Origin of the sequence: Haloparvum sedimenti, from assembly GCF_001462205.1 — an archaeon.
In the GTDB taxonomy this organism is placed as follows: domain Archaea; phylum Halobacteriota; class Halobacteria; order Halobacteriales; family Haloferacaceae; genus Haloparvum; species Haloparvum sedimenti.
The window spans coordinates 177,714-272,527 of the sequence record NZ_LKIR01000135.1; the positions used below are offsets into that span (position 1 = coordinate 177,714).

Here is a 94,814-nt window from a genome sequence, read left to right on the forward strand (position 1 = left end):
GTGATGGTGGAGACGCCCGCGAGCGCGCTCACCATCGACGAGCTAGCCGGGACGGGGATCGACTTCGCCTCCTTCGGCACGAACGACCTCACGCAGTACACGCTGGCGGTCGACCGGAACAACGAGCACGTCGCCGACCGGTTCGACGAGCTCCACCCGGCGGTGCTGTCGCTGATCGAGACGACCATCGAGACGTGCCGCGAGCTGGGCGTCGACACCAGCATCTGCGGACAGGCCGGATCCAAGCCGGAAATGGTCGACTTCCTGGTCGAGCAGGGGATCTCTTCGATCTCCGCGAACATCGACGCGGTCCGCGACGTGCAACACGAGGTCAAGCGGAAGGAGCAGCGGATCCTGCTCGACTCCGTACGCTGACAGGGCGCGAACGCAACCGATAAATTGCCCTCCCGGCAACCCTTGCCCATGCAGCAGGCCGCCCCGCAGTCGTTCGACCGGGTGCTCTCGTCGATGTGCACGAAGCCGCATCCGGCTGCGCGCGAGGCGGCACAGCGGTTTTTGTCCGCGAACCCCGGCGACCCCGCGACCTACGGGACGGTCGCGGAGCTGGAGGAGCGGGCGGTGGAGTTGCTCGCGACTGTCACCGACCACCCCGACCCCGAGACGGCCCCCGGGTACGTCGCCTCCGGCGGCACGGAGGCCAACGTCCAGGCCGTGCGGGCGGCGCGGAACCTCGCGGCGACCGACGATCCGAACGTGGTCGCGCCGACGAGCGCGCACTTCTCGTTCACCAAGGCGGCCGAGGTGCTCGGCGTCGAGCTCCGGACCGTGCCGATCGACGACGACTACCGGGCCGACCCCGCGGCGGTCGCGGCGGCGGTCGACGACGACACGGCCCTCGTGGTCGGCGTCGCCGGTACCACCGAGTACGGGCGCGTCGACCCGATCCCGGAGCTCGCCGCCATCGCCGAGGAGGCCGGGACGCGCATGCACGTCGACGCGGCGTGGGGCGGGTTCGTCCTCCCGTTCACGGACCGCGACTGGAGCTTCGCGGACGCGGCGGTCGACACCCTGACGCTCGACCCCCACAAATTCGGGCAGGGTGTGGTGCCGGCCGGCGGGCTGGTCGCTCGGGAGCGAGAGACGCTGGACGCGCTGGCAGTCGAGACCCCGTACCTGGAGACCCCTTCACAGGCGACGCTCACCGGGACCAGAAGCGGTGCCGGCGTCGCGGGCGCCGTGGCGGCGATGGAGGCGCTCTGGCCGGCGGGGTATCGGGAGGCGACCGAGCGGGCGCAGGCGAACGCCGACTGGCTGGCGGCGGCGCTGACGGACCGCGGCTACGACGTCGTCGAACCGGACCTGCCGCTGGTCGCGGCCGCGATTCCGGACGACGACTTCGACGCGCTCCGGGAGGCGGGCTGGAAGGTCTCCCGGACCGCGGCCGACGAACTCCGGGTCGTCTGCATGCCGCACGTTACCCGGGAGGCGCTCCGGGAGTTCGTGCGGGATCTGGACCGACTCGCGGACGACTGACCGAATGGCGGATGTCGAACGGATGTGGCGAACAGGCGGCGCGTGACGACGGCTGCCCCCGGACGCGCGCCGCGCGACCGCCTCGACGCCGCGGGGGTTCGACTCAGGCGATGCGGCGAGTGGCCGCGTTATCCCCCTTGAACGTCCGCCCGGCGGGGCGACGCGATACCAAATGCGTTTTAACGGCCGGTGTCCAACCCTCCCTCAAGGTAATTATCCATGGAGATGCCACGACGCTTCAATACGTACTGTCCGCACTGCGACTCCCACCAGGAACACGAGGTGGAGAAGGTCCGCTCCGGCCGCGCGACCGGCATGAAGCGGGACGCGCGACAGCAGCGTCGCGCGCTCGCGGTCATCGGCAACGCGGGCGGGTACTCGAAGGTGCCCGGTGGGGACAAACCCACCAAGAAGACGCACCTCAAGTACCGCTGTGGCGACTGCGGCAAGGCCCACATGCGAGAGGGATGGCGCGCCGGTCGGCTCACGTTCCAGGAGTAAGCATGGCGGGCAACTTCTACCGCGTCGCGTGCGGCGACTGCGAGAACGAACAGATCGTCTTCGGCAAGGCCGCCTCGACCGTCTCCTGTGCGGTCTGCGGGACGACGCTCGCGACCCCCACCGGCGGCGAGGCCGACATCGAAGCCGAGGTCGTCGAAACCGTTGAGGCACGGTAATCGCCTCCCCCATCCATCATGAAGTATAGCGGTTGGCCCGAGACGGGAGAGCTGGTGGTCGGCGAGGTCGACGAGATCACCGACTTCGGCGTGTTCGTCGACCTCGACGAGTACGAGGACAAGCGCGGCCTCTGTCACATCAGCGAGGTCGCCTCCGGCTGGATCAAGAACGTCCGCGACCACGTCCGCGAGGGGCAGACGGTCGTCGCGAAGGTGCTCGACGTCGATGAGTCGTCACAGCAGGTCGACCTGTCGATCAAGGACGTCAACGAGCACCAGCGCAAGGAGAAGATCCAGGAGTGGAAGAACGCGCGGAAGGCCGACAACTGGATGCTGCTCGCGCTCGGCGAGGATGTCGACGACGACCGCTACGAGGCGGTCGCGAACGCCCTCCTCGTGGAGTACGAGTCGCTGTACGACGCCTTCGAGGCGGCGGCGATCCACGGCGACGAGGCGCTGGAGGACATCGACATCGACGAGGCGGACGCCGCGGCCATCGTCGAGACCGCCCGCGAGAACGTCTCCGTCCCCTACGTCAACGTCACCGGCTACGTCGACCTCACGTGTGCGGCCCCGGACGGCGTCGACGCGATCAAGGACGCACTGGAGGCCGCCGAGGGGAACGGCGAAGTCCCCGAGGAGATCGAACTCACCGTCGCGTACGTCGGCTCGCCGGAGTACCGCCTCAAGGTGCAGGCGCCCGACTACAAGACCGCCGAGGACCAGCTCGAAGCGGCCGGCCAGCGCGCCGTCGAGGCCATCGAGGCTGTCGGCGGTGAGGGCGAGTTCCACCGCGAGCGGCGCGAAGAGGACGAGTAACCCCTCTTCTCTTTCGTGAAGTCCGACATCCGGGTCTGTTCCGACTGGCGCACCGCCCACGAGCGGCCCGTCTACACGCTCGGCGAGACGTGTCCGGAGTGCGGCGCGGCGACCGAGAACAGCGCCCCGGCCCCCTTCTCGCCGGAGGACCCCCACGGCGAGTACCGGCGGCGGGTCCGGCGCCGGGCCGACGACCGCTGACGGGCGCGGTCGTCCGGGCGGTCGCCGACCCGTTCGCGAGGGATGACGATGGGCCGCCCGCGGAGCCGGAACCACCGAATAGCCATCCTCTTTAGTCGCCCGCCCCGGGATCGGGTATGGACGAGATCGACATCGAGACCGTCGCGGACCCGGACCTCGAGGACCCAGTACTGATCGAGGGGCTCCCCGGCGTGGGCCACGTCGGCAAGCTGGCGGCCGAGCACCTGCTGGAGGAGTTCGACTCCGAGCTGGTGCGACGCGTGTACGCCACGGAGTTCCCGCCGCAGGTGAACGTCGACGACGACGGCGTCGCCTCGCTCACCTGCGCGGAGTTCCACGCGGTCGAGACCGAGGGCGCGGACCTGCTGGTGTTGACCGGCGACCATCAGGCCGCCACCAACGGGGGCCACTACGAGCTCACGTCGGCGTTCCTCGACGTGGCGGAGTCGTTCGGCGCGGAGCGCGCGTACGCGCTCGGCGGCGTTCCCACGGGCGAACTGGTCGAGGAGTACACGGTCCTCGGCGCGATGAGCGACGAGTCGATGCGCGAGGCGCTCGACGACGCCGGCGTGGAGTTCCGTCCCGACGAGCCCGCGGGCGGCATCGTCGGCGTCTCGGGACTCGTGCTCGGCCTCGGCGCGCGCCGCGGCTTCGAGGCGGCGTGTCTGATGGGCGAGACGAGCGGCTACCTCGTCGACCCCAAGAGCGCCCGCGCGGTGCTCGAGGTCCTCCAGGAGCTGCTCGGCTTCGAGGTCGACTTCGAGTCGCTGGAGGAGCGCGCCGAGGAGATGGAGGAGGTCGTCGGCAAGATCCAGGAGATGCAGGAGGGTCCGGCGGGTCCCGCCGAGGACGAACTGCGGTACATCGGCTGAGGCAACGTCGTCGGTGTTCGACGAACGTCGTTATCGCTCGCCCGAGACGGCGCTCGGCTTTACTACTTTCGTAGCGAACGGACGTCCTTCCTCCCGGTTCCGGCAGGCATTTACCTGATCGACGATGAACGATTATTCATGGCTGATGCACGCGTCGCCGGGGTCGGGCTCACCCACTTCGGGAGCCACCCCGAGCGCACCGGTCGGGATCTGTTCGCGGAGGCGGCGCTCCGCGCGTTCGAGGACGCCGGCGTTCCCCGCGAGGATGTCGACCAGCTCAACTACGGCAACTACATGGGGTCGATCACCGAGAACCAGGGCCATCAGGCGCCCCTGATGGCCGAGGCGGCCGGACTCCGGTGCCCGGCGACGCGCTACGAGGAGGCGTGCGCCTCCGCGGGCGTGGCGGTCCGGGAGGCCGTGCGAACGGTCCGGGCCGGACAGGCGGACGTGGTGCTCGCCGGCGGCATGGAGCGGATGAGTCACCTCGACACCGACGACGTGACGGCGGGGCTCTCGACCGCCTCGGACGATCTCTTCGAGGTGCGTGCGGGGATGACGTTCCCCGGCGCGTACGCGCTGATGGCGCGGGCGTACTTCGAGGAGTACGGCGGGACGAAGACGGATCTCGCCAACGTCGCGGTGAAGAACCACGCCAACGCGGTCCCGAACGAGTACGCCCAGTACCGCACGGAGATCAGCGTCGAGCAGGCGCTGGACGCGCCGGACGTGGCGACGCCGCTCGGACTGTACGACGCCTGTCCGATCACCGACGGCGCGAGCGCGGTCGTGGTCGTCTCGGCGGAATACGCCGCCGAGCACGACGTCGACGCGCCGGTCCGCGTCCGCGGCACCGGACAGGGCACCGACAACATGGCCCTGCAGGACCGCGCGCACCTCGCCCGGACGCCGGCCGCCGACGACGCCGCGGAGATGGCCTACGCCGACGCCGGCATCGGGCCGGACGACGTGGACGTGGCGGAGGTCCACGACTGCTTCACCATCGCGGAGGTGCTCGCCACGGAGTCGCTCGGCTTCTTCGAGCCGGGCGAGGGGATCGACGCCGCCCGCGAGGGCGTCACGACCGCGGACGGCGACCTGCCGATCAACCTCTCGGGCGGGCTGAAGGCGAAGGGTCACCCGGTCGGCGCGACCGGCGGCTCGCAGATCGCGGAGCTGACGCGGCTGCTCCGGGGCGACCACCCCAACAGCGAGCACGTCGCGGACGCCGAGGTCGGCGTGGCCCACAACGCGGGCGGCACCGTCGCCAGCGCCGTCGTCCACGTGCTGGAGGTGGCCGAATGAGCGACCGCGTGACCAACACCGGCTACGACGAGTGGCTGGACGCGCTCGCGGCCGGCGAGGGGTTCTACCTCGAGTCACCGGAGGGGCACGGCTCGCTCCCGCCGCGGCGCGTCTGCCCGCACTCCGGCTCGACGGACCTCTCGGAGGAACCGCTCCCCGACGTGGGCGCCGTCGAGACGTTCACCGTGGTCCACGTCGCGCCGCCCTCCTTCGCGGGCGAGGCGCCGTACGTCACCGCGGTCGCGGACTTCGGTCCGGTCCGGATCACGGGCGTGCTCGTCGACGTGGAGCCCGCAGACGAGGAGATCCCCGTGGGACTGGAGGTCGAGGTCGACGTGGCGACCCACGGCGAGGACGACGAGCGCGCGGTCGTCCTCCGACCGGTCTAACCGGGCGACAGAAATCGCTTTTCTGGCTCGGCGACAGAAATCGCCTTTCTGGCTCGGCGACAGAAATCGTTCCGCCGAGCGCCGTTTTCGGTCCTCGGTCTCACCGAACTCGTCGGGCTTCTGCGAGTCGAACGGGAGCGGTGCGGTCGTGAGGATGCGGCCGACAAAAGGGCGGAGGGGGGTCCTACTCGGTGGCGACCGGGCCGGTGCCGACGACCGCCTCGACCGCGTCGACGAACGCCTGTCGGGAGTCGAACAGGGTCTCCTCGGACTCCGCGAGCACCGCCTCGAGGTCGCGGGGCCCATCGGGCGTGCGGATCGTCGCGTCGCCCTCCTGGTCGACGACCTCGCTCTTCGGCTTCGGCCACGTCAGCCGGGCGGCGACGCGCGCGATCGGCTGCCCCGTCACGTCCGGGCCCTCGCCGAGTTCGACCGCCGGCTCTTCCTGGGTCTCCTCGTCCTCGCTCATGCCCGCGGGTTCCGCCGCGGCGGGCCTAATACTTTCGAAGCCGCGCGGTCGCGAGGCGGTCGGAGGGACCGGCGCGACGACGCGCTCTCGGCGCCGCGTCACGCGAACGTCTGACGTAAGGTTTTCACGGAGGGCGCCGAAGTGCGCCCATGACCAGTCTCTCGGAGGCGTACGGCGAGCGGGGACGGTCGACGGCGAGCCTCCGGCGGCTGTACCTCGGCGTGGGGCTGTTTGTCGCGGGGGCGCTGATGGTCGTCGCGGGCATCCTCGCGGCCGGGACGGACATCGTCGCCGGCATGGAGGGCTACTCGCTGGGTGACGCGCGGCTGTACGGCGGCGTCCTCGGCGGCGTCGGCGTCCCGTTGGTCCTTCTGGGGCTGCTGACCGTGCTCCCGGCCGACCGTTCGACGCGCGCGGCCGCGGTCGTCGGCGCCGCGGTGTCGGTCCTCGGCGTCGCGCTGTTCGCACACGCGTACCCCTGCCAGTGGATCGGCAACACCTGCGCGGTCGACGCCGTCGACCTGACGCTCCCCACGGCGGGCGTCTACTTCCTCGGCATGGCGGCCTCGTTCTGGTGTCTGTTCGTCGGCGTGGCGAACTTCAAGACGCGCAACGACCCCGGCGGCACCGTGACGATGGAGGTGACCCACAAGGGCGAGACGAAGGTCGTGGAGGTCGAGCGCGACCAACTCGGCGGTCTCGGCGGCATGGGGTTCCTCGGCGGTACGCCGGACGGCGAGGTGGAGACGCAGACGAACGGGCCCGACGGCGGCGGCGCGGCCGCGAGCGACGACGGCGCGGAGGTCAGCCACACCTCAGACCGCGACCCCGCCGACCGGACCGGCCGCGGGACGCGCTCGCACGGCGGCGCCGGGCCGGGCACCCCTAGCGCGAGCGACGGCGGCGAGGACGAGCGCGGCCTCTCCTCGCCGATGGACCGCGGCGACGACGATGACGATGTCGAACTGATCGAGTGATCGCGACTTTCTAACGGCGTCGGCCGGCCGCTCGTCCGCTACAGATCCGCCAGCCGCGCCGCCACGTCGTCCCAGTGGCTCCCGCGCCAGAAACACCGACCGCAGTCGACGCACCGCCAGACACCGGGGGGATTCCCGTCGGGACGGCGCTCGCCGCTTCCCACGCTCGCGGTCTCGTCGGGCACGTAGTCGGGGAGGTCGGCGTCGACGGGGACGCGTTCCAGGCGGCCGTTGCACCGGCCGCACCGCGTCGGGGTCTCGGGCAGGTCGACCGGGACGCCCGCCGCCCGGAGCTCGCGCAGCTGGTCGAGCACGTCCCGTTCCGTCAGCAGGACCGCATCGAGCCCGCGGGCCTCGGCCCGCTCGACGAGCTGGCGGTCGCGGGTGAGGAGCGTCCGGTCCTCCGCGGCGGCGAGGTCGAGCAGGCGGTCGTCCGCCTCCGCGTCGCGGTCGAGGGCGTAGGCGGCGTCGTACCCGCACATCCGCAGGTACGTGGCGAGGGTCCCACACATCGCGTCGAGCAGGAACGGGCCGTCGCGGGACGCGTCCGCCCCCATCAGTCGTTCAGGAACGCCCTCACCTCGGCGGCGGAGCGCGCGTTGAGCACGTCGCTGCGCTCGGCCCATCCCCGGCGGGCGGTGTGGACCCCGTAGCGGACGTGGTCGAACTCCCGCGGGGCGTGGGCGTCGGTGTTCACGGCGATCGTCGCGCCGGCCTCGACGAGCGCGCGGACGGCGTCGCCGTTGGCGTCGAGCCTGGCAGGGTTGGCGTTCACTTCCACGGCGACGTCCTCGCGGGCGGCGGCCTCGCCGAGACGCTCGAAGTCCACCGTGAGCCCGGGCCGGCTGTTGATGAGCCGTCCCGTCGGATGACCGAGGATGTCGACCTCGGGGTGCTCGACCGCGCGGATCAGGCGGTCCGTGGCCCCCTCGTCGTCCTCGTCGAGCGCGGCGTGTGGGGAGGCGACGACGATGTCGAGGTCGGCCAGCACGTCGTCGCTCGTGGTGACCGCCCCGTCGGCGTCGATGTTCGCCTCGATCCCGTGGAACACGTCGATGTCGGCGTCCTCCCGGACCCGGGCCACCTCGTCGGCCTGCTCGCGGATGTCTTCGTCCGTGAGGCCGGTGTCGCCGAACACGCCCGGTCCCTCGGCGTGGTCCGTGACGGCGTGATAGTCGTGACCGCGGTCGGCGGCCGCGTCGACCATCTCCGCGACCGAGAACCCGCCGTCGGACCACTCCGTGTGCGTGTGGAGGTCGCCGCGCACGTCCCCCTCCTCGACGAGGTCCGGGAGGCGTCCCTCGGCGGCCGCGTCGACCTCTCCGGTGTCCTCCCGGAGTTCGGGCGGGATCCACGACAGGTCGAGCACGTCGTAGACGCCCTCCTCGGTCTCGCCGGCCACCCGCTCGCCGACGCGCTGGCCGCCTCCCGTGTCGTTCGCGTCGCCGTCGGCGTCCTCGTCCACGTCGGAGACGTCGAAGACGCCGTACTCGTTCACCTTCAGGTCGCGGTCGATGGCGCGGTTGCGGACCCTGATGTTGTGGTCCCGCGAACCGGTGAAGTACTGGAGTGCGGCGCCGAACTCCTCGACGACGACGGTCCTGAGGTCGACGCGCATGCCCGATGCGCGCACGCTGGCCTTGTTCGTGCCGGCCTCGATGACGGCGTCCGCCTCGTCCCAGTCGGCGAACGCCTCGACGACCGCCTCGCCCGCGTCCGTGCCGACGAGCACGTCCACGTCGCCGATGGTGTCCTTCCAGCGCCGGATCGAGCCGCACACCTCCACCTTCGCGACCGGCTCGACGTCCGCGAGGAACGACAGCGCCGCCTCCGCGACGGGGCGGGCGTCGCCGAGGCGCTCGCGCTCCTGCGCCTGTCGGGCGAAGTCGACGTTGCCGAGGATGTTCTCCTCGGTCTTCGCGCCGAATCCCTTTATCTCGCGGATCTCGCCCGCCTCCGCGGCCGCCTCCAGTTCGTCGAGGGTGGTGATACCCAGCTCCTCGTAGAGCGTCCCGACCGTCTTCGGGCCGACGCCCTCGACCGCGGTGAGCGCCGCCATGTCCGCCGGCAGCTCCGACCTGAGCTCCTCCAGCTCCTCGATCGAGCCGGTCTCGACGTACTCGACGATCTTCGCGGCGATGGCGTCGCCGACGCGGTCGATCTCCGCGACTGCGTCCTCGCCCTCGCCCGCCAGTTGCTCGATGGGCGCGGGGTAGTCGCGGACGTTCTCCGCGGCGCGGCGGTACGCCGTCGGCTTGTACTCGACGCCCGTCGCGTCGAGGAGGTCCGCGAACTCCTCCAGCAGGTCGGCGACCTCGTCGTTCCGGCTCATCCTGTCCGGCGGTTCGCGCGGCAGGTCCTTATAACCGGAGCCGGCGACGGGGCCCGTCACCACGGACCGACGCCGTTTTGCCACCCCCTCGGGTACTACCCGGGCGTGCCACTCGGAACGCCCCTCCTGCCGGAACTGCTGTTGCTCGCGGCGGGCGTCGTCCTCCTCTACGGCGGCGCCGAGCTACTGGTGAAAGGCGCCGCCGACCTCGCGCTCGGGTACGGCCTGCGCGCGTCGACGGTCGGCGTCACCGTCGTCGCGTTCGCGACGACCGCGCCGGAGCTGTTCGTCTCCATTCTCGGCGCGGTCACCGTCTCGACCGACATCGGCCTCGGGGCCATCGTCGGCTCGAACGTCGCCAACATCGGCCTCGTCCTCGGCGTCTCCGCGCTGATCCGTCCGCTCGACGTCTCCGAGACGGTGTTCGAGCGACAGGTCCCGTTCATGGTGCTGGCGGCGGTGCTGCTCGTCGCGCTCGGCTGGGACGGCCGGCTCGGCGCGGTCGACGGCGTCGTTCTGCTGGCTGCGCTCGCGGCGTTCACGTACGTCGTCATCCGCCGCGTTCAGCAGACGCAGTCGGAGATCTCGGAGGTCGAACGCGAGGGGATGCCCGACGCCGGCGCCGCCGAGGCCGCGTACGTCCTCGCGGGGCTCGTCACGCTGTTGGTCGGCTCCCGCTGGCTCATCACCGGCGGCGAGAGCCTGCTCGCGGCGTTCGGCTTCTCGGACCTGTTCATCGGGCTGACGGTGCTGGCGCTGGGCACCTCCCTGCCCGAACTCGCCGCCTCCGTCGTCGCCGCGGTCCGGGGCGAGGCCTCCTTCAGCGTCGGCAACGTCGTCGGCTCGAACATCTACAACGTCCTCGCGGTCATCGGCCTCCTCGCGCTCGTGACGCCGGTCGGGGTCGCGCCCGGCGTCCGCGCCTTCGAGTTCCCGATGCTGCTCGCGTTCACCGCGCTGGCGGTCGGAGTCATGTGGTGGCGCAAGCGCGTCACGCGCCTCGACGGCGCGGTGCTGGTCGCCGCCTACGTCGGCTTCGTCTACCTGCTGTTGCCCTGATCGGGCGCCGTTTTTTCTTGGTCCCGCCGTCGCGAACCGACGCCGCCACCGCTCCGAACCGACGCCTATTCGGCCGCCGAGCGCCCACCGCCTGTAGTGATCGCCATCGTCGTCAGCCGGGCCGATAAGGCCTCGACGCACATCGGAGAGCAGTTGCTGGAGGCCGCGGAGTGGGAGGAGCGGACGGACGACGACCGTCCGGACGAGGCGGGCGGCGGCACCTACTACCGCCGGCCGGGCTTCGAACTTCGGGAGTTCGCGGACCTCCACATCGAGCTCTCCGACCCGACGCCGGCCTTCGGCGGCCCCGACGAGGAACCGGACCTGCTGGCGTTCGTCTCCAGACACTCCGGCGAGACGGGCGCGCTGCTGACCGCCCACTTCACGGGCAACTTCGGCCCCGCCGAGTACGGCGGACGGGACGGAGAGCTCGCTCGCGCCGCGCCGGCGGCTCAGAAGCGGCTGGTCGACGCCTTCGAGCGCCACGCGCCCGAGGGGTACGAGGTGGGTATCGAGGGGACCCACCACGGTCCGAGCGAGACGGCCGTCCCCTCGCTGTTCGTGGAACTCGGCTCCGGCGACGCGCAGTGGGACGACCCGGACGGCGCCCGCGCGGTCGCCGAGGCGGTGCTGGACCTGGCGGGGACCGGGCCGGACCTGATCGGCGCCGACGGCCGCCCGAGACACGTCGTCGGCTTCGGCGGCGGCCACTACGCGCCGCGGTTCACGCGCATCGTCGCGGAGACCGCGTGGGCGGTCGGCCACGTCGGCGTCGACTGGCAGCTGGCGGAACTCGGCGCGCCCGCGGCGAACCCCGACGTGATCGAGCGCGCGTTCGAGCGGAGCCGAGCGGACCTGGCGGTCGTCGACGGCGACCGGCCGGACCTGGTCGCGACCGTCGAGGACCTGGGCCACCGCGTCGTGAGCGAGACGTGGGTCCGCGAGGTGAGCGACCGGCCGCTCGCGCTCGTCGCGGCGCTGGAGGACGCGGTCGGACCGGTCGACGGGGGCCTTCGGTTCGGCGAGCGGTCGGTTCCGGTCGAGCGGGACGAGGGCGCCGACGCGGTCCGCGAGCGGTTCGCGGTCCGGTCGCTGCCCGCGGACCTACTGGAGCGCGCGCAGGGCGTCGACGCGGACGCCGCTCGCGCCGCGGTCGAGGCGCATGCGCTCGCGTTCGACACCGAACAGGCCGGGACGCGGGCAGCCGGGACCGCGGCGTTCGCGGAGCCCGGGGACCGCGCGGCGCTGGTCGAAGCGCTCGCGGACGTGTTACGGGACGCCTACCCTTCGGTGACCGTGGAGCCGGACGCGGTCATCGCGCGCGAGGAGGCGTTCGATCCCTCGCTGGCGGCGCGACTTGGCGTGCCCGAGGGACCGAAGTTCGGCCGGCTCGCGGGCGGCGAGGCGGTGTCCGTCGACGGTCGGGAGATTCCGCCCGAGGAGGTCCGTCGACAGCGCGAGGTCAGGTTCGAGCGCTGACCGCGGCGCGTCGACCGGGCTCGCCCGCCGATCCGGCCGCAAACGGTGTCAGACTCCCGTCCGACGCAGGGGGAAAGATAATTAGTCTCCCTCCAGTAAACGACTCCATAATGGATTCTATCGTTGACGACGCCATCGACGAAGCCGAGGACTCCGGCGCGGAGGAGTTCGACGGCGCCGGCGGCGGGGACGGGAGTACGGGCGGTGATGCCGGGACGAGTGCCGGGAGCGCGCCCCAGACCGGGATGATGACCGACGAAGAGCTGGAGGACGTGTTACAGGACCTCCAGACGAACATCACCGTCGTCGGCTGCGGCGGCGCGGGCGGCAACACCGTCAACCGCATGATGGAGGAGGGGATCCACGGCGCGAAGCTCGTGGCCGCCAACACCGACGTCCAGCACCTCGTCAACATCGAGGCGGACACGAAGATCCTGATGGGCCAGCAGAAGACCCAGGGCCGCGGCGCCGGCTCGCTTCCACAGGTGGGCGAGGAGGCCGCCATCGAGTCCCAGGAGGAGATCTCCGACGCCATCACCGGCTCCGACATGGTGTTCGTCACGGCCGGCCTCGGGGGCGGCACCGGCACCGGCTCCGCCCCCGTCGTCGCGAAGGCCGCCCGCGACTCGGGCGCGCTCACCATCTCCATCGTCACCACGCCCTTCACGGCGGAGGGCGAGGTCCGGCGGACCAACGCCGAGGCCGGCCTGGAGCGGCTCCGTGACGTCTCCGACACGGTCATCGTCGTCCCCAACGACCGCCTGCTCGACGCGGTCGGGAAGCTCCCCGTCCGGCAGGCGTTCAAGGTCTCCGACGAGGTACTGATGCGCTCCGTGAAGGGGATCACCGAGCTGATCACCAAGCCGGGCCTCGTCAACCTCGACTTCGCCGACGTGCGCACCGTGATGGAGAAGGGCGGCGTCGCGATGATCGGCCTCGGCGAGTCCGACTCCGAGTCGAAGGCGCAGGACTCCGTGAAGTCCGCGCTCCGCTCGCCGCTCCTGGACGTGGACATCTCCGGCGCCAACTCCGCGCTCGTCAACGTCACCGGCGGACAGGACATGTCCATCGAGGAGGCGGAGGGCGTCGTCGAGGAGATCTACGACCGCATCGACCCCGACGCGCGCATCATCTGGGGGACCTCCGTCGACGAGGAGCTCGAGGGCGAGATGCGCACCATGATCGTCGTCACGGGCGTCGAGTCGCCACAGATATACGGCAACAACGACGCGCCCCAGCCCGCGGGCGCCGCGGGCGGCGCGTCCGGCTCCCCCGAGGGCAGCGTCGAGGACATCGACTACGTCGAGTAGTCGCGCAGGCGGCGGTACGCGGTCGCGAGCGGTTTTTTGACTGCAGAACGGGAAGCCGCCAGCCGCGGCTCCGCGGTCGGTTGCCGGTTCGGTCGAACGGCGCCGTGACCGGGACCGTCGAAACGGGGGAAACTTGGAGAGGCGGTCAGCAGGGACCGCTGGCGCGGCGATGCCCGGCCGCGCCGCCACGGGAGAATGTGGGCCGAGGTGCTCGGGGGAGGGGACGAGGGTCGGCGCCCTACTCGAACTGCGCGACGGCCTGCTCGTAGCGGGCCGCGGGCTCGTCCCAGTCGACGACCTCGAAGAAGTTCTCGACGAACTCGCCGCGGGCCGGGCCGTAGTCGTGGTAGTAGGAGTGCTCCCAGACGTCCAGCGCAAGGACCGGGTGGCTGCCCCACAGCGCGCCCTGGTCGTGCTTGTCGACGACGACGTTCCGGAGCCGGTTGCTGAAGGAGTCGTAGACGAGGAGCGCCCAGCCGCCCGCGGCGGAGGCGGCCGCCTCGAACTCGCCCTTCCACGCCTCGTAGGAGCCGAAGTCCTCGGCGATGCGGTCCGCGAGCTCGCCCTCGGGCTCGTCGCCGCCCTCGGGGGACATGCTCTGCCAGAACAGGTCGTGGAGGACGTGGCCGGAGCCGTTGTGCGTGACGTTCCGCAGCGCGCCCGCGGAGTCGGAGAAGTCGCCCGCCTCGCGGTTCTCGGCCAGCGTCTCCTCGGCCGCGTTCCAGCCGTTGACGTAGCCCTGATGGTGGGTGTCGTGGTGCCACGTGAGCACCTGCTCGGAGATGTGGGGTTCCAGCGCGTCGTACTCGTACGGCAGCGGATCGAGTTCGTAGTCGCTCATTGGATGCGTTTCGAGGAACGGGCGCCGCGAGTATGAACGTTCCCGGAAGCGGTTTTTTGTAGCGATCCTGATTATTCTGTAGGCGGGTATATCGCGCTTTTATAGGCTGTTTATCGCTCCTCTGAGAAATTCGTAACAGAAATCCGTCTGTTTCATGGTTCCGCGGGCGTGACGGTTATCCGCGGCCGCGTCCTCCTTTCGGACATGACCAGCGACGACGCGGCGAGCGGCGAGGCGACGGCGAGCGGCGGAGCGGGGTCCGAGAGCGGATCCGGTTCGGACGCGCCCGCGGAGCCGTTCTCGGGCGGGACGGTGCGGCACGGGACCGGCGTCACCTCCACGCGCGCGTTCCCGAGCGACGGCTACCCTGCGAACCTCGACCCGTTCGTGCTGTTCGAGCGCTTCTACATCGAACCGGACGAGGGGTTTCCCACTCACCCCCACAAGGGGTTCGAGATCGTCTCGTACATGATCGAGGGCGGAATGGAGCACGAGGACTCACTCGGCGTGGCGAACGTCGCCGAGGCGGGCGAGGCGATGCGGATCACGACCGGCCGCGGCATCGAGCACTCGGAGTTCCCCGCGGGCGAGAGAGGCTGTAACGGCCTCCAGCTGTGGGTGAACCTCCCTCGAGAGGCGAAGGAGGCTGAAGCGGACTACGCGGACGCGACCGCCGCGGAACTCCCGACCGCGGAGACCGACGGGGCGACCGTCACGACGGTCGTCGGGGAGGATTCGCCGCTGGAGCTCCGCACGCCGATGACGTACCTCGACGTGCGCGTCGACGACGCGTGGACGTGGGAACCGCCCGCGGACTGGGCGGGATTTCTGTTCGGCGTCGCGGGCGAGGGGAGCGTCGACGGGCACGCGTTCGGCGTCGGGGACGTTCGCGTGCGCCCGACGGGCGGCGGTCCGGTCACGGTCGAGAGCGGCGATCCGGACGAGAGCGGCGATCCGGACGAGAGCGCGGACGGGCTCCGACTCGTCGCGGTCGCGGGCCGGCCCCACGGCGAGCCGATCCGGCAGCGCGGCCCGTTCGTGCTCTGATCGGGCGGTCGATCGCGTAGCGAGCGCGCCCGTCGGTCGCTGTCCGAGCGGCTCCGGCGCCGAGCGCGGACCGTTTCGGGTCCACACCACAATATAGAAAAAGGGCGACCGCCAACCGAGAACCAACATGGACGTTCCGTACGACCTCAACAGCTACATTCGGGTGCTGAAGCTGGCCAGCACGCCGAGCTCCGACGAGTTCCTGCAGGTCTCGAAGATCGCCGGCGCCGGCATCCTCCTGGTCGGCTTCCTCGGGTTTCTGATCTACGCGATCATGAGTCTCCTGCCGGGGGTCGGCGTCTGAGATGCCGATCTACTCAGTGAAGACCACCGCCAGCCAGGAGCGCACCGTCGCCGACATGCTGGCGGAAAAGGAGATGCCGGAGATCCACGCCGTGCTGGCGCCCGACCAGCTCACCAGCTACGTGATGGTCGAGGCCTCTGACGGCAGCGTGTTCGCCCGCGTCCTCGACGAGATTCCCCACGCCCGCGGCGTCATTCAGGGCCCCGACGGCCCCGCGGAGAGCGGGTTCTCCGAGGTCGAGCACTTCCTCTCGCCGACGCCGGACGTGGAGGGGATCGCCGAGGGCGACATCGTCGAACTCATCGCCGGCCCGTTCAAGGGCGAGAAGGCGCGCGTCCAGCGCATCGACGAGGGGAAAGACCAGGTCACCGTCGAGCTGTACGAGGCGACCGTCCCCATCCCGGTCACGGTCCGCGGCGACCAGATCCGGGTACTCGACAGCGACGAGCGGTAGACGCCGTCACAGCGCGTCGTCGTTGAGGCGGTCGACGACCGCCTGTAGGTCCGCGGCCGCCTCGACCTCCTCCTTCACCTGCTCGCGCTCGCGGACCGCGGCGGCGTCCGCGTCGTACGCGCGAACGTACTCCGCGCGGGTGTGCTCGTCGAACGCGTGCCGGATCGCGAAGTAGCCGTCCGGCACGATGGTCCCGCACACCTTGCACTCGTGGCGCTGGTGTTCGGTCGTCTGGTGGACGATCGCCGACTCGACGTCCTCGAAGGCGGCGTCACAGTCGCCGATCCCACACGTCCAGCGGGGCATGATGAATCGGTCTCCCGACACGGGTATAACCGTTTTCCCACGGTCGCGCCGCGGCAGGCCCCCGCCGACCCGACGCGCACGCTACCGTCCGCCCGGAACCTGGTCCCGCCGGCCGCGACCGCGGCCGAGAGCGATACGCCTTTCCGGTGATCCGCCGAACACCCGCCCGTGTCACACACCGGGACCCGCGTCGACGCTCACGTGAAGGTGCTCGACGAGCACGTCGTCGCCCGGGCGAAGGCCCGCGGGATCGACGCGCTCGTGTACGCGCCCCACTTCGTCCGCCTCCCGGAGGTCCGTGCCCGCGCGGAGCGGTTCTCGGACGGCGAGCTGCTGGTGGTGCCGGGGCGCGAGGTGTTCACCGGCGACTGGCGGACCCGCCGCCACCTGCTCGCGATCGGGCTCGAGGAGCCGGTGCCGGACTTCATCACCTTCGAGGCGGCGCTCGCGGAGTTCGACCGGCAGGACGCCGCGACGCTCGTTCCCCACCCCGAGTTCGCGAACGTCTCGCTCACCCGGCCGGAGATCGCGGCCCACGCCGAGCGGATCGACGCCGTGGAGACGTACAACACCAAGCTGCTGCCCCACCAGAACGCCCGGTCACGGGACCTCGCGCGGGACGTGGGGCTCCCCGGCTTCGCCTCCTCGTACGCGCACCTCCGCGGGACCGTCGGGGAGGCGTGGACCGCCTTCGAGGACGACCTCGCGACGCCCGCGGACGTGGTCGCCGCGTTCCGCACCGATGCGCCCCGGCGGGCGGTCCACCGTGAGGGGACGGCCCATCGACTGCGCGGGCTCGCGGAGTTCGCCCACCTCGGGTACGAGAACACCTGGGAGAAGGTCGACCGCCTGTTCCTCTCGGGCGATGAGCCGACCCATCCGGACAGCGTCTTCTACGAAGGACGGTTCGACGACGTGAGCGTGTACTGATACGGCGCGTTTTCCGTATCTGGTGCTGATCCTGCTGATCTGACGGCACCACCTAGAAAGCCCCAGCCGGCTCTCCCTCATACGGTTTTTCTGTATCTGTTGTCGATCCTGCTGTGCTGGACAGCACCACCTAGAAAGCCCCAGCCGGCTCGACCGCACAGCACCGCAGGCCTCACACCTCCCCAGCCTCGGCCGCGGACCGGCCGCGGAACAGCACCGCACAGCAGGCGGCCGGCCCGCGACCTCCCTCGCGCGCGTTTCTCGCGCGCGCCGACTGCACCGCCCAGCACCGCAACCGCACGCCGGACGAACGTTTTTCGCGGATGAGGGGCGACTCCCGCCGTGAGTGCAGCTCGGTTCCTCCGTCCGTTGCGGATCGCGCCCCTGTTCCTCGATCGCTGGATGCGGGTCCGAGGGAGCGGTCGGATCCGGCACGTTTCTGTCGGGGCGGAAGGTTTGTACGCGCGGACGGACTGCCTGGGGGCATGGACATCGACGCCCTCGACACGCTCGGGCGGGTCCCGCACGGGGGGGTGGACGACCCCCACGTGCTGGACTTCAGCGCCAACACGAACCCCGAGTCGCCGCGAGGGACCGCGCCCGTCTACGACGCCGCCTTCTCCGCCGCCCGACGCTACCCGGCCGACGACTACTGGGAGTTCCGCGGGGCGGCGGCCGACTACGTCGGCTGTGAGGGGCCGCAGGTGATCCCCGCGGCCGGCGCGCTCGCCGGCATGCGGCTGCTGTTCTCCGTGACCCTTTCGGCCGGCGACAGCGTCCTCCTCCCGCGCCCCTCGTTCTCGGAGTACGCCCACGAGGTCCGGCTACAGGGCGCGGAACCGCGGTTCGTCGACCACGACGCGATCCTCGACGCCGACCCCAGCGACCACGCGGTCGCGGTCGTCTGCAACCCGAACAACCCGACCGGAGAGGCCCACTCCACGGGACGGCTCCAGGCGTTCGCGCAGCGGTGCCGCGAGGCGGACACGACGCTTTTGGTCGACGAGGCGTTCCTCGATTTCACCGACCGCGCGAGCCTCGCCGGCGAGCCGGGCGTCGTGGTCGCCCGCTCGCTGACGAAGATCTTCGGCCTCCCCGGGCTTCGAGCCGGGTTCCTCGTCGCCACCGGCGACTGTCGCGACCGACTGGAGACCGCCCGCATCTCGTGGGGGATCTCGGTGCCGGCCGCGGCGGTCGCGGTCCACTGTCTCGACGACGAGGCGTTCGTCCTCGAGACCCGCGAGCGCGTCGAACGGGAGCGCGAACGCATGCGCGAGCGGCTCGCGACGCGCTTTTCGGTCTTCCCCTCCGACGCGCCGTTCCTCCTGTTCGACGTGGGGGACGACGGCGTCGACGACGTCCTCGACGAGGCCCGCGAGGCGGGGATCGCGCTGCGGGACGCCCGGAGCTTCAGGACGCTCGACAACCACGTCAGGACCGCCGTCCGCCGTCCGGCCGAGAACGACCGCCTCCTCGATGCCCTCGAGGTGTGAGGTGGCGGACGCCGACTCCCCGACGGGCGCGGACGACGCGAGCGTCTTCGACGCGACCGTTCGCGACGGCGTCTGTCGCCTCGCCTGTCCCGGCTTCCGCGTCCTCTCGACGGGGTTCGACGGCGGCGTCCGTGACGCCAACGCGGTCTACAACGTCACCGTTCCCGAGGGCTGGGACGAGGAAGGACACCGAGACCTCGCCGCGTACGTCGACGAGCGCGTCGCCGCGGCGGGGTTTCCGGAACGACCCGCCGCGCCCGCGCTGTTGACCGGCGTCGACCAGGTTCACGCCCGCCGCGCCCGGCTCGGACCCGTCGAGGTCGTCGCGACCGCCGGGCTCTCGAACCCCGCCGCGCTTCCGGTCGACGGCGCTGTCGCGCCCGGACCGTCTCCGTCCGGCGCCGATGCTACCGGCGCCGTCGCCCACGACGCCGATGCTACCGGCGCCGTCGCCCACGACGCCGATACCGCCCCTTGTCATGACGGCACGGTGAACCTTGTCGTCGGGACGGCGCGCGACCTCGCACCGGGCGCGCTCGCGAACCTGGTTGCGGTCGCCGCCGCGGCCAAGGCCGCCACGCTGCTTTCCGTGACGGGCGTCCCGGACACGACCTCCGACGCCGTCGTCGTCGCCAGCGACCCGGCAGGTGAGCCGGCCGCCTTCTCCGGCGCGGCGACCGCCGTCGGGGGCGCCGCGCGCGCCTGCGTCCGTGACGCGGTGCTGGCGTCGCTCCGGTCGCGGTACGGCCCCGAAACGGACGACTCGATCCCCGACTCCGTCGACGACGCGACCTACGGCGTGACGACCGACGAGCGGGCGGCGGTATCGCCGCTCGGGACGGGCGACGAAACGGAGCACTGATCGAGAACGGGGGCGCGGCCGAGCCGACGGGAGGGGACTACGCCTCCGCGAACGCCTCGCGCGCCGCCTCGAGGAACTGGTTCGGGAACTCGACGTGCGGGAGGAGTTTCGCCCGGTCGAAGACGACGAGCCGGGCGTCCGATGCGTCCGCCAGGTCGCGGCCGTCAGAGAGCGGCGACACGTCCGCCTCGCGTCCCCAGACGATCGTCGTCGGAACGTCGGCGTCGACGAGGCCGGCGAGCTCTGCACCGAGGTCGACCTCGGAGTTGAGGTAGCCGGAGACGAACGACGCGGCCGCGTAGCGCGCGCCCGGGACGTGGCTCGTCCGCCACTCGAAGTCGGTCCACTCCGCGGTCGCGTTCGAGGGGTCCGCGTAGGCGTGGTCGGCGTTGAAGTACCGGATCGCGGGCTTGGAGGTGATCAGGTTGAACAGCGCCTCGCCGGCGACGGGCGACCGGATCAGTTCGCGGAGCCACGGCTTCGGCGGCGAGGGGCCGGCGGTCGTCGTGGGACAGACCAATAGGAGCCCGGAGACCGGGGCGCCCTCGTCCGCGCCGGGGGTCCCGTCGGCGGGCGTCGCGGCGCTCGCGACGTAGGCGGCCGACAGCGAGGAGGCGACCACGCGCGGCGCGTCGTACCGCGCGAGGAAATCGCAAACGAAGTCCTCGTACAGGGCCGCGGAGTAGCGCAGCGCCGGCCGGTCCGAGCGGCCGTATCCCGGTAGGTCGGGCGCGACCACGTGGTGGTCGGCGGTGAGGTCGCCGAACACCTCGCGCCACTCGCCAGCGCTGCCGGCGGCGTTGACGCCGTGAAACAGCACGAGCGTCGGGTCGTCGGGGTCGCCGGCCTCGGTGTAGGCCACGTCCATTCCGCGCCACCGGAACGTCTCCCGGTCGCCCGGCAACGGTGGTTCGGGCGGCTCGTCCACGCGGAGGCGGCCGTTCAGCCCGACGGTGGCACCCACGCCGACGGCGGCGGCGCTCGCGAGAGTCCTGAGCTTCATGGAAAACTGTTGGGTCGCGGACGACTTATACCCGCGGTCCGGCTTCTCGCCGCGAGCACGGACGAGGGTTCCCGACGTGGCGGCCCTCCGACCGCGATCAACCGTTCCGCCGCGATCAGTCGTCCCGCTGCTCGCGGACGCACTCGGCGATGGGAGCGACGAGTTCGTCGGCGACGGTGTATGGGTCGGTCTCGCGGGCCAGCACGCGGTCGGCCAGCGCGTCGATCCCGCCCCGGTCGTCGATGGCCGCCTCGACGAGTTCGCCCACGTCGTTGCGGACCAGTGCCCGGATCTCGGTGGCGTACCGCTGGCGGGCCTTCGCCTCGAGCCGGCCGGATTCCTCCAGATACGCCCTGTGGGCGTCCAGCGCGTCGATGAGGTCGTCGACGCCCTCGCCGTCGGTCGCTACCGTCTCGATCACGCTCGGCTCCCACGCCTTCTCGTCGGGGGACTCGCCGCTCTCGTCGCCGTCCTCCGCGTCCGGGTGTTCGGGAACGTCGAAGCCGTGGTGCCCAGTCTCCAGCCCCTTCGTCGGGCTCTCGCGCATGTGGAGCATCTCCTCCAGCTCCGCGACGGTGCGCGTCGCGCCGTCCATGTCGGCCTTGTTGACGACGAACACGTCGCCGATCTCGAGGATCCCCGCCTTCAGCATCTGCACGTCGTCGCCGGAGCCGGGTTGGACCAGCACCGCGACGGTGTCCGCCGTCTTCACCACGTCGACCTCGTTCTGACCGGCTCCGACCGTCTCGACGATGATCCGGTCCTTGCCGAACGCGTCGAGCGCCTTCACCGCGTCCGCGGTCGCCGTCGAGAGGCCGCCGAGCTGCCCGCGGGCGCTCATCGACCGGAAGAACACGTCCATGTCGCCGACGTTCGAGGCCATCCGGATGCGGTCGCCCAGCACCGCGCCGCCGGTGTACGGCGAGGAGGGGTCGACCGCGATGATCCCCACCGTCAGCCCGGCGTCGCGGTAGCGGCGCGCGAGCTTGTCCACGAGCGTCGACTTGCCGGCGCCGGGCGAGCCCGTCACGCCGATCACCTCCGCGTCGCCGGTGTGCGCGTGGAGGTCTGAGACGATCTCCCGGTAGCCGGGCGAGTGGTCCTCGATCTTCGAGATCACACGCGCGAGCGCGCGGTGGCGCCCGTCGAGCAGCTCCGCGACGAGGTCGCGCTCCTCCGCGGCGCTCACCGCGCCACCTCCGGGTCTCCCCCGTCCATGCTCAGTCCCGCTCCGGGGCGTTCGCCCGGACGAACTCGATGGTTTCCTCCATCGGCGTGCCGGGGCCGAACACCTCGGCGACGCCGAGCTCTTTCAGCTCCCGCTCGTCGTCGTCCGGGATGATCCCGCCGACGAGGATGAGGGTGTCCTCGAACGCGCCGTACTCCTTGAGTCCCTCGATGACCTTCGGGACGAGGGTGTTGTGCGCGCCCGAGAGGATGGAGATCCCGAGCACGTCCACGTCCTCTTGCACGGCCGCCTGCACGATCTCGTCCGGCGCTCGGTGGAGCCCCGAGTAGATGACTTCGAAGCCGGCGTCCCGGAACGCCCGCGCGATGACGTGCGCGCCGCGGTCGTGACCGTCGAGGCCGACCTTCGCGACGAGACACCGGATCGTCCGCCCTTCCTGTTCCGCGCTCATACCCCCGGATTCGCGCAGGGGCGGTTTGACTCTAACGGAAGTTCGGGCAGAATATCCCCGCACCGGAGACGCCCGCGCCGCTCGATGCCGTCAGGCCGGCGGGAAGTGACGGCGCTGTAGCGGTGCTTGGGGGTGTGATGCGGTGCTGTGCAGTCGGCGCGCGCGAGCAACGCGCGCGAGGGAGCCCGCAGTCGCGGTCGCGCAGCGGGGCAGTGCGGTTCGCGCGACCGCGACTGCGGCGAGGCTGGGGAGGTGTGAGGCTGCGGTTGCGGTGCGGAGGGTGGACTGAACGGGGCAGCCGGCTCGGTCCAGCCCCGGCGCCGCAAGCGACGCGAGAGCGAAGCACTCGCTAGTCTGAGTCTTCGTCACAGGCACCGGCGGGCGTTGTGGAGAGCGAGGAGCACAGCGCGTGCCGCGTTCGCGAGGAACGAGCGGGAGCCCGTGAGTCGCAGCTCGGCAGCCCGCTACTACAGGCAGCCCGGACCGTCTCACGACGGCCGGACCGAGCCGGCTGGGGCTTTCTGGGTGGTGCTGTCCAGATCAACAGGATCGATCACTCAGCAGGATCGACAGTCCGAGTCGCCGTGTCCTCAAAGCCGGTTTCGCAGCGCCTCGTTCATCGCCTCGACGGGTGCCTCCTCGCCGGTCCATATTTCGAACGCCTCGACCCCCTGGAACAGTAGCATCCACGCGCCGTCGACCGTCGTCGCGCCGGCGTCGGCCGCGTCCCGGAGCAGGCGCGTCTCGATCGGGGCGTACACCGCGTCCAGCACCGCGAGGTCGGGATGGAGCAGCTCCGCGGGGACCGGCGTCTCGTCGGCCTCCATCCCGACGCTCGTCGCGTTGACCAGCACGTCCGCGGCGGGGACTTCGGACGCGAGCGTGTCCAGCCCCCCGCCGGTGGCGGCCGGTACGTCGGCCGCGAGCTCCTCGGCCCGTTCGACGGTCCGGTTGGCGACGTGCACCGTCGCGCCGGCGTCCGCGAGCGCGAACGCGGCCGCCCGTCCCGCGCCGCCGGCGCCGACGACCACGGCGTCCGCGTCGGCGAGAGACACGTCGTGGTACGTGAGCGCGCGCGTGACGCCCGCGGCGTCGGTGTTGTACCCCCGCGGCGCGGGCGCGTCGGGGTCCGTCACGGAGTCGAAGCCGGACTCGTGGGTCGGCGCGAAGTCGACCGTGTTCACCGCGCCGATCCGGTCGGCGAGCGCGTCCGCCTCGACGAACCCGAGCGCGTCCTGTTTGAAGGGGATCGTGACGTTGAGCCCCGAGACCCCGAGCGCGGCCGCGCCCGTGAGCGCGGTCTCGAGGTCAGCGGGCGCCGGCTCGAAGGTGACGTATCGCGCGTCCAGTCCGCGTTCCTCGTAGCCCGCCTCGTGAAGCGGCGGCGACAGCGAGTGCCCCACCGGGTTGCCGATCAGGCCGTAGACATCCATACCGGGCGGGCGTGCGCCGCCGGCAAAAGTCCGCCGCTCGCGGCGATGCGCCGCCGTCGAACGCGCCGAACCAGCCTCAGAATCGTGTCCGCGACCCGCCGCCCGACCCGCCGTCGTCCCGCCCGAGCGCCTTCCTGAGGAACCGCATCCAGCGTTTGCGGTCGGCTGCCTCCTGGCGCTGCTCCTCGCTCTCGAGATCCGCGGGCCCGAGCGACTCCAGCGCGTCGAGCGCGCGGTCGATGCCGATGATCGAGTCGGCGAGTCGCTCGCCCTCCGCGAAGGAGACCTCGTTCTCCTCGATGCGCTCCAGTCGCTCGATGCGCTCCCGGCGGAGGTTCCGCTTGGCCCGCTCCACGCGGTCGCGCTCGCCCGACGGCACCGTCTCGCGCCGCTTGATCTCGAAGACGAACTCCTGAAGCGGGACCTCCTCGCCCTGGACCTCGATCCGGTCGGGGATCGACGCCCCAACCGTCGCCGCCTCCCGGTTGACCCGTTCGAGGAGCTGTTTCCGCTGGTACTCCTTCACGCCCGCGGGTAGGCGGCGGACCCACTTCGCTCCTTCGTCGACCGGCCGCGGACGGGACGCGGGTCGGCGTCCTTCGGCACGCCGACGATGGACGCGGTTAACCGCCCGGCGCCCGAAACTGGTCCATGGAGCGGCTGGAGGACGAACTCGACCGGGCGCGCGACCTCGACCCCGACACGCTGGCGGACGCCATCGAGGCCATCGGCTTCGAGTGCACGCGCTGTGGCGCCTGCTGTAAGGGGTACGCCCCGGCGGAGAGTGGGGGAGCGGGCGAGCGCGCGGACGCGAACGATGCCGACCGCGAGCCCCACACCGCGACGGTGTTCCCGGACGAGGTCCGCGGCCTCGTGGACGCCGCGAACGAGACGCTCGCGGAGGGGGACCGCGGGGACGCGGACCCGAGCGAAGCGGACGCCGAGGCCTACGACTGGCGCGACGTGGCCCGACCGATGCCGTACGGACTGACCGAGGGCGAGGACGGCGAGCCGACCGGCGAGACCTTCGAGTGGGCGATCCAGACCGACGCCTGCGGGGACTGCACCTTCTACCGCGAGGCGGGCGGCCCGGACGGGAGCGGGGCGTGTGCGGTTCACGAGGACCGCCCCCTCATCTGTCGGACGTATCCCTTCAGCGTCGCGCTCGGCGGGACGAGCCAGCCGATGGGCGAGGCGGTCGACGCGGAGGGAATGGTGCGCGCTCACGAGTGCGAGGGGCTCGGACGCGACATCTCCCGCGAGGAGGCCGAGGAGCTGGCCGCGGCGCTGAAGGAGCGCGCCGTCCGGGAGATCGAGGAGGCGATCGCGGTGCGGGACAACTACGATCCGACGGTCGCGGCCGGCGCCGAGACCGACGCCGACACCGGTTCCGACGCCGAGACCGACGCCGACACCGGTTCCGACGCAGCGGTCGTGGTTCACGATTCGGAGGGGCAGAAACGCCCCGACGGAACCCGGATCGGCCCGGACGCGTAGCCAAACGCGTCGGCGGTACAACTATTAGTGTCCATCGCAAGCCTCCGGGTGGAGTCTACATATGGAAATTTCGGACGAACTCCTCTGTCTGTTCAGCGCCGAAGTGCGGGAGAACGGGGACGACTACGTGCTCGACGTCCCCCGCCGCGAGGTCGAGACCGGGTCGGTCGAACCCGGCGAGACCTACCGCGTCGCGCTCATTTCCCGGACCGGCGAGGGAGGCGCCGGCGACTCCGGCGCCGACGAGGGTGCAGCGACCGGCGACGCCGGCGGCCCACAGCCCCCGGTCGAGCCCGGCGAGATGCGCTACGTCGAGATCGAGGACATCGGCAAGCAGGGCGACGGTATCGCTCGCGTCGAGCGAGGCTACGTGATCATCGTCCCCGGCGGCGAGGTCGGCGAGCGCGTCAAGGTCGAGGTGACGGAGGTGAAGTCGAACTTCGCCGTGGGCGAGATCGTCGAGGAAGGGGTCTGATCTACGCCGCGTCGGTGTCGGGGGTAGCGTCCGCATGTTCGTCGTCCGCGGTCGTCGCGCCGTCCGTGGTCGTCGTGTCGTCATCCGCGTCGGTCGCCGTATCGCCGTCCGCGTCGGTCGGCTTCCCGGGAACCCGCGCGTCCCAGTAGGAGACCGACGCGACGTAGTCGCCGGGGACCGTGCGACCGACCGTCTCGTCGGCCGCGCGGAACGCCCGCGCTACCCACCCGGGGAGGTTGCGGTAGAAGCCGTACGGAAGCACGAAGTCGTGCGCCTCGCCAGCGAGTTGCAGGTCCGCGGCCGACAGCATCGAGACCACGTCGTCCTCGGAGTAGAGCCGCGACCCCATCGGCAGCAGCCACGTGTACAGCACCCTCGCGCTACGCCGATTGAACGTATCGAAGAAGACCTGATCCTTCGAGACGCGCCGGAGTTCGCGGAGAAACGGCGCCGGCTCGTCCATCAGGTGGAAGAAGCGCATCGCGACGACCGAGTCGAAGTGGTCGTCCGGGAACGGGAGCCGCGAGGCGTCCCCACGCATGAACTCCACGCGGTCGGAGAGACCGGACTCTTGCACCTTGCGGCGTCCCTGTTCGAGCATCTCGCGCGAGATGTCGAGCCCGACGATGTCGGCGCCCTGGTCCGCCAGCATCGTCGTGAACCGTCCCGTCCCGCACGCTACTTCGAGCACGCGCTTGCCCTCGACGGGACCGACCGCGGAGAGCACCGCCTCCTTCTCGCGGCGGTCGATGACCCGCCCGCCGTCGCCGAACCGAACGTCGTCGTACTCCTTGGCGACGTCGTCGGCCTGGTACCATTCCTGTCCTTTCACGTTCACATCGTTCCACGCCCGAACGACAAAACCGTACTGGATGCCGACCGACCGCGGGCGCGGCCGTCCGCGCTGGCCCCGACCACGCCCGGCTGATCGAGGCCGGTCGACGGGTACACCGCTCCCGATCGTTCAGGATCGTAAAGTATGATATAATCACCTTATATTGTCCGTATCGGTATCCCCCATATGTAGCTAACCTTTACCACGCACGATCTGCTTTCTGCGAGCATGAGCACTAGTCCCGCAGAGGCTCACAGCCAGGAGACCCTTTCGGAGAGCGAGTTCCGCGAGCGCCTTCGCGAACTCCCCCCGAGCGCCAAACTCGTCGCGAAGGTACTCGAGAGCGACTCGCCGCTCTCACAAGGGCAACTCGCCGACGAATCGCTGCTGCCCGACCGGACGGTCCGCTACGCCCTGAACCGCCTCGAGGAGTCCGAACTCGTCGCCTCGCGCTACAGCTTCAAGGACGCCCGCAAGCAGGTCTACTACCTGACCAAGTAGCTGTCGTCCGGCGGCCGCTCCTCGCCCTGACCACACGCGGAGCGGACACCGTATTTCCCTCTTTGACTACGCGCGGAGCCGACGCTGTTCTGATTGCGCGTTCGACGGCCGTCTTCCGGCTATCACGGGGGTCTTTTAACCGTCCGGCGCAAGAGACCCGGGTATGAAGCTCTCGGTGGTCGTCCCGACTCTGAACGGTCGGGATCGCCTCGGCGACTGTCTCGACGCGCTCTCGAGGGTCGCCCCCGACGCGGAGGTGGTCGTCGTCAACGGCCCCTCCGCGGACGGAACCACCGGGATGGTCCGGGACCGAGAGGACGTGGACGTGCTCGTCGAACTCTCGGACCGGACGGTCAACGTCGCCCGCAACGCCGGCATCGAGGTGGCCGGGGGAGACGTGGTCGCGCTCGTCGACTTCGACCACCGAGTCGAGACGGGATGGCTGGACGCGCTCCGGGAGGGTCTCGACCGTGCTGCCGTGGTGACGGGACCGGTTCGCGAAGCCGGCGACGGCGAGGACACGTCCTCCGAGCCCACGGACGTGGGCCCCGAACGCCGCACCATCGCCGGTCGAGAGGTGACGTACGTCGAGGGCGGAAACGTCGCCTTCCGTCGCGGCGTCCTCGACGACCTCGACGGGTTCGACGAGTACCTCGAAACCGGCGGCTCGCGGGACGCCGCCCACCGCCTCGCGGGGATGGACCACAAGGTCGCGTTCAGCCCCGACCTGGCCGTCACCCACGAGTCCGCCGCCCCGACCGCGGTCGACGGCGGTCGTGACGGCCGCGACTGGGGCTGGAAGTACCGCGCGCTCGCCTACCGACTCGTGAAGAACTACGGCGTTCGCCCGACGGTGCTGCGCCGCACCCTCAGCCACGCCGCGAGCGACTCCCTCTCGGTCGCCCGGGACGTGTTCGGCGGCAGGGCGACCCCTTCCGGCTGGATCGGCAACGGTCGCGACGTGTTGGCCGGGATCGCGACCGGCGCCTCCGACGGCGCCGTGGCGCGACGCCGAGACCGGAGTCCGGCGCGGAACCCACACGGCATTTCCACACGGGCGGATCGGGCGGTCGCGAAGTACGAGTGGCGCTGAGGCGGAGCAGTCCCGCCACCGCGGCGTTCCTTTTTGTCCCCCCGGCCCGTTGGGACGCGTGTGGTTACCACCGAGGCGCTGCTGTTCGGCGACAGACCCTCCAAGAGCGTCTCGCTCGTCGTCACCTACGCGGCGATCACGATGACGGCGCTCGTGGGTGCGGCGTTCGCGGGGACCGTCTCGCCCGACGCCACGATCACGACGCTGTTGCGGCAGGACCTCCTGTCGGTGGTGCTGTTCGCCGCCCCCGGCCTGATCGCGCTCGGCGGCGGCTACGCCCGGTGCGGCGCCCCGGCCTGCCTCTCGGTCGGGGTCGTTCCGGGCGCCTCCGTCGCGGTTCTGACCGCCGCGGTGGGCGTGCTCGACGTTCTCGCAGGCGGTACTCCCGGCGTGACGCTCGGGTTCGCGTTCGCGGGATCGGTCGCGTACATCGGCCTTCTGCGCGCGTTCCTGGGCTACTGTGCCGGCGTCACCGTCGCGCTGCTCGTCGACGCGCGGCGGACCGCGATGGAGCCCGACCGGGAGTCGGACGCCTGACCGAGCCGCGACCCTTATTCGCCCCGCCGCACAAGCCGCGCCCGTGCGACGGTTCAGCGCCGACTACCTCGAACGCACCCGCGAGGGGATGTGGGCGGACGGGCGCGCGGCGCTCGCCGATCTCGACCTTGCGGACCGACGGCGCATCCTCGACGTCGGGTGCGGCACCGGGGAGCTGACGCGCGTCCTCGCCGCCGAGGTGCCCGTGGACGCGACCGTAATGGGCGTTGACGCAGACACGGACCTCCTCGATGCCGCCCGCGAGCTCGATGAGGGGGAACCCGACCCGATCCCCTACCTCGCGGGCGACGCGACCCGTCTTCCGTTCCCGGACGATGCCTTCGATCTGGTGGTCTGTCAAGCGCTGTTGATCAACCTCCCGGAGCCGTGCGCAGCGGTGCGGGAGTTCGCCCGCGTCTCCTCGGAGTTGGTCGCCGCGGTCGAGCCGAACAACGCCGAGGTGGGCGTCGCCTCGACGGTCGACGCCGAGGAGCGACTGGAGCAAGAGGCCCGCGAGGCGTACCTCGCCGGCGTGGACACCGACGTGGCGCTGGGCGACCGCGTCCGCCGACAGTTCGCGGCCGCGGGACTCGAGGACGTGTCGGTTCGGCGCTACCACCACGAGAAGCGCGTCGAACCGCCCTACTCCTCGGCGGCAATGGAGGCGGCCGCGCGGAAGGCCAGCGGCGCAGGGTTGGCCGACCACCGCCGCGAACTGGAGGCGTGGCTGTCGGCTGAGGAGTACGCCGATCTCCGCCGGCGCTGGCGGGCGATGGGTCGGGACGTAGTCGACGAGATGCAGACGGGGGAGTACGAGCGCGTCGAGGTGGTCCCGTTCGACGTGACGGTCGGGCGCGTCCCCGAGCGCTGAGTCGGGCGCGTCCCCGAGCGCGGACGACGACCGCCTACTGCGTCCGTACGACGACGGTGTTCCCCAGGATGTCGCCGAGCCGCTGGCCGTCGTCGGTGACGAAGATCAGGACGATGCCGATCAGGTACAGGAACGGCAGCGCGTCCACGATCCGAAGCAGGTTGCGGATCGCGGCCGCCTTCAGGTCGCAGTCCCCGCCGTCCTCGGTGACGACGACGATGCCAAGGACGCGCTTGCCGAGGGTCTGCCCGTAGGTCCCCTCGAGGTAGATGAAGTACGCGAGCGCGCCGATCCCGGCGAGTCCGCCGACGACGCCCGCGAGGCTCTCGCTCACGAGGCCGACGACGACGACCAGTACCGTGGCCGCGATCCCGACGACCAGGCTGTCCACCAGAAACGCGAGGATCCGCGGGACGAGCGTATCGTTCTGCGTGCCGAGTTGCGGTGTGGGTCTGTCCATACGGCGGATGTTGCCGGCATCCTACTTAAGGCTCCGTGTGACAGGGGCACGACGACGAGGCTGCGATACGGAAGGCGGGGGGTTCGGAGCGAGTTCGACGGTACCTCCTGCGGCGTTCGAGATTTTTCTTCTGCCGTTGATCCTGTTGCTTCGTCGACATCGTCCGGAAACCCCCCAGCCGGCTCCCGCTACGACGCGGTTTCTGTGTCTCTTGCAGAACCTGCTGATCGGGACAGCACCGCCCAGCCGGCTCGATCCGGCCGCGTACCGGCAGGCGGTCCGGGCATTCCGTTGCGTCTCTCAGCAACGCCCGACGGACGGGTCCGGGCTGCGACTGCCGTCGTCCCGCTCGGCAAGCTCGCGGGACCCTCGCTGCGCTCCTCGCTCTCCGCTTGGCGAGACAAACCGCGTCTCGCGAGCCTCCAGCGTGCAGTAGCGCGCCGAAAATCGGAGATTTTCGAGCCGCCGTTCGCTCCGCACCGCGCTCACGGCGACGCTGGAGACACCGCCCGCTGCGGTGCTTGTCTGGCAAGACGGTCCGGGCGTTCCGTTGCGTCTCTCGGCACAGCCCGACGGACGGTTCCGGGCTGCGACTTGCTGACTCTCGCTCGGGAGGCTCGCGAGAGCGTCGTCGGGGCCGGATCGAGCCGGCTGCCCCTTTCAGTCCCACCCCGCACTGCGACCGCACCGCAGGCCTCACACCTCCCCAGCCTCGGGCTGGACGCGGCCGCGGAACAGCACCGCAGCGCGGCCGCGTTCAGCCCTCCCTCGCGCGGGCGCGGCGACACAGGGTCGCCGCGGCACGCGCCGACTGCACAGCACCGCATCCGACCGCTCACACCGCATCCGACCGCTCAGCACCCCATCGCGAGAGCGCGTGTCGGGTCGAAAACCCCTCAGCGCCAGACGGTCCCCGAAGTCGGGCCGAGGCTGATCGTCCCGCTGTCGGCGTCGACTGCTCCGCTAGAGACGAGCACCTCCGGCTCCCCGGCGATCGGAACCGTCACGCTCTCGTCACCGCGGTTGACCGCGACCGTCAGCGCGTCGTCCCCGCTCCCGGGTGGAGAGCGGTCGGCCGCGGGGATATCGGCTGCCTCCGCGACGACCGAGCCGGCGTCCGCCGCCGGGTCCGGCGCGGCCGGGTCGTCGAGAACGCGCCGGAAGACGACCAGGTCCCCGCCGGAACGCTCGCGGTCCACGCGCAGATCGCCGCGTCGAAGCGCACGTTCCCCGGTCCGAAGGCTCGTTAGCTCCCGCACGTACGACAGCAGGTCGCGGTTTTGCGCGTCGGGGTCCCACGTCATCGGTCGGCGACAGTCGGGGTCCTCGCCGCCGGTCATCCCCACCTCGTCGCCGTAGTAGACGCAGGGCGTGCCGGGGTAGGAGAAAAGCAACAGCAGCGAGAGGCGTGCGAGCGACTCGTCGCCGTCACAGCGGTGGAGCAGCCGCGGCGTGTCATGGCTGCCCAGCAGGTTGAACTGCACGTCGGTCACCTGCCGCGGGTAGCGCGCGAGCAGGCCGTCAAGGGCGTCCGCGAACGCCGTCGCGTCGGTCTCGCCCTCGGCGACGAAGTCGTGGACGGCGTCGGTAAACAGGTAGTTCATCACCGCGTCGAACTGGTCGCCGCGGAGCCACGCGCGGGAGTCGTGCCACACCTCGCCGAGGATGTAGGCGTCCGGCTTGGCGCTCGTGACCGCCTCGCGGAAGTCGCGCCAGAAGGCGTGGTCGACCTCGTTGGCCACGTCGAGCCGCCAGCCGTCCACGTCCACCTCCTCGATCCAGTAGGTCGCCACGTCAAGCAGGTACTCCCGGACCTCGGGGTGCTCGGTGTTCAGCTTCGGCATGTACGGCTCGAACGCGAACGCGTCGTAGGTGGGTCGCGGCTCGAACTCGACCGGGAACTCGTGGACGTGGAACCAGTCGGCGTACTCCGAGTCCGCGCCGTGTTCGACCACGTCCTGAAACGGCTCGAAGCCGCGGCCGCAGTGGTTGAAGACGGCGTCGAGCATGACGCGCATCCCGCGGTCGTGCGCTTCGTCGACCAGTTCGCGGAGGTCCTCCTCGTCGCCGAACTGGGGGTCGATGGTCTCGTAGTCGGTGGTGTTGTACTTGTGGTTCGACGGGGAGGCGAAAAGCGGGGTGAAGTAGAGCGCGGTGACCCCCAACTCGTCGAGGTAGTCGAGGTTGTCGATGACCCCCCGCAGGTCGCCGCCGTAGAAGCTGTCGCGGTCGGGTTTGCCGCCCCACTCCTCGACGCCCTCTGGGTCGAGTTCGGGGTCGCCGTTGGCGAACCGCTCGGGGAAGATCTGGTAGAAGACGGCGTCGGAGACCCATTCCGGCGGGTCGTGCACGTCCGCGGGGTTGACGAACGGGTACTCGAAGCAGTCGGCCGCGCCCGCGGGGTCGTCGACCGGAAGGTCCGCGACCGCGGCCGCCTCGAAGCCGCGCTCGTGGTACAGCAGTTCCTCGCCCCCCGCGCCGCTCCCGTCGGCCCCGACGAGGTGGAACGCGTACGCGAGCCGCCGGTGCGGCGGTTCGACCGCGGCCTCCCAGTAGTCGAAGCGCTCGTCGTGCCCGACGCGGCGCATCGGCGTCAGCGAGGACGTGCCCGGCCAGTCGTACTTGTCGCCCCACAGCACTGTCGCCGAGTCCACGTCGCCCCGCTCCGTGCGGATCCTGAGGTGGACCGTCTCCGCGTCGTACGCGTACGCCTGCTCGCTCTTTGGCCGGTGATGGACCGCGGCTCGGTGGATCACGATGGTGTCCGTGAGACCGCCCCGTGGCTAAAGCGTTACGCGTCGCTCGAGATTTGTGATGCAGTATTTCGTAGTACGTTTTCAGATCGGGGTTTCTCGGGATAGGACCCGATAAGCTCTGCGAGAACCGGTTCGCTACTGGCGTGAGAGTGAGAACCAATCCCTAATCTTTACAACAGTGAACTCATTATTCATCACAGATTCACCCATGGCTTGGAAACGGCGGAAACTACTCGGTGCACTGGCTGGAACGGGCGCGGTCGGCATGGCCGGCTGTGTCAGCGTGGACGACAGCGGCGACGGCGGGTCGGGCGGTTCCGGAGGATCCGGTGGAGGGGCAACCGACGAAAGCGGCTCCGGAAGTTCGGACGGTGAGAGCGGTCCCGCGGGCGAGGCCGAGTTCTGGTACGAGCTACAGGAGGGCGAACTTCAGCTGATGGAGGACGCCATCGCGGACTACAACGGCTCGGCGGACTACGCCGTCGAGGGCGTCAACATCGCAGAGATGCAGGACCGGCTCACCAGCTCCATCCCCACCGGCGAAGGGCCGGAGCTGTTCATGTGGGCACACGACTGGGCGGGCGACTTCGCGGACAGCGGGTTCCTCTCGGCACAGACCGGCGAACTGGACGTCGACCTCGGAACGTACACCGAGGCCGCGCAGGGCGCCGCCCAGTTCCAGGGAGAGACATACGGGCTCCCCGTCAGCGCCGAGACGGTCGCCCTCCTGTACAACAAGGAGATGGTCGACGAACCGCCCGAGACCATCGAAGAGATGAAGTCGATCATGGAGGAGCACCACGACCCGGCCAACAACCAGTACGGGCTGTCGTACAACATCGACGCCTACTTTATCAGCGGCTACGTCCACGCCTTCGACGGGTTCTACTACCGAACAGACGGCCACGAGCTCGGACTCACCAACGAGGAGACCCTCCGCGGGCTCCGCGTGATCACCGAGGACCTGTGGCCCTACGCGCCCAACGACACGGAGTACGAACCGCAGGTCGCGGTGTTCCACGAGGGGAACGCTCCCTTCGCGGTCAACGGTCCGTGGGAGCTGGGCAACGTCGACTTCGATGTCGGCGTCGCGGAGCTCCCCGCCCCCGAGGGAGGGACGCCGGCACCCTACTCCGGCATCCAAATGGTCTACTTCGCGGACGGAATCGAAGAGGATCCGGATCGCGCCGCTGCCGGCCGCGACTTCGCGCAGTGGTACACCACCAACACCGACGTGCTCCAAGAACTCGCGGAAGAGCAGGGGTTCATCCCCGTACTCGACGAACTCGCCGGGAGCGAAGACCTCCCCGAGGCGGTGCAGGGCTTTTCCGCCTCCGCCGCGGCTGGGACGCCGATGCCGGCGCATCCTCGGATGAACGACGTGTGGAGCCCCACGGAGGACGCCATCCTCAATGTGCTCACCGGCGAGGTGGACCCCGAGGAGGCGATGGCGGAGGCCGAGAGCCGGATCCGCGAGAACTGGGAATAATCGATGGCGACGACCGACGTCGCACAGCACGTCCGCGAGTACGAGCTTCCCCGGTGGCTCAGTGACAACCTCGCGCTGTTTCTGGTGCTTCCCGGCCTGTTCTTTTTCCTGTCGTTCGTTGCGATCCCGCTCGTCTACCTGATCGGGCTCTCGTTTACTGACGCTGCGCTCTCGACGATGTTCCAAGACGCGCCGGGCCTGTGGGGAACCGTGTTCGGGGAAGCCGATTTCGTCGGCTTCGCGAACTACGCGGAACTGCTGTCCGACAGCCAATTCTACCGCTCGTTCGGCATCACCTGGCTCTTCGTCGCGACGAGCGTGGTCGGGAAAGTGTTGCTGGGTGTCGGGATCGCGATGGTCCTGACACACCACTGGGTCCGCGGAAAGCGGCTCATGCGTGCACTCGTCATTCTCCCGATGGGACTACCGAACATCTTCACGATCACCATCTGGCGCGGCGCCTTCTCCTCGGCGCAGTTTGGTCTCGCGAACCAGCTTCTGGCCTTCTTCGGGATCGGCCCGATAGCGTGGTTCAGCGACAGGTGGCTCGCCTTCTTCACGTACAACGTGACGGAGATGTGGCTCGCGTACCCGTTCCTCGTGATCATCACCGTGAGTGCTCTCCAGAACGTACCGACCGAGCTTCACGAAGCGGCGAAGGTCGACGGGGCCGGATTCCTGAGTCGGTTCCAGCACGTGACCATGCCCGCGATCAAGCGACCGGTAATGTTCGCCTCGATCCTCACCGCAGCCGCATCGTTCCAGCAGTTCCTGATCCCGTTCATCTTCAACCGGGGCGGACCGGCGCGGGCGAACGAACTCGTGTTGCTGTACGGCTACCGCGAAGCGTTCGAGTTCCGTGAATTCGGTGAAGGCTCGGCGATCATGCTTACCGCCGTGGCCATCATCGGCCTGTTCATGATCGTGGCCGCAACAAAAGGCGATCTCGCGGAGGGGGCCCACTGATGTCACTCCTGTCCGCAATTGCCGCCCAGATCCGTGACGACCTCAAAGCGATCCCCGAGGCGGTCGCCGACTGGTACCACAAGAGCCGGTACAAGCTCGACCTCTACCGGCGTGGGAAGATCGGCTTCCCGCAACTGGTCGCTCCGGTCGTGTCCTCGCTCGGTGCGCTGGTGCTCGTGGCGGGGCTGATGTTCCCCGTCTACTGGATCGCGCTCGCAGCGCTGTCGGGGGAGGGCGCGTCGCTGTACTCCTCTAGCGGCTTCCGGGTCGTCCCGGACGGCTTCAATCCGCTACTGCTGGTGACCGAGGGCGACCTCTGGATGGGGATGGACCTGTCCGCGTTCGTCTGGGTCATCGGCGACGTGGTGATACCCAGCCTCCGCGTCTCGATCCCGTTCACCGACCTCAGCGTCGTGACAAGCGAGACGACGCTGTTCCGGGCGGCCGACTACGGCGTCGAGAACCCCTCGGACTTCACGACGTACGCGTGGAACTCCCTGACGGTCGCGATCCCGACGGTTATCATGGCGATGATCGTCATCGTGCCCGCCTCCTACGCGCTCTCGCGCCGGGAGTTCCTCATGCGAAAGAAGGTGCTGTACGGCTACATCCTCTTCACGCAGGTCGGCGGCGGACTCGGACTGGCGATGCTCATCGCCGTCTTCGCCATCTTCGCCGGGCTCGATCTGACCAACAGCAAGTTCGCGCTGGCGGTCTACTACGCCGCGATGGCGGTCCCGTTCAACACGTGGCTCCTGAAGACGTTCATGGACTCGATCCCGCCCTCCTACGAGGAGGCGGCGGTGATGGACGGCGCGCCGCCGTGGCGGGTCGTCTGGGAGATCATCCTCCCGCTGTCGAAGGCCGGCCTCGCGGCCGTGTTCATCTTCGTCTTCCTCGCCGGGTGGATGGAGTTCATCGTCGCACAGACCGTGCTCCGACCGGAGAACTACACGCTCCCGGTCGGCCTGTTCGCGCTGATCGACGAGTACTCGGTGCCGTGGGCGCGCTTCTCGGCGTTCGCGCTGACGTTCGCGGCGCCGGTGATGTTCGTCTACCTGTTCGCGCAGCGGTACATCGAGTCCGGGCTCTCGTTCGGCGGCATGGAGGGCTGACCGCCGACCGCGCCCCGTTGCGGTCCGCTTTTTCTCCGCTCAGTCCGCGTCGATCCGACAGCCCGCCGAGTAGTCGATTCCGTCGAGGGTGGTGATGCCCTCGTCGCCGCAGGTCGGACAGTCGGGATTCCGCTGGTACGGCACCGTCTCGAAGGTCATGTCCATCGCGTCGTAGAACAGCAGCCGGCCTTCGAGGGGCTCGCCGGCGTCGAGCAGGAGCTTCACCGCCTCGGTCGCCTGGATGCAGCCCACCGTTCCGGGCAGCACGCCGAGCACGCCGGTCGCGGCGCAGTCCGGCACCGTCCCCGGTTCGGGCGCCTCCGGGAACAGGCACCGGTAGCAGGGCCCTTCGGGCGTCAGCGTCGTCACCTGCCCCTCGAACTTGTAGATGGCGCCGTGTGCGACCGGGACGCCCTCGATGCGCGCGGCGTCGTTGACCACGTACCGCGTCGAGAAGTTGTCCGCGCAGTCGACGACCACGTCGCGGTCGGCGATCAGCTCGCGGGCGTTGCTCGCGTCGAGGCGCGTCTCGTGGGTCACCACGTCCACGTCGGGATTGAGCGCCTCGACGTAGCGGCGGGCCGACGCCACCTTCGGATCGCCCACGTCCGCGTCCGCGTGGACCACCTGTCGCTGGAGGTTCGACCGTTCGACGATGTCGTCGTCGACGAGGTGGATCTCCCCGACGCCCGCGGCCGCGAGGTACTGGATGACGGGCGCGCCGAGCCCACCCGCGCCGAGCACCAGCGCCGAGGCCTCCAGCAGGCGCTTCTGTCCCCCCGGGCCGACCTCGTCCATGATGATGTGTCTGGAGTAGCGGTCGAGCTGCGTCGCGTCGAGCGAGAGGGTCATACCGACACGTTCGGAACTGGCGGAGTTAAGGCTGCGGGAGGCGGGGACGCGCGGCGCGGAAGCGCGGCCGGGCCGCCACGGACGCACCGCGAGGGACGGTGCCGTCGCTCACGGGGTGAGAAATGGAAGACGGGTTCGGCGGCGGTGAGCCGCGCGGAGCGGCTTACTTGCCGCGGCGGCGGTCGCCCGAGATGGACGGCCGCGTGTGCTCGGTGCCCTTGCCGCGCTGGTTCTGGCCGCGACCCTTACTGCCGGCCGAGGTGAGTCCGCGGAAGGCGCGACCCCGGTGCTCGTCGTCGCAGATCCAGTTGAGGTCGTCGTCGTTCTCGATCGCGGGATGAGCGGGGTCCACGAGGATCACTTCGTGCCACTTCTGGGAGCCGTCCTCACCGACCCAGTAGGAGTTGAGCACGCGCAGGTTGCGGTACTTCCGCGAGGCGCGCTCCTCGGAGATGCGCTGGATCGACTTGCGTCGCGAGAGGCGGTTCACACCCTGCCGCTTCGAGCGGCGACCGGCGGTGAACCGCTCCTTGCGCGAGCCGCCCTTGCGGACCGCCACGCGGGCGACGATGACGCCCTGCTTCGCCTTGTAGCCCAGTTCGCGGGCCTTGTCGAGGCGGGTGGGGCGCTCGATGCGCTCGATGGCGCCCTGTTCACGCCACTCCTGTTTGCGCTGCCACTGCAGTTCGGCGAGCTTCCCCTCCTTGGGGGAGCGCCACGCTTCCTTGATGTGCGAGTAGAAACTTCGTGCCATAGTGTTGTCCACGGACGCTTCCGATTCAGTCCTGGCGGCGGGAGCCGCGTTCCGGACCACATTTCGTCCCGTCCTCCGGCCGCGAGGCGGCCGGGAGCGGCGGGTGCCCGCTGGACGCCCGTACCAGCGAGTTGTCGAGTCTACCCGGCGAACCGTTTTAACCACTTCGCATCCGCTCGGGCGTGCGAGGCGACCACACGCCCCGCGAGCCGAAGCTCCGCGGGGGCTCCGAACCACCCGACACGGCGACCGTACCGCTTAACTATTCTTCAGAGAATACCCGGCCATGAGCAAGATAAGCGTCGAGATCCCCGACGAGCTGCTCGCGGACCTCGACGAGCACGTCGGCGAGGACGGGAAGTTCGTGAACCGGAGCGACGCCGTCCGGGCGTCGATCAGGAAGACGCTGGACCTGCTGGACGAGATCGACGAGCGCCACGGGCGGCTGGAGGACGAGGCGGCGGACGCGGGCGCGAGCGCCGGTGACGGGGCAACGGGCGGCGACGTGGGGGACGCCGAATGAGCCGGTCGGTCGGCTCGGGCGGCCCGGGCGTCGCGCCCGGCACGACGCCGGTCGACCGCGTCGCGGTGGCGCAGGTCGGCCTCGTGGCGCTTTTCGTGACCGCGCTGGCGACCGCGCAGCTGACCGCGGCCAAGATCCTCGCGATCCCCCTTCCGTTCGGCCTCCCCGCGGTCGGCGCCGAGATCATGCTTCCGGGCGCGGCGCTGGCGTACGCGCTCACCTTCTTCGCGTCGGACTGCTACGCGGAGCTGTACGGCCGCCGCGCCGCGCAGGTGATGGTGAACGTCGCGTTCGCGATGAACTTCGTCGTGCTCGTGCTCGTCTGGTCGACGCTCGCGGCCCCGGCCGCGAACCCCGAGTTCGCGGAGACGTTCGCGGCCGCGCTCGCGCCCGCGACGAACATCGTCGCCGGGAGCCTGCTGGCGTACGTCGTCAGCCAGAACTGGGACGTGGTCGTCTTCCACGCGATCCGCGAGCGCACCGACGGCGACTACCTCTGGCTGCGCAACGTCGCCTCCACCGCGAGCAGTCAGGCCATCGACACGGTCATCTTCGTCGGCGTCGCGTTCGTCGCCGCGCCCGCGCTGTTCGGCATCGGCGACGCCCCTCCGACCGCGGTCGTGGTCGGCCTCGTCGTCGGGCAGTACCTGCTGAAGCTCCTGATCGCGCTCGTCGACACGCCGTTCGTCTACCTCGTCGTGGGCGCGGTGCGGGAGTAGAAGCTGCGCCGCGAATCCGGCGCAATCGGAGACAAAAACCCCAACAGGAACAGAAAAACGCCCCCGCGAGGGACAAAAACGTCCCGACGATAGCGGGCGTTTCGCGCTACTCCTCGGGGACGGTCGCGACCGTCGTGATCGCCTTCGGGCTGCCGGGTTTGGCCTGCTGGATGTGGTGTTCGAACTCCTCGTAGCCGGCGGCCTCGAACATGCGGTCGGCCCCCTCGGCGTCGTAGAACAGCATGATCGCGTCGGCGACCTTTCGCATCAGTTTCGAGTTCGGATAGTCCGGACCGACGACGAGGACCGTCGCGCCGGGCTTGGCGACGCGGCGGATCTCCCGGAGCCCCTCGACAGGTTCGGGCCAGTACTCGATGGAGCCGGACGACCAGACGGCGTCGAAGGAGTCGTCCGCGAACGGGAGCCGTTCGGCGTCGCCGCGGTAGAAGTGCACGCGGTCGCGCTTGCCGAACTTCTCGAACGCCTTCTCCATCTGGTGGACGCTCTGGTCGAGCCCGTGCACGTCGTCGGTGTACTGTAGCAGGCCCTCGGTTCCGAAGCCGGTGCCACAGCCCACGTCGAGCACGCGGTCGCCCGCCTGCACGTCGAGCCACTCCAGCGCCTCGTCGCGCATCGCCTCGTTCCAGACGAAGGGGTTGATCCGGTCGTACACCTTCGAGAGGTACTTGTAGAACAGGCGGGCCCGGGCCTTGTCCTCGAGGAGTCCCATCGCGCGTTCGTTGGAGCGGCCGGCCCATAACGGTGCGGATCCGGGGCGGCCGCCGGTCCGTCCGCGCGGACGAGCCGCTCAGTCGGGCGAGGCGGCTCCCAGTCCGGCCGGTTCGACTCCGACCCCCTTATCCGCCCTGACGGTCTACGCGTCCCCATGCAACCGACCACGGAGGGCCGGTTCCGGGTGCTCGACGAGCGCGAGGCCGAGGGGACGTTCGTGCTCGTGGAGCTGCCCGACGAGCCGGGGCCGGTCGACCCCACCGAACCGGACGCGGAGGCGGCCTACGACCGCGTCCACGTCGACGCCGAGGGGTACGCGGGCGACCTCGGGGCGACCGTCGGGGCGCTTCGCCCGGGATACGTCGTCGCGGCGACGCTGGCGTGGGACGACGGCGACGCGCGCTTCGAGGCGGTCGAGGTGGAACGGGAGACGCGGATCGAGGTCGCCGACGGCGTGACGGGGATGTTCGACGCCGCGACCGAGGCGTGGCAGGCCGCGCGCGCGAACGGCGAGGCGATGACTTCGCTGACGACCCGCGGACAGGACGGCGACCCCAACGGCGCGCTCTACTGCTTCGCGGACCCGCCGGGGCGCGACCTGCTCGCTGACCTCCGGGACGGCACCGTTCCCCTCGAACCCCTGATCGCCCGGGTGAACGCGCGACTCGACGACGACCGACCGCGTGCGGTGTTCCTGATGCGCCCCGAGGCGTACGACTACGTCGCGGTGTACGTCGTCTTCGCGCGCGAGGGCGTGCTCGCGAGCACGCTCCGCGACACCTACGACATCCGGTCGGGCCTGGTCGACCAGCTCGGCGCCGCCGGCGAGGATGCCGGCGTCTACGGCGACGACTCCTGACGCGAGGGAGCCGTCGGCTGGACGCCCCCGGCAACTCGTTCCGTGCCGAACCCGAAGACGGATTATGCGTCCGACCCCAACGTCGACCATGGCCCCCTCCGACACGACGTGGGCGAAGCGGCACCCCGGAATCCTCACCGCGCTGCTGACCGTCGTGGGGTACGGCGTCGTCCTCGGCGTCTTTCTCGTTCCCTCGTTCGCGGCGCTTTTTCCCGACCTCTCGCGTGAGACGGTGAACCTGCTGACCCACGCCATCGCCGTCGTCAACACGATGACCGTGGCCACGCTCGTGCTCGGGTGGTACTGGATCCGGCAGGGGGAGGTGCGCAAGCACGCGGCCGCGATGTCCACCTCGTTTGCGCTCATCCTGCTGTTCCTCGGCATCTACGTGCCGCGCGTCGCGGGCGGCGGGACGAAGCGATTCGCCGGCCCGGAGCTGGTGTCGTACGCCTACTTCGTCATGCTCGCGGTCCACATCCTGCTGTCCATCCTCGCGGTGCCCGTGGTGCTGTACGCCATCGTCCTCGGGATCACTCACAGCGAGCGCGAACTCCGGACGGAGACGCCCCACGCCCGCGTCGGCCGGATCGCGGCCGGCTCGTGGGTGCTCTCGCTCGTGCTCGGCGTGATCACGTACCTGCTTCTCAACCACGTCTACGCGTACACTTACTGAGTCGTCGTCCGCGGCTCGATCCGACCCACACCCCTCCTCTCCCGACCCCTTTTCACGGAGAGCGAGGCAGACGCCCCGTGCGCCAGCGTCGCCCCCGGCGCGGAGCGCGGACTCCGGCACGGCTGCGCCGCGGGGTCGAAGATCCCGTGTCGGCTGTCCGCCACCGAAACCCTTAGCGGCGCGCCCCCGAGACCGAGAGTCATGACCGACTGGATCGGCGAGACGTTCACGAGCACCGTCGGCTGGGACCACCTGGAGGCGCTCGTCGGCATCGGCGACCGCATGGCCGGTTCCACGGGCGAGCGGGCGGCGCTTGAGGCGACCCGAGACGCGTTCGCGGACGCCGGGGCACGGAACGCGCACATCGAGGAGTTCGACCTGCAGGGCTGGGAGCGCGGCGACTCCGCGATCGCGGTCGACGGGACGCCCGTCGCCGACCGCGCCCACGAGTGCATCGCGTTGCCGCGGAGCCCCTCCGGCGAGGCGACCGGCGAGTTCGTCGACCTCGGCTACGGCCTCCCGTCGGACTTCGAGGAGACCGACGTGGCCGGCAAGGTCGTAGCCGTCTCGACCACCGTCCCCGACGACTTCGACCGGTTCATCCACCGCCGCGAGAAATACTACTACGCGGTCGAGCACGGCGCCGCGGCCTTCGTCTTCAAGAATCACGTCGAAGGGCAACTCCCGCCCACCGGAAGCGTCGGCTCCGAAGCGGCGCCGATCGGCGAGATCCCCGCGGTCGGCGTGAGCAAGGAGACCGGAGCGCGCCTCGTCCGCGAGCACGAGGGCGAGACGGCGACCGTGAGCGTTGACTGCGCGGCGCCGGAGACGACCAGTGGCAACGCCATCGCCGAACTCGGCCCCGACACCGAGGAGTACCTCGTCGTCTCCTCGCACGCCGACGCCCACGACATCGCCGAGGGCGCGATAGACAACGGCGCCGGCACGGCGACGATCGTCGAGATCGCCCGCGCGCTCGCCGCCCGCGAGGACGAGCTCGACACGCGCGTGAAGCTGACCGCCTTCGGCGCCGAAGAGGTCGGACTGGTCGGATCCGGCATCGCGGCCGAGGCGGCCGATCCCGCGGCCGTCCGCGCGGTCGTCAACGTCGACAGCAACGTCTTCGGCCGCACGCTGAAGCTCGACCATCACGGCTTCGACGAGCTCGAGGCGGCGGCCGACCGCGTGAGCGACCGCTTCGACCACCCGGTCTCGACGAGCGGCGAGCTGGTTCCCCACAGCGACCACTGGCCGTTCGTGAAACGCGGGATCCCGGGCTACATGGTCTCCGGCGAGACCGAGGACCGCGGCCGCGGATGGGGCCACACACATGCCGACACGCTCGACAAGCTGGAGTCGCGCAACCTCCGCGAGCAGGCGATCCTGCTGACCGAACTGGTCGTCGACCTCGCTGACGCGGACGTGCGCGTCGAGCCGCGCGACACCGCCGCGATCGCAGCCGCGCTGGAGGAGGAGAACAAGGCCGAGGGGATGAAGGTCACCGGCGACTGGCCCTTCTAACGTACCCGCCGCGTCCCGCGGTCTTTTTGCCGCCCCCGCCAGAGGGACGATTATGAATCAGCCGGGCACGCAGTTCGTCGAGATAGCCGTCCTCGGCGGCGACGACGCTCTTCGGACCGCGGTCCGCGAAGCGGGCGGATCGGTCGTCCGAACGGCCGAGGCAGACGCCATCGTCGCCGCGGGCGAATCCGCGCTCCGCGAGGCGACCGAGGCCGCGGCTGGAACGCCCGTCCTCCCGGTCGGCGTCGGCGACTCCCCTCACTCGGTGTCCCCACAGCGTGCGCCTGCGGCCCTGGGCCGTTTGGTTCGCGGAGAGGGGCGCGTCGTGTCCCATCCTCGCCTCACCGTCGCGGTCGCCGGGGAGACGGTCGGCGACGCGCTCCTCGACGCGACGCTCGTCACCGGCGATCCGGGCCGGATCTCGGAGTACGGCGTGACGCTCGACGGCGACCCGCTCGACAGCTTCCGGGCCGACGCCGTCGTCGCGGCCACGCCGCTGGGGAGCGGCGGCTACGCGGCGGCCGCCGGCGGCGCCAAGCTCGCGGCCGACACCGGACTGGTCGTCGTCCCGATCGCGCCGTTCCAAACGCGGTCTGACACCTGGGTCGTTCCTGACCGCGTGACTCTGACGGTCGAACGCGACGAGGGACCCGTGGATCTCGTGATCGACGACGAAGTCCGGCGGACCGTCCCCGCACACGAGCCGGTGGACGTGACGGCCGGCGGGGACGTGCCCCTCGTGCGCGTGCCGTCTGGCGTGCAGTCCGCCGAGTAGATCGCCGGGGAACGATTGGAAAAGCTCTAAAGAGTCGTGGCCCGACTATCCGGTATGGACCCACTGCAGTTCCTCGTCCCGCTCGGCTGGATCGAGGTGGTCGGGCCGATGCTGCCGTTCGCCATTCTCGTTCTGGCACTCGCCAACGTGGCGACGCGCCACTTCGCTCACGCGCAACACGTGGAACAGGCCGAATCGTCCGACAGCGTCGACCGATTCCTGCCCCACATCTTCACGAACGTCGGCCTCGTCCTCCTGAGCTGCCTCTTCACGCTGTATCAGGCCACCGGCGGCGCCCTGCTGACGACGTTCGCCGTCACCGTGCTCATCGCCGACGTGTTCGAGTTCGAGGCGCGGAACCTCGAGGCACGCAACGACATGACCATCGAGCGCCCCAAAAGCGCCATCGCGGCGTCGTCGCTCGTGCTACTGTACGCCGTCTACTACGTCCTCACCGCGGTGAACGCGACCTTCTGGTCGTCGCTGTTCGCCTGAACCTCGCGTTCCTCCTTCTTTCGTTCGACCGTCGGAGTCCGGTGACAGCATCGTTCTCCAAGCCGCCGCCCCCCACCGCTATCCGGGGACCTCGACAGATTCGGACTCTTGGTTCGCCCTAGCCGTCACTACGGAGATCGGTCCGCGTCGGTCTCGCGGGTGCCGTTGACCCGGGTCGTCGACGGCCGTCCCTCGTCACCCGGCCTGCTCGCGCCGACTACCGGGCGAACCGGTCGACGGGTTCGCGGCGTTGCGGATGTCGGTGGAGCAGCCTCGGGCACGACGCCGTGCTACGGCTCGCGGCTATCGACTGGCTGGAGAAAAATGGAACCGCGGGCCGCAGCGTCAGTTCGACGCGTCAGCGCGGCTGCGGCGAAGTTCGCGGAGCGCCGGGATGATCACCCAGAACGTGAGCGGGCCGAGGACCATCAGCCAGAAGAACAGGTCGCTCGCGAAGATGGCGACCGCGTCGTAGATGCCGTTCGGCTCCGGCGGTTCGACGGTGAGTTGCTGGATCTGCTCGAACGACGGCGTCCGGTACCAGCCGGCGAAGAAGAACCAGCCGAGGGCCCCCACCATCGAGATGGCGAACCCCTTCATGAATTCGTCAGCCATTGCCTGAGTCTTCGGCGGAGTCCTCTTGAGACTTTCCCATTCCCTGAGCGCGGAACCGGGTTCCCAGGACGTACACCGCCGAGCCGAAGGCGATCGAGGCGAGGCCCGCGACCGCGAGCACGGCGGTCAGCGTGTCCGCGGGCGGTGCCGCCCCGACCGCGGTTAAAAGCCCCGTCAGCAGCCGCCGAAGCGTGCTCGTCTGGAGCGTCGCGGCGTCTAAGAGTAGGAAGCCGGAGATGAACGTCACGACCGCGATGAGCGTCGAGAAGACGGTCACGACCTTGTACAGCGACAGCGGAACGACGACCTCGCGGCCGCCCGGTCCCTCGCGGGCCCCCACGGGCTCCGGGTCGGGGCGCTCCTCCTTCGGGAGAGGGTCGCCGGTTTCGTCGTCGCGTCGCTCGTCGGCGTCGGTCGGATCGGATGACGGTGGGGCCATGAGGAACGTGGTGCGGGAACGGCGGGTAGTCGATACGGGACGGCGGGTCGTGACGGAGTCACGCCGGCCGCGCCGGGCGGTCGTCGCTCGCCACGGTGCGTCGTGCGGGCGCTACTTCGGCGGGCGCAGCCGGTAGTAGCGCTTGTTGAGGTCGTACATGTACCCCTCGCGCATCGTCTTGAGGACGGCGTAGGTCAGGATCGCCGCGACGATGGGCAGAGTGAACGTGAGCGTGAGCAGCAGCTTGAGCTCGAACGGGAAGAAGTTCTGGATAGCCAGCGCCGCCAGCGTGAACGACAGCACGACGCCGGCGACGCCGACTGCGGACCAGAACGGCTGCTCGACCGGGCGACGCGCGCTCCCCTTGTTGAGAAACGGCACCAGCGCGAGGATCCCGAAGATCACGCCGTGGGCGGCGACGCCGTAGAACTGGTCCGAGAGGACCTTCTCGCCGCCGAGCACCGCCAGCTCCGGATTGATGGGGTTGAGCTTCAGCAGGCCGAACGACCAGTAGAGGTACCAGTCCGGCAGGATGATCGCGGGCGTGGAGTTCGGGTTCGCCGGGTCCATGAACTCCGGCGGCAGCGCCGCGGCCACGAGGATGATGATCCCGACGAAGAAGCTCGTGATCGCGAGGTTACGGATCGTCTCGTGGGGCCACGTCGGGAAGCCGAGCACGTCGCGCTCGACGTAGTCGGACTCCTGACGGAGGTCCTGGTCCTCGCGACGGGAGCGCTCGAAGTACTCGTAGGTGAGCCGCGAGAGGCCGCGGCTCCGCTCCTTGCGTTCCGTCCAGTCGGGCGTCTCGTCGTCCGGCGGGACGATGCCCGTCCCGCCGTCGGTTCTGATCTCGGTGGTGTCGTCTGATTCGGTCATTGGCTTAGTGGGGTTCCGCGATGCCCTGCACCCAGACGATGCCGACGTGTAGCGCGATGAGCGCCGTCACCACGAACGGCAGCAGGAACACGTGCAGGATGTACATTCTCACGAGCGTCGCCTGTCCGAGCGTGAAGCCGCCGAACACGAGCTGTGCGGCCCACTCGCCGACGAGCGGCGTCGCCAGCGCCATCTCGACGCCGATCTGTCCGGCCCAGAACGAGAGCTGGTACCACGGGAGCAGGTAGCCGGTGTACCCGAACAGCAGGGTGAGGCCGATGAGGACGATGCCGAGCACCCAGTTGACCTCGCGGGGCTCCTTGTACGCGCCCGTGAAGTAGACGCGCAGCATGTGGAGGAACACCGCGGCGACCATGAACTGGGCCGCCCAGCGGTGGACCCCGCGGAGCATGAGGCCGAACTGCACGTCCTTCATGATGCTCTCGACGGAGATCCACGCAGCGGTCGGGTCACCTGCCGCCGCGGCACCCGCAGTCGAGGGAGAGTAGTAGAACCCGAGCAGCGCGCCCGAGACCGCCGCGACGAGGTACGCGATGATCGAGAGGGACCCGAGCGAGTAGAGCGGGTACCAGTACCAGAACTTGTTGTCCAGGTCGTACTGTTCCGTGTGGCTCTTCGGCATCTGCAGGTTGACGCGGTAGTACATCGTCTCCAGCAGCTCCAGGTAGTCGACGATGCGCAGCCGCTTGTCGAGCCAGATGAGCGTGGTGAGGAAGGCCGTCTCGACGGGCGTCAGGTCCTTCCGCTTGAGCCACGCGTCGTGGTCGAAGTCGTCTTTCTTTTCGAGGCTCATTGGTCGTTACCGTTTGTAGTAGGGGTAGATCGCACGTTTCACCGTGTCCCAGGCCGCCTCGCCGTCAGCGAGACTGTTACCGTCGGCGTCCTCTTCGCGAACGTAGAGGTCCTCCCACTTGCGGCGCCGCTTCTTGACCACCATCACGTCGGGGAGGAACTCCTTGCGGTACAGAAGCAGGATGAACGCCAGGTCGATGAAGATCAGCGCCAGCAGGCCGCCGACGAACTGGTTGCCGAACAGGGTCGACGCCCACGCGGACATCAGGCCGTAGACGAACAGGAAGACCAACGCGATCTCGATGATCGTCAACAGGACGATCCCGATCGCGGCGGCGGTGCTCTCGCGGGCGGGCTCGTAGCGGTGGATGTCGCCGTAGGAGGAGGTGTCCCCCGCCATCAGCGCCTCCCGTGCCCGGCGTGGGCCGTCTCACCGTACTTCAGGGCGTAGAACGTGAACACGATCGTCAGCGAGATGCCGACCCCGGAGACGAGGCCGACCCAGTGCGGGTGGAGCGGAACGCCGATGTCGTGGACGTCCTCGGGCCAGCCGTTGCTGGGGCCGCCGACCTCCACGGTGGGGACGTCCTCGCCGACCGCGAGCCCGGCGTGCATGCCGGTCTGCTGGTGGGGGTCACACTGGTAGTGGGTGATGCCGGCGTCCTCCTCGGTCACCTCGTACTCGAAGGTGAAGCCCTCGTCACCGACGATCTCGCTCTCGAAGGATGCGGGGCCGTCGACCGCGTGGACGTTGTGGTCGCCGCCCGAGCCGGTCCACTCCCAGACGATCGTCGTTCCGGGGTCGACCCAGATCTTGGTCGGGTCGAACGCCAGGCCGTCGCCGGCCCCGACCGAGACCGTCACCTCGTCCTGTCCGCGGGCGTCCTGATAGCTGTTGACGTTGCCCTCTACGGCGCTTGGCCAGTCGGGCTGTACCTCCTGGGCTGCCGCCGTCCCGGCCGCAGCGGAGGTAGCCGCGGCCGCGGCCGTCGCCCCGCCGGCCGTACGCATAAAGTCCCGCCGTTTCATACGGTCGGAAGTCAGGACGGCCTGCGCTTAAACCCACCGACTATCGCCGGTCGGCGGGACGACGCGCTCGCGTCTCAGTACGGCGTTCTCGGCGGTCTGAGTTCCGGCGCGGGCCGGCGTGGATCGGTCAGCGATCCGGTCCCGAATCGCCCCGTTCTTCGACACCTTCGGGAAGGTACCCCTCGCGTTCCTCCGCGGCCTGCAGCGCGCGGAGTCGCTCGCGATACTCCTCGGAGCGGAACCGGTCCGAGAGCCGAGCGTTCGCGACCGTCGAGAACAGGAACAGCGCCGCCAGCACGAACAGGCCCCCGATAAGCGGGGCGAACAGCGTCTCGACGCCGAGGAACAGCCACGCCCCGACGAGCGCCGCACCGCCCAGCAGCTGTGCGCCGGCGATGGCCTGCATCATCAGGTTCCCGAGCTCGCCGGAACCGCTCTCGACCTCCTCGGGGTCCGGTAGCTCCCAGTTCTCGGGCGGCGTCGGCGGATCGTAGCTCTCCATCGAACAGAGCACGACCGTGGGCTCGATCTCCTGTAACACGGTGCCGCGACCGCGCACCTCGCCGGTCGGTCGGACGACCGCGTACCCCTCGTCAGAGTAGAGCACCAGTCGCTCCTCGTCCTCTTCGACGATCCGGTCGAGCACGCCGAACACCTCGCGGCTCGCGATCCGGGACTGGAGCGTCCGCTCCACGCGGCCGAGGAGTTCGGGTCCGGTGATCCACGTGTCGGCGTCGAAGACGGCCTCCCACTCGTCGCCCGTCATCGACGCCATGTCCGCGGGGCCGAACTCCTCGAAGTCGTACGTCTCCTCCACCTCGCGCCGGAGGGCTTCGAGGTCGGCGTCCTCCCCCGTATCCGGGTCGGCGTTCCCCCCTGCCCCGCCGGACGATTCGGTGTCGGTCATTGGCGGGCGTACGGGACGCGCAGGGTAACCGCTTTCGTCCTCCCGCCGGACCGCATCGGGCGGAACCGGGAGGCTTTACGCGCCCGCCCGCCAACGTCCGCGGTAGATGGCCGAGATGCCCCTCGCCGCGGCCGCCACCGCCCTCGCCGTCACCGCGAGCCTCCCCTTCTTCCTCTACGGGGCGTGGGTGATGATCGACGCCGAGCTGGTCACGTGGGACCTGCTGATCTACCACCTCAAGTTCGTGGTCACGGGACTGGTGCTCACCACCGTTCCCCTCCTCGGGTGGATGCTCCCGCGGCTGTTCGACCAGCTCTCCGGGCTCGCGGCGGTCCACGCGTTCCTCGGCCTGCAAGCGTACGCCCTCCTGACGTTCGCGCTCACCGGCATCGTCCGCATCTTCCAGGCGAAGCGGAACGTCAACCTCTACGACGACCCCGAGGCCGAGGCGGCCGCGGACCTCGACGAGCTCCACGAGAACATGGGCCACTGGCGCAGCCGCCTCCGCGTCGGCGTCTTCGGCTTCACGCTGCTGTGGATCCTCGCGTGGCTCTCCGGGCTCTACCGGTTCTACCTGCTGTACGTGGCGTGAGAGGAGGGAGTTTGTGCGTTTTCTGCGTCTGGTGACGGTTCTGATCGGGATAGTCCCGCCTACAAAGCCCCAGCTGGCTCTCTCTACTACGGATATAGTTCTGTTGTAGTTCCTGCTGCTCTAGACAGCAACACCTCGAAAGCCCCAGCCGGCTCGACCCGCCGGGCCTCGCTGTGCTCCTCGCTCTCCGCACCGCCCGCTGCGGTGCTTGCGTCGTCCGGGCGAGATCGAGCCGGCTGCCCCTTTCAGCCCCACCCACCGCACAGCACCGCAACCGCACCGCGGCCGCACCAGCACCGCAGCCTCACGCCTCCCCAGCCTCGGCCGCGGGCCGGCCGCGAAACCGCACCGCAGACGGCCGGCCCGCGCCCTCCCTCGCACGGTCGCGGCGACACGCTTCGCGGTCGCCGCGGCGCGCGCCGACCGCATCAGCACCGCCACAGCACCGCAGCGCCGCCGGACGAACGTTTTTTGCGGATCCCGCGGAACTCCCGCCGTGAGTACAACCCAACTTCGCCAGTTGCGGCGCGTCGCTCCACCGGCTGACCAACATCTGGCGCGCGCGAGGAACGCGCGCGAGGGAAGGCCCGCCCGCGGCCGGAGCATCGCGGAGGCCGCGGGCGGCTGAGGTTGGGGAGGTGTGAGGCCACGCTTGACTCGACAGCCGGTGTTGCGAATCACTGAGCAACCGGTCACGTCGACCGACTCCACAAACTGCGCCCTGGCGGACTGAAAGGGCGAGGCCGGTCGCGGCTTCTCAGACAGGCTCTATCCGCGCGGGCGGTGTGGTGAGCGCGGATATCCTGCTGAGAAGTCGCGAGCGGTCGAGGGCTTTCTGGGTGTTGGCGACAAGTGCAGCAGCGCGCTCGATCACTCAAAAACTAGCGTAGAGCGAGCAGTCGAGGGCTTTCTGGGCGTTACCGACAAGCGCAGCAGCACGCCTGTTTACACAAAAAACGACGTACAGCGAGCTGTCGAGAGCTTTCTCGATACGTGCCGCAAGCACAACCGTACACTCGATCACAGAATATCCACCGTACAGCGAGTAGTCAGACGAACGAGCCCAGTCCGGTTTGCTCCTGTCCGGTCTTGACCTCCTTCCACGAGGTGCCCAGCGCCTCGATGACGCGCTCGATGGGGCCCTTCAGGGTCTTGTCGAGCATCTTCTCCCAGTCGACCGCGAACTCCTCGGGAATCTCGTCGGCGTACTCGAAGCAGATCACGTCCGGGTCGCGTTTGAACTCGCCGTACAGCGGGTCCGTCTGCGGGTCGAGCCCGCGCTCGTTCTCCATCCGCTGCCAGAAGTCGGGATGGACCTTCTCCAGGTAGAGCCGTTTCGGCTTCGAGCCGCGGTCGAAGTTCGTGCCGAGCAGGAGGTTGGCGTACTTCGCGCCGCGGACCTGCGCGGTGTCGGTGTCGTAGGCGTCGAGGCGCTTGCCGATGCCGCCGGGGATGCCGACCTTCTCTAAGTCCATGTTCCCGGTCAGGAAGTCGTCGATGACGTTCGAGAGATACGTCGTCACCTCCTCCAGATCCGCGTCGATGTCGTCGCCGGTGACGATGACCTCGATGACGTGCTTTTGCACCTCCTTCGTGATCTGCGCGATGTCCGAGCGCTTGTACTCGAAGCCCGTGATGTCGATGTCGTCGACGTCCTTCCCCTCCTTCCAGACGATGTGGCCCGCGTAGCGCTTCTTCTTGCCCGCCTGGAAGAAGCGGCGGTAGAGCTTCTCGAACTCGATCTGGAAGCGGTGCTCGTCCGCGTTCAGCTCCGCGGCCGCGAAGTCGTCGTACCGACCGTTGATGTGGTCCTCGATGGCGAACGACTGCTCGATCGCCTCCTCCTTGGGCGTGTCACCGAGGGACAGCATCACCGAGTCGGTATTGTGGAGAACGATTCCGCCGACGCCGTCAACGAAGTTCTCGTTCTCCGCGACGCTCAGATCGTACACGTAACCGTCGTGATCGACATCCTTTATGACCGGATCGCGGCCGCCCCGATAGAACTCACACGTCCGCACCGTGTAGCTGCCCTTGCTGTCACGGTATTTGAGCGAATGCTTCTTTCCTCGCTGAGTGAGCAGCGTCGAGAGACCGGCTGCAAGTTCGCGGCTTGTCGTTTCGAAATCGAAGTTCCGTTCGCAGTACTCTTCCGAGTACCGGGGGAATTCCCGTGACCCATCACCTTCGATCAGGACGTCCAGGAAGAGATTCTGAAGGTCCTCATCGAGGTTGAACACGAATCCAGGGATTCGTTTTCCGCGCGACGTTTGACCAGCGAACTCACGGAAGAACACGGCAGTGAGTTCGTTCATCATCTGGAGTTTGTGCGTCCCGTCGTTGTAGGTGGTTGACGAGGGTCCCTCGTCCGTTTCGTACTCGACGGTTCGTTCCGCCGACGTGTCCGAGGCGATGACGGTTGCGGTCACTCCTTCGAACAACCGGTCGTAGTCCTCTTTGAGCCCGTCCAGCCAGTCGGTTCGAGCCTCCGCGATGGATGCGCCGAACCTCGAATCCGTCGTCTCGATCGTCGATGCGCTTCCTTCAGTAACGTAGGCTGCGAGAAGTCGAACGAGTGCCTCGCCGTCCGCACCCTCCAGATCGATATGTCGTTTGACTTTCACCGTCCTCGACTGGTCAGCCTGGTGCTCGTGACCGAACCAGACGTACTCCTCGTTCGCGTGGACGCGGTTGATCTTCGTCTCCGCGTTGTCGCTTCCGACGCTCCGTCCGTCTTCGTACGACCGGGTGTAACCGTCGAGGACCTCGTACACGTCGATACGATCGACCGTATCGACTTCCGGAAGGCCGGGGATTCTGAGCGGTGCAGTCACGTCTTCCGGCTTGGTCTCCACCAGATCGTCACCGTCCTCGACCACGTACGAATGGTCCGTCGTCGTCGTCGATTCACCGAACTTGTGCTGGAGGTTGACGATGTCCTTGTCGGTCTCGTGCCGAACGATTTCCTCGATCGGTTGCCACTCCGGAACTCCCCCCTCGGAAACTGACAGCGCCTCCCATTCCGAGAGATTGCGTCGCTCTTTGCCCGCGGCAACCGAAGCGACGGGCCCGCCGTCCGCGGTGACTAACAACTCCTCACCGCGTTCCATCTCCGCCCGCTCGAATAGGCGTTCGATGGGGACGACCCGGACGACGCCATCCGGATCTCGCACGACAACTGGGCGATCGCCGGTTACACTGTCGCCGTACGCGACCTCGTGACCGATCTCCTGGGCGGCGGTCTCGGTGAAGTCGATAACCTCGCGTCCGGTCGCCGTGACGGCCGCGGCGCCCTCTTTGTCGTACAGCCGGAACCGGTCCCAGCCCGTGACGCCGTACAGCGAGTTCATGATGACCTTCACGGCCGCCTGCTGGCGGTCGTACTGCTCGTACGCCTGGCTGTCGGGGTCGTGCTCGTTGCGGAGCGCCTTCTTGTCCTCGCGCTCGCTGAGCAGTTCGTCGACCATCTCGCGCATGATGCCGTCCGGCTGCTTGCGGAAGTGGGTCCCGTTGGGGGCGACGTACGTCTCGCCGTCGAACTCGTCGGGGTCGACCTTCGTCTCGGGGCCGGCGTTGATCGTCACCATGCACATCGGGTAGAGGCTCTTCAGGTCGAGCACCGTGACGTTCTCCTTGACGCCGGTGATGGGGTCGAAGACCGCGCCGCCCTCGAACTCCTCGGACTCCTGTTGCCCCTTCGTGGGGAGCGCGAACTTGCCGAACGCCTTGTGGAGGACGTACACGTCGACGGTGTCGCCGGGGGTCGGCGCGTCCTCGATCTTGCAGCCGACGAACTTCCGCACCTCGTCCCAGAAGGCGATCACCTCCTGCTTGCGGTCGATCTCGACGCACAGCTCCACGTCGCGGAGGTTGTACTCCAACAGGCGCTCGGGGTCCTGCTCCCAGAGGTCTCCGATGTCGCCGGCGTAGCGCTCCTTGCCCGCGCCGAGTTCCATCTCCGCGACCGCGTCGAGCCGGTACGACTCCAGCTCCGTGAACTGCGTGCGCTTGTAGGCGTACAGCAGGTCGAAGACGACGCGGCCCTTGATGTCCGGGCCGCCCCAGCTGGAGCGCCACACCTCGCCGATGCGCGAGAGGCGGTCGAGCGAGAGGTCGCGGTCGTGGTCCGGGCGCTTCGCGACCTCCTCCATCCGGTCGAGGAGGTAGGGGGCGTCGAAGTCCTCGAAGTTCCATCCGGTCAGGATGTCCGGGTCCGTCTCGACGAGGTAGTCGACGTAGTCGTCGAGCATCGCCGGCTCGTCGTCGAACGTCCGGACCTCGAAGGTCACGTCGCTCACGAGCCCCTCGTAGCCCGGGAGTTCGTCGGGGGGTTCGACCGCGGCGTCGTCGGACTCGAACAGCCAGACGACGTACTCGTCCCGGTAGGAGTCGTGGCTGGTGAGGCAGATGATGGGCTCCTCGCCGTCCTCGGGGAAGCCGTTGCGGTCGTCCACCTCGATGTCGAGGTTGTGGACGCGCATCTCCGCATCGACGTCGGCGGGTTCGAGGTGCCCCTCGTGGACCTGTAGGCGCCCATCGTCGAGCCGGCGCTCCTCCACCCTGATCCCGCCGTTGATCCCGTTGTCGATCAGGAAGCGGTTCGGGAAGAGGATGTCCGCCTCGAAGGAGGTCTCGAAGTCGTCGCGGATGGTCCCCACGTCGCGGGGCGTCCGCGTCACGATCTTCGTGAGCGGCTCGCCGCGGATGCTCTCGTAGGGCTCGCCGTCGGGGTCCGCCTCGCGGGTGCCGATCACCACGTCGTACGCCTCCTCGGGGTCGCGGTCGAGCTCCGCGGTTGGCACGTAGAAGTACGGCTCCACGCCGAGGACGCGGACGTGCTCGGTCACGTCGTCGCCGTCCTCGACCGACCGACGACCGAACACGTGGACGACGGGGTACTCGCCGGCGCCGTGGCCCTCCACGGCGTAGTCGACCTGCGTGATCATCAGTTCGACCGTCCCGGTCGAGTCCGGGAACTTCGCCTCGTCGACGTCGACCACGTCGCTGACGCGCCCGCGGCCGTTGCCGGCGACGACGCGCGCCTCCTCGGTCACGTCGTCCGGCCGGTCGTCGGGCCCCTCCCCACCGTCCCCGCCGTCCGAACCGAAGTCCGAGAGCCCGCTCTGAGTCATGGGCGCCCTTTGGCGCACCCGGCTAAAAAGGTCGGCCTTTCGCCCCTCGCGGCCGTCCCGAGGAGCGCCTGCGTGCTCCGTGGCGAATCGCCCGGGGGCGGCCGACTCGGCCGATGGGAACTGGCCCGCTCGCGGCGACGGAAAGGCATTTACCTTGTGACACCATACCACGCGGCGTGACCTCGAACTCACACGCCGACGACGGGACGGTGGAGCGTGCGGATGACCGTGCGGCCGCGGGTGACGCGGAGGCCGTGGTGGAGGCGTACGAGGACGACGGGAGCGTGGTCCTCTTCGAGGCGGAGAACCCGCTCGCGTGGGTCGAGGCGACGCGAACGGTGGCGCTACGCGACGCCGCCTGACCGGGTCGGCGGTGCCGCGCGGCGCCGCGCGGCGGCGAGGGGTCGGTCGACCCCGACTGGCGCACCGGAACCCCTTTCCTGCCAGTTCCCCAACCGTGAGCCGTGTTTCTGGGAGACGACGGCGACGGGTCAGACGACGCCTTCGAGGACGCGCTGGGCGGGTTCGACGAGGCGTCGCCCGAGGAGTCGGAACTCGGCCCCGAGACGCCGAGCGTCACCGACTACGGGAACCGCTTTCCCGAGGCGAGCGACGAGGACCTCGCCGGGAGCCTCTCGGACCTCCACCCGGACACTGCCCGAACGTTCATCATCTGTGCCGTCCTCGCCAACGCGGCCATCCTGCTCGTCAGCCTCGGTGCGATGCTCGCGTACTTCCGCGGGATGACGCAACTCGGCGGCGGCATGATCCTGTTGGGGCTGTTCGCGGCCCTCCGAACGCGGATGCAGTACGCCAACTGGCGGGAGCGGTACGAGGAGCGGGAGGCCGCGGCCGACGCGGAGGCCGATGCCGCAACGGCGGAGAGGGACGCCCCCGAGGTGGCGGATGCCGCGGATGCCGCGGAGGACGCCGAGGTGACGGCGGACGCGGACGCCGCCGACGCCGCCCCCGTGAGCGGTGACGAGAGCCCGGAACGCTAATCCCGGGCGACCGCTTTTTCGAACCCGATGCGAACCGTCCGAGATGCCGACGGCCGACGCTACCTGCTCGTCAAGCGCTCGGCCGAGTCGAGCCTCGTCCGCGACCCCGAGTCCGGTGCGGAGCGCTACCTCGAGAACGACCAGATCGAGCCGGTCGAGGGGGAGTCTCCGCTGGAGACGGCAGCGAGCGGCGTTCCCGACCCGGTCCGGCGCGTCGTGACCGCCGCCCACGACGACCGGTCGCTCGGCCTGCTGGTGGCCCTTTCCGACGACGGCCCGCAGTCGGTCGTGGGACTGCTCGACGCCTTCGACCTCTGCGAGTCGGACCTCCACGGCCTGCTCGCGGAGTTCCGCGCCGCCGGACTGGTCGAGGAGGCGGAGACGCCCGGCGGCCGCGGCTACGCCGCGACGGAGACGACCGAGCGCGCGGTCGCGCTGTTGCGCGGCGGCGACGAGGATTCATAAGGAGATCTGCAGCCGGCCACGGAAACCCCCCTCCACGCCGCTTCAGAAAGATCGGCCGCAGTGTCGTGGTCCTCACCCCTGCTGTAGCCGCCGATTCATTCTCACGCCTGCTGCAGCCGCCGCTTCACCTCGTCCGCGTACGCGTCCGCGAGCCGCGTCGGCTCGGGGAGCTTGTAGCCGGCACAGAGCCGTCCGACGAGGTCGCGGGTCGTCTCGGCGCTCACGCGGTGCCCCGGGCTGACGTAGAGGGGGTTCACGCGCCGGCTGTTGGGGTACTGTCTGGACTGGTAGGCGTGCCCGATGACGGTTCCGTCCGGCGCCTCCACCGAGTCGGCGGCCCGGATCGGCGTGGACCAGCCCTCCGGGCGCTCCTCGGTCGCGTCGTCCGGGTCGCCGCACAGCAGGCTCTTGGCGACGCCGACGCTCGGCAGATCGAGCGCGACGCCGACGTGGGTGGCGATGCCGGCCTGTCGGAAGTGGATCCGGCCGGAGCCGTCGAACACCGCGAGGTCGGGCTCGACCGACAGCGTCCCGAGCGCGTCGAGGATCGGCCCGCCCTCTCGGAACGCCAGCAGACCGGGGATGTACGGGATCGACAGCGGCGAGACGGCGTGGGTTCGCTCCACGACCGCGCCGTCCTGCAGCGCCACCGCCGCGGAGACGACCGCGTCGTCCAGAAACGCCTGGTCGACCCCGACGACGACCGGCGCCTCGGGGTCGACGCCCGGCGCGTGCTCGGGGTCGACGGCCGCGGGGACGCCGCTCGTCAGGTCCGCGGCCGCCTCGACGCGGACCGCGTCGGCGTCGAACGGGAACTCGTCCGCGAACGTCGCCGCCTCGGCGATCTCGCGCTGGAGGGCTTCCATCTCCGCGTGGGAGAGGTTCGGGTCCGGAACGAACTCGGGGCGCGCCAGATCGAGCGCCTCTCGCGGACGAGCGTCACCGGCCGATTTCTCGGTCATCGCCGTCTCCTCGGTTCGGCCGTCATCGCCGTCTCCCCGGACCGCCGGGACCGCCGGGACCGCCCGGACCGCGCGAGACGCGAACCGTACGCCCGCCGCCGCCCCGCACGGGCCCGGTTCCCTCGACGCGGCGCCCGTACGCGAGGCCGACGACGAACCCGAGCAGGTGCGCGAGGTGGCCGATCCGGCCCATCCCGACCGCGGCGGCGATGTCCGGTTGGATCACGAACAGCAGCGACAGCGCCGCCAGCCCGTAGGTGAGCACCTTGATCTTCATCGGGATCACGAAGAACAGGAGCACCTCGAGGTTCGGCCGCAGAACGGTGACGACGCCGAGGATCGCGAACACGGCCCCGGAGGCGCCGAGCGCAGCCTGCGTATTGCCCATCGCGAGCGCGTAGGCGGTGCTGCCGACGCCCGCGATCACGCCGGCGACGAGGAAGAACGCCGCGAACCGTTTCGATCCGACGTACCGCTCCACGAGCGGGCCGAAGAAGAACAGCCCGATGCTGTTGGCGACGATGTGGAACAGCCAGCCGGGGTCGTGAGCGAACACGGACGTGACCCACGTCCAGACGTAGAGGGGGTTGTCGGTCGAGAGCAGGAAGACATCTCGGAAGGCGGCCTCGCCGAACAGTCCGAGCACCGCCCACTCCAGCACGAACACGACCCACATGACCGCGAGGAAGAGGTAGGTGACGTTCCCGCGGAACGCCCGGAGGAGCCCGCCGGTCGAGGAGATCCCTCGAACGCCGCGTTTCACTCGGTCGGTGAAGCCGCGGACGCCGCCCGCCGGGCCGACACCGCGTCGCCCGCCGGTCCCGCGATTGCTGGTGCCGCCGCCCCCGCCGAGCCCGCCGAGAATGCCGTCACCGCCCGAATCGCTCGACGCGTCCGCGGAGCGCTGGGCCGCGTCGGTGTCACTCTCGAACACGCCCGAGGGGTCGTCCCAGTTCGCCAACCCCGGGCAGTCGTGGTTCTCCGGGAGGCGGTGTTCGGAACAGAAGGACTGCCCACACCGGTGACACTGGTACGGGAGGTTCTCGTACTCCCCGCACTCGTCGCACGTTGCCATCGCCCCCTCTTGTCGACCCCCGCCTAAAGCGGTTTGGCTCGCGGGGCGTCGCGGTCGACGGCCGCGGATCCACCCGACCGACGCGCTACGCGCCATCGAAGCGATTAAGCGCCGGACCGCCGAACCTCGGGATATGCAACACCTCATCATCCGTGGGGACCCCGGGATCCGCCGGGACGCGGTGATCGACTACGAGGGTGAGGAGCTGGTGTGTTTCTCCGTCACCCGGCAGGGCGACTGGCACGGCCCCGACGAGCCCCAGCTCTGGTGTACCGTCGGCACCGAGGACGAGCGCGAGACCTACGCCAAACGCGAGTACGTCTCCCACTGGCTCGACGTGGAGACGGTCGACGCCGAGGCGGTCGACGTGATCAAGGCGTCGGGCGACCTCGCGGTCTGACCGGCCAGCCGCCGTTGCGGCCCCGCGGATTTCTGTGACCCGCCGCTCGCCGAGCGACGGGACTGTGCCGCGACAGAACCCCCCAGCTACAGCAGCCCGTCGAGTTCGTCGTTGTCGAACGCGGCGGTCGGATCCTCCCGAGCGCGTTCCTCCTCGTCCGTCTCCTCCGCGGCCTGTCTGGCGCGTTCGAGGAACCGCTGGACGCGGTCCGACCGCTCGACGCCCGCCAGCAACACGATCGAGGCGAGCCGGTCGGAGTCGAGCGGGAAGTCGCCGCCGCGGACCTCCATGCTCCCCGTCTCGTCCTCCAGCCAGCGGCGGGACTTCTCGACGCCCTTCCGCGGAATCCGGTCCGGGTCGCCCGCCACAGCAAGCAGCGCGGCGTCGGCGGTCGTCGCCTCCGGCAGGCTCAGTCCCGTCATCACGGATTTCCTCGTCGTACTGATGACGGTGTTGAGGTTCTCCTCCGGGTCCTCGGCGGCCGGCGCGTCGGCGTAGCCCACGGCCGCGACGCCGCCCGCACGCAGAGTGTTTATCACCTCGCTGGCGTCGACCACGGACTCGCCGACGCCCTGCGTCGCCTCACCCGCCGCGAGCAGGAGCCCCACGCGCTTCGCGAGCTTTCGGTTGAGCGCGTCGTACCCCTCGGTGACGCTCTCGCCGCTCGCGCGCCACGCGTCGTTGGCGAGCAGTATCGTCGCGTCGGCCTCCCGGAGCGTCGTCTTCAGCGAGCGCCCGGCGTTCACCTGATACAGCGCTCCCTCCTCGCGACCGGGGAGGACGCCGAGCGCATAGATCGGCACGTCGTACACGCGCTGGAGCTCCCGGATCAGGACGGGCGCGCCGCCCGACCCCGTCCCGCCGCCGAGCCCGGCGACGACGAAGACGGCCTCCGCCTCGGAGGTGATGAGTGACGAGAGCGTGCCCAGCACCTCCCCGGCGTCCGCCTGCATCACCTCGGCGCCGAGTTCGTTGTCGCCGCCGACGCCGTGACCGCTCACGCGGTCCTGTCCGATCAGCACCGTTTCCAGCGGGAGGGGGTCGAGGTCCGCCGCGGCGGTGTTGACGGCGACCGCGTCGACCACCGCGCCGAACCCCATCTCGGCGTCGAACTCGGCGAGGGCGGTCGCGATCTTCCCCCCGGCTTGGCCGACGCCAACGAGGACGGTCTTCATGGGAGGAACTGTCGCCCCACCGACTATCAACGTTTCCCCACCCCAGTCGGCGCCCTCCCGTCGGCCATCTCTCTACCCCCGTCCCCGACGCTTAAACCGGATACCGAGCCATCCAGCGCATGCACGACGGAGACGCCGACGCGGAGTCGACTCGCCCCGAGAGCATGTCGGAGCCGGCCGTCTCGTCCGAGGGCCCGGAACGGGATGCTCGCAGCGACACCACGGCTGCGGCGGCGCTCGCGGAGCGTGTCGCCGCCCTCGAACGCGCGGTCGCCGAACGGGAGTCGCCGCGGGCCCGAGGTGCGGATTCGCCGGCCGAGACGGGCGATCCTCTCTCCGACGAGACCGTTACCCGACTCGAAGAGCTCGACGACCGCTTCGCAGCACTTCACGAACGCCTCGACGAACTGGATGCTGCGGTACAGGCGCTTCGAGGATACGCAGGCGGGGTTCGGGCAGTCAACGAGGAGGTGGAGCGACGGGCCGACCTCGCACTCGCGACCGCTCGGTCGGGAGTGTCCGGAGAGCCGGGAGACGAGACACGCGGCGAACCCGCGGTCGATCCCCCCGAGGAGGAGGCAACCCGGGGACCGCGACCGACCGGGGACCGCCCCATCGACGCGGCGCTCCCGGACCAGCCGGCGGTCGCGGCCGCGGTCCCGGACACGGCTGAGGCGGACGCCGCCGACGGTCCGAGCGACGGCGGCGACCGGACCGACGGGCTCGCTCCGGGGGTCGTCGACCGACTGCGCGACGCCCTGTGATCCGCGCGGTCCTCGCGGCCGCGACGGCGGTCGCGCTGCTGGCCGCGGCGGGGCCGGCGCTGGCGGACGCGCGTGCCGAGACCACCGCGGACCGGATCGCGACCGCCGGCGAGCGGCTGGACCGGGCCGCGGCCGACCTCGCGGCGGACTCGGCCGCTGCCCGACCCGGCGAACCGGCGGCACGGCGGACGGTCCGCGTTAGGATCCCGGCCGGGTTCGACGCCGCCCCGGTCGCGTTCGCCGGAATCGGCCCGCGGTCCGCGTTCCGTGGTTCGTCCGGCGGTTCGGCGGGATCCGGGGCGGACGCAGGGACGGGCTCCAGCCCGGGCTCCGACCCAGGCATCGCGACGCGGGCCGGCTCCGAGCGCGGCGTGCGACAGGACGACGCCGAGGGCGATCCGACGGCGCTCGGATACCGAATCCGCGAGCGGCCGACCCGGACGATTCCGATCCCGAGCGTGACGACGGCCGGCGGGAGTGTGGTCGAACTCGACCGGGGGACGACCCGGATTCGGCTTCGATACGTTCGCCTCGAAGGGAGACCCTCGGTCGTCCTGTCGCGACCTCATTCTTAAATCGGAAGCGGAGACCAACCGGCGCATGGATCTGATCGACCGCGTCCGAACCGGCGCTCTCGCCGTGCGCGACCGCGTTCGGGACGGTGACGCGGCCGCGTCCCGCTGCGAATGCGAAGCGTCGTTCACGGAGCCGTCCGGAACCGCGGTCGCCGATCGGACGGTACTGACCGTCGACGCCGACGGCTGTCACGGTGCCGGTCGGCTGGCCGAGCGGCCTGCGTGCCGCCGTACGGTGATCGCGGCGCTGACGGACCGCGACGCGGACGCAGTCAGCGTGAGGTGTCGTGGCCTCGAGCGTCGATACGCCGGACGCGCCGCGGCCTTCCTGGTCGCGGCTGGCCGGTTCCGGGAACGCGTTCGGTTCCACGAGGACCGGCTGGCCGATCGCGCCGCGACCGACCCGCTGGGAGCGGCCACCGAGGCAGTCGGCCGCGCCGGCGCCCCCGCACGCGCGGTCGCCGAAACCGGTCTCGCTGCGATCGCCGAGGAAGCGGCCGGGTACGACGACCTTCTGCGCCCTTTCGTCGGGCCGACCGTCGGGACCGCGCGCGTCGCCGCGCGACTCCCGACCGGAGCGATGCTCCGCGACCGATGGGAGACCGGAACCGGCGCAACCGTCCGGATCTACGACGGCGACGGGCCCTTGCGAACGTATCATCTGACCCCGCCGTCGGCCGAGCTCGAAGACGACGCTCTCGCAACGCTCGCTGACGCGCGGGAGCGCTTGCTCGGGAACGGACACGCCGGGGAACGCGCGCCGGGTCGGGCCGTACGTGCCGTCGCGGACGCCGACGATCCGGTCGAGGAGATCGCCGACGTGCTGTGCAAGCACGCGCGCGGCTTCGGAGTCCTCTCCGACGTGTTCGCGGACGACCACGTCAGCGACGCCTTCCTCGCGCCCCCCGTCTCCGAGACGCCCCTCCGCGTGGTCGTCGACGGCGAGCGGCTGACCACGAACGTACGCGTGCCGCCTGCCGGCGCCGCGACGCTCGCCTCGCGGCTCCGGCGCGCGAGCGGCGACGGCTTCTCGCGGGCGTCGCCGACGCTCGACGCGACCCTCGATACCGACGGCGGCCCCGTCCGCGTGGCGGCGACGACCGACCCCGCCAGCGACGGACTCGGGTTCGCGTTCCGGCGCGGCGGCGAGGACGCGTGGACGCTTCCCGGGCTGGTCGACGCCGGTACGTTGACGGCGCGAGCCGCCGGCCTGCTCTCGCTCGCGACGGAACGCGGCGTGGCGGCGCTCGTGGCGGGCGGTCGCGGCGCCGGAAAGACCACGACGCTCGGTTCGCTGCTGTGGGAGCTCCCGTCGACCGAACGGGTCGTGCTCGTCGAGGACACGCCGGAGCTTCCGGCCGCCTCGCTTCGCGAGGCCGACCGCGACGTCCAGCGGCTCAACACCGACCCCGAAGCTGGCGCCGCGCCGACGCCGACCGAAGCAGTCCGGACCGCACTCAGGCTCGGTGACGGCGCGCTCGTCGTCGGTGAAGTCCGTGGGGAGGAGGCGTCGGCGCTGTACGAAGCCATGCGGGTCGGCGCCGGCGGCGACGCCGTTCTCGGGACGATCCACGGCTCGTCGGGTCCCGAGGTGCGCGAGCGCGTCGTCGAGGACCTCGGCGTTGCGCCTTCCTCCTTCGCCAGCACGGACCTCCTTGTCACGCTCGCCGATCACAAGGTCGTCGAGATAAGCGAGGTGTGCGGTGCCCGCGGTGAGTCGGGGACGGAAGGAACCGAAGACGTGCGGTTCGAGCCGCTGTTCGAGCGGGGAGAGGGCGGACTCGCGCCGACCGGCCGGCTCGACCGCGGGGAAAGCCGCCTCGTCACGGGGCTCGCGACGCCGACGGAGCGCTACGCGGACGTGCTTCGTCGCGTCGACGCCAGGACGACCGCCCTGCGAACGCTCGTCGACGAGGACCGGACGCGCCCCCGCGACGTGGCCGCGGCCGTGGCCGACCGCAAGCCGGCGTCCGGGGACCGGTCGTCAGTTGCCACGGGGACGACCGAATGAGCGACGACGCAGACCGTTTCTGGAGGGAGGAACCGAGCGAGGAACTCCGTCGAGCGCTCGCGTTCCGCGACCGAGACGAGGGCGCGGAAGCGGTGCTGACCCGCGGCTACCGGCGCGGCGCCGTCGCCGGAGCGCTGTGCGGAGCGGCCGGCGTCGCGCTGTCGTTTCTCGGCGTGCTTCCCGGCGGGGTCGTCCGATCCATCGCGCTCCCGTCGCTGCTCGCCGTCGCGACTGCGCTCGCGGTCGTCCACGTCTCGCACCGTCTCCCCGTCTGGCTGGCGGGCGTGGCGCGGACCCGCGCCCTCGGCGCGGCGCCCGGACTGGTGGGACGTGCCGTGCTCCGAATGCGGATCGAGCCGTCGCTGGAGCGGGCCGTCGCGTTCGCCGGCGGAACGGACGAGGGACCGCTCGCCGCGAGCCTCCGCGGTCATGCCCGGCGAGCACGGGGGCGTCCCGACGCCGGCCTCGGCGCGTTCGCGAACGAGTGGACCCCGTGGTTCCCTGCGCTGGAGCGCGCCACGACGCTGTTGCGGGCGGCGGCGACCGCCCCGTCGGAGCGTCGCGACCGTTGTCTGGACCGCGCGCTTGACGCCGTGGTGGCCGGTGCGGACGACCGCATGGCGGCGTTCGTCGGCGACGTTCGTGGACCGGTCTCGGGGATCTACGCGTTCGGCGTCCTGCTCCCCCTCGCACTCGTCGCGCTGCTTCCCGCCGCGAGCGCCGCCGGCGTCCCGGTCGGCGCCGCGACCATGGCGACGGTCTACGTCGTCCTGCTGCCGGCGGGCCTCTGTGCCGCCGGCGGCTGGCTGCTGCTTCGGCGTCCGGTGGCGTTCCCGCCCCCGCGCATCACCGCAGACCATCCCGACGTATCGACTCGGAGTACCTCCGTTCTCGGAGCGGGCGTGATCGCCGGAACCGGGAGTGGAGCCGTCGCCGGGCTGGCCGTCGCCGAATGGGCCGTCCCGGTCGCGGTGGTCGGCGTTGGAGGCGGGACGGCGCTGTTCGTCGTCGCGCGCCCCCGCCGGCGCGTGCTGGAACGCGTCCGCGATCTGGAGGCCGGCCTCGCGGACGCGATGACGGTCGTCGGCGGACACGTCGCGGAGGGAGTCGCGGTCGAACGCGCGATCGCCCGCGCGGGAGAGTCGGTCACCGGCCCGGCGGGCGAGGCGTTCGCCGACGCGGCGGCGCGGGGACGAACGCTCCGTATCGGGGTTCGTGAGTCCTTCCTCGGCGAAGGCGGACCGCTGGCCGCGGTTCCGAGCGCGCGGGCCCGCGGGGTCGCGGCGTTGCTCGGACTCGCCACGCGGGAGGGCCGCCCGGCCGGCGACGTGCTGCTCGAACTCGCCGACCAGCTCGAGGACCTGCGCGAGCTCGAACGCGAGGCGACGAGGCGGCTCGCGACCGTCACCCGAACGCTCTCGAACACCGCGGCGCTTTTCGGACCGCTGGTCGGCGGAGCGACCGTCGCCCTCGCGGCCGGACTGGTCGGAGACGCCGGCACGGCCGTTCCGACACTCGGTGCCGAAACGGGCGGCCTCGAGGCTTCGGGCGTTCCGGGTTCGACCGGTGTCACGGGAGCGCAAGCCGGTGAGGGTGGCGGACCGGGGGTTGGGAACACGCTGACCGTTCCGGTTCTCGGCCGGATCGTCGGCGCGTACGTCATCCTTCTCTCGGTCGTCTTGACCGCGATCGCCACCGTCCTGGAACGCGGTGCGAGCGCGGCGCTCGTCGCGTACCGGGTCGGGATCGCGCTTCCGACCGCGACCGCGACGTATCTGGCGGCGTTCGTCGGGGCCGGACTGCTGCTGTGACCGTCCGTACGTTTAAGCCATAAACCGGGCCCAATCCGGGCCATGTTCGAGGTGCCACTCGACGGACTGTACGCGTGGGTCGGCGTCGCCGCGCTCAGCGTCGCGGTACTGGGCGTAGCGTCCGCGCTTCCCAGCGCCCCGGCGCCGGACGCCGCCGGCGCCGCGGCGACGGTCGATTCCGTCGCGGGCGGCGACTACCCGGCGACCGGCGAACACGGAATCGCGGCGGAGCGCGTCCGGATCGCGCCCGAGCGCATCGTCCTCGACGGCGAGCGTGGCACGGCGAGTGCCGGGTTTCGCCGGGGGCCGGTGACGCCGGTTCGGGACGACGGCCGACTGGCGCGCGTCCTTCACGGCGCCCCGCCCTCGGACGCCTTCGATTCGTCGGAGGCGTTCGCGGCCGCGACGCGGAACGCGCGCGAGGCCGAACCGGAATGGCGCACGGCGTCCGATCGGCTCCGAATTCGGCGGGTTCACTGGGGGGACGTGCGTGTCACGCTTGTCGGATAGAGGGTGGGCCGACCCCGTCGCGGCGCTCGTTGCGCTGACGGCCCTCAGCGCCGGAGTGACCATGTATGTCGGCGTTCTTCACGGAGCCGACGATGGGAGGAGCGATGATCGCCCCGCCGACATCCTCGACCGAGTTCACGACGCGACGGTCGACGACGGAGTCGCAAAGCCCGCGAATCTGACGGTCCCCGCCGGCGTGATCGGGGAACACCGGGCGGTTCGCGCGCGCCTGTCGGCACGGGAGCGGCGATGGACCGCCGGCGATCCGCGACCACCGGAGGGAGGCGCACCGACACACACCGCTCGGCGGTCGATCCCGGTCCGGACCGCCCCGGGAGAGAACAGCTCCGGAACGCTCCGCGTGGCGGTGTGGACGTGACGAGCACCGTCCTCGACGTGACGGTCTTTCTGCTGTGTCTGTCGGCCGGTGTCGGCGTGCTCGCGAACGCGGGAGCGGTCGGCAGCGGGAGCGGCGCCGCGTCCCCGGACGCCGTGGCGGTCGCGGACGTGGTCGCCGGAACGACCGCGTCCGTCGAGTATCGGACCGCACCACGCGGCGAACCGGCGTCCGACATCGAGACGGCCGACGAGGAGCTGACCGGAACACACCACGCCACGCTCGCCGAGCTGGTCGCTTGCGCCGCGGTCCTCGAGGCGGACGGAGCGCGTGAGGGGACGGACGGTTACCCGGGAGCGGTTCGGACGGTGGTGCGCGAGGTTCTCCGCGACCTGCGCGGCGGCCGGATCCGGTTGAATGCGTTTCGCTCCCACGAAGGAACCGGCCGGTCCCCGTTCGTCGTCGGCGGGAAACCGCCCTCGGACGCCGACGTGGACGTGGCCGTCGTCACCGCTCCGTGGGATCGGCGATCGGCGAAGCGTAGCGCGAACACCGGACGCGTCCGGATCGTCGTGGAGGTGTGGTGAGATGCGCCGCCCGGCGACGGTCAGGCTCGCCGACGACGACCGGGCGCGCGTCCCGTTCGCGCTGATCGGCGTTCTGCTTCTCGTGTCGAGCGTCGCCTACGCCGGCGCGCTCCAGCAGCAGGGGCGGGTCGCCGTCGACGACAGCGTGGAACGCGCTGTGGAGCGAGCGGCGGCGGACGCGACGCCCGCGGTGCGTGCCGGCGTCGGCGACGCGGCCCGCGACGCCGCGGCAGAGCCCGTCACCGCGGCATCGACCGCCGACGGAAGGAACGAGAGCAGTACGCCAGCGGTCCGGCCCGAGAGCTCGTTTTCCGACGCGCTGCGGATCCGGATCGCCGTCGAAGTGTCCCGGTCCCTTCCCACGACCGAGCGACGCGTCGACGACGTTCGGGCCGTCACCGAGGTTCCGGACGTTCGGGACGAGACGGACCTCATTGCGGCCCGTGAGCGCGTGTCGGTCTCGCCGGTCGCGAACGGAACCGCACTCCGAGCGACGGTGCGGAACGTCACGACGATCGCGTCACGGGACGGTCGGACCGTCGCACGGCGGACGCGGAACGTGACCGTGGTCGTCCCGGTGCCCGTGTTCGCGGCCCATGAACGGACGGAGCGATTCGAGGAGCAACTGAACCGCGGAGCGCTCGAGGGGCCCGGCCTCGGCCGGCAGCTCACGGCTCGGCTGTACCCCGTCACCTGGGCGCGCGGCTACGCACAACACGGCGGCGCCCCGGTTCAGAACGTGCTCGCGAACCGGCACGTCGAACTCTCGACGAACGCCGGCATCGTCCGCGTTCAGCGCAACGTCTTCGGAGGGACGGACCCCCGGGCGAAGGCCGGCGTTCGCCGCGCGACGGCTCGCACCGGCGTCGCGGACCTGCTCGCGCCGACGGAACTCGACGAGGAGGAGTGGAGCCGGGCAGTCGTCGGCGACTCGGCGACGGGATCGGAACGTGAGATCGGAACCGGGACCGACGGCGACCAAGTTCCCGACGGGTTGGAGGGAGCGAACCGAACGCGCACCGTCGAAGTGGGCGCGGTCGCCGACACCGCGTTCCTGTCGACGATCGCTGAACGCGACGCGATCGCTCGGGACGCATATCGCGCGAGCGCGACGCTTCGTACCGACTCCACGCTCCGGACGGACACGACGACGCGTGACGGTCCCACGACGGACGCCCCGCCCGCCGGAAACTGGACGCTCGCGGACACCCAGCGGGAGCGGACGGTCGCTGTCGACGAGGCGCGCGACGGAGTGGGCCCCTCGGGTGGTTCGGACGGCTTCGGAACCACACATCGCGTCGTCAGAACGGTCGACGAGACGACGTGGACGTGGACGAACGGGACGGTGACCCGGACCGGCCGGGAGGTCCGGACGCGGGAATACCGGGTCGAAATCCGCGTCGAGGGAACGTACGCTCCGACTGCGGGAGCGCCGGAGCGTCCCACGGCCCCGACGTTCGAGCGCGGCGGGGCGCTCGACGGGCCGAACCTGGCGGATGTACCCGCAACCGCGAGGGCGGATCTGGCGGCCGCGACCGACGACGAGCTCTCGCGGATCGCCCGCCAGGCCGTCGTCGACGGGGCGGTCGCCCGCGAGACGACGGTTGTCGGAGCGCGACCGGACCGGCTCGCGCCGCACGTCGAGGCGGACCTCGCGGAGCTCCACCGCGAGGTCAGCAAGCTGTCGACGACCGTCTCGATGCGGGAGGTCGCCGCCGGCGAGGCCGACCCGTACGGGGAGCTGGCGGTGGCTCTCCGGGAGCGGCGGGCGGAACTCGTCGACGCGCCAGCGACGTACGACGGCGCCGCGGACCGCGCCCGCGTCGCCGCCCGTGCGGCGTACGTGGACGCGGTCATCGCCGCGCTCGAGCGGCGCTCGACCGCGGACGACGAGGTCTCGGCTGCCGTCGGGGACGCCGCAGGCGACGACGCGACCCTCGACGCCGACACGTTCGGCGCGTACCTCGACGCGCGGACCGCAGCCGAACGCGGGGTCCGCCGCTCGATCGGCGACGGCGGACCCGGCGGCGGCGTCGACCTCGCTCCGCGCGGGTCGCCCGGGTATCTCCCGCGAACCGCAGTCGACGGTGCCGCTATCGAGGGCGTTGCCACGGACGCGCGGACGAGGCCGCTCGCGACGCGGAACCGGAACCTCGTCACGCTGCCGTACGCGGACGCCGCGTCCGGTATCGTGGACCGTCTCCTCGGAACGGGTGAGACCGTTCCGCTGTCCACCGCCGGTCGATCGCTCGTCGGTGCGGACCGCGCTCTCGCGAGGACCGAGAACGAAACGCTTCGGAACGAGCGGGACGACCTTTCGGACTCGGTCGGCGAATCGACCGACGCCGTGGAGGCCGCAGTCGATGGCGTACTGCGCCGGCAGACGGAGCTCTCGCGGTCCGAACGTGCGGAGAGCCTGCGGAGCGCTCGACGGCAGTGGAACTCGACCGGCGAGCTCGCCGGCGCGATGGGAACCGGCGACTACGCCGAGACGGTCGCCGCCGAGGCGGCCGCGCGGGGAAGCTTCAGCCCGGCGGATCAGGAAGTCCTGGCCGCGCGCCTGCGAATGACCATCGAGGCGACCGCGAACGAGGGGCCAGCGACGGTGTCTGCCGCGGAGGTGAACCGGTCTGCGTCGGTCCTCCGAACGGTCGCTCGGGACGAACTGGAGTCGGCGGTCGAGTCGGAGCTCCGGCGCGGCGCGGACGCGGCCGCGGACCGCTGGGCGCCGGAGGCGATCGGGGCGGTTCCCGCGGGCGCTCCGGTGTTCCCGACGCCCACGCACTGGTACGCCACGGTCAACGTCTGGACGGTGGAGGTCTCCGGCGCGTATCCGCGGTTCGCCGTGACGGCGCCGCGGACCGGCCCGCCGGACGAGGAGTTCGAGTACGTCCGGGAGGCCGGAACCGCAACTGTCGAGCTTGCCGGCGAGCCCGTGGCGCTCGGCCGAACGGAGCAGGTGCGGTTCGAGACCGGAACGGTCGTCGTGGTCGCGGTCCCTCCCGGACCGCCGGGGGTCGGCGACGTGGACGGCACGCGCGACGAGACGTCTCCCGGATGGCCGTGTCCGGGAGCGACGCCGGATTCACTCGACGGAACCACGCGCGAAGCGTCCTGTGACCGGTGACCGCAGTCGTTTTCCCGGCCGCGCGCCGAGGGCGGGTATGTTCACCGACGTGCCCGCGGAGACCGACTCGGAGCCGGGACCGCTGCTCGAGGGGTACGAGACGCTGGTGCTGGAGGCGGCCGCGGAGGCCGGGGTCGACGCGATCGTGGATGCGACGTCGCTCGACCGGGCGGACGCCGAGACGCTGGTCGACGGCGAGGTCCCCGAAATCGCGGTCGAGGACGCCGCCGCCGTGATCGCGCTCGTCGACGACCGCGACGCGAACGCGCTGGTGTTCGAGCTCAGAGACGACCTGCTGATGGGGATGACGACGGCGGTGCTCGACGTCGACACCATCGCGGGCGCCATCGACGCCGACCTCACCGGACAGGAGGTCCAGCAGGCGCTGGAGGGACGCACGCGGATGACGCTGACGCAGTTGGCACAGATACAGAGCGTGATCGAGGGGCGGAAACCCTGATGCGCGTCGTCGTCGTCGGCTGCGGCTACGTCGGGACCGAGCTGGGTCGCCAGCTCCGTGGGTCCGACGCCGCCGGCGAGCCAGGGGCCTCAGAACACCGCGTCTGGGGCGTCCGCCGGTCCGACGAGGGGCTGTCAGCCGTGGAGGCGGCCGGCCTGGAGCCGGTCCGAGCGGACGCCACCGACCCGGCGTCGCTGTCGGCGCTCCCGGACGCGGATGTGGTCGTGTTCGCGGCGAGTTCGGGCGGGCGCGGCGCGGACGCCGCCCAGCGGGTGTACGTCGACGGGCTCGCCAACGTGATCGACGAGTACGCCGAGCGCGAGCGTCCGCCGGACCGGCTTATCTACACCTCGTCGACGGGGGTTTACGGCGATCACGACGGCGGCTGGGTCGACGAGACGACGCCGCTGGACCCGACGACCGAGAAGACGCGCGTGCTGGCGGAGGCCGAGGGCGTGGCGCGCGGGCGGGCGGCCGACGCGGGCATCGACGGGACGGTCGTCCGCTTCGCCGGACTCTACGGCCCGGACCGGTACCGGTTGGACCGCTACCTCGACGGCCCCGTGACCGCGGGGTATCTGAACATGATCCATCGCGACGACGCCGCCGGAACGGTTCGGTTTCTGCTCGAGAACGACCTCGCGCGCGACGACGTGGTGCTAGCCGTCGACGACGAACCGGTCGACAAGCACGCGTTCGCCGACTGGCTCGCGGACGCCTGCGGCGTCGACCGCCCGGAGAAGCGCTCGAAGGCGGAGCGACTGTCCGCGGGGGACCTATCCGAGGCGGCGGAACGACGGATCCGCACGAGCAAGCGGTGTTCGAACGACCGCCTTCGAGAACTCGGGTACGGCTTCCGATACCCGACGTTTCGTGAGGGATACCGCGATGCGGTCGACGCGTACCGAACCGAGCGCAGCGGTCCGTAGCCGGGGATCGATCGGGTGCGATCGTGGCGGACATGTTCCGTGTGTGATGGGTGCCGGGAACTACTTGTGTCGGCGGCGGGTGCGAACGGATGATGTGGCTGCAAGGACGGACGGACGCCCTGCGAGCGACCGAGGAGTTCGTCCGGGAGAACCCGGAACTCGCGGTCGCGACAGCGCTCGCGGTGTTCGTCGTCGCAGCCAGCACGTACGCATTCCTGCGGCTGCGCCGCCCCGCGGGCGTCACGTTCCGGCGACTGATCGAGGGGCGCGAGGAGATCGCGGTCCTGATGCACCCGAACCCGGACCCCGACGCCATGGCGGCCGCGGTCGGCGTCGCCTCGCTGGCGGACCAGCTCGGCGTGGACGCGACCGTCCAGTACCCGGGCCAGATCCGCCATCAGGAGAACCGCGCGTTCCGGACCGTCCTCGACCTGGAGCTCGACCGGATCGATCACGTCAGCGACCTCGCGGCGGAGTCCGTCGTCCTCGTCGACCACAACGAGCCGCGCGGGTTCGCGGGCGCGGACGGCGTCCTCCCGCTCGCGGTCGTCGACCATCACCCCGGCGACGGCGCGGGCGAGGAGTTCACCGACGTGCGGACGGACTACGGGGCGACCGCCTCAATCGTCGCCGAGTACTTCGCCGACATCGACGCCGAACCGGTGCCGCCGGACATGCACGCCTCCGAGCGCGGCGGCGAGTACGTCCTCTCGACGGACGCCGCGACGGGACTCCTGTACGGCATCCTCGCGGACACGAAACACCTCACCGTCGGGGCGAGCGAGGCCGACTTCGCGGCCGCCGGCTACGTCTACCCCGGCGTCGACCAGGACCGCCTCGACCGCATCGCCAACCCCGCGGTCGACGCCGAGGTGCTGGAGGTGAAAGCGCGAGCCATCGCCGGCCGGCAGGTACAGGGCTCGTTCGCCGTCGCGGACGTGGGCAGCGTCAACAACGTCGACGCCGTTCCGCAGGCGGCCGACGAGCTGATCCAGCTGGAGGGCGTCACCGCGGTGGTGGTGATCGGCGAGCGCGACGGGACGCTCCACCTCTCGGGGCGGTCCCGTGACGACCGCGTCCACATGGGCAAGGCCATCGAGTCCGCGCTCGAGGAGGTCCCCAACGGCGACGGCGGCGGCCACGCCCGAATGGGTGGCGGCACGGTGACGCCGAAGGTGGACCCGACCGGGGAGGCAGAGGAGCCGTCGCTCGACCGCGACGAGCTGTGTGGGGCGCTGTTCCGGGCGATGACCGGCGACGTCTGACCGGTAATCGCCGAGGCCTCGGTCTGTCCCGGTCTCGGAACCTCGCTGACCGCCGCGTTCCGGCGGGGTCTCAGAGAACCGCCAACGCGGGGAGAACGTACGTCGCGGCGTCGTAGAGGAAGTAGACGCCGAACCCGGCGAGCACGGCCGCCGAGCCGACCGCGACGAGGGGCGCGAGCCGCTCCATGCGACGCTCCGCGGCGACGAGCGCGGCCGGGAACCCCGTGACCCAGAGCCCGATGCCGGCGAAGAAGCCGACGATCAGCGCCGGCGATCCGGTCGTCACCACGAACGCGCCCGCGAGGTCGGCGCCGACGACCGGAAGCGGCTCGAGCACGTCCAGCGTTCCCGGCCGGAGCAGTCCGACGCCGACCGTGAGCCAGAACAGCACCTGATAGGGGTTCGTCAGCGCGAGGACGAACGCCTTCCGGAACCCCTTCCCCTCGGCCAGCATCGGGTCGTCGCCGGCGGTGGGCCTGAAGGAGGCGCGGGCGCCGCGGGCGGCGCCGTAGGCGAAGTAGATCATCAGGACGCCACCGACCGCGATCATCACGGCCCGCAGCGTCGGGAGGCGCTCGACGAACGCGACGACGCCGAGGTACGCCAGCACGAAGAAGACGCCGTCGGCCGTCGCGGCGCCGAGACCGGCGCGGGCGCCCGCGGTCCAGCCCCGCAGCACGGCCTCTTCGGCGATGACGGCGTTCATCGGCCCTGGCGGTGCCGCGAGCGCGAGGCCGAAGACGACCCCGGCGGTCAGCGTAACCAACTCGTTCACGCTCCGGAGAACCCCTGCGACGGTGAAAAAGGCGACGGACGGGGCCAGCGACGCCGTTTTCGGGTGTTCCGATCCGGCACGCGATCACCGAAATGGGCCATCGATGAAGGAAGGTGGTCGCCGGTCAGGAGCGTCGGTGTGGCCCCCGTCGCGGACGGGGGCGCGCACGTCGGGTCCGTGGCCGTCGCGAACGCCTACTACGCGGTCGCTTCGACAGGCCGTACGCGGATGGAGCGCGCGACGGACTCGGGGAGGCTCTGCTCGCCCGCGGGCGAGCGGACGGTCACCATGCCGAAGGGGGCGACGTCGACGACATCCAGCTCGTTGCCCGGCACGATCCCGGCGTCCGCGAGGTAGTCGAGTTCGTCCTCATCGCGGTCCGAGACGCGGGCGACGACGACCGTCTCGCCCTCCTCGCAGGTGTGGAGCCGAACGGCGTCATCTTCCTCGACCGGCTCCAGGTCCGCGCCCGGGATGGGGTCGCCGTGGGGGTCGACCTCCGGGTCGCCGAGCGTCTCCGCGACGCGGCGCTCGAACTCCTCGGAGATGTGGTGTTCGAGCCGGTCGGCCTCGGCGTGGACCTCGCTCCAGTCGTAGTCGAGTCGCTCCGCGAGGAACGCCTCGATGAGTCGGTGATGGCGGACCACCTCGAGCGCCACCGCCTCCCCCTCGGGCGTCAGCTCGACGCCGGTGTACGGCTCGCGGTCGACCAACCCGCGGTCCTCCAGCTTCCCGAGCATGTCGGTGACCGTCGGCGGGGTCTTCCCGAGATAGTCGGCGACCGCGGAGGTGGAGACGGGTGGCCCCTCCTCCGTCTGGAGGACGTAGATGGCCTTCAGGTAGTCTTCCATCACGTCGCTCAGCATCGTCCGAGGGTAGCGGACTCCCGCGGAAATAGCTACCGGAGACGAGGGTGGGGAAGCCGAACCGGCAACGGCGTGTGTGTGGCCAACCCTTACGGCGTCGGCGTGGGAGGTCCGGCCATGAGCGAGAAAGACGCAGGCGTCGGCGATGTCGGCGACGCCGGCGGCGCTGGCGACGGCCTCCCGAACTACCCCGTTGCGCGCTACCTCGGCATCGACGCGGTCGAGTCCCCGACGTTCACCGCGGACGGGGATCTGCTGTATCTGGCCGACACCACCGGTTCGCCGGACGTGTGGCGCGTGAGCGGTCCCGTGGCCGTCGGCGCGGAAGCGGTCGGAGCGGAAGCGGCCGGTGCGGAGGCGACCGGTGCGGAGGCGACCGGCACGACCCCCGAGCGCCTGACCGGCACCGACGAGCGCGTCTCCTTCGTGGACGCGTCGCCGACGCGCCCGGAAGCGGTGTTCGGCATGGACCGCGGGAGCGACGAGCGCGACCAGCTGTTCCTGTACGACCTCGAGACCGGAGCGATAACCGACCTCACCGACGACCCGGACTCGATCCACGCCTGGGGCGGCTGGGCGCCCGACGGCGACCGGTTCGCGTACGCCGCCAACCGCCGCCAGTCGGACACCTTCGACGTCCACGTCCAGCGCCGCGACGAGACCGCCGCCGACAGCGAGGTCGTTCACGAGGGGGAGGGCGGCTTCCTCTCGGTGGCTGCGTGGGGACCGGAAGGGAACCGCCTGGCGCTGATCGACGCCCGCGCGTCCTTCGCGCAGGACCTGTTCGTCCTCGACCTGTCGAGCGGCGAGACGACGCAGGTGAACGTCGACGACGACGCACGCTACGAGTCCCCCGCCTTCGGCGCCAACGGCGGGCTCTACGCCCTGACGAACCAGCCCGGCGACCACCTCGTCCTCGGGCGCTTCTCCGCGGCGGCGGTCGCGGGCGAGGCGGACCGCGACGACCGCGCGGCCGCGCTGGGAGAGGAGGGGTCGGGGGACCCGGCGCTCGACACCGTCGCCGCCCGCGAGGGCTGGAACGTCGACGGCTACGCTCTCGACCGCGAGTCGGGGCGGGTCGCGTACACCGTCAACGTCGACGGCTACTCCGAGCTCGCCATCGGCGAACTGGAGGGGTCGACCGGATTCGTGACGCTGGCCGAACCGGACATCGCCGCCGACTGCGCGGACCCGGGGGTCGTCTCCGCGCTCTCGTGGGACGGCGACGGCGAGCGCCTCGCCGCGGTCCACGCCGCGAGCGACCGGCCGTACCGCGCGGTCGTCGTCGACGCCGCGACCGACCTGCTCGCGGACCTGGACGGCGAACCGGCCCTCGACGTGTCCGCGCCCGCGGACCACGGGACGCTCGGCGTCCCCTCGGAGGCCTTCCTCGCGCCCGAGATCGTGCGCTACGAGACCTTCGACGGCCGGGAGATTCCGGCCTACTGGACGCTCCCGCCGGGCGTCGAGGCGGGCGAGACGGACGAGGTGCCCGTCATCGTCGACATCCACGGCGGACCGGAGCACCAGCGCCGGCCGTGGTTCTATCCGACGAAGCAGTTCTTCCTCCGGCAGGGGTACGCGGTGCTGGAGCCGAACGTCCGCGGCTCCTCGGGCTACGGCAGGGCGTACACGCACCTCGACGACCGCGAGAGGCGCCTCGACTCGGTGGAGGACGTGAAGGAGGCCGTCGTGTGGCTCGCCGAGCGCCCGGAAGTCGACGACGACCGGGTCGTGGCGTACGGGCGCTCCTACGGCGGCTTCATGGTGCTGTCGGCGATCACCGAGTACCCGGACCTGTGGGCGGCCGCGGTCGACTTCGTCGGCATCGCCGACTTCGAGACGTTCCTCGAGAACACCGGCGAGTGGCGGCGCTCGCACCGCGAACAGGAGTACGGCGCGCTGGAGAACACCGACTTGCTGGAGCGGATCAGCCCGATCCACCGCGTCGACCGCATCGACTGCCCGCTGTTCGTGCAACACGGCGCGAACGACCCGCGGGTCCCCGTCGGCGAGGCCGAGCAGATCGCGGAGGCGGTCGCGGACCGCGGGATCCCCGTCGAGACGTGCGTCTTCGAGGACGAGGGCCACCACACCACCAGCCGCGAGAACCGGGTCGAGCAGTTCGAGCGCATCGCCGCGTTCCTCGACGAGCACGTCGGGAGCGCCTAACGGCGATTCACAAACCGGTGCGCTCGGCCACGGCCGCCCGTTCAGTGATCGCGGCGGTGGCGCGCGCGAGAAACGCGCGCGAGGGAGGCGGCGGCGCGGCCGCCTGCGGTGCGGTGCGGTTTCGCGGCCGCGCCGCCGCCGAGGTTGGGGAGGTGCGAGGCTGCTGTTGCGGTTGCGGTGGGTGGGACCGAAAGGGGCAGTCGGCTCGATCCGGCCCCGGCGCCTCAAGCACTCGCGCCGGGCGTTGCTGAGAGGTGCGAGCGCGCAGAGCGCGCCGCGGACGGTCGAGCCGGCTGGGGCTTTCTGGGTGTTGCCGTCCCGATCAGCAGGATCGACAACAGACACAGAAAACGCATCGTCGGGAGAGCCGGCTGGGGCTTTCTGGGTGTTGCCGTCCCGATCAGCAGGATCGACAACAGACACAGAAAACGCATCGTCGGGAGAGCCGGCTGGGGCTTTCCCGGTGGTGCTGTCCAGAGCAACAGGATCTGCCACGGACACGACACCCACGCCATCGGACCAAACTCGTCACGGCCCAGTCAAAAGCCCGAAAGCGTTCGTGGAGCATTCTCGTCCGACCGTGGGATAGCGACTTTCGAAACGTCCACCGAGATGGGAGAGAACACCCCGTTCGTCACGCTCTAGTGCGTGATCGATCAGGGACGTCACGCGTATCGCCGGACAGATAATGATAATTGTCGTACGTGTCGGAGAGACTTATGCGTCCGGAGGACCGATGATGAGTCAAGACGCGCTCGGTCACGGGCGCGAGGAGACAGAAAGGATGGCGAACGCACAGCAGGCGAGGACGGACGGGATGGCGAGCGAGCGCGGCGGCCGGATGGGGCCGGCCGCCGGGCGGGAAAACGGGAGCGCCGCGGTCGAGAGCCTCTTCGACCGCGTGCTGGTCGTGGTCGACGAGGGCGCGGCGGGCCGGGCGGCCGCGGAGACGGCGGTCCGGCTGGCGGCGGCCCACGGCGCGGCGGTCGACGCGCTCTACGTCGTGGACATGGTCCACGGCTGGGACATGGAGGTCGAGCGGCGCGAGGCGGCGGGGGAGGCGGCCGTCGAGGAGGCTGCCGACCGCGGCGCCGCGGCCGGCGTCGACGTCGAGCCGCGGTTCCGCTACGGCCACGCCCACGAGGAGGTGCTCGACTTCGCGGCCGCCCACGACAGCGACCTGATCGTTCTCGGCTCCGCGCGCCGGACGGGCGTCGACCGCCTGATCCACCCGGAGACGCTCCCCTCGCGGGTTCAGCGCGGCGCGGACGTGCCCGTGATGACGGTCGGATCGGACGAGGTCTGACGGACGCGTCCCCGAGGGCATCGGTCCGTCTCCGTTTCTCGCCCGCGTTCGACGCCTACAGCGTCAGGAACAGCAGGTACGGCACGAGGAACAGAACCACCAGTATCGCGGCGAGGATCAGACCGTAGCCGACGCCGACGCCCGCGACCGCGCGGAACGCGTCGCCGTCGAGTGCGTCGAGGTCCATGTCCGGCACTTCGCGCCGGCGGTCTTAAAACGGTCGGGAGGTCGTCGCCCCGTCAGGGGAGCAGGCTGGCGCCGTCGAAGGCGGTCCGCTCGAAGTCGATGTCCATCAGTTCGAGGATGGTGGGCGCCACGTCCAGCAGGTCCGCGTCGTCGATGGGGATCCCCGGCTCGTCGACGAACAGCGCCGGACCGTCGAAGGTGTGCATTCCGTTTCTGGGACCGGAGTCGTCGAACACGGCGTCGTGGGAGCCCTTGAAGCCGGCCTTGAGGTCGAAGCCGTCGTTGGGGATGGCGACGAGATCGGGGGCGATGGCGTCGTGGTCGCCGCGGAACGCGGTCTCCTTCTCGACGACGCGGTTGACGACCGGCCGGCCGTTCGGCCCCTCCAGCGCCTTCAGGTCCGCGCGCAACTCGGCGCGCACGTCCTCGTACTCCGACTCGGGAACCGACCCGCGGGGCTCGCGGCCCTCCAGGTTCACGTAGAACCGGCCGGGGACGAACGCGTACGCCCGCGTGTCGTCGTCGATGTCGCTCAACTCGGCGTGGTCGTCGTCCGCGTAGGAGAGCCACCCCTCGCGTTCGAGCCACTCGTTGCAGTGGACCTCGTAGTCGAGCGTGGTGAAGCCGTGGTCGGCCGCGACGACGAGCGTCGCGTCCTGGGGGAGTTCCTCGCGGATCTCCCCGATGCACTCGTCGAGCCGACTGTAGAAGGCGAGGAACTCCTCGCGGTAGCGGCCGCCTGTCGCGTAGTCCTCCCAGAGGAAGTGATTGACGCGATCGGTCGTCATGTAGACGCCGAAAAAGAGGTCCCAGTCGTCCGCCTCGATATAGTGGCGGAACGCCTCCTGTCGGCGATCGAGCGTCGTGTGGGCGTGCTCGAGAAAGTCGGCCTTGTCGTCCCGGTGGCCGAGCTTGGCGTTCACGTCGATCCGGTAGCCCGATTCGTCGAGGCGCTTCCGCAGCTCCTCGGGGTGAGCGGCCTTGTCGACGCCCGGTGAGAGGAATCCCGAGACCATGCGCTGGACGTTTCGCTGCGGCGGGAAGGTGACGGGGACGTTGAAGACGGAGGCGTTCCGCCCCTCGTCGGTGACTCGGTCCCAGACGCGCTCCCGCTGTACGTCACGGCCCATCGGAACGTACGTGTCGTACGAGCCCGTCTCTCGGTCCTGAAACCCGTATACACCGGTCTCTCCCGGGTTCGCGCCGGTGGTGAGCGCGGGCCAGCACGCGCTCGACTCGGGCGGGACGATGCTGTCGATGGCCCCCGCGGAGCCCGCCGCCGCGATCTCGGTGAGGTTCGGAAACGTCTCCGGGTTCTCCGCGACGAGGTCGTAGGGGACCCCGTCGATGCCGAGGAACGCGACTCGGGGATCGTCAGTCCCGCGTAGCCGATCGAACAGACCCATGGTGGCCATTCCGCGGTAAGGGGTAAAAAGGTAGAGATTCACGCGACTGGGGTCTGGAGATGCCGGCACGCCCAAATACCGGTCCCTACTATGATGGGGTATGACTGACCTTCCGGTTCGCGTGTTGCACGTCGAGCCGGACGACGACTTCGCCGCGGACGCCCGCGAGGCGCTCGAGCGCTTCGCGCCGGAGGTGGATCTCGACCGCGTCGCGACCGCGGACGACGCGACCGGTCGGCTGGCGGACGGCACGTACGACGCCGTCGTCGCGGCCGGGGAGTTACCCGACCGGAGCGGCATCGACCTGCTCGCGGCCGTCCGCGAGAACGACCCGGATCTACCGTTCCTGCTGGTGACTGGCGCGGGGAGCGAGACGGTCGCTGCGGAGGCCGTCCGCGAGGGAGCGACCGACTACCTCCGGAAGGGCCAAGAGGAGATCTTCGGCACGCTCGCGGCGCGGCTCCGACCCGCCGTCGCCGGCTACCGGGCCGAGCTGGCCCGCCGCGAGCGCTCGAAGGAGCTGGCCACGCTCCACGCCGCCAACGCCATCCTCGCCGCCGACCGGCCGCTCGACGACCGCCTCTCGGAGCTGACGACCGCGCTTCCCGCTGGGTGGCGCCATCCTGAGCGCACGGCCGCGCGGATCCGCGTCGACGGCCGGACGTTCGCGACGCCGAACTTCGCGGAGACCCCCCACGAGATCACCGCCACGGCGACCGTGGAGGGTGGGGTAGATCCGGGGAGCGGCGGAGGTGAGGTCGGCTCGGAGGGCGGTGGGGCGGAGTTCGCCCCGGAGGAGAACGACGGAAGCGCCGGCCCCCCGCGCGTGGAGGTCGCGGTCGCGTACGTCGGCGCCGTACACGAGGGCGACGAACCGTTTCTCCCCGAGGAGAAGCGTCTGCTCGACTCCGTCACCGCAGTCGTCGCCGCCCACGTCGGACGCGAGCGGAGCATCGACCGGCTCCGCGCGTCGACCGACCGACTGGAGACGATCCTCGAGCACACGACGAACCTCGTGTTCATGAAGGACCTCGACGGCCGCTACCTGCTGGTCAACGACGCCTTCGCGGAGTTCGTCGGCCGCGAAAAGGACGCCATCATCGGCGAGACGGTCGAGACGGTCCACACCGACCCGATCGCGGAGCGGGTGACCGCCCACGACCGGGAGGCGGTGGCGGCCGGCGAGCCGACACGGTTCGAGGAGCACGTAGCCGTCGACGGGGAACAGCGGACCTTCCTGACCGTCCGCGTCCCGCTGTTCGACAACGACGGGGTACCGTACGCGGTCTACGGCATCGCGACCGACATCACCGCTCAGCGGCGCGCGGCCGACGAGCGCGCGACCCTCCTCGACCGGATGACGGACGGGCTCATGGCCGTCGACACGGGCGACACGATCACCTACATCAACGACCACGGCGCGGAGATGGCCGGCTTCGAGCCCGCAGAGATCGTCGGCGTCGACCTGCGTGAGGCGTTCGAGAGGACCAACGACGCGTTCCTCGCCGCCTACGACCGGGCCATCGAGCGGGAGGAAGCGGAGACGGTGGAGACGTACCACCCGCCCGCGGACGCGTGGTACGAGTCACGGATCTACCCCGACGAGACCGGCGCGAGCGTCTACTTCCGAGACGTGTCGGACCGGGTCCGCGACCGCCGACGGCTCGAACAGTTCGAGCACATCGTCGAGTCGGTTCACGACGGCGTCCTCGTCGTGGACGCGTCGGGCGAGATCCGCTTCGTCAACCAGTACGTCGTCGACCGACTCGACCGCGACGCGCTCGTCGGCAGCGACGTCGCCACGCTGTTGCGGCCCTCCGATCGCGGTCGGGTTCGGGAGGCGCTCGACCGCCTCGCCGCGGGCGAGACGCACGACGGATCGACCGTCGAGGTGACCGTCGACGCCGCGGACGGCCCGCTTCCGGTCGAGGTTCGGAAGACGCCGCTGTACCACGACGGCGAGTTCTGGGGGGTCGTCGCGGTGGTCCGAGACGTGACCGAGCGGCACGCCGAGCGCCGGGAGCTGGAGTACCGCGAGGGCGTGATGCGCCGGCTCTACGAGACGATCGCCGAGAAGGACACCGACTTCGAGACGAAGGTCCGCGGCCTGTTGACGCTGGGCAAGGAGGTGATCGGCACCGAGTCGGGGCTGCTCTCACGGGTGGACGGCGAGGACTACGTCGGCCTCGTCGTCGAGGACGACACCGGCGCCTTCGAGGAGGGCATGGTCGTGGACGTCGGCGTGACGAACTGCGAGCGCGTGGTCGCAACCGAGCAGTCGCTGCAGGTGAAGGACGTGGGGGAGGTGCCCGACCTCGCGGAGCGTGGCGGGTACACGCAGCTCGGGATCTCCTGTTACGTCGGCGCGCCGGTGGTCGTCGACGGCGAGGTGTTCGGCACCTTCTGCTTCTACGACCGCGGCGCCCGCGAGGAGCCGTTCGACCGCTGGGAGGTGACGCTGGTCGACCTGATGGCCCGGTGGGTGAGCTACGAGCTGGAACGCCGCCGGACGCAGGCGGAGCTCGAACGCGAGCGCGACCGGCTCGAGGAGTTCGCCAGCGTCGTCTCCCACGACCTGCGCAACCCCCTCAACGTCGCCGAGGGACACGTCGACCTCGCGCGGGAGGGCGACGAGGCCGCGGACCTCGATGCCGCCGCGACCGCGCTGGCGCGCATGAACGAGCTGATCGACGACGCGCTCTCGTTCGCCCGGCTCGGGACGCGCGTGGTCGAGACGGATCCGACCGCCATCGGCGCCGTCGCCCGCGAGGCGTGGGAGACCGTCGACACCGGCGGCGCGAGCCTGACCGTCGAGGATCTGGGCGTCGCGGCGTGTGACGCCTCCCGCGTGCGCTCGCTGTTCGAGAACCTGTTCCGCAACGCGGTCGAGCACGTCGGGCCGGACGTGCGCGTCACGGTCGGTCGCCTCGAGGACGGCTTCTACGTCGCCGACGACGGCCCCGGGATCCCGGAGGACGTGCGCGAGCACGTCTTCGAGCGGGGGTACACCACCTCCGAGACGGGGACCGGGTTCGGGCTCGCCATCGTCGACCAGATCGCGGGCGCACACGGCTGGGCGGTCGACCTCGCCGACGGAGACACCGACGAGACGGGCGCACGGTTCGAGATCCGTGACGTGAACTGGGTCCGCTCGTAGGACGGTCGCGGGTCGCCCGGTCCTCCCTTCCCCTCTTCGCGCCACTTCCCCCCGCTCCCCCCTCTTCGCGCCGCCGTCCGTGACCGTCGCTTGCGTACCCTTTTGTCGCCGGCCCGCCATCGGCCGGCATGGAGACGCGACGGACGCTACTTGTCGACGCGTTTACGACGGAGTCGTGTGCGGGCAACGCGGCCGGAGTCGTCCCCGATGCCGCCGGGCTCGACGACGGACAGCGACAGGCGATCGCCGCCGAACTCGGCGCCAGCGAGACGGCGTTTCTCACCGACTCGGCCGACGCGGACCGCCGGATCCGATACTTCACGCCGACCCAAGAGGTCGACCTCTGTGGCCACGCGACGGTCGCCAGCCACGCGCAGCTGTTCGCGGACGGAGTCATCGACGCCGGGACGCACACGCTGGAGACGAACGTCGGCGTGCTCGACATCGAGGTGACCGACGAGGGCGTCGTCTGGATGACCCAGGACGCGCCGACGGTCCGGCCGGTCGAGGTCGACTACGACCGGCTCGGCGACGCCCTGGGGATCGACCCGGCCGCGCTGACGGACGTGGGCGCGGATCTGGACACCGCCTATGCCTCGACGGGGCTTCCCTTCCTCGTCGTCCCGGTGAACTTCCTCGAGCACCTCGGCGACGCCGACCCCGACATGGCCGCCGTCGAGGCCATCTCCGAGGAGTACGACGTGGCGGGGATCTACGCGTTCACCTTCGACGCGCTCGAGTCCGACTCGACGCTTCACGGCCGGATGTGGGCGCCCGCGGCCGGCGTCCCCGAGGACCCGGTGACGGGGACCGCCAGCGGCGCCTGCGGGGCGTACCTCCGCGAGTCCGGCGCCTTCGACGAGTTCCCGGAGGAGATGCGCTTCGAGCAGGGCCACTTCGTCGACCGCCCGGGCCACGTCCGCGTCCGCGTCGACGGCACGGAGGTCCGCGTCGGCGGCGAGGCGACCACGACCCTGGAGGGCGAACTCGCCGTCCCACCCGCGGACGAGGACGGGATCATCGAGGCCTAGCCGGCTCGGCCACTTTTTGGACAGAAAACGCCAGCCCGCTTTTTGGACAGAAAACGCCAGCCCGCTTTTTGGACAGAAAACCCGACCCTGACGGCCGGATCGCGGGGGGCGACGCTCCAATTATCGACCTTCGCCGCTTTATCGACCTTCGCCGCGGCGACCCTCGGTTCCGTCGCGGTCGATCACGTCCTCCAGCGCGTCGGCGCCCACGTCGGAGGCGACCTTCACGCCGACTATCGAGACGACGATCCCGGCGACGATGAACGCCGCAAGCCGCTGGCCGGGTGCGACCGTCACGCCCGCGAACGTGAACTGATCGATCACCCGCTCCTGTTCGAGGAAGTAGCCGGCGAAGCCGCGGACGACCAGCCCGACCGCGACCGCGACGAACGGGAGGTTGAGCACGTGACTGCGGATCCCTTCGTCGCGGATCAGTTCGTCGAGCAGGCGGCCGAGCGCCGCGGTCAGGGCCGCGCCGGCGAGCCACGGAACCGCGGCGTAGACGAACAGCATGGCCTCCACGGGGTCGGGTTGCCCGCCCGTCTCCGTCGCCGCGAGTACGCCGAAGAACCCGCCGACCAGCGAGAGTCCGGCCGCCACGACGTAGGTCACGACCGAGACCTGCCCGGCGTACAGCGCCTCGCGGACGCGCTCGGGTACGTCCGCGACGTACTCGTCGATCGCCAGCCCCTTGTACAGCAGCGCGGCGCCGAGCAGGCCGGCCACGCCCGCCAGCGCCACCGCCGCCGAGAAGCGGAAGAGGAGCGCGGGCAAAAGCAGGAGCGCGATGCCGAGCGGCACCAGCACCGTCGAGCGAAGCTCCTCGTCGCCGAGGAACTGCTTCAGCAGGTAGTAGGTCGACTCCAGGTCGCGGGCCTGCCGGACGACGACGCGGTCCACGCCGTCGACCGGGAGCCGCGACTCCACGATGGGCATCACGCGCTCGTCGTCCGCCGAGTCCACGACCACGATGGCGGAACTCGGCTCGTACCGCTCCACGAGCGCGTCGATCTGTGCGGCCACCGAGCGGTCCGCGCCCACCCGGGAGTCGCCGGCCGCGGAGACGACCGCGACCGCCGACTCCTCGCGCTCGTCGCGGAGTTCACGGGCGACGCGCAGCGCCTCGAGAATGCAGTTGACGCTGGCGTCCTCCGGGTCCGCGAGGCCCACGTCCGTCACGAGCGAGCGGACCGCCTCCCAGCCGGCGACGGGCATCGGTACGCTCGTCTTCCGGCCGATCGCACCGGACCGGTCCACGCAGATGACCAGCGTCGTCACGTCACACACCACGCCACCCCTCGTGAAAACGCTCCCGGTCATCGGAACGTCGCGAAGGTGCGGCAGCCACCCACACGCTGCCGACAGACACAAGCCCGGCCGGCCGCCAGCGGAGAGCATGCTGGAGATCGACGGCAGCGCCGGCGGCGGTCAGCTGCTCCGGACCGCCCTCTCGCTGTCGGCGCTGACGGACACGCCGTTCCGGATGACCGACGTGCGCGGCGAGCGCCCGACACCCGGGCTCAAGGCCCAACACGCCGCGTGCGTGCGCGCCGCGGCCGCGATTGCGGACGCAGAGGTCGAGGGGGGCTCCGTCGGCGACGACGCGGTGACGTTCGAGCCGGGCGAAGTGATCGGCGGGGAGTACACGGTCAGCGTCGCCACCGCCGGGAGTCTGACGCTGGTGTTCGAGACGGTCCTGCCGCTCGCAATCGCCGCGGAGGCTCCGATCACCCTACACGCCACCGGCGGGACGGACGTGGCGTGGTCGCCCCCGCTCGATTACCTGCGCCGCGTGAAGCTCCCCCTGCTCGCTCGCCACGGCCTCCTCGCTCGCGTCGAGACGGAGCGCCGCGGCTTCTATCCCTCCGGGAATGGCGCCGCCCGGCTGACGCTCGCTCCCTCGTCGCTCGACCGGATCGACCTCCGCGAGCCGGTCGGGTCGGAGCGGATCGGGGGCGTCCGCGTGTTCGCCGCCGCGAGCGCGGACCTCGCGGAGGCGGACGCCGCCGAGCGACTGGCTGCGACGGCCGCCGAGGAACTGACGAACGACGGGCACGAGGTCACGGCGCGCGCCGCGAGCTACGGCCCGACGGCGAGCACGGGCGCGGTCGTGACGATCCGGGCCGACGCGTCCGGGGACGGCGGCGCCGAGGCGGAAGCGGTACCGGACGCGGAACCGAACGCGCCGGCGCCCGCGGCCCGACCGACCGCGGGGGTCTCGACACTCGGCGAGTCGGGCACGCCGGCCGAGGCGACGGCCCGCGAGGCGGCCGACCGGTTCCGGCAGTTCCGCGATAGCCCGGGAGCGGTCGACCGGCACCTGGCGGACCAGCTCGTCCTGCCGGTCGCGCTCGCGGGCGGAGCCGTCGCGGTGCCGACCGTGACTGACCACCTCGCGTCGTGCGTGACGCTGGTCGAGCGGTTCGGGATCGATGTCGAGTACGAGGAACGGGCGACGGGCGGCGTACTGCTCCGCGCTGACGGCGTGCGCTGATCCGCGCTGACGGGCAGCCCGTCGGCCACCGTTTCAGAAATCGCCCGAGGTCGCCTACCGGAGCCGGAGGTCCACGTCGGCGCCCTCGTCGCCGAGGACGCTCGCGACGCCCGCGCCGGCCGCGTACGCGACGCGGCGTGCGCCGAGGCTGACGCGGTCGGTCAGCCCCCGCTGAGGCTCGAACTCGCGAACCGCGGGCTCGGCGTCTACCTCCTCGGCGAGCCGGTCCTCCACGTCGGTCTCGGTCCCCACGCCGTCGACGAGCCCGCGCTCGCGGGCCTCGCCCCCGAGGAAGACGCGCGCCTCCGTCTCACGGACCGCCTCGGGGTCCATCCCGCGCCCCTCGGCGACGGTCTCCACGAAGTTCTCGTAGAGGTCGTCGACGATCCCCTGCAGGTAAGCGCGTTCGTCCTCCTCCATCTCCTTGAGCGGAACGCCGGCGTCCTTGTACTCCCCGGCGGTGAACTGCTCGTAGCTCACGCCGAGCTTGTCGGCCAGCTCCGCGACGTTCGGCCGGGAGCCGACCACGCCGATGGAGCCGACGAGGCTCGTCTCGTGGGCCCACAGCTCGTCACAGCCCGCGGCGATCCAGTAGCCGCCCGAGGCGCAGACGTCGGTGGCGTACGCGAGCGTCGGCCCGTCGAAATCGGCGGCGGCGCGCCGGATGTCGTCGCTCGGGAGCACCTCGCCGCCGGGCGTGTTGAGTTCGACGAGCAGCGCTTCCGCTTTCGGGTCCGCGTCCGCCCGCTCGATCTGTTCGACGAGTTCGTCGGCGGCCGGCCCGATCGGTGCCGAAAGCGGCGAGGGGCGGCCGCCGTCACGCGATATCGGTCCGTCGACGGTCACCTTCGCCACGTTGTAACCGTCGAGATACGACGCCACGGCGGAGCCGCCCACGCGCGCCGCAGCGAGCGCGAGCGCGAGCGTCAACAGGACGCCGGCGAGCTCCGCGGTCGTGTTCGGGACCACGACGAACGCCATCCAGCCGATCACGACCGCGAGCACGGCCGCGACGAGCGTTCCGAGGAGGGCGACCGCGCTGCGTCCGCCGTCGTCCGCGGATCCTTGCATGTCTCGGCGTACGCGCGTCGGCGGGTTAAAAGCCACCGGCGGTCGCACCGCCGGGGAACGTCCGCGAAACGTCACCGGCGGTGCAGCCGCTCGGCGACAGCGACGAAACGGGGAGAAAAACCGGGGGAACGCGACCGGCGCGTGCCGGGTTAGAGAAGCCCCGTCTTCTGGAGCTTCATCAGGTCCTCGGTGTCGAGGGTCTCGCCTTCCTTGAACTTCTGGTAGATCTCCTCGGCCTCCTCCTTCTCCTCTTCGCGCTTCTCGGCGCGCTCGTCCTTGCGCTCCTCCTCCTCCTTCTTGTCGAGCTCGCGGAGGCGCTTCTGGACGCGGACGAAGTCCTCGTGGTGGCGGTCGGCGGCTTCCTGCGCCTCCACGAAGAGCTCGTGCATCTCGTCGGCCTCGTCACGGATGTCGTCGGCCTCGCGGTAGGCCTCGATCATCTGGTTGTGGTGCTCCTGGGCCTTGTCGGCGAGCTCCGTCACCTTCTGGTGGTGCTGGGACGCCTCGGAGCGGACCTCCTCGGCCTCCTCGACGAGATCCTCGAGTTCGCCGGTGTCCTCGACCTTCTCCTTCTTCTCGGCGAGCTTCTCGCGCTTGTCCTCGATCTTCTCGATGAGCTCGCGCTCGTCCTCGGCCGAGAGGACCTCGGTCTGCTGGCGGAACTCCAGGTCCTCGATCTCCTCTTTGAGCTCCTCGATCGACTTGCCGGAGCCGAGCTCCATGTCCGACTTCATCTCCTCGACCTCGTCGAACAGCTCGTTGGCCTCGGCGTTGAGCTCGTTGCGGCTCTCCTTGTGCTCCTGGACCTGCTCGTTGAGCTCGTCGCGCTTCTCGCGGTGCTCCTGGGCCTCGTCGACCTTCTCGCGCGTCTTCGCGTTCAGGTCGTCGCGCTCGGAGGCGCGCTCGGAGGCCATCTGGTTGAGCTCGTTGCGTCGGTCGCGGAGCTGCCCGGCTCGCTTGATGAGCTGACCCTTCGAGCCGTTCTCCAGCTCGTCGTCAGAAAGGTCGATGTTGTCCGATTCCTCGAGCGCTTCCACGTCGTACTTCTCGATGACTTCTTCTTTCGTTACCATTTTTCTATCTCTCCATTCCGCTCCGGATATGGCGGACGCTGGCGCAGAGCGTTGGACCGTGGATAAGAACTCCCGATCATTCGTCGTGCGGTTCCACCAGCGCCGGAGGCGTTCTGGTACCTGCACATACCTCCTTGCCACATATAAATACTTCGGTGACTTCGTGCGTGAAAGGAGCTACCAAACCGCCGAGCCGCCCGAATTCCGGCGTCTCGACTGGTAATGGTTCACACGCCTCCGGCTGCCGGGGTACTTAAACGCAGCCGCGAACGGCAACCCCTATCGGCGGCCGGTTCCCACCGGTGACCATGAGCGACGACGACGCCGACGCGGCGGAGCAGGGCGACGCGAGCGACGCCCTGATGGCTGACGAGGCCCTCGTGGAGACGATACACGCGCGCGGACACGAGAACGTCACCGCCGAACACGCGAGCACCTTCGAGGTGACCACCGACGATTGGCTCACGCCCGCGGGCGACTGCATCCTCGCGGTCGACGCCGACCGCGCCCCCCGTGACTTCTCGCAGGCGTTCAGGGAGGCCTGTCGGAGCGCGGACGCCACGATCACCGCCACCATCACCGCCACGCTGACCGTCGAGGGCGGTGACCGGACACACGAGGAGACGATCACGGGGCGTGGCGACCCCGGCCTCGCGCTCGTGGACGACCGATCGCTGGTCGGGCGCACCAGCGACTACACCGACGACGAGCGGACCATCGTCGTCGACGCGGACAAGGCGGCCGCGGATCTCGACCGCGACCTCGTGGCGGCGCTCGCGGACGGCGCGGACTGTACGCTCCGGCTCGAGGTGAGCGGGGATTCGCGGTAAGAGACGATCGGGGGAGAGGCGACCCACGGACGGCGGCCACACTCTGCGACGCGGGAGGGGACGACGGCCACACTTGGCGCCGCGGGCGGAAACGGCGCCCACATCGACGACGCCGGACGGGAACGCCGGATTTATCACCTACTGGTAGTACTAAGTAATCATGCCGACGCAGATCAGTCGAGCGCGGGACGGGAAGGTCACTGAGGCGATGGAGCGCGTCGCCGCGCGGGAGAATTGCGACCCGGAGTTCGTCCGCAAGCAGGTCGCGGCGGGGCAGGCGGTGATCCCGAACAACCGCGGTCACGACGCGCTGGATCCCATGATCATCGGACGGGAGTTCTCCACGAAGGTGAACGCGAACATCGGAAACAGCGACGAGACGGGCGGCAGGCGGGAGGAGCTCGAGAAGCTGCACGCGGCGGTCCACTACGGTGCGGACACGGTGATGGACCTCTCGACCGGCGATGACCTCCATGCGATCCGCGAGACGAACGTCGCCCACTCGCCGGTCCCGATCGGAACGGTTCCGATCTATGAGGCCCTCACCCGCGTCGACGAGGTCGCCGACCTGACGCCGGAGCTACTGCTCGACGTGATCGAGACGCAGGCGGAGCAGGGCGTCGACTACATGACGATCCACGCGGGCGTCCTGATGGAACACCTCCCACTCACGGACGGGCGCACGACGGGTATCGTCTCGCGGGGCGGATCGATCCTCGCGCAGTGGATGGAGGAGCACGGCGAGCAGAACCCCCTGTTCACGGAGTTCGAGGCGATCTGCGAGTTGTTTGCCGCCCACGACGTGACGTTCAGCCTCGGCGACGGGCTCCGTCCTGGATCGCTCGCCGACGCCAGCGACTCCGCGCAGTTCGCGGAGCTGGAGACGCTCGGCGAACTCACGCGAACCGCCTGGGACCACGACGTCCAGGTGATGGTGGAGGGCCCGGGTCACGTCCCCCTCGACGAGGTCGCCGAGAACGTCGAGCGTCAGCAGGAGGTCTGCGACGGGGCGCCGTTCTACGTGCTCGGTCCCCTCGTCACCGACGTGGCCCCGGGCTACGACCACATCACGAGCGCCATCGGCGCGACGGAGGCGGCCCGTGCCGGGGCGGCGATGCTGTGTTACGTGACGCCGAAGGAGCACCTCGGATTGCCCGACTCGGACGACGTCCGCGATGGGCTGGCTGCCTACCGGATCGCCGCCCACGCAGCCGACGTGGCCAACGGTCGCCCCGGCGCTCGCGACTGGGACGACGCGCTCTCGGAAGCGCGCTACGAGTTCGACTGGCGCCGGCAGTTCGACCTCGCGCTCGATCCCGAGCGTGCGCGGTCGTACCACGACCAGACGCTTCCCGGAGACAACTACAAGGAGGCGCGATTCTGCTCGATGTGCGGCGTCGAGTTCTGTTCGATGCGTATCGACCAGGACGCGCGCGCCGCCGACGGCGAGATGGGACGGATCGAGGGCGGGACCGACCTCGACGCCTCCGTCGCGGCCGAGGTGAACCGCCCGCCCGTCGGGACCCACGATACCGACCGACTTCCTGACGAGCCGGCGTTCGACACGGACCGGAGCGCCGATCCCACGACGGAGTCTCCCCCGAACGCGAACGACTGATCCCGTCCTAGCGCGTCGTCGGTGTCGCCCCTGTCGTCCGCGTCGCCGCAGCCGACCGACCTTTTTGCGTCCGGTGCCAATACGCTCCCATGCCCGAGGAACCCGCGGAGAACATCAGCGGCGGCCCGGCCGGCGGCGGGACGGACGGCGCGGCGGACGACCCGGCGTTCGCCCCCGGCGAGGCCGCCACGCGCGCCGAGGCGGTCGTCGACGAGCTCGGGGAGATGTACTGGCAGAAGGCCTACGGCGGGCAGGACGCCTTCGAGTGTCTGGTCCGAACGATCCTCTCGCAGAACACCTCGGACGTGGCGAGCCAGCCGGCCCACGACTCGCTGATGGTCCGGTACGGCGAGGGCGGAGCCGCGGCCACGCCCGACGGGGACCTCGCGCCAGCGCTCGCGACCGCCGACCGCGACGAGCTCGCGGAGACCATCTCCTCGGCCGGGCTCTACAACCGGAAGTCCGAGGTGATCCAGCAGGCCGCGGAGTGGGTGCTCGACGGGTACGGCACCGAGGGCGGCTTCGACGCGTTCGTCCGCGAGGAGGAGCCGGACGCGGTCCGCGAGACCCTGCTGTCGGTCGACGGCGTCGGTCCCAAGACGGCCGATTGCGTCCTTCTGTTCGCGGGCGGTCGCGGCGGCGTCTTCCCCGTGGACACCCACGTCCACCGCATTGCGCGTCGGATGGGGCTCGCGCCGGCGGACGCCGACCACGAGGAAGTGCGGGAGGCCATCGAGGCCGCCGTCCCGCCCGAGAAGTGCGGCTTCGGTCACACCGCGATGATCCAGTTCGGCCGCGAGTACTGCTCGGCCCGCAAGCCGGCGTGTCTGGACGGGCCGGAGGCCTGCCCACTCTACGACCGCTGTGACCGCGTGGGCATCGACGAACTCGACGGTGAAGCCGTCGACCCGGCCGAGGCGGCCGACTGAGGCGAACGGGGCGGCGGTCCGCTCGCTCCACGTCGGTTTTTGATCGGGCAAGCGTCCTGCTGCGCTTGCTGCCACCACCGAGAACGCCTTCGAGCGCTCGCGGGCGCTCAGCGACGTATCGGCACCTCTCCGGTGGGCGGGACAACCCGCGTCTCGCGAGCCTGCCAAGCAAGAGTCCGCGAGCCGCCGCCCGGCAGCCCGCGACTGCCGGCAGCCCGGACCGTCCCCCGGAACCTGGCCCACCGGACCGTTACCGCACCACAGGGTCTGAAAATAGTACGAAATATCGCTTCATAAATCCCAAAAGAAGGGAAAGAGTTATCCCGTGACACCACCCCACACACGGTATATGGCAACCGTACGGCTTGAGAACCTCCGGAAGGAGTTCGACGCGGGGGATATCGTCGCGGTCGACGACGTGTCACTCACGATCGATGACGGGGAGTTCCTCACGGTCGTTGGCCCCTCCGGCTGCGGGAAGTCGACGACGCTGCGGATGATCGCCGGGCTTGAGCGCGCCACGGGCGGACGGGTCCACATCGGCGACGATGACGTGACCGACCTGAGCGCACGAAAGCGGGACGTGGCGATGGTGTTCCAGAACTACGCGTTGTACCCACACAAGACCGTCTTCGAGAACATGGCGTTCGGCCTCCGGATGTCCACGGACCTCGACGAGGCCGAGCGCGCGGAGAAGGTCGAGTGGGCCGCGGAGATGATGGGGATCCCCGAGCTGCTCGACCAGAAGCCGGACGAACTCTCCGGCGGGCAGAAACAGCGCGTCGCGCTCGGGCGCGCCATCGTCCGCGAGCCCGACGTGTTCCTGTTCGACGAGCCGCTCTCGAACCTCGACGCGAAGCTCCGGGTGGAGATGCGCACCGAGATCCAGCGGCTCCAGGAGGAGCTCGACATCACCGCGGTGTACGTCACCCACGACCAGGAGGAGGCGATGACGATGGGCGACCGGATGGCGATCCTCAAGGACGGCGTGCTTCAGCAGGTCGGTGCGCCCAAGGAAGTGTATCGCGCGCCCGCCAACGAGTTCGTCGGGGGCTTCGTGGGCTCCCCGAGCATGAACTTCGTCGACGTACGCAGCGAGTCGGCCGCGGACGGCGTCGCGCTCGTCGCCGCGGACGAGGAGAGCGCCTTCCGGACGACGCTCACGGGCCCGGCCGCGGAGGGCCTGGAACCGAACGAGCCCTACACGGTCGGCGTCCGCCCGGAGGACGTCTCGGTCGTCGACGACGGCATCGCGACGACCGTGGAGGTCGTGGAGCCGGTCGGCGCGGACAACTACCTCTATCTCGACGCGTCCGACTCGTTCATCGCTCGCGTCCCGGCGGCGGTCGAGCCCGCGACCGGCGAGCGGATCGAGGTCGGTTTCGACGAGTCCGCAGTCCACGTCTTCGACCGCGAGGGCCAGGTCGTCAGGAGCGAACGAGACGAGCCCGTGGCGGTCGAGGCGTAGACGCGACGATTCGGGTTTTCTCGGGTTTCTTTCTCGGTCTTCTCTCCTGGTCTTCTCTCCCGGTTTTTCCTTCGCCGCTTCAGGCGTCGAGCCGAACGTTTTTCTCGGATGACGGGGCCATCCCGGACCGGCGGTCGCGGACGTCGAAGTAGCGCGCCGACGTTCGCCGACCGCGAGTGCCGACGGTGTGGATCGCCTGTCAGGTCCAGATCGGGACCGGAGAAACTCACACCGCTCGAGCCGTCCGCGTCGCCCAGCACCGAGATACCTCCGGCTCGAAATTCGGGAAGCGCGTCGAGAACGCGGTGATCCGCGGCCGGTCAGTCGTCCGCGATCGCGGGGTCCTCGGTCAGCATGCCGCGGTCGGCCAGCAGCGCGCGCGTCGAGAGCCGGAGCGCGTGGGGCCAGCCGAGCGGCGTCGCGCTGTCGGGCGTGCCGTCGTCGAAGAACTGTTCGGGCAGGTAGCCGGTGTCTGGGCAGAGCGGACCGTCCGACGCGACGAGCGCCAGGAGGTCGCGCGCCCGGTCGGCAAGCGGCGCGGCGCGGTCGTCGCTGCGGTCGGCCAGCAGCGCCGCCAGCTCGGCGCAGGCGTTCGCACCCCACGCCGTCGAGACGGTCCACACCTTCGGCTCAGCCTGCTCGCGCCGGCGCCAGTCGTCGTCCTCGAAGCGTACGAGTCCGGCGACCGCGCTCTCCTCGGGATCGCGGTGGAGCCCCTCGACGACGGTCTCGACGTGCGAGACCAGCCTGTCGAGTCGCTCCTCGTCGATCGTCTCCACGCGCCCGAACGCGCGGTGGGCGCTCACGAGCGCCAGCGACGCGGAGTCGAGCCGGTCGTCGACCTCGCCATCGACGGTCTCCCGGAGGGCGTAACTGCCGCGCTCGGAGACCCACAGGTCGTCGAGGGACTCGTACACCTCTCGGGCGCGCGCAGCCGCCCGGTCGGCGTCGGGGTGGTCGGTCCCCGCCAGCGACGCGTACGCCTCGAGGAACGTCGCCGTCGTGTGGGTGAACCGGCCGGCCATGTTCTCCCAGGCGTTCTGACAGGCGACGGGGCGCCCGTCGTCGGCCAGCGTCTCGTCGAGTCCGTCGAGCGCCAGCGCCAGCGTCTCCTCGACGCCCGGCACGTCGCCCGTGACGCCGCGGTCGTAGGCGGTCGCGAGGAAGGCGATGACGCTGCCGGTCTGGTCGGCCTGATAGTCGAGGTCCGACCCGTCCTCGAGTCGGGCGTTGGCCCACCCCGGCGCGAGGGTCCCGTCGCGCGGCCACACGCGGTGGGGCCACGAGCCATCCGGCCGCTGGATCTCGACGTAACGCGCCGCCGAGCGGCGGTGCCACTCGTCTAACCCGATGTCGAGAAGGCCGTCGGCGACGATCAGGAACCGCGAGATCTCCGCGTCGTCGCGGAACCAGGTGTACCCGTACCCGCCCGAGTGACGGTAGTGTGGGTCGAAGTCCGGTCCCGCCATCCGGAGCCCGCTCGGTGCCGACAGCAACGTGATCGCGCGCAGGTCCGCGCGCACCCCGTCCGGATCGGCTGCTTCCGCGGGCGCGTCGAGAAGCCGGTCGTCCGCGGCCACGGCGAGCCTCTCCGGGGACCAGTCGCGGTCGAGCACTGCATCGAGTCGTTCTCTGGCCGCTTCCCGGGGAGTCTCGGTGTGGTCCGTGAGTAGGGTCGCGACCGTCGCGGTTCCCTCCTCGAACGGGACGCGGGCGAGCACCTCACCGGAGAGGCGGGCCTCCTCGTAGCGGTCCTCGTCGCGTTCGCGGGGAAGGTCGACGGGCTCCTCGTCCAGCACCTCCGGGAACGTGGTCGGAAGCTGTCCCCGCACGTCGTCGAAACCTGCCGCGCTGGCGAGGAAGTCGTGCTCGTCGCCGTGGTAGAACTCGACGGTGTCCGTGAACCGGAGCTGACCGACGCGGTCGTCGCGACCGTCGGGAGCGAACGACGCGTAGACCACGAACTGGAGGTCCTCGGGGACCTGCCCCTCGACCGAGACGTGCGTCAGATGCGTCTCCCCGAGGCTGCAGTCGTGCTGTTCGACGCGTCCGAACGGCGTCTCGTGGGTCGTCTTCACCAGCGCCGTTCCGTCGACGTACCGCTGATCGTTTTTCCTCTCGTCGAACCAGGTCACGTCACCGTCGACGGTCGCGACTCCGAGCCGGGACCGTTCGATGCCAGTTCGCCCCGAGAGCGGGTAGCCGAAGTCGCGGAGTCCCCCGTGTGGAGCGACGTGGACGAGTCGCCCTGCGTCCCCCGAGAACCGCCCCGTAGTCGTCCGGCGCTCGCCCGGGAAGCGGGTGGGATGACCCGCGTGTCGTTTGTAGTCGTCGAGCGCGTCGCGCAGTTGCATTATCCATTCGGAAGGGATACCGGACTA

Annotated in this window: 95 protein-coding genes and 1 pseudogene; 61 read left to right on the plus strand and 35 right to left on the minus strand. The window is 70.3% G+C overall.

From position 1 onward, the window contains the following. The 9 genes from AN233_RS12875 to AN233_RS12915 all read left to right on the plus strand — a co-directional run. Positions 1–375 (plus strand): putative PEP-binding protein (locus AN233_RS12875; RefSeq protein ID WP_303645774.1); only part of this gene is annotated, 375 nt, incomplete at its 5' end. Positions 376–423: 48 nt separating this feature from the next. Further along, positions 424–1,494 (plus strand): tyrosine decarboxylase MfnA, encoded by a 1,071-nt coding sequence (gene mfnA, locus AN233_RS12880; RefSeq protein ID WP_058367177.1) that lies wholly within the window; start codon positions 424–426, stop codon positions 1,492–1,494. 219 nt (positions 1,495–1,713) lie between these two features. Then, positions 1,714–1,995, plus strand: coding sequence for a 50S ribosomal protein L44e (locus AN233_RS12885; RefSeq protein ID WP_058367178.1), 282 nt, complete (start codon positions 1,714–1,716; stop codon positions 1,993–1,995). A gap of 2 nt (positions 1,996–1,997) precedes the next feature. Further along, on the plus strand, positions 1,998–2,171 hold the full coding sequence (locus AN233_RS12890) for a 30S ribosomal protein S27e (protein WP_058367179.1): 174 nt from the start codon (positions 1,998–2,000) through the stop codon (positions 2,169–2,171). An 18-nt stretch (positions 2,172–2,189) separates the two neighbouring features. After that, on the plus strand, positions 2,190–2,990 hold the full coding sequence (locus tag AN233_RS12895; RefSeq protein WP_058367180.1) for a translation initiation factor IF-2 subunit alpha: 801 nt from the start codon (positions 2,190–2,192) through the stop codon (positions 2,988–2,990). Between the two features lie 15 nt (positions 2,991–3,005). Beyond that, positions 3,006–3,191, plus strand: a complete 186-nt coding sequence (locus tag AN233_RS12900) for an RNA-protein complex protein Nop10 (RefSeq protein WP_058367181.1) — start codon at positions 3,006–3,008, stop codon at positions 3,189–3,191. Between the two features lie 116 nt (positions 3,192–3,307). Then, positions 3,308–4,063 carry a proteasome assembly chaperone family protein gene (locus tag AN233_RS12905; RefSeq protein ID WP_058367182.1) on the plus strand — a complete coding sequence of 252 codons (756 nt, stop codon included), beginning with the start codon at positions 3,308–3,310 and terminating at the stop codon, positions 4,061–4,063. 138 nt (positions 4,064–4,201) lie between these two features. After that, a complete protein-coding gene (locus AN233_RS12910) occupies positions 4,202–5,368 on the plus strand; it encodes a thiolase domain-containing protein (protein WP_058367183.1) in 1,167 nt (388 codons plus the stop codon). Further along, entirely contained in the window at positions 5,365–5,757 is a 393-nt protein-coding gene (locus AN233_RS12915) for a Zn-ribbon domain-containing OB-fold protein (protein WP_176696693.1), read from the plus strand. The genes AN233_RS12910 and AN233_RS12915 overlap by 4 nt, the downstream gene beginning before the upstream one ends. Positions 5,758–5,941: 184 nt before the next feature. On the opposite strand, the gene AN233_RS12920 is transcribed toward AN233_RS12915, so the two are convergent. Continuing rightward, positions 5,942–6,226, minus strand: a complete 285-nt coding sequence (locus AN233_RS12920) for a DUF5789 family protein (protein WP_058367184.1) — start codon at positions 6,224–6,226, stop codon at positions 5,942–5,944. Positions 6,227–6,375: 149 nt separating this feature from the next. On the opposite strand from AN233_RS12920, the pseudogene AN233_RS12925 reads away from it, so the two are divergent. Further along, positions 6,376–7,164, plus strand: a pseudogene (locus AN233_RS12925) (DUF7139 domain-containing protein); the annotation flags it as partial. Between the two features lie 77 nt (positions 7,165–7,241). Here the strand turns inward: AN233_RS12925 and AN233_RS12930 are convergent. Together AN233_RS12930 and polX are read right to left on the minus strand one after the other, a co-directional pair. Beyond that, a complete protein-coding gene (locus AN233_RS12930; RefSeq protein ID WP_058367186.1) occupies positions 7,242–7,760 on the minus strand; it encodes a Mut7-C RNAse domain-containing protein in 519 nt (172 codons plus the stop codon). Next, positions 7,760–9,535 (minus strand): DNA polymerase/3'-5' exonuclease PolX, encoded by a 1,776-nt coding sequence (gene polX, locus AN233_RS12935; RefSeq protein WP_058367187.1) that lies wholly within the window; start codon positions 9,533–9,535, stop codon positions 7,760–7,762. Before polX ends, AN233_RS12930 begins: the two co-directional genes overlap by 1 nt. Before the next feature lie 105 nt (positions 9,536–9,640). Between polX and AN233_RS12940 the strand changes: the two genes are divergently transcribed. From AN233_RS12940 to ftsZ, 3 genes are all read left to right on the plus strand, one after another. Beyond that, complete coding sequence (locus AN233_RS12940) at positions 9,641–10,594, plus strand: calcium/sodium antiporter (protein WP_058367188.1); 954 nt, start codon at positions 9,641–9,643, stop codon at positions 10,592–10,594. Positions 10,595–10,690: 96 nt separating this feature from the next. Continuing rightward, positions 10,691–12,073 carry a D-aminoacyl-tRNA deacylase gene (locus AN233_RS12945; protein ID WP_058367189.1) on the plus strand — a complete coding sequence of 461 codons (1,383 nt, stop codon included), beginning with the start codon at positions 10,691–10,693 and terminating at the stop codon, positions 12,071–12,073. Positions 12,074–12,183: 110 nt separating this feature from the next. Beyond that, positions 12,184–13,383 carry a cell division protein FtsZ gene (ftsZ, locus tag AN233_RS12950; protein ID WP_058367190.1) on the plus strand — a complete coding sequence of 400 codons (1,200 nt, stop codon included), beginning with the start codon at positions 12,184–12,186 and terminating at the stop codon, positions 13,381–13,383. A 238-nt stretch (positions 13,384–13,621) separates the two neighbouring features. On the opposite strand, the gene sod is transcribed toward ftsZ, so the two are convergent. Next, positions 13,622–14,224: a superoxide dismutase gene (gene sod / locus AN233_RS12955; protein WP_058367191.1), complete on the minus strand. Its 603-nt coding sequence runs from the start codon at positions 14,222–14,224 to the stop codon at positions 13,622–13,624. A gap of 204 nt (positions 14,225–14,428) precedes the next feature. Between sod and AN233_RS12960 the strand changes: the two genes are divergently transcribed. The 3 genes from AN233_RS12960 to AN233_RS12970 all read left to right on the plus strand — a co-directional run bounded on the left by AN233_RS12960 (position 14,429) and on the right by AN233_RS12970 (position 16,029). Further along, entirely contained in the window at positions 14,429–15,271 is an 843-nt protein-coding gene (locus tag AN233_RS12960; RefSeq protein ID WP_058367192.1) for a pirin family protein, read from the plus strand. Between the two features lie 127 nt (positions 15,272–15,398). Next, positions 15,399–15,575, plus strand: coding sequence for a protein translocase SEC61 complex subunit gamma (locus AN233_RS12965; RefSeq protein ID WP_058367193.1), 177 nt, complete (start codon positions 15,399–15,401; stop codon positions 15,573–15,575). A 1-nt stretch (position 15,576) separates the two neighbouring features. After that, positions 15,577–16,029: a transcription elongation factor Spt5 gene (locus tag AN233_RS12970; RefSeq protein ID WP_058367194.1), complete on the plus strand. Its 453-nt coding sequence runs from the start codon at positions 15,577–15,579 to the stop codon at positions 16,027–16,029. A 6-nt stretch (positions 16,030–16,035) separates the two neighbouring features. Here the strand turns inward: AN233_RS12970 and AN233_RS12975 are convergent, their stop codons facing one another. Next, entirely contained in the window at positions 16,036–16,335 is a 300-nt protein-coding gene (locus AN233_RS12975) for a DUF7565 family protein (RefSeq protein ID WP_058367195.1), read from the minus strand. Positions 16,336–16,503: 168 nt separating this feature from the next. Here AN233_RS12975 and AN233_RS12980 point away from each other — a divergent pair, with 168 nt between their 5' ends. The 3 genes from AN233_RS12980 (at position 16,504) to AN233_RS12990 (ending at position 19,620) form a co-directional block, all read left to right on the plus strand. After that, the gene (locus AN233_RS12980) at positions 16,504–17,265 is read left to right on the plus strand and encodes a PHP-associated domain-containing protein (RefSeq protein ID WP_058367196.1); all 762 of its coding nucleotides are present in this window, start codon (positions 16,504–16,506) and stop codon (positions 17,263–17,265) included. 485 nt (positions 17,266–17,750) lie between these two features. Next, positions 17,751–18,758, plus strand: a complete 1,008-nt coding sequence (locus tag AN233_RS12985) for an aminotransferase class I/II-fold pyridoxal phosphate-dependent enzyme (protein ID WP_058367197.1) — start codon at positions 17,751–17,753, stop codon at positions 18,756–18,758. Beyond that, complete coding sequence (locus tag AN233_RS12990; protein ID WP_058367198.1) at positions 18,742–19,620, plus strand: adenosylcobinamide amidohydrolase; 879 nt, start codon at positions 18,742–18,744, stop codon at positions 19,618–19,620. Before AN233_RS12985 ends, AN233_RS12990 begins: the two co-directional genes overlap by 17 nt. Before the next feature lie 37 nt (positions 19,621–19,657). On the opposite strand, the gene AN233_RS12995 is transcribed toward AN233_RS12990, so the two are convergent. From AN233_RS12995 to AN233_RS13015, 5 genes are all read right to left on the minus strand, one after another. Beyond that, positions 19,658–20,623: an alpha/beta fold hydrolase gene (locus tag AN233_RS12995; RefSeq protein ID WP_058367199.1), complete on the minus strand. Its 966-nt coding sequence runs from the start codon at positions 20,621–20,623 to the stop codon at positions 19,658–19,660. A 115-nt stretch (positions 20,624–20,738) separates the two neighbouring features. Further along, positions 20,739–21,812, minus strand: coding sequence for a methylmalonyl Co-A mutase-associated GTPase MeaB (meaB, locus tag AN233_RS13000; protein ID WP_058367200.1), 1,074 nt, complete (start codon positions 21,810–21,812; stop codon positions 20,739–20,741). Between the two features lie 31 nt (positions 21,813–21,843). Next, positions 21,844–22,263, minus strand: a complete 420-nt coding sequence (locus AN233_RS13005; protein ID WP_058367201.1) for a cobalamin B12-binding domain-containing protein — start codon at positions 22,261–22,263, stop codon at positions 21,844–21,846. A 590-nt stretch (positions 22,264–22,853) separates the two neighbouring features. Next, entirely contained in the window at positions 22,854–23,696 is an 843-nt protein-coding gene (gene aroE, locus AN233_RS13010; RefSeq protein WP_058367202.1) for a shikimate dehydrogenase, read from the minus strand. 76 nt (positions 23,697–23,772) lie between these two features. Further along, positions 23,773–24,222, minus strand: coding sequence for a DUF5788 family protein (locus tag AN233_RS13015; protein ID WP_058367203.1), 450 nt, complete (start codon positions 24,220–24,222; stop codon positions 23,773–23,775). 125 nt (positions 24,223–24,347) lie between these two features. Here AN233_RS13015 and AN233_RS13020 point away from each other — a divergent pair, with 125 nt between their 5' ends. Both AN233_RS13020 and AN233_RS13025 read left to right on the plus strand, forming a co-directional pair. Next, the gene (locus AN233_RS13020; protein ID WP_058367204.1) at positions 24,348–25,193 is read left to right on the plus strand and encodes a YkgJ family cysteine cluster protein; all 846 of its coding nucleotides are present in this window, start codon (positions 24,348–24,350) and stop codon (positions 25,191–25,193) included. A gap of 61 nt (positions 25,194–25,254) precedes the next feature. Next, positions 25,255–25,668 carry a TRAM domain-containing protein gene (locus AN233_RS13025; RefSeq protein ID WP_058367205.1) on the plus strand — a complete coding sequence of 138 codons (414 nt, stop codon included), beginning with the start codon at positions 25,255–25,257 and terminating at the stop codon, positions 25,666–25,668. 1 nt (position 25,669) lies between these two features. On the opposite strand, the gene AN233_RS13030 is transcribed toward AN233_RS13025, so the two are convergent. Continuing rightward, positions 25,670–26,500, minus strand: a complete 831-nt coding sequence (locus tag AN233_RS13030; RefSeq protein WP_080508469.1) for a class I SAM-dependent methyltransferase — start codon at positions 26,498–26,500, stop codon at positions 25,670–25,672. Positions 26,501–26,731: 231 nt separating this feature from the next. Between AN233_RS13030 and AN233_RS13035 the strand changes: the two genes are divergently transcribed. The 4 genes from AN233_RS13035 (at position 26,732) to AN233_RS13050 (ending at position 29,505) form a co-directional block, all read left to right on the plus strand. After that, positions 26,732–27,004 carry a helix-turn-helix domain-containing protein gene (locus tag AN233_RS13035; protein ID WP_058367206.1) on the plus strand — a complete coding sequence of 91 codons (273 nt, stop codon included), beginning with the start codon at positions 26,732–26,734 and terminating at the stop codon, positions 27,002–27,004. A 163-nt stretch (positions 27,005–27,167) separates the two neighbouring features. Continuing rightward, on the plus strand, positions 27,168–28,097 hold the full coding sequence (locus tag AN233_RS13040; protein ID WP_058367207.1) for a glycosyltransferase family 2 protein: 930 nt from the start codon (positions 27,168–27,170) through the stop codon (positions 28,095–28,097). 60 nt (positions 28,098–28,157) lie between these two features. Then, entirely contained in the window at positions 28,158–28,634 is a 477-nt protein-coding gene (locus AN233_RS13045; RefSeq protein WP_058367208.1) for a hypothetical protein, read from the plus strand. 43 nt (positions 28,635–28,677) lie between these two features. Further along, positions 28,678–29,505 (plus strand): class I SAM-dependent methyltransferase, encoded by an 828-nt coding sequence (locus tag AN233_RS13050; protein WP_058367209.1) that lies wholly within the window; start codon positions 28,678–28,680, stop codon positions 29,503–29,505. A gap of 34 nt (positions 29,506–29,539) precedes the next feature. On the opposite strand, the gene AN233_RS13055 is transcribed toward AN233_RS13050, so the two are convergent. Both AN233_RS13055 and AN233_RS13060 read right to left on the minus strand, forming a co-directional pair. Beyond that, positions 29,540–29,965 (minus strand): RDD family protein, encoded by a 426-nt coding sequence (locus tag AN233_RS13055; RefSeq protein ID WP_058367210.1) that lies wholly within the window; start codon positions 29,963–29,965, stop codon positions 29,540–29,542. Positions 29,966–30,861: 896 nt separating this feature from the next. Then, the gene (locus AN233_RS13060; protein WP_218055093.1) at positions 30,862–32,721 is read right to left on the minus strand and encodes a glycoside hydrolase family 13 protein; all 1,860 of its coding nucleotides are present in this window, start codon (positions 32,719–32,721) and stop codon (positions 30,862–30,864) included. A 208-nt stretch (positions 32,722–32,929) separates the two neighbouring features. Here AN233_RS13060 and AN233_RS13065 point away from each other — a divergent pair, with 208 nt between their 5' ends. From AN233_RS13065 to AN233_RS13075, 3 genes are read left to right on the plus strand one after another with little or no spacing between them, the layout of a single operon-like run. Next, positions 32,930–34,210: an extracellular solute-binding protein gene (locus tag AN233_RS13065; protein ID WP_058367212.1), complete on the plus strand. Its 1,281-nt coding sequence runs from the start codon at positions 32,930–32,932 to the stop codon at positions 34,208–34,210. Positions 34,211–34,213: 3 nt separating this feature from the next. After that, positions 34,214–35,176, plus strand: a complete 963-nt coding sequence (locus AN233_RS13070; protein ID WP_058367213.1) for a carbohydrate ABC transporter permease — start codon at positions 34,214–34,216, stop codon at positions 35,174–35,176. Further along, positions 35,176–36,291 (plus strand): sugar ABC transporter permease, encoded by a 1,116-nt coding sequence (locus AN233_RS13075; protein WP_058367214.1) that lies wholly within the window; start codon positions 35,176–35,178, stop codon positions 36,289–36,291. Before AN233_RS13070 ends, AN233_RS13075 begins: the two co-directional genes overlap by 1 nt. A gap of 39 nt (positions 36,292–36,330) precedes the next feature. On the opposite strand, the gene ubaA is transcribed toward AN233_RS13075, so the two are convergent. Next, positions 36,331–37,143 (minus strand): SAMP-activating enzyme E1, encoded by an 813-nt coding sequence (gene ubaA / locus AN233_RS13080; protein ID WP_058367215.1) that lies wholly within the window; start codon positions 37,141–37,143, stop codon positions 36,331–36,333. Positions 37,144–37,306: 163 nt separating this feature from the next. Next, complete coding sequence (locus AN233_RS13085; protein ID WP_058367216.1) at positions 37,307–37,897, minus strand: 50S ribosomal protein L15e; 591 nt, start codon at positions 37,895–37,897, stop codon at positions 37,307–37,309. Between the two features lie 286 nt (positions 37,898–38,183). Here AN233_RS13085 and AN233_RS13090 point away from each other — a divergent pair, with 286 nt between their 5' ends. Continuing rightward, on the plus strand, positions 38,184–38,420 hold the full coding sequence (locus AN233_RS13090) for a ribbon-helix-helix domain-containing protein (protein ID WP_058367217.1): 237 nt from the start codon (positions 38,184–38,186) through the stop codon (positions 38,418–38,420). Continuing rightward, positions 38,417–39,139: a queuosine precursor transporter gene (locus tag AN233_RS13095; protein WP_058367218.1), complete on the plus strand. Its 723-nt coding sequence runs from the start codon at positions 38,417–38,419 to the stop codon at positions 39,137–39,139. Before AN233_RS13090 ends, AN233_RS13095 begins: the two co-directional genes overlap by 4 nt. A 106-nt stretch (positions 39,140–39,245) precedes the next feature. On the opposite strand, the gene AN233_RS13100 is transcribed toward AN233_RS13095, so the two are convergent. Beyond that, complete coding sequence (locus AN233_RS13100; RefSeq protein WP_058367219.1) at positions 39,246–39,869, minus strand: methyltransferase domain-containing protein; 624 nt, start codon at positions 39,867–39,869, stop codon at positions 39,246–39,248. Between the two features lie 156 nt (positions 39,870–40,025). Between AN233_RS13100 and AN233_RS13105 the strand changes: the two genes are divergently transcribed. The 5 genes from AN233_RS13105 (at position 40,026) to AN233_RS13125 (ending at position 44,194) form a co-directional block, all read left to right on the plus strand. Beyond that, positions 40,026–40,730 (plus strand): DUF6663 family protein, encoded by a 705-nt coding sequence (locus tag AN233_RS13105; protein WP_058367220.1) that lies wholly within the window; start codon positions 40,026–40,028, stop codon positions 40,728–40,730. A gap of 88 nt (positions 40,731–40,818) precedes the next feature. Further along, positions 40,819–41,403 carry a DUF420 domain-containing protein gene (locus tag AN233_RS13110; RefSeq protein WP_094192424.1) on the plus strand — a complete coding sequence of 195 codons (585 nt, stop codon included), beginning with the start codon at positions 40,819–40,821 and terminating at the stop codon, positions 41,401–41,403. Positions 41,404–41,604: 201 nt separating this feature from the next. After that, on the plus strand, positions 41,605–42,924 hold the full coding sequence (locus AN233_RS13115) for a M28 family peptidase (protein WP_058367222.1): 1,320 nt from the start codon (positions 41,605–41,607) through the stop codon (positions 42,922–42,924). A gap of 52 nt (positions 42,925–42,976) precedes the next feature. Continuing rightward, the gene (locus AN233_RS13120) at positions 42,977–43,699 is read left to right on the plus strand and encodes an NAD(+)/NADH kinase (protein WP_058367223.1); all 723 of its coding nucleotides are present in this window, start codon (positions 42,977–42,979) and stop codon (positions 43,697–43,699) included. A 54-nt stretch (positions 43,700–43,753) separates the two neighbouring features. After that, the gene (locus tag AN233_RS13125; RefSeq protein ID WP_058367224.1) at positions 43,754–44,194 is read left to right on the plus strand and encodes a DUF7313 family protein; all 441 of its coding nucleotides are present in this window, start codon (positions 43,754–43,756) and stop codon (positions 44,192–44,194) included. A gap of 345 nt (positions 44,195–44,539) precedes the next feature. Here the strand turns inward: AN233_RS13125 and AN233_RS13130 are convergent, their stop codons facing one another. The 7 genes from AN233_RS13130 to AN233_RS13160 all read right to left on the minus strand — a co-directional run bounded on the left by AN233_RS13130 (position 44,540) and on the right by AN233_RS13160 (position 48,873). Beyond that, positions 44,540–44,809: a DUF7314 family protein gene (locus AN233_RS13130; protein ID WP_058367225.1), complete on the minus strand. Its 270-nt coding sequence runs from the start codon at positions 44,807–44,809 to the stop codon at positions 44,540–44,542. Further along, the gene (locus AN233_RS13135) at positions 44,802–45,248 is read right to left on the minus strand and encodes a DUF7315 family membrane protein (protein ID WP_058367226.1); all 447 of its coding nucleotides are present in this window, start codon (positions 45,246–45,248) and stop codon (positions 44,802–44,804) included. Before AN233_RS13135 ends, AN233_RS13130 begins: the two co-directional genes overlap by 8 nt. A 111-nt stretch (positions 45,249–45,359) precedes the next feature. Next, positions 45,360–46,124: a cytochrome b gene (locus AN233_RS13140; protein ID WP_058367227.1), complete on the minus strand. Its 765-nt coding sequence runs from the start codon at positions 46,122–46,124 to the stop codon at positions 45,360–45,362. A gap of 4 nt (positions 46,125–46,128) precedes the next feature. Beyond that, a complete protein-coding gene (locus AN233_RS13145; RefSeq protein ID WP_058367228.1) occupies positions 46,129–46,938 on the minus strand; it encodes a cytochrome b in 810 nt (269 codons plus the stop codon). A 6-nt stretch (positions 46,939–46,944) separates the two neighbouring features. Beyond that, on the minus strand, positions 46,945–47,337 hold the full coding sequence (locus AN233_RS13150; protein WP_058367229.1) for a DUF7318 family protein: 393 nt from the start codon (positions 47,335–47,337) through the stop codon (positions 46,945–46,947). After that, complete coding sequence (locus AN233_RS13155; protein WP_058367230.1) at positions 47,337–47,966, minus strand: plastocyanin/azurin family copper-binding protein; 630 nt, start codon at positions 47,964–47,966, stop codon at positions 47,337–47,339. Before AN233_RS13155 ends, AN233_RS13150 begins: the two co-directional genes overlap by 1 nt. Positions 47,967–48,093: 127 nt before the next feature. After that, positions 48,094–48,873 (minus strand): DUF7319 domain-containing protein, encoded by a 780-nt coding sequence (locus AN233_RS13160; protein WP_058367231.1) that lies wholly within the window; start codon positions 48,871–48,873, stop codon positions 48,094–48,096. 106 nt (positions 48,874–48,979) lie between these two features. Here AN233_RS13160 and AN233_RS13165 point away from each other — a divergent pair, with 106 nt between their 5' ends. After that, positions 48,980–49,465: a DUF7321 family protein gene (locus AN233_RS13165; protein ID WP_058367232.1), complete on the plus strand. Its 486-nt coding sequence runs from the start codon at positions 48,980–48,982 to the stop codon at positions 49,463–49,465. Between the two features lie 1,049 nt (positions 49,466–50,514). On the opposite strand, the gene AN233_RS13170 is transcribed toward AN233_RS13165, so the two are convergent. Next, positions 50,515–54,597: a DNA polymerase domain-containing protein gene (locus tag AN233_RS13170; RefSeq protein WP_058367233.1), complete on the minus strand. Its 4,083-nt coding sequence runs from the start codon at positions 54,595–54,597 to the stop codon at positions 50,515–50,517. A 113-nt stretch (positions 54,598–54,710) separates the two neighbouring features. Here AN233_RS13170 and AN233_RS13175 point away from each other — a divergent pair, with 113 nt between their 5' ends. The 3 genes from AN233_RS13175 (at position 54,711) to AN233_RS13185 (ending at position 56,063) form a co-directional block, all read left to right on the plus strand. Continuing rightward, positions 54,711–54,959 carry a DUF7331 family protein gene (locus AN233_RS13175; protein WP_426962418.1) on the plus strand — a complete coding sequence of 83 codons (249 nt, stop codon included), beginning with the start codon at positions 54,711–54,713 and terminating at the stop codon, positions 54,957–54,959. Between the two features lie 102 nt (positions 54,960–55,061). After that, positions 55,062–55,598, plus strand: coding sequence for a DUF7322 domain-containing protein (locus AN233_RS13180; protein ID WP_058367235.1), 537 nt, complete (start codon positions 55,062–55,064; stop codon positions 55,596–55,598). Between the two features lie 27 nt (positions 55,599–55,625). After that, entirely contained in the window at positions 55,626–56,063 is a 438-nt protein-coding gene (locus AN233_RS13185; protein ID WP_058367236.1) for a DUF7346 family protein, read from the plus strand. Positions 56,064–56,164: 101 nt separating this feature from the next. Here the strand turns inward: AN233_RS13185 and AN233_RS13190 are convergent, their stop codons facing one another. Together AN233_RS13190 and AN233_RS13195 are read right to left on the minus strand one after the other, a co-directional pair. Beyond that, the gene (locus tag AN233_RS13190; protein ID WP_058367237.1) at positions 56,165–57,025 is read right to left on the minus strand and encodes an endonuclease V; all 861 of its coding nucleotides are present in this window, start codon (positions 57,023–57,025) and stop codon (positions 56,165–56,167) included. Positions 57,026–57,047: 22 nt separating this feature from the next. Further along, a complete protein-coding gene (locus AN233_RS13195; protein WP_058367238.1) occupies positions 57,048–58,100 on the minus strand; it encodes a rhomboid family intramembrane serine protease in 1,053 nt (350 codons plus the stop codon). A gap of 133 nt (positions 58,101–58,233) precedes the next feature. Between AN233_RS13195 and AN233_RS13200 the strand changes: the two genes are divergently transcribed. Then, a complete protein-coding gene (locus AN233_RS13200; RefSeq protein ID WP_058367239.1) occupies positions 58,234–58,500 on the plus strand; it encodes an HAH_0734 family protein in 267 nt (88 codons plus the stop codon). 86 nt (positions 58,501–58,586) lie between these two features. Here the strand turns inward: AN233_RS13200 and AN233_RS13205 are convergent, their stop codons facing one another. Continuing rightward, entirely contained in the window at positions 58,587–59,675 is a 1,089-nt protein-coding gene (locus AN233_RS13205; protein ID WP_058367240.1) for a tubulin/FtsZ family protein, read from the minus strand. A gap of 119 nt (positions 59,676–59,794) precedes the next feature. Between AN233_RS13205 and AN233_RS13210 the strand changes: the two genes are divergently transcribed. From AN233_RS13210 to AN233_RS13260, 11 genes are all read left to right on the plus strand, one after another. Further along, complete coding sequence (locus AN233_RS13210; protein ID WP_058367241.1) at positions 59,795–60,439, plus strand: DUF7310 family coiled-coil domain-containing protein; 645 nt, start codon at positions 59,795–59,797, stop codon at positions 60,437–60,439. After that, a complete protein-coding gene (locus tag AN233_RS13215) occupies positions 60,436–61,014 on the plus strand; it encodes a DUF7311 family protein (protein ID WP_058367242.1) in 579 nt (192 codons plus the stop codon). The genes AN233_RS13210 and AN233_RS13215 overlap by 4 nt, the downstream gene beginning before the upstream one ends. Before the next feature lie 25 nt (positions 61,015–61,039). Then, the gene (locus AN233_RS13220; RefSeq protein ID WP_058367243.1) at positions 61,040–63,025 is read left to right on the plus strand and encodes an ATPase, T2SS/T4P/T4SS family; all 1,986 of its coding nucleotides are present in this window, start codon (positions 61,040–61,042) and stop codon (positions 63,023–63,025) included. Continuing rightward, the gene (locus AN233_RS13225) at positions 63,022–64,836 is read left to right on the plus strand and encodes a hypothetical protein (protein WP_058367244.1); all 1,815 of its coding nucleotides are present in this window, start codon (positions 63,022–63,024) and stop codon (positions 64,834–64,836) included. Before AN233_RS13220 ends, AN233_RS13225 begins: the two co-directional genes overlap by 4 nt. Positions 64,837–64,878: 42 nt before the next feature. Further along, a complete protein-coding gene (locus tag AN233_RS13230) occupies positions 64,879–65,346 on the plus strand; it encodes a DUF7283 family protein (RefSeq protein WP_058367245.1) in 468 nt (155 codons plus the stop codon). Continuing rightward, complete coding sequence (locus tag AN233_RS18440; RefSeq protein WP_449271525.1) at positions 65,327–65,725, plus strand: DUF7285 family protein; 399 nt, start codon at positions 65,327–65,329, stop codon at positions 65,723–65,725. Before AN233_RS13230 ends, AN233_RS18440 begins: the two co-directional genes overlap by 20 nt. Next, on the plus strand, positions 65,722–66,270 hold the full coding sequence (locus AN233_RS13240; protein WP_245626074.1) for a DUF7284 family protein: 549 nt from the start codon (positions 65,722–65,724) through the stop codon (positions 66,268–66,270). The genes AN233_RS18440 and AN233_RS13240 overlap by 4 nt, the downstream gene beginning before the upstream one ends. A 1-nt stretch (position 66,271) precedes the next feature. After that, complete coding sequence (locus AN233_RS17430; RefSeq protein WP_058367248.1) at positions 66,272–69,397, plus strand: DUF7286 family protein; 3,126 nt, start codon at positions 66,272–66,274, stop codon at positions 69,395–69,397. 37 nt (positions 69,398–69,434) lie between these two features. Then, positions 69,435–69,857: a DUF5791 family protein gene (locus AN233_RS13250; protein WP_058367249.1), complete on the plus strand. Its 423-nt coding sequence runs from the start codon at positions 69,435–69,437 to the stop codon at positions 69,855–69,857. After that, complete coding sequence (locus tag AN233_RS13255; protein WP_058367250.1) at positions 69,857–70,786, plus strand: NAD-dependent epimerase/dehydratase family protein; 930 nt, start codon at positions 69,857–69,859, stop codon at positions 70,784–70,786. Before AN233_RS13250 ends, AN233_RS13255 begins: the two co-directional genes overlap by 1 nt. A 92-nt stretch (positions 70,787–70,878) precedes the next feature. After that, a complete protein-coding gene (locus AN233_RS13260) occupies positions 70,879–72,051 on the plus strand; it encodes a DHH family phosphoesterase (RefSeq protein ID WP_058367251.1) in 1,173 nt (390 codons plus the stop codon). Positions 72,052–72,121: 70 nt separating this feature from the next. Here AN233_RS13260 and AN233_RS13265 read toward each other — a convergent pair whose 3' ends face one another. Together AN233_RS13265 and AN233_RS13270 are read right to left on the minus strand one after the other, a co-directional pair. Continuing rightward, entirely contained in the window at positions 72,122–72,826 is a 705-nt protein-coding gene (locus AN233_RS13265) for a LysE family translocator (protein ID WP_058367252.1), read from the minus strand. A gap of 197 nt (positions 72,827–73,023) precedes the next feature. After that, on the minus strand, positions 73,024–73,692 hold the full coding sequence (locus AN233_RS13270) for a metal-dependent transcriptional regulator (protein WP_058367253.1): 669 nt from the start codon (positions 73,690–73,692) through the stop codon (positions 73,024–73,026). Between the two features lie 117 nt (positions 73,693–73,809). On the opposite strand from AN233_RS13270, the gene AN233_RS13275 reads away from it, so the two are divergent. The 3 genes from AN233_RS13275 to AN233_RS13280 all read left to right on the plus strand — a co-directional run bounded on the left by AN233_RS13275 (position 73,810) and on the right by AN233_RS13280 (position 77,170). Continuing rightward, positions 73,810–75,864, plus strand: coding sequence for a S9 family peptidase (locus AN233_RS13275; RefSeq protein WP_080508470.1), 2,055 nt, complete (start codon positions 73,810–73,812; stop codon positions 75,862–75,864). A 177-nt stretch (positions 75,865–76,041) separates the two neighbouring features. Continuing rightward, positions 76,042–76,509, plus strand: a complete 468-nt coding sequence (locus AN233_RS16935) for a hypothetical protein (protein ID WP_125920031.1) — start codon at positions 76,042–76,044, stop codon at positions 76,507–76,509. Positions 76,510–76,603: 94 nt separating this feature from the next. Continuing rightward, the gene (locus tag AN233_RS13280; protein ID WP_245626075.1) at positions 76,604–77,170 is read left to right on the plus strand and encodes a universal stress protein; all 567 of its coding nucleotides are present in this window, start codon (positions 76,604–76,606) and stop codon (positions 77,168–77,170) included. 55 nt (positions 77,171–77,225) lie between these two features. Here AN233_RS13280 and AN233_RS18275 read toward each other — a convergent pair whose 3' ends face one another. Beyond that, entirely contained in the window at positions 77,226–77,357 is a 132-nt protein-coding gene (locus AN233_RS18275; protein WP_281176567.1) for a hypothetical protein, read from the minus strand. 52 nt (positions 77,358–77,409) lie between these two features. Continuing rightward, positions 77,410–78,762, minus strand: a complete 1,353-nt coding sequence (locus AN233_RS13285; protein WP_058367254.1) for an alkaline phosphatase family protein — start codon at positions 78,760–78,762, stop codon at positions 77,410–77,412. A gap of 100 nt (positions 78,763–78,862) precedes the next feature. Between AN233_RS13285 and AN233_RS13290 the strand changes: the two genes are divergently transcribed. Together AN233_RS13290 and AN233_RS13295 are read left to right on the plus strand one after the other, a co-directional pair. Beyond that, complete coding sequence (locus tag AN233_RS13290) at positions 78,863–81,919, plus strand: PAS domain-containing protein (protein WP_058367255.1); 3,057 nt, start codon at positions 78,863–78,865, stop codon at positions 81,917–81,919. A 128-nt stretch (positions 81,920–82,047) separates the two neighbouring features. Beyond that, entirely contained in the window at positions 82,048–82,950 is a 903-nt protein-coding gene (locus AN233_RS13295) for a PhzF family phenazine biosynthesis protein (RefSeq protein WP_058367256.1), read from the plus strand. 138 nt (positions 82,951–83,088) lie between these two features. On the opposite strand, the gene AN233_RS13300 is transcribed toward AN233_RS13295, so the two are convergent. Then, on the minus strand, positions 83,089–84,228 hold the full coding sequence (locus AN233_RS13300; protein ID WP_058367257.1) for a DUF373 family protein: 1,140 nt from the start codon (positions 84,226–84,228) through the stop codon (positions 83,089–83,091). A gap of 118 nt (positions 84,229–84,346) precedes the next feature. Between AN233_RS13300 and AN233_RS13305 the strand changes: the two genes are divergently transcribed. Then, positions 84,347–85,444 carry an RNA 3'-terminal phosphate cyclase gene (locus tag AN233_RS13305; RefSeq protein ID WP_058367258.1) on the plus strand — a complete coding sequence of 366 codons (1,098 nt, stop codon included), beginning with the start codon at positions 84,347–84,349 and terminating at the stop codon, positions 85,442–85,444. Positions 85,445–85,498: 54 nt separating this feature from the next. On the opposite strand, the gene sppA is transcribed toward AN233_RS13305, so the two are convergent. Both sppA and AN233_RS13315 read right to left on the minus strand, forming a co-directional pair. After that, positions 85,499–86,425 (minus strand): signal peptide peptidase SppA, encoded by a 927-nt coding sequence (gene sppA, locus AN233_RS13310; protein WP_094192428.1) that lies wholly within the window; start codon positions 86,423–86,425, stop codon positions 85,499–85,501. A gap of 239 nt (positions 86,426–86,664) precedes the next feature. Beyond that, entirely contained in the window at positions 86,665–87,588 is a 924-nt protein-coding gene (locus AN233_RS13315) for a coiled-coil protein (protein ID WP_058367260.1), read from the minus strand. 308 nt (positions 87,589–87,896) lie between these two features. Between AN233_RS13315 and AN233_RS13325 the strand changes: the two genes are divergently transcribed. The 4 genes from AN233_RS13325 to AN233_RS13340 all read left to right on the plus strand — a co-directional run bounded on the left by AN233_RS13325 (position 87,897) and on the right by AN233_RS13340 (position 92,433). Next, entirely contained in the window at positions 87,897–88,418 is a 522-nt protein-coding gene (locus AN233_RS13325) for a DUF371 domain-containing protein (RefSeq protein WP_058367262.1), read from the plus strand. Positions 88,419–88,626: 208 nt separating this feature from the next. Further along, a complete protein-coding gene (thiC, locus tag AN233_RS13330; protein WP_394326208.1) occupies positions 88,627–90,036 on the plus strand; it encodes a phosphomethylpyrimidine synthase ThiC in 1,410 nt (469 codons plus the stop codon). A gap of 89 nt (positions 90,037–90,125) precedes the next feature. After that, entirely contained in the window at positions 90,126–90,965 is an 840-nt protein-coding gene (locus tag AN233_RS13335) for an endonuclease III domain-containing protein (RefSeq protein WP_058367264.1), read from the plus strand. A 349-nt stretch (positions 90,966–91,314) separates the two neighbouring features. After that, positions 91,315–92,433, plus strand: a complete 1,119-nt coding sequence (locus tag AN233_RS13340; protein ID WP_058367265.1) for an ABC transporter ATP-binding protein — start codon at positions 91,315–91,317, stop codon at positions 92,431–92,433. 320 nt (positions 92,434–92,753) lie between these two features. Here the strand turns inward: AN233_RS13340 and AN233_RS13345 are convergent, their stop codons facing one another. Next, positions 92,754–94,787 (minus strand): hypothetical protein, encoded by a 2,034-nt coding sequence (locus tag AN233_RS13345; RefSeq protein ID WP_058367266.1) that lies wholly within the window; start codon positions 94,785–94,787, stop codon positions 92,754–92,756. Between the last annotated feature and the right edge of the window lie 27 nt (positions 94,788–94,814).

Coding starts and splice junctions, on each gene's coding strand:
- mfnA (WP_058367177.1), top strand. CDS start 424: ATGCAGCAGGCCGCCCCGCAGTCGTTCGACCGGGTGCTCTCGTCGATG.
- AN233_RS12885 (WP_058367178.1), top strand. CDS start 1,714: ATGGAGATGCCACGACGCTTCAATACGTACTGTCCGCACTGCGACTCC.
- AN233_RS12890 (WP_058367179.1), top strand. CDS start 1,998: ATGGCGGGCAACTTCTACCGCGTCGCGTGCGGCGACTGCGAGAACGAA.
- AN233_RS12895 (WP_058367180.1), top strand. CDS start 2,190: ATGAAGTATAGCGGTTGGCCCGAGACGGGAGAGCTGGTGGTCGGCGAG.
- AN233_RS12905 (WP_058367182.1), top strand. CDS start 3,308: ATGGACGAGATCGACATCGAGACCGTCGCGGACCCGGACCTCGAGGAC.
- AN233_RS12910 (WP_058367183.1), top strand. CDS start 4,202: ATGGCTGATGCACGCGTCGCCGGGGTCGGGCTCACCCACTTCGGGAGC.
- AN233_RS12915 (WP_176696693.1), top strand. CDS start 5,365: ATGAGCGACCGCGTGACCAACACCGGCTACGACGAGTGGCTGGACGCG.
- AN233_RS12920 (WP_058367184.1), bottom strand. CDS start 6,226: ATGAGCGAGGACGAGGAGACCCAGGAAGAGCCGGCGGTCGAACTCGGC.
- AN233_RS12930 (WP_058367186.1), bottom strand. CDS start 7,760: ATGGGGGCGGACGCGTCCCGCGACGGCCCGTTCCTGCTCGACGCGATG.
- polX (WP_058367187.1), bottom strand. CDS start 9,535: ATGAGCCGGAACGACGAGGTCGCCGACCTGCTGGAGGAGTTCGCGGAC.
- ftsZ (WP_058367190.1), top strand. CDS start 12,184: ATGGATTCTATCGTTGACGACGCCATCGACGAAGCCGAGGACTCCGGC.
- sod (WP_058367191.1), bottom strand. CDS start 14,224: ATGAGCGACTACGAACTCGATCCGCTGCCGTACGAGTACGACGCGCTG.
- AN233_RS12960 (WP_058367192.1), top strand. CDS start 14,429: ATGACCAGCGACGACGCGGCGAGCGGCGAGGCGACGGCGAGCGGCGGA.
- AN233_RS12965 (WP_058367193.1), top strand. CDS start 15,399: ATGGACGTTCCGTACGACCTCAACAGCTACATTCGGGTGCTGAAGCTG.
- AN233_RS12970 (WP_058367194.1), top strand. CDS start 15,577: ATGCCGATCTACTCAGTGAAGACCACCGCCAGCCAGGAGCGCACCGTC.
- AN233_RS12975 (WP_058367195.1), bottom strand. CDS start 16,335: ATGCCCCGCTGGACGTGTGGGATCGGCGACTGTGACGCCGCCTTCGAG.
- AN233_RS12985 (WP_058367197.1), top strand. CDS start 17,751: ATGGACATCGACGCCCTCGACACGCTCGGGCGGGTCCCGCACGGGGGG.
- AN233_RS12990 (WP_058367198.1), top strand. CDS start 18,742: ATGCCCTCGAGGTGTGAGGTGGCGGACGCCGACTCCCCGACGGGCGCG.
- AN233_RS12995 (WP_058367199.1), bottom strand. CDS start 20,623: ATGAAGCTCAGGACTCTCGCGAGCGCCGCCGCCGTCGGCGTGGGTGCC.
- AN233_RS13005 (WP_058367201.1), bottom strand. CDS start 22,263: ATGAGCGCGGAACAGGAAGGGCGGACGATCCGGTGTCTCGTCGCGAAG.
- aroE (WP_058367202.1), bottom strand. CDS start 23,696: ATGGATGTCTACGGCCTGATCGGCAACCCGGTGGGGCACTCGCTGTCG.
- AN233_RS13020 (WP_058367204.1), top strand. CDS start 24,348: ATGGAGCGGCTGGAGGACGAACTCGACCGGGCGCGCGACCTCGACCCC.
- AN233_RS13025 (WP_058367205.1), top strand. CDS start 25,255: ATGGAAATTTCGGACGAACTCCTCTGTCTGTTCAGCGCCGAAGTGCGG.
- AN233_RS13035 (WP_058367206.1), top strand. CDS start 26,732: ATGAGCACTAGTCCCGCAGAGGCTCACAGCCAGGAGACCCTTTCGGAG.
- AN233_RS13040 (WP_058367207.1), top strand. CDS start 27,168: ATGAAGCTCTCGGTGGTCGTCCCGACTCTGAACGGTCGGGATCGCCTC.
- AN233_RS13055 (WP_058367210.1), bottom strand. CDS start 29,965: ATGGACAGACCCACACCGCAACTCGGCACGCAGAACGATACGCTCGTC.
- AN233_RS13065 (WP_058367212.1), top strand. CDS start 32,930: ATGGCTTGGAAACGGCGGAAACTACTCGGTGCACTGGCTGGAACGGGC.
- AN233_RS13070 (WP_058367213.1), top strand. CDS start 34,214: ATGGCGACGACCGACGTCGCACAGCACGTCCGCGAGTACGAGCTTCCC.
- AN233_RS13075 (WP_058367214.1), top strand. CDS start 35,176: ATGTCACTCCTGTCCGCAATTGCCGCCCAGATCCGTGACGACCTCAAA.
- ubaA (WP_058367215.1), bottom strand. CDS start 37,143: ATGACCCTCTCGCTCGACGCGACGCAGCTCGACCGCTACTCCAGACAC.
- AN233_RS13085 (WP_058367216.1), bottom strand. CDS start 37,897: ATGGCACGAAGTTTCTACTCGCACATCAAGGAAGCGTGGCGCTCCCCC.
- AN233_RS13090 (WP_058367217.1), top strand. CDS start 38,184: ATGAGCAAGATAAGCGTCGAGATCCCCGACGAGCTGCTCGCGGACCTC.
- AN233_RS13095 (WP_058367218.1), top strand. CDS start 38,417: ATGAGCCGGTCGGTCGGCTCGGGCGGCCCGGGCGTCGCGCCCGGCACG.
- AN233_RS13100 (WP_058367219.1), bottom strand. CDS start 39,869: ATGGGACTCCTCGAGGACAAGGCCCGGGCCCGCCTGTTCTACAAGTAC.
- AN233_RS13105 (WP_058367220.1), top strand. CDS start 40,026: ATGCAACCGACCACGGAGGGCCGGTTCCGGGTGCTCGACGAGCGCGAG.
- AN233_RS13110 (WP_094192424.1), top strand. CDS start 40,819: ATGGCCCCCTCCGACACGACGTGGGCGAAGCGGCACCCCGGAATCCTC.
- AN233_RS13115 (WP_058367222.1), top strand. CDS start 41,605: ATGACCGACTGGATCGGCGAGACGTTCACGAGCACCGTCGGCTGGGAC.
- AN233_RS13120 (WP_058367223.1), top strand. CDS start 42,977: ATGAATCAGCCGGGCACGCAGTTCGTCGAGATAGCCGTCCTCGGCGGC.
- AN233_RS13125 (WP_058367224.1), top strand. CDS start 43,754: ATGGACCCACTGCAGTTCCTCGTCCCGCTCGGCTGGATCGAGGTGGTC.
- AN233_RS13130 (WP_058367225.1), bottom strand. CDS start 44,809: ATGGCTGACGAATTCATGAAGGGGTTCGCCATCTCGATGGTGGGGGCC.
- AN233_RS13135 (WP_058367226.1), bottom strand. CDS start 45,248: ATGGCCCCACCGTCATCCGATCCGACCGACGCCGACGAGCGACGCGAC.
- AN233_RS13140 (WP_058367227.1), bottom strand. CDS start 46,124: ATGACCGAATCAGACGACACCACCGAGATCAGAACCGACGGCGGGACG.
- AN233_RS13145 (WP_058367228.1), bottom strand. CDS start 46,938: ATGAGCCTCGAAAAGAAAGACGACTTCGACCACGACGCGTGGCTCAAG.
- AN233_RS13150 (WP_058367229.1), bottom strand. CDS start 47,337: ATGGCGGGGGACACCTCCTCCTACGGCGACATCCACCGCTACGAGCCC.
- AN233_RS13155 (WP_058367230.1), bottom strand. CDS start 47,966: ATGAAACGGCGGGACTTTATGCGTACGGCCGGCGGGGCGACGGCCGCG.
- AN233_RS13160 (WP_058367231.1), bottom strand. CDS start 48,873: ATGACCGACACCGAATCGTCCGGCGGGGCAGGGGGGAACGCCGACCCG.
- AN233_RS13165 (WP_058367232.1), top strand. CDS start 48,980: ATGGCCGAGATGCCCCTCGCCGCGGCCGCCACCGCCCTCGCCGTCACC.
- AN233_RS13170 (WP_058367233.1), bottom strand. CDS start 54,597: ATGACTCAGAGCGGGCTCTCGGACTTCGGTTCGGACGGCGGGGACGGT.
- AN233_RS13175 (WP_426962418.1), top strand. CDS start 54,711: ATGGGAACTGGCCCGCTCGCGGCGACGGAAAGGCATTTACCTTGTGAC.
- AN233_RS13185 (WP_058367236.1), top strand. CDS start 55,626: ATGCGAACCGTCCGAGATGCCGACGGCCGACGCTACCTGCTCGTCAAG.
- AN233_RS13190 (WP_058367237.1), bottom strand. CDS start 57,025: ATGACCGAGAAATCGGCCGGTGACGCTCGTCCGCGAGAGGCGCTCGAT.
- AN233_RS13195 (WP_058367238.1), bottom strand. CDS start 58,100: ATGGCAACGTGCGACGAGTGCGGGGAGTACGAGAACCTCCCGTACCAG.
- AN233_RS13200 (WP_058367239.1), top strand. CDS start 58,234: ATGCAACACCTCATCATCCGTGGGGACCCCGGGATCCGCCGGGACGCG.
- AN233_RS13205 (WP_058367240.1), bottom strand. CDS start 59,675: ATGAAGACCGTCCTCGTTGGCGTCGGCCAAGCCGGGGGGAAGATCGCG.
- AN233_RS13210 (WP_058367241.1), top strand. CDS start 59,795: ATGCACGACGGAGACGCCGACGCGGAGTCGACTCGCCCCGAGAGCATG.
- AN233_RS13220 (WP_058367243.1), top strand. CDS start 61,040: ATGGATCTGATCGACCGCGTCCGAACCGGCGCTCTCGCCGTGCGCGAC.
- AN233_RS13225 (WP_058367244.1), top strand. CDS start 63,022: ATGAGCGACGACGCAGACCGTTTCTGGAGGGAGGAACCGAGCGAGGAA.
- AN233_RS13230 (WP_058367245.1), top strand. CDS start 64,879: ATGTTCGAGGTGCCACTCGACGGACTGTACGCGTGGGTCGGCGTCGCC.
- AN233_RS17430 (WP_058367248.1), top strand. CDS start 66,272: ATGCGCCGCCCGGCGACGGTCAGGCTCGCCGACGACGACCGGGCGCGC.
- AN233_RS13250 (WP_058367249.1), top strand. CDS start 69,435: ATGTTCACCGACGTGCCCGCGGAGACCGACTCGGAGCCGGGACCGCTG.
- AN233_RS13255 (WP_058367250.1), top strand. CDS start 69,857: ATGCGCGTCGTCGTCGTCGGCTGCGGCTACGTCGGGACCGAGCTGGGT.
- AN233_RS13260 (WP_058367251.1), top strand. CDS start 70,879: ATGTGGCTGCAAGGACGGACGGACGCCCTGCGAGCGACCGAGGAGTTC.
- AN233_RS13270 (WP_058367253.1), bottom strand. CDS start 73,692: ATGCTGAGCGACGTGATGGAAGACTACCTGAAGGCCATCTACGTCCTC.
- AN233_RS13275 (WP_080508470.1), top strand. CDS start 73,810: ATGAGCGAGAAAGACGCAGGCGTCGGCGATGTCGGCGACGCCGGCGGC.
- AN233_RS13280 (WP_245626075.1), top strand. CDS start 76,604: ATGAGTCAAGACGCGCTCGGTCACGGGCGCGAGGAGACAGAAAGGATG.
- AN233_RS18275 (WP_281176567.1), bottom strand. CDS start 77,357: ATGGACCTCGACGCACTCGACGGCGACGCGTTCCGCGCGGTCGCGGGC.
- AN233_RS13285 (WP_058367254.1), bottom strand. CDS start 78,762: ATGGGTCTGTTCGATCGGCTACGCGGGACTGACGATCCCCGAGTCGCG.
- AN233_RS13290 (WP_058367255.1), top strand. CDS start 78,863: ATGACTGACCTTCCGGTTCGCGTGTTGCACGTCGAGCCGGACGACGAC.
- AN233_RS13295 (WP_058367256.1), top strand. CDS start 82,048: ATGGAGACGCGACGGACGCTACTTGTCGACGCGTTTACGACGGAGTCG.
- AN233_RS13305 (WP_058367258.1), top strand. CDS start 84,347: ATGCTGGAGATCGACGGCAGCGCCGGCGGCGGTCAGCTGCTCCGGACC.
- sppA (WP_094192428.1), bottom strand. CDS start 86,425: ATGGCGTTCGTCGTGGTCCCGAACACGACCGCGGAGCTCGCCGGCGTC.
- AN233_RS13315 (WP_058367260.1), bottom strand. CDS start 87,588: ATGGTAACGAAAGAAGAAGTCATCGAGAAGTACGACGTGGAAGCGCTC.
- AN233_RS13325 (WP_058367262.1), top strand. CDS start 87,897: ATGAGCGACGACGACGCCGACGCGGCGGAGCAGGGCGACGCGAGCGAC.
- thiC (WP_394326208.1), top strand. CDS start 88,627: ATGGAGCGCGTCGCCGCGCGGGAGAATTGCGACCCGGAGTTCGTCCGC.
- AN233_RS13335 (WP_058367264.1), top strand. CDS start 90,126: ATGCCCGAGGAACCCGCGGAGAACATCAGCGGCGGCCCGGCCGGCGGC.
- AN233_RS13340 (WP_058367265.1), top strand. CDS start 91,315: ATGGCAACCGTACGGCTTGAGAACCTCCGGAAGGAGTTCGACGCGGGG.
- AN233_RS13345 (WP_058367266.1), bottom strand. CDS start 94,787: ATGCAACTGCGCGACGCGCTCGACGACTACAAACGACACGCGGGTCAT.